Below are 82738 nucleotides of genomic sequence, written 5' to 3'. Positions count from 1 at the left end.
GATGGTCGAGGTGGTTGAACTTGAGCCGGTGTCGTTGGTGGCGGTCAGGGTCGCGGTGTAGGTTCCGGCGGCGGTGTAGGTGTGGGCGGGGTTCTGCGCGGTGGAGGTGCCGCCGTCGCCGAAGGCCCAGGACCACGACGTCGGCGCGTCGGTGGAGGTATCGGTGAAGGCCACGTCCAGCGGCGCGGTGCCCGAAGTGGGGGTGGCCGTGAAGGAGGCAACGGGCGCTGCCGGGTTGACCGTGATGGTCGAGGTGGTCGAGCTTGAGCCGGTGCCGTTGGTGGCGGTCAGGGTCGCGGTGTAGGTTCCGGCGGCGGTGTAGGTGTGCACGGGGTTCTGCGCGGTGGAGGTGCCGCCGTCGCCGAACGTCCAGGACCACGACGTCGGCGCGTCGGTGGAGGTATCGGTGAAGGCCACGTCCAGGGGCGCGGTGCCGGAAGTGGGGGTTGCCGTGAAGGAGGCAACGGGCGCTGCCGGGTTGACCGTGATGGTTGAGGTGGTTGAACTTGAGCCGGTGCCGTTGGTGGCGGTCAGTGTGGCGGTGTAGGTTCCGGCGGCGGTGTAGGTGTGCACGGGGTTCTGCGCGGTGGAGGTGCCGCCGTCGCCGAAGGTCCAGGACCACGACGTCGGCGCGTCGGTGGAGGTATCGGTGAAGGCCACGTCCAGCGGCGCGGTCCCGGAAGTGGGTGTGGCCGTGAAGGAGGCTACGGGCGCCCTTTCACCAGGGTCGTAAGCGTGCCAGTACCGGCTGGTGGCGTTCACGTCGGCGAGCACCAGCAGACCGCTGTTGGCCGTGCCCCGCGCCGCGCTGTTGAGGTTCTGCTTCGTTGACGTCACGTTGTGGACATACTGGTCGGCGTCCACGATACGAGCCGTCTTCGCGGTGGTGAAGTTGATGTTGTTCAGCGGCGAGGACTTCTCGTAGATGGCGCCCCCGGAGTTACTGCAGACACCGGCGTTCGTCGTGCCGTTCGGCTTCGGATAGGTAGCGAAGGTACGCAGCTTCTGCGTGCCCTCATCAATCAGGACGATCACCCGGTTCGGGCATTCGGACACAGGCGCGATCGGGTGCGCCGACCAGGTCGTGCCATCCAATGCCAACAGCTGGATCAGCGGCCGGGGCGCGGACGTGAACGACGTCTTGACGGCGGCGAAAACCCGTCCGCCCGAGGAGTCCAGCCACTTCAAATTCATGTGGTCATCACCGCTGTGCGGCCCCGACACCGCCGCCACAGGTTCGCTCCAGTCAGTGTTCGACGCTCCATCGACGTGGTAGCTCCAGTACATGCCGTCTGTGGCGTCACCGACCTCCCTGCTCCACATCAGACCCATCTTGCCGGGTCCGAACGCGATCACAGCCGACGTGTCGTCCATGGACACGTTGCTCAACGACGCAGGATGCGGGAACGGCGTGCCCCATGTTGCGCCGTCCGTGCCAGTGACGTTCAGATAGATCTTGTTCCCCTGCTGCCACGTGGCCCACACCCGACCCGTCGAGTCCTTATCGATGGTCAGGGTTTCAACCTTGTAGTTGTTGATGTTTGTAGAGGACAGCAGCGAGTACGTCTTGGTACTCGGGTTGTAGCTGTAACGCCGCATCGTCGTCGGGAAGTTCGGCTCAGCCGGCAGACCGTCGGCGACGAACCGATAGCTTGCCACATACAGCGTCGTCCCGTCCCACAGCACGTCATGATGGGTGCTCGCCCGCGTCTCCGTCGCCACGCCCGTATCGACCCACGAGCTCGTCGCGGTATGGAACCGGAAGATATGAAAATCCGAGCTGGCAGTGTCCCACAGGTTCCCCCACCAGAGCCCGTCGTTGAACCACAGCGAACTCGTCGCCCGCTTCGTACCCGTCGGCGTCCCCGTCCCCGAATGCGACGGACCCTCGACCCCAACATCATCCTGGGCAGCCGACGCCGCAACCGGCACCACCGGAACACCACCCAGCGCAAGCAGCAGCGTGATGAACGCGAGCAGGGTTTTTCTCATGGTCTCTTCCCGGCGGATGGTGGATTCATCGGTTGCCGCGGCTGTCACCGGCGACGGGCATCAGGTTCCGTGAAATTCTTCTCCCTTCGATTTTTGTCAGGCGTCGCGGCAGGCGTCTGGTCAGTGTATGCCCGGGTCAGGAGGCCAACCAGCGTGGTGAGGGGCTGCCGTGTACTCGTATTTCACGCAGGCGCTACCCGTCTTCCAGCCCGGACTACCCGGCTTTTACTGCGGTGCGGAACGCGTGCCTGCGTCTGTGTCCGACCCCGACGTCGGAACGAAGTTCCAGTCGAAAGACCCGTCGTCTCGAAGTGTCATCCGAAGGAACCCGTGGGTGTCGCTGAACCGCTTCACGATGTACGGCGGACGGCTAGTGAAGGGACGGAGACCGATGCCTCCCGTGGAAACCTGGAACGCTGTCATCCCGTCATCGACGCACTGGTCAGCGTTGTTCACCGGACATGACCGTTCGTAGTTGTGTTGTGACCCGGACAGGGTCAGACGGACCCGGTGCTTCCACATCACATCAATCCACGGCTTGTGGTCAGCGGCCCGCTCATGTTCGTTCGTGTTCGACGTGAAGTACGGTTCGTGATGAACGACTGCCAGGTGCTTGCCCGCTGCCTTGGCAGCAGCGAGGTCGTTGTCCAGCCACGCTGTCAACGCCTGAGCCTGCGTGGGGTTGTACCGCCAGAGCGCGGACGACAGGAACGCGAAGTGCCAGTTCCCGAAGTCCTTCGAGTACGGTTCCCCGTTCCTGATGAACCCACGCTCCTGGTTGACCGCAGCCTTTTCCCGAGACCCCGGGCATTGGCCATTCATGAAGTTGTCGAGGTCTTCGTTGTGGCCGGGTTGCCAGTCGTGGCTGGGGGCGGACACCCAGTACAACTTGGGCATCGTGCCACCCCACAACGGCGTCCAGTAGTTCACGTAGTCAGCGCAGTACGCGGTGTCGTACTGGAAGTCCCCGAGCCCCAGGAACGCGTCAATGTCGTTGTTCTGCACGAGCCGCGTGATCGCCGCACCGTTCCGGCCGGACGGGCTATCAGGCGCATAGTTCTTGACGCCGTTCATGTCACCGACAGCAGCGATCCGGACACCAGGCGGCCCCGGAGCGCTGGTGCAACCCGCGGCAGAGACCGCCAGGAGGGCTGCGGCGGTTGCGGCCAGGCTCCGGAAGGATCTGAAACGAGTTGGCGCTGACTTCATCCGATAACCCTCAGATGTGTCGGTACCCGAGGTACTCGGTGACCACCCCGGGATTGAAAGCGAACATGCCCGGCGACTTGCCTGACCGCTGTCACCTCGTGTGGAAATCGGTTACGAAGGCCCCGATCCTGCCGCGTACCTCGTCCTGAGTACATGCGGCACATCCTACCGCCCCACGGTGACCCCTCTTCCTCAGCCGGACGAGCGTGCTGTGGGGGTTCAGGTTCACGACCGACTGCACTACCTTTCTCCTATGGCCAAGGGCAAGCAACGGTGCTCTGACCCCCTACAGGAATTTCTACTCAGAAGGAGTGGGATAGGTCATGAATCAACGAACCAAAATATTCTTTGCTCTCGTCGTCCTGTTGCTTGTTGTTGGCGGGGCGGCACTTTTTGTCGTCGACAGCACAAAAAGGAGCAGGGCCGCGGAGTATGATCCGCAGATCAACCCGGCCGATTTCACCACCAAAATTACCAATCAATATTTCGCCCTCCCCGTCGGCAAAAAAATGACTTACGAAACGACCGAGCAAGGACGCGTCACCGAGAGGATTGAAATTGAGATCCTGCAGGAGACCAAGACCATAGAGGGCGTTGAGACGGCCATCTACCTGGATAAGGAATACAAGAACGGGCAGCTCGTGGAGGAAACCCGGGATTACCTGGCACAGCACAAGAACGGTGACGTGTGGTATTTCGGCGAGGACGTGAACAACTATTGGTACGGGATGTTGCTGGACCACTCCGGCAGCTTTCTGCACGGAAAAGATGGCGCAAAAGCCGGCATCTGGATGAAGGCCGAGCAGCGGACCGGCGATTCCTATAGGCAGGAATTTTACGTTGGCCATGCCGAAGACATGCGGGACACCGTGGCTACCGGCGAGACCGTGGCCACCAAATCCCGCACCTACACCGGCTGCGTCAAGGTTTATGACTGGACGCCGCTTGAAAAGAATTCCCGGGAGCACAAGTATCACTGTCCCGAGGTCGGTGGGCTGGTCCTGACCGAGGACCTGCAGACCGGAAAACGGTCAGAACTCGTGAATGTTGTCCAGCCCTAGCCTTCCAACAGCAGGCCCTACGCCCGCGCCGTCAGCCCCGGGACTCCGTCCTGGATCGCGAAGGAGGCTTTCGTGCTGACGGGGGATCCCGGCGTCGTGACGTGGTCCAGGACGCGGAAGTCGGCGGTGAGTGCGTCCTTGGTGATGGTGGTGTTCACGTAGCCGCGGTTGTCGTTGTAGAACTTCAGGTGCGGGTTCCAGGCCATGACCGGGTCCACTGTGGAGCCCGTGCCGTTGCCGGTGGAGGTGATGGAGGTGCAGACCAGTTCGGAGCCGACCACGGGGGAGGCGGGGTCCCTGTAGTCGACCTTGAGGTCGTTGGCCCAGTTGCGGTGGACGTCGCCGGTGAGGACCACGGCGTTGCGGACGTTCGCGTCCACCCAGCCCTGGGTGATGCGGCGGCGGGAGGCGGCGTAGCCGTCCCACCCGTCCATGGAGACGTCGTCGATCTCCGGGGCCTGGTTGCGGTCCTTTTCGGCGAAGAACACCTGCTGGCCCAGGATGTCCCAGCGCTGGGTGGAGTTTTTGAAGCCGTCCAGCAGCCATTTCTCCTGTTCGGCGCCGGTGATGGTGCGGTCCTCGGCGAGGCGTTCGGTGACGTTCTTTTTCCAGCCGTCGCCGGCGAGCTGGTCGTCCCGGTACTGCCGGGTGTCCATCATGTGGAAGTTGGCCAGCTGGCCCCACTGGATGGTGCGGTAGATCTTCATGTCGTACCCGGCCGGCACGGACGAGGCCCGCAGCGGCATGTTCTCGTAGTAGGCCTGGAACGCGGCGGTGCGGCGCTGCCGGAAACGCTCGGTGGTGTCGTTCAGCTGGCCGGCGTCCTTGTTCTCCGGGATCTCGTCCGCCCAGTTGTTGTCCACCTCGTGGTCATCCCACACCACCAGCCACGGCGCGATCGCGTGCGCGGCCTGCAGGTCGGCATCGGACTTGTACTGCGCGTGCCGCTGCCGGTACCCGGCCAGGCTGGAGGTCTCGGGGCCCTGGTGGTCGCGCGGGTTGCCGCCGCCGATCACGTAGCTGTCCTTCTTGTACTCGTAGATGTAGTCACCCAGGTGCAGCACCAGGTCCGGGTGGTCCTGGGCCAGCCGCGAGTAGGCGGTGAAGTAGCCGTGCTCGTACTGCGAGCAGCTGGCGAACGCCATGGCCAGCGCCGCCGGCGTCTCGTGCGGCGCCGGGCTGGTGAGGGTGCGGCCCACCGGGCTGATGTGCCGGCCCGTGCGGAACCGGTAGAAGTATTCGCGCCCCGGACGCAGTCCGCGAAGCTCCACGTGCACCGAGTGGGCGGTTTCGATCCGGGCCTGCTCGACGCCGCGGGCTACTACGGTGCGCATGCCGGCGTCTTCAGCCACTTCCCACGCCACCGCGACGTTGCGGGAGGGCATGCCACCCAGGCCGTCCCCGGCGATGGGGTCCAGTGCCAGCCTTGTCCAGATCACGAAGCCGTCCGGCCAGGGCTCGCCGGAGGCGATACCCAGCAGGAACGGATCGGTGCGGAGGCCGGCGTCGTCCGCTGTTGAAACGGCGACGGCGGCACCCGGCCAGGCAGCGACGAGCCCCGCCCCGAGGCCGGCGGAAAGGAGGGATCTGCGCGAAATGTTGTCCATGCGTTCGACCGTATGGTGGCCGGTTGGACAGGTTGTAAGGGCGGCGTGAATACGTGGTTAACTGCATGACAAAAGCTGTCGATTTAGAGCAGCTTCTACTTGCTGGAGCTCAGCGCGTCGAACTGCTCCTGCCAGAGGGCCAGCTCCTCATCGACGTAGCGCCGGTGGGCCGGGGTCCATTTGGGCCAGATGTCGGGCGAAGCCGGGGCTGGTGCGGGCCGCGGTGCCCGGTCTTTAACCGGGGGTGCTGCCCGGGTAGGAGCCGGGTGCGGGACGGGGCGTTGGACACGGGGTGGGTCCCGTCTGGCGCTGGTGACTTTCTTCTGACTGGTCCGCGGCTTCAGGCCGGTAATCCAGAACGCCAGGCTGGCGAGCGCCCAGAGAATGCTGGCCAGGACCAGCGCGGCAAGAAGGAAGGCAATCCAGAGCAGGAGTCCGATGGCTGGGAAGACCAACATGGTCTATTTTAGCGTCCGGACCCTCGACTGGATCAGGAGTATTTGAATCAACTGGGACGTGGGTGTTGGCCAGAACAAGGCATTAGGCAGCTTCTGGCAGGGGCGGCTGCACAGCTGCCGCACCTGCCCACAGGTGGTAGCCGGCCACCACCATGGCGAGCCCAAAAGGTATGGCGAGCAGGACAGCAGGTGTTTGTTCATTGGCTGCCAGCAGAGCGATAGTGCTGACCAAGAAGAAGATCCCGAGCCATCGTGGAAGAACACCTGAACGGAGAATGAAAACCCCGATCATCAGGAAGCCTGCGATGGCAGCCAGCAGCCCGGGGATGACAAAGTAGGGCATCCCCGGGAAGTCGCCGGCGAAGAATACGGTCTGGATAAGCGCGCCCGTAAACAGCAGGATGAGCCCAGTGGCGGCCGTAATCAGGCCAGCGTTCGCAAGCTTGAGGTACAGGCCGGATCGCCGTGCAAGAAGTGTCATGCCGGCTACGCCAACCAGTATGAGAAGGGGTGCGGCCGAAGCTGCCAAAGGGACAAACCCGGTTGATGAACGCATGGCCCTTGTCTCGCATTCCAAGCCGATGCAGCCGATCGGTTCCAGATTGTGTAGGAATGCGGCCAGGATGCACAGCACGCCGCCGAGCATCGCTGCGGCGCCAGCCCATCTGGGGAATTGCCCTGCCCGGATTCGGTCCTCGAAATTTCCCAGGGCCATCGTCAACCGCCATCTCTCTGGAGACCGCCTGTGTGTCTTCCTATGCTGGACCGGGCCGGTATGGCGGTCAAGGGCCGGTTGCCAACCACAGAAGGATCCGCCTGGATTCGTTGAGGCGGGTCGCTCGGCCGTCTCCCTCCAGCGCATTCGCAGCGGCTCGATGAAACCCCTCCGGATCCCAGCTGCCCCTTCCAACTATCGTTGCAGCTCCAGCCGGAACACCCGGAGAAGGACGTCCTCGCCGGGCACGTACCAGTCGCGCTCGTCATGCTGATCGTCCTGATTGCGGGCAGCGGCTGCGCGTATTCAATGACCCTTCGGACTGTCGGCGCAGTGCTCCACATCCTCCAAGACGCTCATGTACGGGTGGTCCGCGGCGAAGTGTCCGGCCCGCACGTAGGCGTCGCGGGTGATGCGCCGGACCCCGGGAAGGTCCGACGGCGCCGCCCGCCTGGAAGCGAACCTCACCGCGCGCCGTCGGTTGCGGCGGTCCGCTCAACATAGTGGCCCAGCTGTGCCAAATCCGGCTGCGAGGAGGGATGGCCCACGGCGTCCGCTCCCACAGCGTTGGCCACCGCCAGGGCATGGCCGCGGCGAGGGCGAGGATCAGGGTGTACTCATGGGCAGGGCGGCCCTGGCCGCGTGGTGCTCTCCCTGGACGGGGACTTTGCGCCGCACCTGGTGGAGACGCTGCTGTCCTTTACTGAGAGTACGACGGCGGCACTTGCCGCGGGTGCGGCGGCCGCCTGAAATATCCGCAGACTTTTCCGCAACCACTATCCAGCCGGTCCGGGTTAGCGCAAGATGACCCCATGAAAAAAACAGTTATCGCCGGGTTCGCGGCCCTCATGATGGGGCTCGGCGCCATCACCTTCGCCGGCCCAGGCAACGCAGCGCCCGAGCCGTCGCACATCGCGGGGCAGATTATGGTCAAGTTCCGCGTTGATGCGGCGGCGGTTGGGGTACTGCGCCGCCATGGCCTCAGCGACGGCCCGTGGATTGGCAGCACAGGGGCCCGCCTCATCAAGGTTCCGGCCGGCAAGGAACTGCAGCTCATCGACGCCCTCAGCCGGAACCCAAACGTTGAATACGCCGAGCCGGACCATGTGGTGACGGCAGCTACCGATCAGCCCAACGTCGACTATTTCCCCAGCCAGTACGCCTTGCACAACACTGGCCAGGAATTTACCAGCACGATGGGAGTAAAAGTGGCCGGGGGTACGCCAGACGCCGACGTGGACGCCGTCGAAGCGTGGGCTAAAACGACCGGTGCCGGCATTACGGGTGCCGGCATCAGGGTGGCTGTGCTCGATACAGGAGTCACGAGCAGCCATGACGACATCTCATCACAGGTTGATGCACGCGTTAACTACAGCGATGCGGCAACTGGTGAAGACATCTACGGCCACGGCACACACGTCGCCGGCATCATTGCCGCCATCAAAAATACGGTTGGCGTCTCCGGTGTGTGCCCGGACTGCGACATCCTTGACGGCAAAGTCCTGAACGACCAGGGGTCCGGCTCCACCTCTAGCATCGCCAAAGGCATCGGCTGGGCCGTGGAGAAGGAGGCCAAGGTCATCAATATGAGCCTGGGGCAGCGCGTTTCCTCACGGACCCTGGAGATCGCGGTAAATAACGCCTGGAAGGCAGGGGCAGTGATCGTCGCCGCGGCCGGCAACGCCGGTACCCAGGCCAAGATCTACCCGGGCGCCTACCCAAATGTTATTGCCGTTGCAGCAACCGACAACAAGAACGTGAAAGCCTCCTTCTCGACCTATGGCAAGTGGGTGGACGTCGCAGCGCCCGGTGTCAGCGTGTACTCGACCTTCCCCAACGGATCCTTTGTCCTGGGGACGCAAAACAACCGCTCCCATGGTTACGACATCGCCAGTGGCACCTCGATGGCCTCACCCATCGTCGCCGGCGTCGCCGCGCTTGTCTGGAGCACTTCTGCCGGGACCGGAAACGCATCAGTCCGCGACAAGGTCGAATCGTCCGCCGACGAGAAAATTTACGGCACCGGTACTTATTGGGCCAATGGCCTCGTGAACGCCTGCGATGCGGTCGATTGCGTACGGCCCTAGCCAGACCGCGGTTGCCGTCGGGACTGCAGGGACTGCATTACTGACAGGTGGCCGGCGCGGGGCGATGAGGCACTTGGCCAGGTAAGAGGGCCGGTTCGCGTGCCTGACGTACTGGGTGAGGACCAGCACAGGGTCCGACGGCCGGAGGTCCAGCAGCTTCGCTCGGCTGGGCCCCACCTGGCTCAGGCTGATCTGGCACTCGCCCGGACCGGGCTGCCGGCCGAGCTGTTTGGTGAGCGCGGCAAGCAGGGTGGCGCCGGCGTCGTCCTCAATGTCCAAAGGTGCGGCGGGGCGGCTGCCGAGGCTGACGGGCCGGGCGGAGACGTTTTCCTGCAGGTGGGCGATGGCCGGGGCATACGAGGACTTCCTCGAACGGGCGGATCCGTTCGATGCCGATGCGGGGGAGGGTGTCGGAGACGAAGCGTCCGACGCCGCGCCTCGCCCGGATGAGCCCGTCTTCCTCGAGCAGCATGAGGGCTTCGCGGACCACGGTGCCCAGCCTACCGGTGCGACGCGTTTGTTGGACAAGGCGCGGGTGGCTTTGCACCTGCTTGCCCGGGATGTCCCAGCGCTAAAGTTCCTGAGGATCACATTCATAGGCCTGATGGGTTCACCGGTCATAGCCTGGGAACCTGCCTTGGCGCTGCGGCGCTATGTTCCGCACATAGTGCACATTTGTGCAGCGACCCTGAGGGGTTTTCTCAGGGCCTGCGCCGACACATACGCTACCCACCAGTAACAACGCCGGGTTTGAGGGTTTTGGCCTCGGGGGAGAGCGCACTGCTTCGTAGGGCTTTTTTGGCGCACATCTGTGCAACCCGGCTCCGCAAGGACGGGTGTGCTGCGTAGCATGGGAAACCCGGCCGGTGCCTGATCAACGCCCAGAACCATCACTACCGGCCGCCCCTGTTGGCACATGAACAAAGAGGTTTCCATGTCATTCGTTACCCGGGCCCTGTCCGTTGCGGCTGCCGCCGTCCTCGTTACTTCCTTGGCTGCGGCTCCCGCCCAGGCGATCGAGATTTCCCCGCCGGGGGCCAACGACTGGTCCTGCAAGCCAACCGCCGAGCATCCCTATCCGGTCATCCTGGTACCCGGAACGTTCGAGAGCATGGAGAAGAACTGGTCCACCCTCTCGCCGTACCTCAAGAGCGCCGGGTACTGCGTTTTCGCCCTCAACTACGGCGAGACGAATGGCGTGTATGCCACCGCACCGGTGGCCGAGTCAGCGCAGGAACTCGCCCCGTTTGTGGACGCGGTACGTGCTGCCACCGGAGCGAAGAAAGTGGACCTGGTGGGCCACAGCCAAGGCGGCATGATGCCCCGCTACTACATGGGCTTCCTCGGCGGGGCCAAGTACGTCCGTCAGCTCATCGGCATCGCACCCTCCAGCCACGGGACCGAAGGTGTGATTGTCCCGCCGCCGGGCTTCGTCCAGGACCCGGACTTCACCGGCTTGGGCTGTGCCGCCTGCGCCGATCAGCAGGCAGGCTCGGCGTTCATGCAGGAGCTCAACTCCATCGGCGACACCGTAGCGGGACCCTCCTACACCGTCATCTCCACGGTTTACGACGAAGTGGTCATTCCCTACAACAGCCAGTTCCTGAACGGTCCGGCCCGGCAGGTCACCAACATCACCATCCAGGACAAGTGCCCGGCCGATGTCTTCGAACACGACCAGACGCCGAATGACCCCGTGGTGCACCAGATCGTGGGCCACGCCCTCGGCAAGGTTTCCGGCCCCGCCGACCCTGCGTACCAGCCCGCCTGCTTCTAGCCGTTGTGCCGGGGTGAGTCCAGGGCTCGAACGGCGCCTGACAGCAACCAGACGGTGCCGCAGGCCTGCAGCGTCTCGGGAACCTTGCGCCCCGGAACAGTGTCCAGTACTGCGATAGCGTGCGTGCACATCAGCCGCCGTGGGTCCGCCGGCTCTTGCAGCCCCAAAACCTATTGCGGCGCCCATCCCATAAGCGGAGAATGACGTCACTGGCGGGGTTCTGAATCCTCTCCGCCGTGGATATCGGGGCTTCGCTGAAGCTCTATTTTCAGGAGATATCCATGAACACAAAACGTTCCTCCGCTGCCGTCGCCGCCGCCGTACTGGCGGTGCTTTTTGCCGGCGCTGCCCCGGCTTCAGCCGAGATTGCCAACGAACATGCTGCCTGCACCGGACTCGGCATCTCGGACCATGCAGTCGCCGACGGCCCGGGCGCCGTTGCGGGCATCATCACCGAGATCAAGGGTGCCGCTACTGTCTTCGGTTTCGACAACATGGGCCAGGTTGTGAGCAAGTTCTCGAAGGTCCATGCCGGCACGCACGTACCTGGCTGCGAGGAAGCCATTGAGGACATTCTCGTCGCCGGGCCATGACCTGACGAGTGCAGGAGTCGGACTTCCGCAGGCAGTCCGGGCGGGGAGCACACTCCGGAAAGAAGGATGGCCCGGACTGGTTCTATGGCCGGATGCTACGTCCGGCCGGCCCGGTCGGGAACGGCAATGGCCCCGGCAGCAGCGGGGAGCTGCAGCCGGGGCCATGACCGTCCATGTGGCGGGGTTTCCCGCCCGGGAAGTTGCTAGGAGCGTGCCTTGGCGTGGCCCTTGGTGAGGATCACGGCCAGGGCAACCATGCCGACGCCGAGCAGCAGGTGCAGGACGTTGTCGAAGCCGTTCAGCGGCACGAAGTTGCCGGCTGAATCCTGGGGGACCACCAGTCCGTAGACGAACAGGACCAGGTAGATGGCGCCGCCGTAGAGGAGGAAGGAGCGGGCGCCCGTGGCGGTCTTGGCCATGAGGAGGCCTGCAGCGCCGAAGAGCAGGTGGACGATGTTGTGCAGGGCCGAGACCTGGAAGAGGCCCAGCAGCATTGCCTCGGAGTGGTGGCCTGCGAAGTGCAGTTCATCAAAGTTGGCCGTGATGCCCGGAACGAAACCCAGGATGCCGACCAGCAGGAACACTGCACCGACAGCCATCGATGCCTTCTGGACGTTGGTGCGGGCTGCCATTCGGGTGCCGGTGTGCGTTGCCATGGTGATCTCCTGATTGCGATATGTGTTTATGGATCAGCGGGCTTTCTTTCCTGCCGACCCGTGGGGTTATGTCAGCTATTCGGGCGTGACCGCATGTCGGATGGGTATTCAGAAAATATTCTCGAGCGCACTCCCAGGTTTCGCAGCGATAATCATGGCGCTCCTGGCGACCACCGTGCTGATGGAAAGCGCGCTGAGCTTCCTCGGCGCCGGCCCGCAGCGGCCGTTCGCCACCCGGGTGCCGTGATCGCAGCTATTCACACCGCCAGCGGTGAGATCGTGCGCCAGCTTGCCGGTGGTCGAGCCTGCCGGGCTCAGCCGCCGGCGGTATCGACAGGCTCGACTACCGGGGTTGACCCGCCGTGGATTTCGTACCGGGCCTTGCCGCCTTGCTTGGCCCGGTACATGGCTGAATCTGCCTGCCGCAGCAGCTCCGTCACGTCCGCCGTGTCCGTGGTGCGCTGCGCGACGCCCATGCTCAGCGACACCCGCAGCGACCGGTCACCGATGACGAACGGCTCGCTGAGCGCCTCATAGATCCGCTCGGCGACGGGCCCCGTGCCCGGAGTGCCGTCGTCGTTATCCACAACGACGACGGCGAACTCGTCACCGCCCAGCCGGGCCACCAGGTCGTGGCTGCGGACGCTGGCCCGCAGCCGCTCGGCCAGCTGCGCCAGCAGTGCGTCGCCGCCCTCATGGCCCAGGGAATCGTTGACACCCTTGAAATCGTCGATGTCGATGAACAGCAGGCTCTCGTGCCGGCTCCGGCGGTCGCTGTCGGGTTCGAAGGATGCCAGCAGTCGCTCGGCCAGGGCTGCACGGTTGGCGAGCCCGGTGAGGTCATCGTGTGTGGCCCGGTACGTCAGGGCTTTGTGGCTGTCCTGCAGCGCCGCGGCCATGCCGTTGAATGCCACCGCAACCTCGCCGAGTTCATCCCGCCGGGCCACGTCCAGGCGGTGGCTGTAGTCGCCGGATTGCAGCTTCAGAACGCCCCGGCGCAGGCTGTTGACGGGCCGCATCAGGTCCTTGACCATCCGGCGGCGGAAGTACAGTGTGGCGCCGATGGCCACGACGAACAGCCCGAACCGGCCAACCACCAGGAAGCCCTCGAGCTCGCGCGTGTCCACGAGCCCCCTGTCCAGGGCCTGGAGGGACGACTGCTGGACGGCGGCGAGCTCGGTCCGGACCTTCGAATTTGCGGCCGCGAAGGCGGGCGCGTCAGCCACGTTGTTTCCCTTGAGGCCCAGTACCTGGTGGCCCCGAAGACCGGCCTTCTCCAGGCCGGACTGCCAGTCCTGCTGCGCCGCGGACAGGCCCCCGCGCCGGCCTTCGTCCACGGCTTGGACCTCGGCGGCCGCGCGGAAGAGCTCGTCAATGTCCCTCTGCTCCAGGACAAACGCCTCCCGGTTCACAGGCGCGGCCGCCAGCAGTTGGTGTCCGATCTGCTCATGCGTCTCAAGGGCTGCGGCCAGCTCCGCCACGCTGCCGTACTCGGCCTGCAGCCGGCCAGTCGCAGCTTCCATCTCGTTCACCACGAACCGGACTCCCACGACGGTGACCGCCGCGCCGATGAACAGGGCCAGCAACATCAGCGTGAATGCGCCCGACCATTCACGCTGCAGGCTAAAGGAGCGCTGTGAAGTTGGGCTCTTGTGCATGGGCGTCCTCGGACCGGGGTGATGTTATGCCTAAATTACACGGCACTTCCTACAATCGGGTTTCGACAGGCTCAAACACCGGGCGTCACCGGTTTCGGGATGCTCAGCCGCCGAGTCGGCCCAGCGCCCAGTCCCAGCGGATCAGCTCCTGCTCCAGCCTGACAGCCGTCCCGAAGGCATCATTGCGGAGTCCTTCGTACAGTGCGGACTCATCAGGTGTCAGCCGGCTAAGCGAAGCCTTCGACGGCGACGGCTCGGTAACCCATGCATCCCGGTGGTCCAGCAGCGTGGCCTCGTCCATCATCACGCTCACCACGTGCGGGTGGACCGCGCGCAGCTGGTCCAGGATCCGGAACCCGTGGGTGTCCAGATCGCCCCAGTACAGGACCTTGCGGTCGCGCAGCCACCCTGCATCGCGCAGCGACGAGAAGCCATAACCGCCGCCATAAACAGCCAGCGTGTCCTGCCGGTCGGGCAGGGCCAGGAAGTTGACGAGGTTCTCCGTGATCAGCACTTTGGTGACCGGCAGGCTCAGCGTACTGAAGGCTTCAGCGGTCACGGTCAGATCGCGTGCCCTGCCCAGCAGTGGCACGGCAGGATCCAGTAGGCGGAACCTGACCAGCTCCGGCGGATGCAGGAAGCCGTGGCCCGCGGCAAAACGCGCCGCCGGCGTCCGGGCCGGCGTTAGGCCCAGCAGCGAACCGGGCTCCGCGGGAAAGTCCGGAAGATAGTCCCCGTCTGGCTCAATCTCGGCGGGCGCGGAATCAGCCCGCAGCACCATGGCCAGCTCGCTGATCACCGCCCTGTGGTTCTCGATGAACTTGGTGTGCACACCGGGAAGGCTCAGCTGCCGCACATAAATGCCGGGCTCGGGATTGTCCTCCAGCCACAAGGCCACCCGGGCCGCTGTCAGCGCGTCAGCCCCGAGTTCCAACAGCTTGAGCGGCCGCTTCAGCGCCCAGCCGCGGAACAAGGAGTCCAGCGACGCCAGACTCCCGGCAAGCTCCACGAACCGGGCTGCATCCTTCGCCTTACCCGCAAACGCGATCTCATCCTCCACAGCGGCAAAGACCGCCGCCGCCGGAAGCTGGTTGGCCCCCACCGTGGTGCGCCCCACCTCTGCGGTTTCCAGGCTGAACGGACCCACGGCGGCGAACAACTCAGCCGCCCACGCACTCGCCGCGGCGTAGTCAGTCCGGAGCGTCGCCGCCGTCGGACGTTTCAACGGACGACGGCGGGGGTACAGCCCGCTGGGTTCCAGTGCCTCGCGGAGCAACGCACCGCTGCCCCAGGCCTTCAGCGACTGCGCCCGCAGGTCCGCCAGTGTGGTCCAGCCCTGCGCCCGGCCCGCGTGCGCCTTACCGGGAGCGGACGCCGAAAGCCGGTCACCCGGCACGCCGGGCCCGCTCGTCCCGGTACTCCTGGATGGTCATGTTCCGCAGCTGCGAATCGTCGCCGTTGGTGTTGGCTACGAACCCCACATGGGAGACAAAGGGCTCGATCACATGGATCTTCTGCAGGGGAGTGACGATCAGCAGCTGCAGCTTCATCCGCTGGAACAGCTCCAGCCCGTACCGGGCCGACTCGTCGGAGCCGCGGCCGAACGCCTCATCAATGACCACGAACCGGAAGCTGCGGCCACTGCCGGCGTTCTTACCGGCATCCTTGCCGGACGCCAGCCCGAACTGGAACGCCAGGGCGGCCGCAAGAATCGTGTAGGCGAGCTTCTCCTTCTGCCCGCCGGACTTGCCGCCCGAATCCGTGAAGTGTTCAAATTCCTCGCCGGTTTCGGTCCATTTTTCCGAGGCGGAGAACGTGAACCAGTTCCGGACGTCCGTGACCTTGGCGGTCCAGCGCTCGTCGAGGGTGGTGTAGCCGTCCCGGCCCCGGAACCGCTCGATCAGGCGCGCCACCTGCAGGTACTTCTGCTCGGAGTACTGGTCATCGTCGCCGATGGTGCCTTCCGAACAGGCCCGCAGGTCCAGGCCGAACTGCCGCACGTCGAGGTCGGTGCTGTTCTGGTGCTCCAGCTGGATGTGCCGGCCGGTGTTGTACTCAATCCCGGCCAGGGACAGGTTGATTTCGCCGATGCGGTTCACGATGTCCTGCCGGCGGCTGTCCAGGAACGCGTTGAACGCCACCACCTCGTGGATGGTGTTCTGGTTCAGGGATTCCTTGAAGTGGGCCTCGAAGCGGGGGAGGTCGTTGCTGACCAGCTGCTCCAGCAGCTTGCCGAACTCGCCGGCGGACTCCAGGGCGGCGTCGATCTCCGTGGTTTCGTTCGGGTATTTGTTCCGGAACTCGGCCATGAGCCGGACGGTCTTCTCGGCGGCCCGGGCGATCTGCCTGGACAGTGCGTCGATGCGGTCGGTCAGCCCGGACCGGGCGGCACTTTCCACGGTGCCCGTGTTTTTGTAGGTGAGCGGTTTGCCGGCGAGTTCCGCGGCGGCGAGCCTTGCGACGGCGGCCAGCACGCCGCCGTCGTCCGTCAAAGGGGTCTCCCGCAGGACGTCGCGGCAGTCCTCGATCGCCTCCACGATGTCCTTGGCCGCGCCCTCGTTGGAGCCGATCCGCCGCTGGACATCATCGGCCCGCACCTGCAGGCGATCCAGTTTTCCGGTGAGCTCGGCTTCCTTCGCCGTCAGCTGCCGCAGCACATCGCTGGTGGACTCCAGCTGGGCCTTCTCCGCCTTGAGCTCCTCGATGCGGCGTGCGGTGAGCTGCCAGCTGAGCTCGGCGAAGTCCGACACCGCCCCGATGATGCCCAGCTGCTGGTTCTGCCGCCCGATGGCGCCCAGGGAATCGTTGACCCGGGACAGCTGGCCGGCCACCACGCTGAGCTGGCCCTGGACCTCGTCCTGCTCGGCCCGGAAACGGCTGATCTTGTCCAGGTTGTCCCAGCCCAGGACGTAGTTCCGGCGGTCCGAGAGCTCCTGCCGGTCATCCTTCTCGTGCCGGCCGCGGCCGCCCTTGAGCTGGCCGTTGGATGTCAGGGCCTTGGAACGGCGGCGGAAGTCCTCCAGGGTGTCGCAGCAGAAATAGTCGAAGCGGCTGCTGAGCTCATCGAGCAGGAAATTGCGGAACGGCGTCCCCTGCTTGATGGCGATCTTCGCCGCCAGCGTGCCCGCCTCGGCCGGCTTCGGCGTGTACGTTTCGCCGACCTTGAGGTACACCAGCCGGCCGCGCAGGTTGTTGCCGTCCACCCAGCCGCTTACCGCCGCGTAGTGCTCCGACGGCACCAGCAGCGACAGGGCAAAGCCGCGCAGCGTGCGTTCGGCGGCGCCTTCCCACGCCGCTTCGCCGTCGCGGACGCGCAGCAGCTCACCGGCGTACGGCAGCTCTGATTCCTGGATGCCGGTACCGTCGCACAGCCGACGGCGGAGCTCCACCTGGGGGCGCGGCAGCAGGTTGGGACGCGCCTGCAGGCTGGTCAGCTCCGCGGCGATGTCGCTGGCGCGGCCGGTGAGTACCGTGCGTGTCATGGTCAGTTCGGTGCGGGTGTCCTGCACTTCGTTGGCTGTGGCGGCGAGGTCCTTTTCGACGTCGGCGAGCCGGGCCCGGTTGGCGTCGAACTGGACGCGGTCCGCCGGGGCCTGAAGACCGAGCTCTGCCGCGGCTTCGGCATACTTTTCGAAGCGAACCCGCTGCGCCCGGGACTCCTCGCCCAGCCGCGCGGCCTCCGCCTCGATGGCGGCCAGCCGGCCGCCGCCGTTGCCGCGGATATCTTCCTTCACAGCGGCCAGGTCCAGGCGGAGCTGAGTGATTTCGGTGGCCAGTTTGCCGCTGTCCTCCTGCAGCCGGAGGCCGGTGTTCTGCAGTTCCGTCTGGTGTTCGATGCTCAGCTGCAGTTTCCGGTCCGTGAACCAGGGATGCAGCTGGTCCCGCTGTTGGCGGGCGAATTCATCGTCCCGGCTCAGGGCGGTGTGCTGGGCGGCGCCCTCGGTGATGGGGGTGAGCAGGGCGATCTGGTCCTTGGCCCGGAGGACGGCGTCATGGGCCTTCTTCAGGTCGTCGAAGTGGTGGATGAGGTTGCCGATCCGGGCCTCGACGTCGTCTTCCTCGAGCATGTTGGTGCGCACGAAGTTGGTGATGTTCTCCACCTGCTTCATGGACACCGTGCGGTGGAACAGCTCCATGGCCTGGTTTCCGCTGATGCCGAACTGCCGCTTGAACGCCGCCGCATACGGCTCGAACGTTTCATGGAGGGACGCACCCGCGGCCCGGAGCTGCTTCTTCAGCTTCGCGGGGTCCTGGCCGAAGTTGGCAAAGTCCCCGGCGATGGACTGCTCGCCCTCCACCAGCGAGTAGAAGCGGTTGGGCTGGCCGGCCTCCTGCGTGGCCCAGAGGGTGATGGCCAGGGTGATGGATTTGCCCAGGACGGCGTTATGGAAGACGCCCAGGACCACGGTGAGCTTGCCGGTCCCGCGCAGCGCCACGGGCTTGGAGTACTCGCCGCCGGCGCTCCGGGTGCTCTTGTGGAAGCCCCGCACATACGACATCAGGGTGCGTTCCTTCTTCTGCGCACCCGCGGCCTTGTTGTATTCGATCCTGTTGGCCGGAAGCAGCAGGGTAGTGATCGCATCCACCACTGTCGACTTCCCGGAGCCGATGTCGCCGGTCAGCAGGCTGTTCGAACCGTCCAGCCGGAATGTCCGTACCTCCTGGTGGAACGTGCCCCAGTTGAGCAGCTCCAGACGGTGCAGCCGGAAGCCGGGGGGAGTGCCGGCGTCGTCCGCTTTTTCATCCAGGCTGAACAGCATCTCCTGCTCGTCTGTCCCGCCTTTAACAGCGGTGGCCGTCTCGGTGGTCATGTGCGGTCCTCTTCCTTACTGCCGGTGACGGCTCCGCTGAGCGAGGCGCGGTAGTCGGCCAGCCGCGCCTCGAACTCCTCCAGCCACTGGGCATCCACGTAGGCCTTCAGGATCCTGGCCACCTCATAGGTGCCCGCCTGGCCGCGCAGTTTCCGCAGGAAGCCCAGCTCAACCACCTTCTTGATGTTGGTGCCGAGCTGGTCCAGGATCCGCGCCTCATTGCTGGATTCGGGCAGGAAGACGGCCACCATGTCCGCGATGTCCTGCTCGGTCATGATGAGGCGCAGTTCGCTGCTGTTGGTGTCGAATTCGAGCATCCGGCCGCGGAGCAGCGCCAGGAGGAGGCTGACGTTGAACGTGAGGGGGCGCCGGGGGATCAGCCGCGGCAGCGTGCCGTCCGGATCCTCGCGGGATTTCAGGAACGCGTAGCCCTCGGACTCGTCCAGGATCAGGTCAAGGCCCAGAACGGCCACGTAGTCGCGGACATGGGAGGACAGGCCCAGCAGCGACTGCCAGATCTTCTCGTCCGTCTCGGCATAGACCACGCCTTTGAAGAGCTTGGTGACGACGCCGGGAAGTTCCTCAGGCGTGTGTGTTTCAGCTGCGTCTGTGGTGGTCATGCCGGCCTCACGAAGATGATCTGTTCGACGGTGGCCTCCCGGATGCTGCCATCCGGGAGCTGCCAGGACAATTGCTGTGACTCGTCCGGGTTGATGGAGGCCCAGTCCGATTCGGTGGCGAGCTGGTAATAGGCCACGATCTCCGCCAGTCCCTGCGACAGAGGGTGCGCGGCCGCTACGTCGCCAAGAGTGGCCTGCTCGGCGCCGGCCAGGACGTCGTCGATATTGGACTTCAGCCGCTCCGTGTCCACATGGAACTGGCTGAAGAGGGCGCCGGCATCCACTTCTGCATCGTTGGCCGCCACCACGACGTCGTCCACCATGATCCGCCGGCTCGGCTCATACAGCGGCCGTTCGAACGGGAGCGCGACGTCGACGGACTGCGCCGCGATCTCCATAAAAACGCCCGACGGCGGCACCTCCCGGGTGCCCAGCGCGCCGGATTCGATGCTCCTGACCAGCTGCATGATGCGCTTGTTCTCCAGGAATACTTTGTCGTCCAGTAGCCGGCGCATCTGCTGGGAGAGCTGGCGGACTGTTGCCTGGGTCTGCTCGACGGCGGGCAGCCAGTCCTGGTGCAGGTTGGTCACCGCGTGCAGGTTGTCGAGTTTGGCGAGGGCGTCGATCTGCGTGGCCCGCTGCAGCAGGTCCCGCAGTTCTGTGCGCAGCTGCGGGGACATCAGGTAGTCCCAGAAGCCCTGGAACGTGCGGCCCTGGAGGGAACCGCTGATGTCCTGCTGGTTGGCGAAGATGGAGGCCAGCAGTTCGCCCTGGGTGCCGTCCCACGTGGCGATCTGTTCACGGACCTGCCGGTCAAGCTTCCGGAAGTTCTGCTCCACCTCACGGAAATCGGAGAGCAGGTCCTTGGCCAGGGTGGTCAGCTGCTGGAAGTGGTCCAGGGCTTCGGGTGCTGTCATCACGCGGATGTTGCCGTCCTTGATCCGCTGCATCTCGGCGTCGATTCCGTCCCGCTGCCGCTGGAGCTCGGCGAGCCTGACCTCCGGATCGGTTTCGGACTGCTGGACCAGGGCTTTAAGCACGGCGAAGATGCTGGTCAGCCTGGACTGGGTGGCCACGAAGTCCCGCCCGCTCAGGCTCTCCACCCAGCGGACCACGTCCTCGGCGGAGGCCGTGAGATCGTAGCGCGGCTCGTCCTGGCCCGGGACGTAGTATTTCCGCAGCCAGGCCCGTTCCGGGGCCGCCCACTCATCCAGGTACTCACCGGCGGGGCGGGGGTACTTGTCCTCGCCGAAGACTTCACGGAGACCGAACAGGACATCATCGAGGTGGTCAATGAGCTCCTGCCGGCCGATGTCCCGTTGGTTGGGTCCGGTGAAGGCCTTCATGAAGAAGCTGACGGCCAACGGGGCGTTCTGTGCGCGGAGCAGGGACCACCCTGCGTGATTCTCACGCAGTGCGTTGATGGCGTAGAAATCCATGGCGTCCTCATGCAGGGTGCTGTTATTCCTAAGCTACACGGGGCAGTGACAGTGATCGAACCTCAACCGCCGGGGGACAGGACGTTCAGGCCTGCCTCTACGGCGGCAGTCAGGAGCCCGGCGTCATACGCCACCATTACGTCGGACTGCAGCCGGATGGCTGCGGCCAGATGGATCGCATCGGCGCTTCGGAGCTTGCCGGGCAGGGCCGCCGCGTACATAAGGTCCGAACGGGCAAGATCGACCAGGTTGATGGCGCCGAGGACCGTATTGACGATCTCGCCGGGAAATCCGCGGCGATGGGCCGCGCAATGAATTTCCGTATAGAGGAGCATCGAAGCCACGAGCGGGTGGCCCTGGGCTGCCGCGGTTGAGAGGTAGTGGGCGGCCGCGGAAGACTCTGGCTCTTCGACCACCAGCTTGAGGACAGCCGATGTATCCAGGTAGATGATCACCGGTCCCCGCGGAGGTCAGCCAGGATCTCAGCAGTGCCGGTTTCTGACGGGACGCGCGGCAGCGTCTGGAAATCGACCGGACCGTTGGCGGCTGGGCGGACCTGGCCCGCCAGCAGCAGCCGCTCAAAGGGTGAGGCCGACGGCGGGATCAATGTAGCGGCTATTTCGCCGTTGTTCGTGACGTCGATGGTTTCGCCGTTCTTAACGCGCTCCAGGATTTTGCTGCTGTGGTTACGCAGTTCCCGGTGTGGGATGGTCGTCATGGTTACCTCCGTAGCAATCGTAGCAACCTGTGTGTCCGAGGGTAAGGATCAGCCACCGCGGGTTTCGAGAGGTTCGGTTTCGACAGGCTCAACCACCGTGCCGGCTTCTGCCTGCTCCCAGTGCCGCCGGAGCAATTCAGCCAGCCGCTCCGGCTCGATCCGGTGCGGCGGATCGAAATGGTGGCGCTTGGGGAACACTTCCAGGTGGAAGTCCGGGAAGAAGACCCTGGACAGCCGGCTGGCGATATCGCCGTAGTCGTGGGGATTGCTCAGGCCGCCCAAGGCGAAGTAGACGGGCTGGCGAAAGGCAGCCAAGCGCGCCCTCTCCAGGTCATAGCTTTTGTAGGTCCGCAGGAACGCCCTGATACCCGCCGGCCGGTTGGCCATCCACGGCGGCGGGGGATCCGGCGGCGGCGGAAGGACGACGTCGGGCTTAACTCCCAGCCTCATGAAGGCGGACATGAACTGTTCCGGCGGGAGTGTCTCCAGCTGCTCATACTTTTTCCGGAGCTCCGCGTACGCAGGGCTCCAGTCCCAGTTCCCGGCCCAGGCAGGTTCCAGCAGCGCCAGGCTCAGCAGCCTGCCAGGATGTTTGGCAGCGAAGGCCAGCGCCGCCGCGCCGCCACCTGAATAGCCCGCCAGGTGGAACGTCTTCCATGCGCGGGTATCGGCTTCGCGCAGCACGCCGTCGATCTCTGTGTCCAGGCTCCAGTCCGCCGGCGGCCCATCGTCCGCGTAGAGCTCGAGATCCTTGGCGATTGCCTGGACATCCGGACCGAGGGCTGCGATGAGTCCGCCGAAGGCGGCCTGGGCGGGGAGTACAGCGCCCGGTAGGAGGATGGCCCGAATTGGTCCCATGGGAGAACGGTACGCCTGGGTGTCGCTCCCCACCAGTTCCCTAACCTCGCAAGCTCGGCCAGGGAACCCTGCTGTCGTGGGCCCAGGCTCAACCACCGGATTTTGGAGGCTCAACCACCCGTCTCGTTGGCCGGTGGTAAATGGTTCGGAAAATCTCCTGTACTGTTGATCCTGTTGTTGTGTTTATGCAGTTGGTAGTTCAGGCAGTACGCGCGGTCGAAAGTCCGCGTCTTTCTGAAGTAGCGGTTTTGAACACCCCACACCGGAGGACCCGAAAGTCGGGACTTTTCCTCCACCTTCACGAAGGACAAAAATAATGGCTACTGGTACCGTCAAATGGTTTAACGCTGAAAAGGGCTTCGGCTTCATTTCCCCCGATGACTCCTCACAGGACGTTTTCGCTCACTACTCCGCGATCGCCTCTTCCGGCTTCCGCTCACTCGAAGAGAACCAGAAGGTTTCCTTCGAAACCGAGCAGGGCCCCAAGGGTCCCCAGGCCGTCAACATCCAGGCACTCTAATTCTTTAGAGATTCTGGGGCCTTAGGGTTTCATTTTCAAAGCAGGGCCGGTCTAATGACCGGCCCTGCTTTTGTTAACCCGGATGTGCTTCAAAGCGCCCGGCTGGCAACTTGCGAGAAACTCCCGCAGGATAGTCAGTGGGCAAGCAGGGGGTGATCGAGTCCATCCTTCTGCACAGAGAGGCCCGCACGTCGTGCCAATACCTAAACGTCAACTCAGTCCGCTCATCCGCAAGTACGTCAACGGCCGCCGCCCCGCCCAGGCAGAGACCAGGGGCCTCGGCGAGCTCAAGCCGGTGGAGCCCGCCGCCCGCCGGAAGGGGGTGCCGGTACTGGGCGATGACCAGGTCTATGTGATCAAATACGGGACGGTGTATCACACGGTGTGGTGTCCGGTGGTGGCCGACAGTTGGGACCATGCCCCCAGAAGACTTCTAGTGACCCTCTTGGCCGCTGTGGGGGAGCGGACCCGGTGCGCGGAATGCAACCGGCATCCGAAGGCAGCCGGGGCGTCAGCCGCGCAGGAATACCACCAGCAAACCCGGCCCACCCCCGAACCCCCACCGCCGGATGCCGTGGTCCCGCTGAAAGTCATCGGGCTGGCCCATGGGATACTCTTCCTGGCCGCAGGGCAGGAGTATCGGGAACGTTTTAAGGAAACCGCTGTGGAGCCGGCCACCCCGCTGTGGGTGGACGGCCGGCGCGACGGTATGGTGGTGCGGCTGGACTCCGCCAGCGACGAACCGCTCGTGCTGGTCCAGTTGGACCCCCGCGCCACGTTCCGGAACGGTCCGTACCAGGTGCGCCTGCGTCATCCGCTGCGGCGGTCGGCCACCAAACCCTATGCGGTTGAGTCAGTTGAGTCCGTTGGGCCAGTTGAGCCTGCACCATGACGGATCCCCGGCCGCAGTCATCCCCGGTCACTCGTCCGGGTTCGGATTGCGTACGTCCTTTTCGCCGATATCCGCGGCACCCAGAGCGGCCGCGGCAGGGCTGTGGGAGGTGTCATGTACATGCTGTGCGAGTTCCGGATGGTGGAGGTCCAGGGCGGGCCGCTCCGACCGGATCCGGGGCAGCGACATGAAATTGTGGCGCGGAGGCGGGCAGCTTGTGGCCCATTCGAGCGAGGCGCCGAAGCCCCACGGGTCATCCACCTCAACGCGCTCCCTGCTGCGCCACGTGATGTAGACGTTCCAGAAGAACGGAATCGTCGACGCGCCCAGAAGGTACGACGAGACGGTGGAGAACTGGTTCATCCAAGCGAAGTTGTCCTCCACCAGGTAGTCCGCGTAGCGGCGGGGCATGCCCTTGACCCCGAGCCAGTGCTGGATCAGGAAGGTCCCGTGGAAGCCCAGGAACAGCATCCAGAAGTGGATCTTTCCGAGGCGTTCGTTGAGCATCCTGCCGGTGAATTTTGGCCACCAGAAGTAGAAGCCTGCGAACATCGCGAACACCACGGTGCCGAACACCACGTAGTGGAAGTGCGCCACCACGAAGTAGGAATCAGAGACGTGGAAGTCCAGCGGCGGCGAAGCCAGGATGATCCCGGTCAGGCCACCGAAGAGGAACGTGATGAGGAAGCCGAGGCTCCACAGCATGGGGGCCTCGAACGTCAGGGATCCCCGCCACATGGTGCCGATCCAGTTGAAGAACTTCACACCGGTAGGTACTGCGATGAGCATGGTCATAAAGGCGAAGAACGGCAGCAGCACCGAACCGGTCACGTACATGTGGTGTGCCCACACGGTCATGGACAGGGCGGCGATGGCGATGGTGGCGTAGACCAGGCCCTTGTAGCCGAAGATCGGTTTGCGGCTGAAGACCGGGAAGATCTCGGAGACGATGCCGAAGAACGGCAGCGCGATGATGTACACCTCGGGGTGCCCGAAGAACCAGAACAGGTGCTGCCAAAGTACTGCACCGCCGTTTTCCGGATCATAGATGTGGGCACCGAACTTGCGGTCGGCACCGAGGGCGAACAGTGCCGCGGCCAGCGGCGGGAAGGCCATGATCACCAGGATGGACGTCACCAGGGCGTTCCAGGTGAAGATGGGCATCCGCCACATGGTCAGGCCCGGGGCGCGCATGCAGATGATGGTGGTGATGAAGTTGACCGCGCCCAGGATGGTGCCGAAGCCGGACAGCGCCAGGCCGAAGACCCACAGGTCACCGCCCACGCCGGGGGTGAAGGTGGTGTTGTTCAGCGGCGCGTAGGCGAACCAGCCGAACGATGCCGCACCCTGCGGGGTGATAAAGCCCGCGACGGCGATGGTGGATCCGAAGAGGAAGAACCAGAAGGCCAGGGCGTTCAGCCGCGGGAACGCGACGTCGGGGGCGCCGATCTGCAGGGGCATGATGAAGTTGGTGAAGCCGGCGAACAGCGGTGTGGCGAACATCAGCAGCATCATGGTGCCGTGCATCGTGAAGAGCTGGTTGTACTGCTCCTTTGTCTGCAGGACCTGCATGCCGGGTTCGAAGAGCTCGGCCCGGATCAGCAGGGCCATAACTCCAGCCATCAGGAAGAACACAAACGAGGCGATCAGGTACAGGTACCCGATGACTTTGTGGTCGGTGGAGGTGAGCCAGCCGACCACCATGGAGCCTTTGCGCCGCGGCACGACAGGGGGAGCAGCGGAAGGCGCGGTCCCCATTCGTGAATGTCCGGTGATGGCCATTTTCCACCTCACAGATACTTCTGCATGACAGCTATGGGCCCTTTGCCTGAGCCCCTAATTGCAGGCTACTCACTAACGCGGCATCCCGAAAGAGTCAGTGCAGGCCCATCGCGTTCCGGACCTCATCCAGGATGTGGTGGACGGCGGTTTCCGCCGCCACCGCGTCGCCGCGGGCCACCGCCGCCGCAACATCCTCGTGGGCCTGCAACGCTTCGGCCCGCGGTTTGAAGGGCATCAGCCCCTGCTGGGTCCGGCTGGTGAGCACCTCCGCCACCATGCCTTCCAACGCTGTGAACATCTCATTGCCGCAGCTTTGGAGCAGCAGGCAGTGGAACTCGATGTCCACCGCCAGGAACGCCTCAAGTTCTCCGGCTTCGCCCAGCCGCCGCAGCTCTGCAGCCAGGGCAACCAGCCTGGCCCGTTCCGCGGCGCTCGCCCGGCGGGCAGCACCGGCAGCAGCAATAGGCTCGACGGCGATGCGCAACTCTGTGAGGCTGCTGTACTGAATTTCGCGCCGGTCAGAGCCCAGGCGCCAGCGCACCAGCTTGGGATCAAAGACGTTCCACAGCCTGCGCTCCTGGACCACGATGCCCACGCGCCGGCGCGAATACACGAGGTTCATGGATTCCAGGACCTTCATGGTGTCCCGCGCAACGGTGCGGGAAATGCCGTACTCCTGCTGGAGGCCCTCAAGGGTCAGCCGGCTTCCTGGAGGAAGGCTCCCTGCCGCGATGGCAATGCCAACCGCCTCGAGAACGCGTTCGTGCATGGCGGGGGAGGCCCCGCCGTCGTGCGCGTCATCCGCGTCCGGTTGTGTCGCCGTCGACATCAGTCCTGCCTTCCTCTGCGCCTGCGCGCCTTCCAATCGTACCCAGAAAGACCCAAAGGTATGACTTGTGACACCAAAAGATAGTATCTGTGGCTGTAATTGGTGATACCTTATTTTCCGGCGCAGTTCCCTGTGAGATGCGCAACGAGCTTTCTTCATTTAGCCAACGGCGTCTTCTTCGGAGGTAAAACATGCAGTATCCAGCCACGCACCTGGTGGTGATGGGCGTTGCCGGTTCCGGCAAGTCCACCACTGCGGCAGCGCTTTCCCAGCAGCTTGGCTGGGCCTGTGCCGAAGCGGACCTGTTCCACCCGCAGTCCAACATCGACAAGATGACCCAGGGCATTCCCCTCCAGGATGGGGACCGCTGGCCCTGGCTGCAGGAAATCCAGGACTGGATGACCGCCCAGGCCGCAGCGGGGACGAGTACCGTGCTGACCTGCTCCGCGCTCAAGCAGAGCTACCGTCAACTGCTCTCCGGCGCGCAGGGCCGGGTCCTGTTCATCCACCTCGACGGCGGCGCCGACCTGATCGGCCAGCGCATGCAGGGCCGCGAAGGCCACTTCATGCCGTCCACGCTCCTGCCCAGCCAGCTGGCCACCCTGGAACCGCTGACCGGCAACGAACTTGCCGCCGGCAGCCTCCGCCTGGACATCTCCAATTCCCCGGAGGAGATCGTCGCCGCCGTGCTGGCTGGCCTCAAACTTCCCGCCCAGGCGATGCCGAGCGCCCACCTGGAGCCGAGCGCCAGCTGATCCCGGCTGCTCAGCGAGCCCGCTGAGCCCGTCAAATTTTCCCCAATATTTCATTAGTTTCTGTTTCAAAGGAGAACCATGGTCATCGAAGGATGGACCCAGACGCTGGGCGCAGGCCCCCTGCTGCTCATCGCCGCGGCATCGATCGTCGCGTTGCTGTTCCTGATCATCAAGCTGCGGATGCACGCGCTCGTCGCCCTGATCGTGATCAGCCTCGCGACCGCATTCGCCACCGGAATCCCCGCCAACCAGGTGGTGCCTGTGCTGATCAACGGGTTCGGGACCACCCTGGGCACCGTGGCGCTCCTCGTGGGCCTGGGCGCCATGCTCGGCCGCATCGTGGAGACCAGCGGCGGCGCCAAGGTGCTGGCCGACTACCTGATCGGCGTGTTCGGCGAAAAGCGTGCCCCCTTCGCCCTGGGCCTCGCGTCCCTGATCTTCGGCTTCCCCATCTTCTTCGACGCCGGCCTGGTGGTTATGCTGCCCGTCGTCTTCGCCGTGGCCCACCGCCTGGGCGGCGGAGTGCTGCGCTACGGCCTCCCCGCCGCCGGTGCGTTCTCCGTGATGCACATCTTCCTGCCGCCGCACCCGGGCCCGGTCTCCGCTGCCGCCTTCTTTGACGCCAACATCGGCCTGGTCCTGATCGCCGGCCTCATCACCGCCATCCCCACCTGGTACGTCACCGCCTACCTCTTCGGACTGTGGACCGGCAAGAAGCTGGTCCTGCCGGTGCCTGAAATCCTGGGCCACGCCAGCGCCGAGGCCGAGTCCCACCCGCCGCGCTTCCGCACCATCATCGGCCTGCTGCTCCTGCCGCTCGTCCTGATCTTCATCAACACCGGCCTGAACACCCTGGCCTCGTCCGGAGCGCTGTCCGAAGAGGTCAAGGGCGAGCAGTGGTTCCAGGTGCTGCGCACCATCGGTGAAACGCCGGTGGCCCTGCTGATCGCCGTCCTGGTGGCCGTGTTTGTCCTGGGCACCCGCCGCGGCAAGGACGCCGGCGCCATCGAGAAGCTGCTCGAATCCTCGCTGGGCCCGGTCTGTTCGGTCATCCTGATCACCGGCGCCGGCGGCATGTTCGGCGGCGTGCTCCGCTCCTCCGGCATCGGCGCGGCACTTGCCGACGTCCTGGGCAACCTGGGCATCCCGCTGATCCTGGCAGGCTTCCTGATCTCCGCCATCCTGCGTATCGCCCAGGGTTCCGCCACCGTGGCCCTGACCACCACCGCTGGACTCATCGCCCCGGCCGTGGCCACCGCCGGCCTGACCGGCATGCAGGTCGCCGCCCTGGTCATCGCCGTGGCAGCCGGCTCCGTGGTGGTCTCCCACGTCAACGACTCCGGCTTCTGGCTGGTGGGCCGCTTCTTCGGCATGGACGTCAAGACCACCCTGCGGACCTGGACCGTGATGGAGACTCTCATCGGCGTGATGGGCTTCGCCATCGCGGCGGTCCTCTTCCTGCTCGCCGGGGTGGCGGGTTAGCGATCTGACTCCAGCCACGGCTGACTGAAGCACGACGGCGGGGTGTCCAGGGAAATTCCGGGCACCCCGCCGTCGTCGTACTCCCGGTGCGCCGCTACTTGCTTGGTTTGGCTGCCTTGGGCGCTTTCGGCGGGAGCCCCGCGACGTACTCGAAGGCCTTCTCCACCCAGGCGCCTGCCCGTGCGTCATCGCCCTCACCCTCGGCGTTCCACACCTCCGGCAGCCCGGTGTAGCCGCCCATGGGCCGCTCCGCCGGGCCGAACGGGACCGTCCGCTCGGTGCTTTCGAGCACCTGCCGGTCTGCGTCGGAGAGCTTCACGCCGATCGTGGAGCCGAACAGTCCGGCGAACATGTTGCCGTTGACGAAGGCGCCCAGGTTGCCGAACATCGGCTTGACCACCACCTCGGGGCTGTCCGGCACTACTGAGCGGAAGCGCTCCTTGGCTTCGTCGGACGCTTTGGCCATCTCCATGTCGCTCTCTCCCAGGGTTGCGGTGTGATTCCTTGTGCAGCTTATGCCCGCCGGCGCGCCGGGGACAGAATTGCCGTACCGATAGGCTGGCAGGAGTCCGCACTCACCTCCCAGGTTCCACCCAACCGAAGGACACCCCTTGACCCAACGCACCATTGTGATCACCGGCGCCAGCGACGGCATCGGCGCGGCAGCCGCGCGGACGCTGACCCAGGCAGGCGACCGGGTGGTCGTCGTCGGCCGTTCCGAGGAGAAGACGCAGGCCATCGCGAAGGAACTCAACGCCGACTACTTCGTCAGCGACTTCGCCGAACTGGACCAGGTCCGCACGCTCGCCGCGCAGCTGAAGGACGACTACGACCGGATCGACGTCCTGGCCAACAACGCCGGCGGCATCATGGGAAAGCACCAGCTCACCGTGGACGGCAACGAGTCCACCTTCCAGATCAACCACCTGGCGCCGTTCCTGCTCACCACCGAGCTGATGGACGTCCTCACCGCCAGCAACGCCAAGGTCATCAACACCGCCAGCGCGGCCAACGGCTTCGGCAAAATGGACCTCTTCGACCTCAAGTCGGAGCACACCTACTCCACCAACCGCGCCTACGGCACCGCCAAACTCGCCAACATCCTCTTCACCTCCGAGCTGCACCGCCGCTTCGGCGAGCAGGGAATCACGACGGCGGCGTTCCACCCCGGCGTGGTCCGCACCAACTTCGCGGCAGAGTCCACCAGCCCCATGCGGCACGCCTACAAGACGCTCCTCAACCGCTTTATGCTCACCCCGGACCAGGGCGCCGACACCCTGCTCTGGCTCAGCAACGGCACCGCCGGCACCGACTGGATCTCCGGCGCCTACTACGCCAAGCGCGCCCTCGCCAAGGCCAACGCCCAGGCGTACGACGCCGAGCTGGCGCAGGGTCTGTGGGAGGCCAGCGAGGCGCTCGTCGCGCGCTGAGTCTCCAGCCGGTGGCGGGTCACTCGGGGTAACAAGCGTGCAATATGAACAAGTTCGCATGATTTTGACGAGCGTAATTCGGTGATTGTGCTAATTTCTCTCTGTTGACGTGCAGATCTTCGGTACCCGGGACGGGACAGGGGAGTGCGCCCGGCCGCCGCACACCTGTTGACCATCCCTCCTGGAGACGCCCGTGGAAACCCCCTCACCCCTGACGCTCGACGCGACACTGGACTTGAAGCCCGCCGGGCGTGCGCCGACCCAACCCGGACTCCGCAGATCCATGGGCACCAGGCACCTGGTGATGATCGCCATGGGCGGCGTTATCGGTTCCGGCCTGTTCCTCAGTTCGGGCTACACCATTTCCCAGGCAGGTCCGCTGGGCGCGGTGCTCGCCTACCTGGTGGGCGCGTTTATGGTGTACCTGGTGATGGCATGCCTGGGCGAGTTGGCCATCGCCTATCCGGTGTCCGGCGCCTTCCACATCTATGCCGCCCGCTCCATCGGGCCCGCCACCGGATTCGCCACCGCATGGCTGTACTGGCTCTGCTGGGCTGTGGCCATCGGCTCCGAATTCACCGCGTCCGGGCTGCTGATGCAGCGCTGGTTCCCGGACGTTGACGTGTGGATCTGGTGCCTGATTTTCGCGGCCGTGCTCTTCGGCTTCAACGCCGTGTCCGCCAGGTTCTTCGGCGAGTCCGAATTCTGGTTCGCCCTTATCAAGGTGGGCGCCATTATCGGCCTGATCGTCCTCGGCGGCGCCGCGTTGTTCGGCTTCCGTCCGCTCAGCGACGGCGGCAGCCACCCCTTCCTCTTCGAGAACTTCAACACGGACGGCGGGCTGTTCCCCAACGGCTTCACCGGCGTATTGGTCACCGTGCTCGCCGTCTTCTACGCCTTCTCCGGGTCCGAGCTGATCGGCGTGGCAGCGGGCGAAACCAAGGACCCCGCCACCAGCATCCCCAAAGCCATGCGAACCACAGTGATCCGCCTCTTGATCTTCTTCGTCGGGGCCATCACCGTCATCGCGGCCACCATCCCGTATGGCGAAGTGGGGCTGGACGAGAGCCCGTTCGTCACTGTCTTCTCCGCCATCGGAATCCCGTTCGCGGCCGACATCATGAACTTCGTCATCATCACGGCCCTCCTGTCCGCCGGAAACAGCGGCCTGTTCTCCTGCGCCAGGATGCTCTACTCGCTGGCCGACGAGGGCCACGCGCCCCAGGCCTTCCGGCGCCTCACCCGCCGCGGCATCCCGCTGATCGCGCTGTCGGTGAGCATGGTGGGCGGCATCGCGTCCCTCATCAGCAGCGTGGTGGCCCCGGAAACGGTGTACCTGGTGCTGGTGTCCGTGGCCGGATTCGCCGTGGTGGGCGTGTGGATGTCCATCACCGCCGCGCACTTCTTCCACCGGCGCGCCTTCGTGCGGAACGGCGGAGACGTGGGCGCCCTTGCCTACAGGGCCCCGCTGTTCCCCCTGGTGCCCATCCTGGCGTTCACCCTGTGCGTCATCTCGCTGGTGGGCATCGCCCTGGACCCCAACCAGGTGGCCGCACTCTACTTCGGCATCCCTTTTGTTGCCGCCTGCTACGCCTACTTCCACTTCCGGCACGGCCGCAAACGTCCGACGGCGGCAGCCCAGTAACCAGCCCGGTCACCTGCGCAACCGTCCGCGGCGCCGTGGAAGATTGCCGCCGTGGAAGAATAAGTCCTAATCACTGGCCGGGAGGGGCGATAAGCGTGGATTCGTCCGCTGAAGCGTCATCGCTGGCACAGGGGCTCCGCATTGTCCGGCTGGTGGTTGACCGGGAGAAACGCGGGCGGCAGTTGCTGGGCGTCTCCCAGCTGTCCGCGGAGCTGGGCATGGACCAGAGCCGCGTCTCACGCCTGACGCAGGAACTGTGCGATCTGGGCCTGCTGGAGCGGGTGGACCGGGGACCGTTCCGGACCGGGCCGCGGTTCTTCAGCCTTGCCGCCTCGCTGAACACCGGCTGGGTCCGCGAAGCCAAGCCAGAACTTGAGTCACTGGTTTCCGCCCTGGGGTTGCGGGCCAGGCTCTCCGTCCGGGACGGCTACCGGGCCATCCTGCTGCGCGCCTCCAGCAACGACGCAGGCCTGGGCGGCTTCGTTGCGCCCGGCATGGTGACTCCGGTCTGGTGCACCGGCGCCGGCAGGGCCCTGCTCTGGGACCACGACCTACCTGCCCTGGAGCTGCTGCTGCGCGATGTGAACTTCATCGGCGTGGGCGGCCCCGGTGCCGCGCATTCCATCGACGAGCTCTGGGGCCTGCTGGCCCGCGACGTGGCGCGGGGCTACATCACCTCCGACGGGGAATTTGAGCATGACATCGTTGAACTCGCCGTGCCGGTCCGTGACGCCGGCGGCAACATCCTGGCCGCACTCAGTGTGCTGGGACGCCGGGCCGAAGTGAGCGATGACACCGCGGGCATTGCCGCTGTCCTGCGCGGCGCCGCGGACCGACTCGGCTCCCTCGCCGCCGCCGGCTAGTCCTTGTTGCTTTCCCGGGGCTGGTTGATTTCCTGGGAATGGGGGCTATCCGCGGGCTGGTGGCCAAGCTTGGCTTCAAGCCAACGTCCCTGCTCCAACAGGGCCGCCGCGCACTCGGCCCGGCGCGGCTCCAGGCGGGCCCTGGTGCCCACGATCTGCAGCGCCGCCGCCACGTCCCCTTTAAAATCCCGGACGGGAACAGCCAGCGAATAAAGCCCCGGTTCCGCTTCCTGATCCACCACGGAGTAACCCCGCACGCGCGCCGCAGCCAGCCGCACGAGGAAATCGCCGACGTCGTACGGGGTATTGGGACCGTGGCGCACAAAGTCCACGTGGGCGAAAACGGTCCGCACTTCGTCTTCCGACGACTCCCACAGCACAGCCTGGCCGGCGTCGCTGCAGTACGCCGGGTAGGGCCTGCCCAGCCATGAGCCCACCAGGTTGCTGCTGGCGGGAACGCTTTCGCCGATGGTCACGGTGCTCTCTCCGTGCAGCACGCCCAGGAAGCACCCTTCGTCGGTGTCGCGGGCCAGCCGGTCCAGCGCCACGGCGCCGTCTGAGTGCAGCCTCTGCGCCGTCAATTGCTGGGCGTCGGTCAGGATGGACCAGTCCAGGGTGTACCTGCGCTCGCCGGTCCGGCCGAGGAAACCCTCCTGCTCACCGGTGCGGAGGTTCCGGGACACCTGGCTGCGGTCCTTGCCCAGGTCCGCGGCGATCCCCGCCACCGTCCCGCCCGGAAGTCCGGCCTCATGCCGCGCACCCAGGGCCAGGATTGCCAGCATGCCGCGGCCCATGCTGGAGGTTTTCGACATAGGCCAGAGTCTAGTGGGGCTGCCGGATCCGTGCCTGTCATAGTTCGCCACGCTCGTTAAATGCATTTCAAATTGCCTATGATGAACAGACGGCGCGCCGTCCAGCCATCGACTTCCGGAGTTCCTGCCATGCCACGCAACACCACGCTGTCCCGCCTGCTTGATGCCGGAGCGCACCTGATCGCGGACGGCGCCCTCGCCACCGAACTTGAGGCGCGCGGCTGCAGCCTGGATGACCCGTTGTGGTCGGCCAAGGTCCTGTTGGAGCAGCCGCAGCTGATCCGCGAGGTGCACCGGGACTACTTCGAGGCCGGCGCCAACGTGGCCACCACCGCAAGCTACCAGGCCACCCCGCTGGGGTTCGCCCGGCGTGGGCTTTCCGAGGACGCGGCACTGGACCTGGTCAGGCTCTCGGTCCGGCTGGCGGACGACGCCCGGCGCGAACACCTTGCCTTGCATCCGCAGGCCGGGCCACTGCTGATCGCCGGTTCGGTGGGCCCGTATGGCGCTTATCTCGCCGACGGCTCGGAGTACCGCGGGGACTATGTCCTGGACGCCGAGGCCTTCAGGGATTTCCACCGCCCCCGCATCGCGGCCCTGGTGGAGGCCGGAGCCGACTTCCTGGCCTGCGAGACGCTGCCGTCCTTTGCCGAAGCAGAGGCGCTGCTGGCACTGACCGGGGAGTTCGACGTCGAATCCTGGTTCTCCTTCTCGCTGCGGGACGGTGCGCACATCAGCGACGGCACTCCGTTGGCTGCGGTAGCGGAGCTCTGCGGGTCCGTGCCCCGAGTGGTGGCAGTGGGCGTGAACTGTGTACCGCTGCATGTGGTCCCGGCCGCCCTGATAGCCCTCGGCCAGACAGGTTCCAAGCCGCTGGTCACGTATCCGAACTCCGGCGAAAGTTACGACGCCGCCACCAAGACGTGGGCAACCTCCCCAGAGGGTGCCGCTGAAACCGTCAAGGCCCGGCCCGGTGGCCTGGCGGCCGAATCCGGTACCTGGCGGGACCTTGGTGCCCGCATCATCGGAGGCTGCTGCCGCACTACGCCCCGGGAAGTTGCCGCCCTCGCTGCCACCCAACCTGCCCAGCTCCCACCCAACTAGGTCGCAGCAGATGTCGTTATGAGTGCTCATAACGACATCTGCTGCGACCTAGTTGGGCCGGGACTTAGGCGCGGACCGGCCGTGCCCGTTCGACGTCGGCGGCGCTTTCTGTCGCGCCGCGGGCGCTGAGCCCGGCCACGACGCCGTCGACGTCCGCCGCGGACCGGTTCTGGCTCAGCTTGGTCTTCGCCTCGATTCTGGCGATGACCAGTTCGAGGCCCACAATGGCGCGCAGCTGGCCCGAGATGTAGCGCTCCGGCGCGTCGTCCACGCTCCACGGGTGGTCAAAACCGGCTTCATTGACGTTGGTCAGCCGCCTGACCTGGCTGGCGATCCAGGCAGGGTCGTCGTGGATGACGAGACGGCCGTACACGTGCGCCGTCGAGTAGTTCCACGTGGGCACAACGCGGCCGTGCTCAGCTTTCGACGCATACCAGGACGGCGAAATGTAGGCGTCCGCGCCCTGGACGATCATGAGGGATTCCCCAATGGCCGGTTCGGACCACTGGGCGTTGTTCCTGGCGACGTGCGTGTGCAGGGCACCGTGTTCGCCCACCGAGGGGTCGTAGACAAACGGCAGCAGCGTGGCGAGCAGGCCTCCGGACGTTATGGTGACCAGGTTCGCTGCGCCCGGCCTGGTCAGCAGTTCCTGGACGGCGTCAGGGCCGGCTTCAAAATGGGCTGGCGTGTACATGGGACTAATCCTTTGCAGGTTCGAGGTGCTTTGTCGCGAGAGGTTCGGCAGGCTGGAGGACGGCGGGCTGAGGTAGCGCCGGCTTCAGCCGGACCCGGACCGCGGCGCCCGCGCAGAGGATGACGGCCAGGCCGCCGACAATGGTGCTCCACGTCAGCGACTCGCCGAGCAGAAGGCCCGCCCAGCAGATGCTCAGCACGGGCTGGACAAGCTGGATCTGGCTGACCTGGCTCATGGGGCCGATGGCCAGGCCGCGGTACCAGGCGAAGAAGCCGAGGAACATGCTGACCACGCCGAGGTAGGCAAAGGCCAGCCACTGGAACGGTGTGCCCGACGGCGGCTGCTGCGCCACGGACACCGCCACCAAAAACACCATCAGCGGCGACGCCAGCACCAGCGCCCAGGACACGGTCTGCCAGGCGCCGAGCTCGCGGGCCAGCAGTCCACCCTCCGCATAGCCGATGGCCGCAGCCACCACCGCGCCGAGGAGCAGCAAGTCCGCCGAGTGCAGCTGCCCAAATCCGCCGGACTGCAGGGAGGCGAAGCCGATGGCCGCCAGCGCTCCCACGCCGGTGATGAGCCAGAACGCCGGGCGTGGACGCTCGCGTCCCCGAAGAACTGCAGCCACTGCCGTCGCGGCGGGCAACAGGGCGATCACTACGGCGCCGTGACTGGCCGGCGTTGTGGTGAGCGCAAAGGAAGTCAGCAGGGGAAACCCGACGACGATGCCGCCGGCCACCACCGCGAGGCGGACCCACTGCGTGCCGCGGGGGAACCGCTGCCGGGTGAGGGCGAGCGCGAAGGTGGCGAGGATGGCGGCTACCACGGCACGGCCCGACCCGATAAACAGCGGGGACAGGGACTCGACGGCCACCTTCGTGAAAGGAACCGTGAAGGAGAAGGCCGCTACTCCCGCGAGACCCCACCAGAGTCCGGTGGGCTGGCGGGACGGTATCACTGGCGGTAAAAGTGTAGTAGCGCTACTATTGTCTCTCATGAATAACGATAGCAGTTCCCGGATTGTGGTGCACTTGAAGAAATGGATTTCTTCGGCCGCGCCCGGTGCCAAGCTGCCGTCCACGCGCTCGCTGGTGGCCGAGTACCAGGCCAGTCCCGTCACGGTGCAGAAGGCCCTGCAGACGCTCACAGCACAGGGACTGATCGAGAGCCGGCCCGGCGTCGGGACCTTTGTGCGCGCCGTCCGGAGCGCCCGTCCCTCCGACTACGGCTGGCAGACGGCGGCCCTCCGTTCCCCGCTGGCGCCGCCGCCCCCGGCGTCCAGCACCATGCGCAACGTGGCCAACGATGCCATCTCCTTCCACTCCGGCTACCCGGACCGCGAACTCCTGCCCGAGCGGCTGGTGCGGGCCGCTATAGCAAGGGCAGCCCGCGGTGACGCTGCCCTGTTCCGTCCGCCCGCAGCCGGAATGCCCGAACTCCAGTCGTGGTTCGCGCACGAACTCGGTGCCTCCACACCGGCCGGGACCACCCCGCCGAACCCGAGCGACGTCGTCGTACTCCCCGGAAGCCAAAGCGGGCTGAGCTCCATCTTCAGCGCGCTCGCCGGCCGCGGACATCCGCTGCTGATGGAATCGCCGTCCTACTGGGGCGCCATCCTGGCCGCAGCGCAGGCCGGCGTGCGCATTGTCCCGGTGCCCAGCGGACCGGACGGACCGGACCCGGCGGAGCTCGCCCGCGCCTTTGACGAGTCCGGCGCGCGGCTGTTCTACGCGCAGCCCAACTACGCCAACCCCACGGGCGCGCAGTGGTCTGCCGAACGGCGTGAACAGGTCCTGGACGTGGTCCGCGCGAAGGGGGCGTTCCTTGTGGAGGACGACTGGGCGCACGATTTCGGCATCACCTCCAACCCCGTGCCCGTCGCCTCCCGTGACGACTCCGGCCACGTGGTCTACCTGCGCTCGCTGACCAAGAGCGTGTCACCGTCCATCCGCGTCGCCGCGGTCATCGCCCGCGGCCCGGCGCGGGAGCGCATCCTGGCGGACCGGGCGGCCGAATCGATGTACGTCAGCGGGCTGCTCCAGGCGGCAGCGCTCGACGTCGTCACGCAGCCCGGGTGGCAGACGCACCTTCGCAGCCTCCGCCACCAGCTCGAATCACGCCGCGACCTGCTGGTCACCAGCCTCCGCCAGTACGCCCCGCAGGCTCACATCGAACAGGTGCCCAAGGGCGGCCTGAACCTGTGGGCGCGGCTGCCCGACGGGACGGACCTGGAGCGGCTGACCCGCGACTGTGAAGCCGCCGGGGTGATCATCGCCGGGGGAAACGAATGGTTCCCGGCTGAACCGGCAGGCCCGTTCATCCGGCTCAACTACTCGGGGACGAATCCGGGCGCCTTTCCCGAGGGGGCCCGGATTATCGGCCAGGCGATTGAACGGAACAGGTCGTAGTTGCTGAGGTGCGCTCCGCTCCGGCGTGGGCATAGGAAAACTGGCAGCGTGGCCTCTGTTCGTGGAAGTCCAAGAGGCGGAGCATCGCCCACTGGCCGCTGCTCCGCCTCTTGCGTTTGGGCGCTCTACCTCTTCTCGGGGGTGTTCTCGCCTGTGCACTCCAATCACGTGAATGCTGAGAAGCCGGGCTTCTTCGATCCGGAAGCGGTCAGTTTTCGCACGCTGTCTTCGTGTCGAGGAAGTCGGCAGCGCACATATCTATTTGGTTTCCGCCGTCCAGGGTGTCGGTATACCCAACGCCATCCTGGCCGTTCAGTATGTCGTTGCCGCTGTTTCCTTTGATCACATCGTTTCCCGGACCTCCCGTGACGATGTCGTTGTCGTTACTTCCGGCCAGTGTGTCGTCTTCTGAGCCTCCATCGACCCGATCATTGTCGTTGCCTCCGGTGAGAGAGTCTTTGCCCCCCTGACCTTCGATGACGTCGTTACCTTCGTAACCGCGGATACGGTTGCCCTGATCATTCCCGATAAGCGTGTCCCCGAGATGTCCTCCTTCAATGTTCTCGACGTCGGTGCCGACCGTGTCAAGCTCACCAGACTCGCCGCTGCTAGCGGAACCGTCAAGGCGCACCAACAATGGTGCGTTTCGAATGTGGTAGTCGACCGTGTCCTTCCCGGCCCCGCCGTTTATCTTGTCGGCGCCCAGGCCCCCGTCGAGGATGTCATCGCCTGATCCGGTGACCAGGACGTCGTTCCCGTCATCGCCAAATGCCTCCACCGGCCCGCTGAAATTCACGGTAAGGGTGTCGTTCTTGTCACCGAGGCGTACGGACACTTTCGTTACGCCGCTGGAAGGGCACATGACCAGCCCGAAGATTGGGTAGGCGGTGCAGGCCGAGCCTGCGCTGAGGGGTCCGCCTCCGTCCCGAATGGCAAACGAACTGCCCGATTGGCTGATCGTGATCCTGTTGGCGGCTCCCGGTGCTGCATTGACATTCAGCACACCTCCGGAGACTCCCACCGAGGTGGCTGTCGCTGCCTGTGCGGGAACAGTTCCGACCAGTGCGGATCCAGTGATCAATGTCGCAATTGCGATCACATGGACCGAGGTTCTCTGGTAGCCAGGTTGTTTCCGATCCTTGGCTGTGATTCCCACCAGCGTGTCGTTGCGCGGTGTGTCCGATGTTTTCATGACTGCTCCTAAATGTCTTTTCATGACCGCTCCAAAAGGGCAACTTTCCAAAAGCTCCAGCAAACCTGGCCGCGTCGCGGCCTTTCGAAAGTGGTGGTCTTGCTGAATGGCGCACGCTGGCACCGTTCAGAGTGAATTTGTGATTTGAAGCTCGTACCGGCCTAGCAGGGCCGGTACGAGGTGATGGATTCGTGCCCATCGCGGAAGAATCCAGTGCTTGGCGCGGGCGGCTCCCGCGGTGCACTTGTCGAAGATCGGATCCTTGCAGGCTTGCGGGCACTAAGCGCGCCAGCAGTGGTAGTTGCCAGGGGCCGGGACAATTTTGTTCTTCCAGATATGTTGGTCTTTCCCGTCCACCGATCGGCGGCTGAAGGAGCATTGCCCCGTAATTACGGCTCCACGTATGGACCGGTATTGCCACACACCGTGTTCGATGGAGAAGAGCTGCCGAAATCGTTGCTTGCTATCACGTAGAAGCAGTAATTCGTGTCAGTCTTTCCTGTGTCCACAAAAATAGAAGCATCCGTGGAGGCGTAAGTGGGGGCATTAGCGACTTTTACAAACCATTGGCCTGCGCCGTTCACTTGATAATATAAACGGTACCTCAATTCCCATTCCGAACGCTCGAACGTAACTCCTGCCTCCACCCAATTAATAGAGAGTCGAAGGTTTTTAGGGACTGATGGTCTGAATCCCGCGCACCTTTCCGGAGAGTAGGTTTTCCCGGCTTCGTTAACTGCAGCAACTCGGTAGCAAAGGTACTTGCCAGTAGGGAGACCACGGTAGTTCACGGTGTAACGCTTGCCCGTCGTCCCGACGGACGTGCTGTATACCTTCGAGAATTGTGTCCATATTCTCCCGGACGCAGTCCGGTACTCCACGGTGAAGAAGGATTCATTTGTCGAGGCATCGGCCCAGGAAATTTCGTCAGCGTTAGAAAAAATTCTGTTGGCTGATAAACTTGCCGGTGCCGCGGGTCCAGTTTGCATCGCAGACTCACCAATGGATGGCGTCGCATGGCCAGCAGCGGGAGTCGCAAGCAATCCAAGAATGCAACCCAAGACTACTCCTGCGGTCTTATGGAAAGTGCCGGATCGCTTTTTTTCGAAATTCTGTTTTGACATTCGTATAGCGGTCATTTTCACTCCTTTGGGATGATTTGTCTGGATGTCGGTATGCCAGATTTTGCGGATCATGATGTGTTTCCTTCGGTTGATATCTGGGTGTTCCAAGGTCACGGAGGGCTTATGTCATCAGCAATCACCTCGATGGGCCGGTTGCACGAGTGGCGGCGTCAACGGCTGTCAATCCAAGCAGTCCGGCCATATGCCCTGAACCCAAGTCGGGCAGAGATCGTGAGTAGGCGTGGGGTGCAACTCGGCAGCTACCTCCGGTCCGCCGGGGTTCGCTGATGCAAGAAGCCAGTCAACGTGGCGTCCACCACGATCAGGCATCGACAGGCCCCTCCATACGTACGTCCGATCCGCAGGATTCCCCACGGGGATCCACCATCCGGTTTCCGGGCAAAGCACTCCTGCCGCCGCTTCTACCCGGGCGCCACCGCCTGCGTGACCGTTATGGATGCTGAGTGCTCCTATTCGTTTCATGATCAGGATCTCCTGTGGATCGTTACGGTCAGTGCGGGCTGTGATGCTTCGGATTGGTTTTCCCAGAGTGGCCCTTTGGACTTAACCGGTCCTTAATCGCCGCGGGACACTGGACCCTCCGCCTCCCGCGGGAGCATGATGATGGGGTTGATGTGGCCGGAATTTCCAGATCACATCCCATGTCAGGGCGGGCGCTATGGGGTCGCTGGTCGACGAGCTCCGCGGTACCGGACCGGGCAGGTCCGGGCCAGCGGCCGGTCGGTGAGGGGTGGCGATGGGCGCACTGTGGATCAGGACCCTGGGCCCGCTGGAAGTTGTTGCCGACGGGGCGCCGGTTATTGTGGGCAGCAGGAAGCTGCGGATCGTCCTGGAATGCCTGGCCCTGCGGGCAAACTCGGTGGTCTCCACTGACTTTTTGGCTGAAGCCGTCTGGGACGGCCGCCCGCCCGCGCAGCCGGGCCCGCAGCTGCAGGTGTACGTCGCCAACCTGCGACGTCTGCTCCAACCGGACCGGTCTCGGGGGATTGCTGCCCAACGGCTGGCCAGCCGGCCGGGCGGCTACGTGCTGACAGCCGCCGAAGACGAACTCGACCTGCTGCAGTTCCGCGAAAACGTTACCGCGGGTGAACTGGCTGTGCAGGCAGGGGATCTGGCCGGAGGCACCGAACTTCTGCGCCAGGCTGTTGAGCTCTTCAAAGGGGCTGCCTTTCCCGACCTTGCTGACGTCGAGCTTCTGCGCCCGGACCTGGACGCACTGGAGGAAGCCCGGCTGGACGCGCACCAGGACCTCATTGACGTCGAGCTCGCCATGGGCCGGCACGGCACTTTGGTGGGGGAGCTGCAGCGGCTGGTGTCCCGGCATGCGTACCGGGAACGGTTGTGGGCTTCGCTCGTGCTCGCCTTGTACCGTTCGGACCGGCAAGCGGATGCCTTGGCTGCGTGCAGAGAAGCGCGGAGCATCTTCGTCGAGGAACTGGGTATTGAGCCTGGTACGCGCCTGCAGGAACTGGAAACGATGGTGCTGCGGCAGGATGGGTCGCTCGCTGCTCCCGCCGTCGACGGGCACCGGAGGATCAGGCAACGGCTGGACAACCTGCCGGCCGAACTGACGCCGATGGTTGGCCGGGAAGCAGAGCTGGGGGAGGTATGCTCCCTGTACCGCTCTGAGGGCTGCCGGCTGCTGACCGTCACGGGTCCGGGCGGCACGGGTAAAACGCGCCTCGCGTTGGCGGCCGCCGTCCGGCTCGGTGAGCGGATGGCCGACGGCGTGGGCTGGGTTAATCTGGCCCCGCTCACTCAGGTGCAGCAAGTTCCAGGCGCCATCGCCGCGGCTCTTGGCCTGGAGGACTGGGGCGGTGAAGATCCGCTGAAGGTCGCGTCCCGCTTCCTGCGTACCCGCCGGGTGCTGCTGGTCCTGGACAACTTCGAGCATCTGGAGGAGGCCTGGCCGGTGGTGCTGGATATGCTCACCGCGGCCCCCGACCTCCTGATCCTGACCACCAGCCGGAGACGCCTGGGGCTGCGGGCGGAGTATGAATATGAGCTCGCGCCACTGGCCCTGCCACCGCTCGAGATGCCCCTGCTGCCGCCCGTGCTGAAGGAGGTGCCGTCGGTGAAACTTCTCCTTGCCCGTGGCAGGGCAGTCCGTCCGCATTTCGATCTCGACCACGGCAACGCAGCGGTTCTGACCCGTCTGTGCCACCGCCTGGACGGCCTTCCGCTGGCCATCGAACTGGCGGCCGCCCAGTTGCGGGATCACAGCGAGACCGAGCTCCTGGATGACTTGGAGGTAAGCCTTGCCGCGCTGCCGGCAGCCTTCCGTGACCTTCCAGACCGCCAGCGAACCGTCACGGCCACGATCGCGTGGAGCCACCAACTGCTGGGTGAAGCTGAGAGGCGGCTGTTCGATCAGCTCGGCGTCTTCGCTGCTGATCCGACTATGGCGGCAGTCAACAGCATCTGTGGTCAGCCTCCGGGCACGGAAACGATGCCTGAAGACCTGCTCATCTCGCTAGCCCGCCACAGCCTGCTGCGTCGCTATACCGATCCCGCGGGACAAAGCAGGGTTTCGATGCTCCATTCGATCCGCGAGTTTGCGCGGGACCGGCTGGCGTCCCGTGGCGAGGCGGCAACGGTGCGGCGACAGCATGCCGAGTTCTACCTCAGTCTTGCCGAGGCTGTCAGCCCTCACCTGTGGACGCAGGGTCAAGTGGACGCCTTCCGGATGCTGAATGCTGATGCACCGGATATGCGCGGTGCCCTGCTCTGGGCCATCGGACCGGGTGGCTCTACTGACCTCGCGCTGCGGCTGGTGGGCCATCTTTGGCATTACTGGGAGCTCACAGGGGACGCGGCCGAACAGTGCGAGATCGCCCTCAAACTGGTTTCCGTCACGCCGAACGCTCCACCGGCGCTGAAAGCTCCCGCCCTCAGTGGAACGGCCACACTGTGCTGGATTCTCGGCCGCAATGACGAGGCGTCCGACTTTCATCACAGGGCGCTTCAGGCGTTCCAGGCAGCAGGCAACGATCAGGGCGTTGCCTGGACCACCATGTGCCTGGCGACGCAGGCGGCTGAGCGAGACGACCCGGTCAGCGCTCAGCGACTGGCTGCAGAAGCATTATCGCTGCCGCAATCCAGCCGCCGCACGCGCGTCGCCGCTCTGATTGTTCTTGGCCTTTCAGCCTTCTACGCCGGCGACCAGGTCCGAGCCCTTGAACTGTGCCGCGAATGCGTCGAACGTGCACGACCGCTCGGCGACCGCTGGCTTCTCGGCATCGCGCTGGTCAACTTGGCCGAATGCACAGAGCTGGCCGGCGACCACGACACGGCAGAACAGCTGCTGTACGAGGCACTCGGCGCGGCGCTGAAGCTCGGCGCACAGGGCCACGTGGTGGCTTTCCTTGAGTCACTCGCCGGAGTCTACGCAGCGGAGCACCGGGTCGAGCTTGCCATTCGCGTGCTTTCGGCCGCCGACTCCTACCGCACCGACCGGGGCATGCCGCTCTACCCGGCAGAACAGCACCGCGTCGAATCGGTCATTACCAAGGCGCGCACCGAAGCCGGCCCGATCCGCTTCGGCCTGGCCTGGGCCGGTGGACAGGCGCTGACACTCACCCAGGTGCTCCTCGAGGTGCTTCAGGGTAAAAAGGAGAGTAGCCAGCAGGAACCCGCCGCCGACTTGCGCTTTCATTTACCCGCTGAGCAATCTACAAAAAGTGCCCTGAATGCGGCGCCGTGGTGACCGCCGCGTTTGCACGTTATTCGCCCAGCAGCCCGTAGGTGGTGACGACGTTGCCCTTCGTGGTCCGGTACTGGTCCTTCAGGGCCAGCCGCGTCACGGGGTCGCCGTCCTGGAACAGCTTCCTGCCGCTGCCGGCCACCACGGGGTGCGTGATCAGGGTCAACTCATCCAGCAGCCCGGCGAACAGCAGTTGGCGCACCACGGAAATGCTGCCGGTGACGGCGATCTCGCCGCCGTCGCGCTCTTTGAGGCCCGCCACGAATTCCTCCAGCGGGCCCTCGATCAGATGGGAGTTCTGCCACTCGAGCGGGTCCGTCAGCGTCCGGGAGGCCACGAACTTCTCCACCGGGTTGATGAAGCCGGCGAAGTCCTCGTCCACCGACGCTGTGGGCCAGTACCCAGCCCATTCCTGGTAGCTCACCCGGCCAAGCACCACGGTGTCCACGCTTTCCATCATGCGGGTCAGGGCCTTGCCGAGGTCGTCGTCGAAGCTGTCGAATTGCCAGAGATACGGGTCTGTGACCACACCGTCAACGGAGTGGAACAGGCCGGACGTAACTTTGCGCATGAGGTCCTCCAAGGGCAGGGGCAGTTGGCTTCCACGGTATTGGTTGTGCCCGCAGCGGGGAAGCCCCGGCCGGTGGTTGAGGCTCTCGAAAACCTGGATCCCGACGGGCTCGATCAGTGGTCTCAACCGGACGGGAGTTAGGTTCGTCACCACCGCCTGCGTGTTGCGCGAATCCGCGGACCTGCAGCCGCATACTGGTGTTCATGCGGCCTCTCACCGCACCCCGGCCAGGCAGGAGGAAAATGCATGGAAACCCTGAAGAAGATCGTACGCAACCAGTACTTCCCCGCGGCCGCGGTGCTGACGGCGGTGTCGCTTTTCTGGATCATCGCCATGTTCGGCGGGCTCTCCCTGCTGAACAACAACCAGCCCCCCATGGCCACCCTGACGTGGATGCTGTTCGTCTACGCCGCAGCTGTCCTGACGCCGCTGGCAGGCATCCTGGCCGGTGTGGATCTGGTCCGCCGCTGGCGCCGCAACCGCATGTATGCGTTGGTTGAGCTGGAACAGGACGGAACCGCCGAGCCAGAAGCCCCAAAGCAGTCCGCACCGAAACAGCCTGCACAGCACCGCCCGGTAACCCAGCAGCAGCCCGTCAAGCGCCATCCGGTGCAGCAGCAGCCGGCCAAGAAGCAGCCGGCCCAGACGAAGCAGCGCAAGAAAGCCGCGTAGCCACCGGCCAATACAGGCCAAGGCTAAACGCTACAGCGCCAGCTCCACTCGGTTCCGGCCGGCCGCCTTCGCGGCGTAGAGGGCGGCGTCGGCTTCACCCAGGAGGGTGTCGGCGTCTGCCCGGTGCTCGGCCGTGAACGCGGAAATCCCGGCGCTCAGCGTCAGCTGCCCCAGCGGATCCCCTGAGTGGACAATCTGCAGCCCGCGCACCGTGTCCAGCGCCCGCTCCATAAAGGCCTTGGCACTCACCTGTGACTGGTTCGGCAGGACCAGCAGGAATTCCTCGCCGCCGTACCGGTACACGCCGTCGCTCTTCCGCGCCGCGCCCACCAGCGCCTCCGCCACGGCCCGCAGCGCGAGATCGCCCGCCTGGTGCCCGTAGATGTCGTTGTAGCTCTTGAAATGGTCCACATCGCACATGGCCACGCAATACCCCTCCGTGTACCGCTGGCTGCGCGCATGCAGCTGCTCAAGGTCCTCGGAGAGTTTGAGCCGGTTGTGGAGGCCGGTGAGCGGATCGGTCCGCGCCTGCTGCGAGAGCACCTTCCGGTAATGGGCCAGGTCCGCGTGCAACGTGGTAACCCGCAGCGCCACCAGCAGCCGCGCATGCAGGACAAACGGGTCCAACGGCTTGGTGACGTAGTCGTCCGCCCCGGCTGCGAGCCCGGCGAGCACATCGTCCCGCGAGCCCTGCGACGTCAGCATCACGATGTACGTGTAGAGGTCCGCCTCGCGCGCCCGGATGGCCCGGCACAGCGCCAGCCCGTCCATCCCGGGCATCATCCAGTCCGTGACCACCACGTCGGGTTGGTGTTCCAGGTACAGGGCCCAGGCCTCGTCACCGTCCGCCGCCGTCAGGCAGTCATGCCCGTAGCGTTCGACGGCGGCGCGGGCCACCAGGAGCGAGCCCGGATCGTCATCCGCCACCAGGACTTTCACTGTGCCACCTCCAGCGCCACGTTGAGTTCAAAGTCCACCCTCACAAGCTCAGCTTCCAGCCGGCTGACCAGCTGCGGGCCGCCGTCGAGCCTTCCGCTGCGTCCCATCGCCTCCAGCTCGCCGCACAGGCTTGCGACGGCGGTGGCGCCGATGTTGGCCGCCGCACCCTTCAGGGCGTGCGCCGTCTGCGCCAGGTCCGGCCCGCCGCCGTCGGTCACCGCTTCGCGCAACGCTGCGAGACGTGCGGGAACGTCGTTCCGGAACGCTTCCGTCGTTGCGGGCAGCAAGCCCAGGCCGTCCTCCGGGCCGAGGCCGCGCAGCATGGCGAGCCGGTCCGCATCCAGCGCCGGTGCACCTCCGCCGGTGACGGCCAGCAGCTGGGGAGCGTCGTCCACCTGCGAAGAGTCCGGCCGTTCCGGCGAAGAGGGGCCCGCCTCCTCGGGGACCCAGCGGGCCAGGGCGGCTTCAAGCTCGGCGGCGTCCACCGGCTTGGAGAGGTAATCGTCCATGCCGGCGGCGAGGCAGCGTTCCCGGTCCCCGTCAAGGGCACCGGCGGTCATCGCAATGATGGGAAGATGGCTGGCCTCGCGACGCCGGATAACGCGCGTGGCCTCGAATCCGTCCATCACCGGCATGTGGCAGTCCATCAGGACGGCGGCGTACCGGGTGCTGGCGGTGGCGGCCACGGCCTCTGCTCCATCGGCAACGACGTCGACCGCGTAGCCGAACTTGGTTACCGTGGCGCAGGCCACGAGCTGGTTCACCTCGTTGTCCTCCACCACCAGGATGCGGCCACGCGATGGCTCAAGCGGCCTCCCCCGAACGGGCAGCCCAGCGGAGGAGCCGACGGACGACTCGGACGCCTCAGACGACAACTCAGCCGTCAGGTCGGCGTCGGAAGGCCAGCCGGATGCGGACGGCCCCAGGGCATGGTGTTCGCTCGTGGACATCAGCCGGATCAGGCGGTTGTAGAACTCGGAGCTGCGGACCGGTTTCATCAGCCATTCGCGGACTCCGGCGTCGGCGATCTCTGCCGCGTTGACCTGCATGGTGGAGGTGAGCATGATCAGCTCGATGTCCGCCAGCGCGGCGTCGGCCTGGAGTTCGCGGGCCAGTTCCAGGCCATCGGTATCCGGCATGCAGAGGTCCAGTACGGCCAGGTGGAAAGGCACGCCGGCCGCTGCGGCTTCGTGGGCGCGGGCCAGCGCGGCGCGGGCATCCGGCACGGCCTCCGGCTGCAGCTTCCAGCCGCGCAGCTGGGATTCCAGCACCAGGCGGTTGGTGGCGTTGTCGTCCACCACCAGGACGCGCAGCCCGGTGAGGAAACCGGCGGTCGGCGCGGGATCCGTGGACGGCGGCGCCACGGGCACGGGGATGCGGAACCAGAACGTGCTGCCCTCGCCCGGAGCGCTGTCCAGGCCGATCTCGCCGTCCATGGCCTCGGTGAGCCGGCTGCAGATGGCCAGGCCCAGGCCGGTGCCGCCGTAGCGCCGGGTGGTGGAAGCGTCCGCCTGCGAGAAGGATTCGAACAGGCGCGCGTGGTGCAAAGGGTCGATCCCGATGCCGGTATCGCGGACCTCGAAGGAGACCATGGCGGTGGCCCCGGGCTTCGCATCCGGCGTCTCCGTAGTCACGCGGATGGACACCTCCCCGGCGGCTGTGAACTTCACGGCGTTGGAGGCCAGGTTCAGCAGGATCTGGCGGATCCGGCCGGAATCACCGTGCAGCCTGGCCGGAACGTCCGGTTCGCAGTAGGCGATCAGCTCCAGGTTCTTGGCCTGCGCGGGCTCGGTCAGCAGGCCCGCCACTTCCTCCACGAGGGCGCGGGGATCGAAGGCGCGGATGTCGAGGTCAACCTTGCCGGCTTCCAGTTTGGAGAAGTCCAGGATGTCGTTGATGAGGGATAGCAGCGCCTCGCCGGCGCCTTTGACCCCCTGGGCGTACTGTTTCTGTGTCTGGTCCAGCGGCGTCTCCAGCAGCAGCGCTGTCAGCCCCACCACGCCGTTCATGGGCGTGCGGATTTCGTGGCTCATGGTGGCCAGGAACTCGGACTTGAGCCTGCTCGATTCCAAGGCCGCTTCCCGTGCCGCCTTCAGCTCCTGCTCGGCGGCACGGCGCAGGGTAATGTCCCTGGCGATGACGGCGATCCCGCGGACAGTTTCTCCGTCACGGATGGGGGAAATGGTCACGGACACGGGGATGATTGCGCCGTCTTTACGCTGGTGTTCGATTTCGAAGCTCATGGCCTCGCCGCTGTCGCGAAGCTGCCCAAACACCTCGTCTTCGGCGCCGTCAGTGCTGCCCGGCGGCAGGAGGAAACGCGCGTCGCGGCCGATCGCTTCCTCGGCCGTGTAGCCGTACTGATGCTGCGCTCCAGGGTTCCAGCTGGTGATCATGCCGTCGGGTGTGGTGCTCAGGATGGCGTCCGTGGAGGAGCTCACAATGGCGCCCAGACCCTCCAGCTCAGCCGTCCTGGCCGCGACTTCCTGCTCCAGCCCGGTGGTCAGGGTGAGGTTCTCGATGATGATCAGGACCTGGCGGACCAGGATGCAGGCCACGGTTGTTCTGGCCACCGTCAACAGGAAGGCGCTCATCTCGCTGACGTGGGGCTGGGCGATCATCATGACGGCCACCAGGATAGGTACGTACGGCAGCATCTCCAGGGCCAGCGCAAACGCCCTGCGGTCCGGCCGCGGGTTTTCCGCGTAGGGGAGCAGCGGTGCCAGCGCAATCAGGAGGAAGGCGCCGATCCAGCCCAAGGCGAGGGGCGATCCCGTGACGCCCGTGACGCCGTCGAACGTCAGCCTCACATAGGTGCTGTCCGTGATGGTGAGCAACAGCAGGCCGCCGCCGAAACACAGCCACGGCAGCCGCTCGCCGGACTGCCGGCGCATCCCGAGGACCAGCACCAGGGACATGATGACCACGTCCACGACGGGGTAGGCAATGGTGGTGAGGTGGGTCAGGAGGTCGCCTTCCGCGCTGAAGGCCGGGCCCAGCGCCGTGTACCAGCTGACCACCAGGACTGAGCCGGCGATGACCGCGGCGTCAAGCACCGTCCGGGCCAGCCCCACGCGGGTGGTGCCGCCGGGGCGCTTGAAGCTGAAAAGTGCAACAGCGGCCGGCACCGAATACGCAAGGAACAGGGCATCGGCGAGGGAGGGGAACGGGTAGACGTGGTTGTTGGCGAGGCCGAAGTACGTCCACACGGCCTGGCCGGCTGCCCAGACGTACGCGGCCACCGACATCAGGGCCCAGGCCCGGGCGTTCACCCCGCCGTGCCACGCGGCGTGGGCGCAGCTGCGACCTGCCAGCACGGCCGCCCCGAGTATCGCGAAGTCACCCGCCACCAGGGCCGCGGGCGTGCCGCTGTTGGCGGCAAAATACACTCCAAGAACGCCCAGCAGCCCAGCACCAAGCGCGATCAGCCAACCTAGCCTGGCCGTGCTCCTGCTGGTGGCGGGACGATGCTCCAAGAGACCTGTCTGAGACACTCGGATCCCTCCCCATAGGTGCGCCCGTCACCCGTAAAAGCTGAGACCCGGGCCCGCCCGAGACCTGGGCGGAGACGCAACCCTATGATATCCCTCACGTCTCAAGAAGGACCGTACCTCGCGTCCACATGTACTACTTGCCGGCCCGCGCGCTGCAGCAGGCTGGCCGCCACCCCGGAGCGGTATCCGGTGGCGCAGTGCACCCACACCGTGCCCGCCGGAATCTCGGCCATCCGCGCCAGCAGCTCATGCAGCGGGATGTTCACCGCCCCGGCGAGGTGGCCGGCGTCGTACTCATCAGTCCGGCGGACATCGAGCACCACGTCTCCGGCGCCCCGCCCGTGCAGCATTTCGGCCCAGTCCACCCGCGGATAATGCACGACGGCGGTGCCCGGCGCGAGTGCCGACGGTTCCGTTCCGAGGGCGGCGTCGGGGGAGTCGATGCCGATCCGGGACAGGTCCCGGATGGCCTTTTCGACGTCCTCCTCTGATCCCACCAGCGTCATTTTTTGGTTCCAGGGCAGGACCCAGCCCAGGTAGGCGGTGAAGCTGGAGCCGCGGCCATACTCGAAACTCACTGAGCCCTGCAGGTGGCTGCTGGCGAACGCCACCCGGTGGCGCAGGTCCACCACCCATTCGCCCTCCGCGAGCCGGCGGCTGAGTTCCACCGGATCCACGGATTCCGGCACAGCGAGCTCCGCCGGCCCCGGGCCCTGCCGGTTCGCCGGGGCCATGTGCGCGTAGTAGGACGGGTAGGCGGTCAGGTTGTTGATCAGCTCCCGCACAAAGTGGTCCTCATCGGCGTCCGTAAACGCGTGGTTGGTTTCCTGCTGTTCGGCGATGGTGGACGATCGGACGCTCGACGCCGGCCCGGACGAACAGAACGAGCCGAACCCGTGCGTGGGGTACAGGGCTGCTGCCGGCCGGGCCTCGGCGGCCAGGCGGCGGACCGAGGAGTACTGGGCGTGGGTGAGGTCCTCCGTGTCTGCGTCACTGACCAGGTCGGTCCTGCCCACCGACCCGTAGAGCAGGCTGCCGCCCGAGAACACCGCCTGCTGCTCGCCGTCGCTGACCACGTAGCTGAGATGGTGGTGGGTGTGGCCGGGCGTGGCCACGGCCTGTACGGTGAGCCGGCCCACCTGGACCGTGCCGCCGTCGGCTATTGGCGTGTGTTCGAACCCGACGTCGTCGTTGGCGCTGATGAGGTACTCGGCACCGTGCGCGCGGGCCAGGATGAGTCCGCCGGTGAGGTAGTCGTTGTGCAGGTGGGTTTCGGCAACGTGGGTGATCCGGACGTCCGCTTCCGCGGCCGCGGCTTCCATCCGGTCCGTGTCCCGCTGCGGATCGATGACCAGGGCCACCTCGCCGTCGTGGACCAGGTAGCTGCGGTCCCCGAGCGGCCGCGTTTCGATGACAACAACGTCCATAGGTTCATTGTCCTCGCCTTGCCGGACGCGTGCCCGGATTCCCCTTTGGCAAAAGTGCTTAGCCTGGGTCGGAACGGCCCGCCAACGCATGGAGAGCATGTCCGGCGTTCTTCAGCGCGTGCTCGAAGCGGTCGGCCGGTTCCGGGTGCGAGAACAGGTAGCCCTGCAGCGAATCGCATTCGAGTGCGATGAGGTAATTCGCCTGCTCGTCGGTTTCGATGCCTTCGGCTGTGACGGTCAGTCCCAGGCTGTGCGCCATATTGATCATGGAGCTCAGGATGGGCAGGCGTTCCGTGCCGGTGCGAACCATGGAGACAAACGTCTTGTCGATTTTGACGATGTCCACTGGCAGGTCCTGCAGCCGTCCCAGCGAGGAGTAGCCCGTACCGAAATCGTCGAGCGCCACCCGGGCACCGGCCTCCCGCAACCGGCTGAGCTGTTCGATCACGTTGCAGTCGGCGTCGAAGAACACGCTCTCGGTCACCTCGAAAACCAGCTGGTAAACGCCCACGCCGCACGATTCCGAAAGGTCCAGGACTTTCTCGGCAAAGTCGAGTTCCTGCAGCTGGACCCCCGAGGCGTTCATGGACAGCGACCGCGACGGATCCTCGCGCAACCATGACGCCAGCTGCTTCAGGCTTTGCGCCATCACCTCGTTGCCGACTTCGTTGATGAGGCCGCTGCGTTCGGCCAAAGGAATGAATATCGCGGGAGGGACACGCTGGTCCTCGCGGTCCCAACGTGCCAGCGCTTCAAACTTGACCACCCTGCCCATGCGCGGCGACACGATCGGCTGGAACTCCACAGAAATCTCACCCCGGGCAATGGCCAGCTGTAGGCCTGCTTCCAGATCGGTCCGCTGGACCAGGGCCGTCATCATATCCTGGTGGAACCGCAGGAAGCGGTTCTTTCCCGCCGCCTTGGCCGCATACATGGCGATGTCCGCCTCACGCAGCACTTGAGAAGCGCCCCGGGCATCCCGGCCAATCGAAGCCAGCCCCAAGCTCACGCTGGGACGCAGCACGCTGCCTTCGATCGAGAACGGCACGTGCAGGCACCGCACAATGCACTCGGCGATAGCGTCGGCGTCGGGGCAGGCCGTCAGCAGCACCACAAACTCGTCGCCCCCGAGCCGGGCCACCACATCCGCGGTGGGGACACAGCCGCGGAGCCGGTGTGCCACCTCCAGCAGCATGTCATCGCCGGCCTGGTGGCCGAGGATGTCGTTGATTTCCTTGAAATTGTCCAGGTCGATGAGCAGGACGTCCACTGTCTTCAGGCGTGGTTCTTTGAGCGCCGCAGTGAGGGCCTGGTTGAACACCGCCCGGTTGGCCAGCCCGGTCAGCGGATCCTGGAACGCAAGTGCTCTCAGCAGTTCCGCCTGCGCGGCCAAATCAGTCAGTGCCTGCTCGGCCTGCTCCTGCGCCTGCCTGCGCGGAGTGACATCCCGGAAGCTCCACACCCTGCCCGCGATCCTCTCACCAACCCGTTGGGGCCGCGAGTACCTTTCAAAGGTCCTGCCATCCTTGAAGTCCAGCACGTCGTGGCTTTCTGCCGCCGGGTTAGCCACAACCTCAGCGATTCTTGCCGTGAAGGCCTCCGGGTGGGCGACCTGGGAAACGATCAGCCGCATGATGGGCACTTCGGTGTCACTGTCCAGGAGTTCCGGCGGGATGCCCCACATCTTCAGGAACTGGTCATTGAACCCGGCAACACTGCCGTCGGAGCTGATCACCAGGATGCCGTCCGCGGTGGATTCGAGGGTGGCCGTCAGCAGTGACATGGCCTCGAGGAGGTCAGCGTCAGCTCCCTTGCGGTGTTCCGTGCTCCGGACCGAAACCAGCAAAACCTGCGAGCCGCCGTCGTCCAGCAGTGAGCCTGCCACCTCGGCGGAGAACTCTGTGCCGTCCCGGTGCAGTCCGTACACTTCACGCGGCGGCAGCGGTTTACCGGGCTGCGCCTGCAGGTGCTCCTGAAGCAGCCGCGTTTCGCTCCGGAACCCCTCCGACAGGAGCAGCCAGTGGTCGCTGCCGATCAGCTCAGCGCGTGTGTAGCCGAACAGCTTGCTGGCTGCCGCGTTGGCCATTTTGATGGTGCCGTCCGCGTTGACCGCCATCAGCGCGTCCGGGCTGGCATCAAGCAGCACACCGAAATTCGACGCGCCCACATCCTTGTCCTGCCGCTTGGAACGCCCCATGCGCTACCACCCCCACGCACATCATAAAGTGCAGGTTGTGATCCTGGTACGAAAACGCGTTTCTTTTGTGCGGCGTTTGGACATGGAGGCCCCGGATGCGGCGCTTTCCCGGCCGGAGGCGCAGGAATGGGGCTATTACTTACGCATTTCCGTCACGGCGGCGCCCGAAACGGCGGCGCCGCCAACGTGACCGCCGTCCGCCGCGGCGTTGGTGCCCAGCCCGCGGACCACCCAGCCCTCCGCCTGCCAGGCAGCAGTGTCGAGGACGTTCCTGGCGTCCAAGATCACCCGACGCCGCACGAAAGCACCCGCAGCGGCGGGGCACAGGCGCAGGTACTCGTCCCACTCAGTGAGCAACAGCACCAGCTCCGCGCCCTCCAACGCCCGCGTGGCGGAGGCTTCGAACCGCAGCTGCGGATACCGCAGCCATGCGTGGTTCACGGCCTTCGGATCCGTCACCGTCACGTGCGCGCCGGCAGCTGCCAGCCGGGCCGCGACGTCCAGGGCGGGGGAGTCGCGGATGTCATCGGTTTCGGGCTTGAAGGAGGCCCCGAGGATGGTGATGGCGCGTCCGGAAACACTGCCGCCGCACAGTTCCGCGGCCAGGGACACCGTCCGGGTCCGCTGGCGGACGTTGATGGCATCCACCACGCCCATCCAGTCGTTCACCGGGTCCACGCCCAGAGCAGCGGCCTGGCTGCGGAGGCTGCGGATGTCCTTGGGCAGGCACCCGCCGCCGAAGCCCAGCCCGGCATGCATGTAGCGGTTCCCGATCCTCGGGTCCATGCCCATGGCCTCGCTGAGTTCGGCCACGTCCGCGCCGGACGCGTCGCACAGTTCGGAGATGGCGTTGATGAAGCTGACCTTGGTGGCCAGGTACGCGTTGGCGGCCGACTTGATCAGTTCCGCCGTGGCGAAGTTGCACACCAGGCGCGGAATGCCGGCGTTCAGCAGCGGCTCATACACGGCGTCCAGCGCGGCCGTCACGGCACGCGGCGCCCCGGTCTTGGGGTTGAAGGCCACGGCCCGTCCGCCCGCCACACCGTAGACCAGTCGGTCCGGCACCAGCGAGTCCTTCACTGCCGTGCCCTGCCGCAGGAACTCGGGGTTCCAGCCCAGCTGCACGTCCGGCCGCCCCGCGAGGACGTCCTGGAGCATGTCCACCGTGCCCACGGGCACCGTTGATTTCCCGACGACGACGGCGCCCCTCGCCAGGTGCGGGAGCAGCGTCTCGGTGGCGGACACGAGGAAGCTGAGGTCGGCGCCGTCGGACGTCTTGGACTGCGGCGTCCCGACGCAGAGGAAGTGGACCTGGGCGCCGGCGGCAGCGGCGACGTCGGTGGAGAACGTGAGGCGGCCGGTGCTGCGTCCGTCGCGGAGCAGTTCGTCCAGGCCGGGTTCGAAGAAGGGGGCCTGGCCGCGGCCCAGCTGGTCCACTTTGGTGGCGTCCACGTCGATGCCCACCACGGTGTGGCCCATGGACGCGAGCGTGGCGGCGTGCACGGCGCCGAGGTAGCCGCAGCCGATCACCGAAATTTTCACAGGGACGCTCCAGTTTTGGTTTGGGCAGGCTCAACCACCGGGCGGCGGCTCTTGGTTTCGACGGTTTCAGCCAACGGTTCTCCGGCGACTACTGATTCGTACTGACGCACCAGCTCGGCGCTGAGCACCGGCCACGTCCGCGCCTGGACCGAGGCGTGCGCTGTCGTGGCGAACGCGCGGCGCTTGGCGTCGTCGCCCATGAGGTCCATCACCCGGGCCCGGAAGCCGGCCAGGTCGCCGGGCTGGTACAGCCAGCCGGTGCGGGAGTTTTCCACCAGGTCCAGGGGCCCGCCGCGGCCCGTGGCCACCACCGGCACCCCCGATGCCATGGCCTCCTGGATGGTCTGGCAGAAGGTCTCGAACTCGCCGGGATGGACAAAAAGGTCGAAGGACGCCACCGCCTTCGCCAGCTCCTCACCGCCGAGGAACCCGGTGAACACGGCGTCCGGCAGGGCTTCCTGCAGGGCGGACTTTTGGGGTCCGTCGCCCACAATCACCAGCTTGGTGTTCGGGACGTTGGCGAGCGCGGCGAGGTCCTCCACCTGTTTTTCGATGGCCAGCCGGCCGACGTAGCCGATGATCCGCTCACCGCCGGGGGCAACCGTTGCCCGCCACCCGGCGTCGCGCTTTTCCGACGAGAACCGCGCCGTATCCACACCGCGCCGCCACATGCCCACCCGCGGAATGCCGCGGCCGCGCAACTGGTTCAGCGCGAAGGTGGACGGCACCAGGGTCCGGGTGGCCAGCAGGTGGATATTCTCCACCCGGTTCCACGCCCAGTTCTCCAGGAACGGCACACCATAGCGGGCGGCGTAGCTGGGAACCTCGGTCTGGTAGATGGCTATGGTGGGGATCCCCAACTGATGCGCGGCCTGCACTGCCCGCCACCCGAGGATAAACGGCGATGCGAGGTGGACAACGTCGGGTGCGTAGTCGGCAAGGATTCGCTTGACCCGGTACACACCGCCCATCGCCACTCGCACGTTGGTGTAGCCGGCCAGCGGAACTGCGGGGACCCGGTGCACCGTCGCGCCGTGAACCACCTCGGTTGGTCCCACGAACTCGGAGACCGCATAGGTGGAAGGGGCGATGACCAGGACGTCGTGGCCCTGGTCCTCCAGGTGTTCAAGCACCCTCAGGATGGAGTGGGTCACTCCGTTCATCAGCGGCAGGAATGACTCGGCAACAATTGCGATCCTCACTCCTCCACGGTGGGCGCGGCGCCTGTCGGGGCGGGGTCAGTCGGGTTGAGGATAGGGAAAGGTTGGGTTAACAGATCGGCGCTCAGCCGTCGTGGCCGTGCCGCAGCACGTCCGGGAGTTCGTCCACATAGACCGTTTGCGGCGGCTCGAAATAGATGACCAGCACCTCGTCGCCCACCGCGAAGGTGCTTGTTTTGTCGAAGGGGTGGGCATAGAACGCGTTGGTGCCGCCCAGGTAGGGCAGCATGACCTCGCCGAGGGTTCCGGGGCCAACGCGCCCGGTCACGCGGCCGATCTTGCCGGTCAGGCTCCGGTCAACGTTCTTATGCATCGGGGGCTTTCGCGGGGCGCTTGCCTTCCCGGCTGCTCTTCAGTGCCGAGGACAAGGCAGGAAGGTAGTCGCCCACCTGGGCCAGGATGCCGCCCAGCATCTTGTTCACGCCCTCGCCGCCGTTCAGCACGGTCATCTGGCCCACGTGGGAGAAAGGCTCGGCCGCTGCGGCGATGATGGCCGGCATGTTTTCGGCCAGCTGCTGCGCAATGACGGCGTCCTGGTTGGTCCCGAGTGCTTCGGCCCGCGCCTTGATGCCGTCTGCCTCGGCCAGCGCCTTGGCCTTGATGGCCGAGGCCGCGGCGTCACCGCGGGCCCTGGTGGCAGCGGCTTCGGCCTCGCCGGTGACCTTCGTGGCTCCGGCCGCGGCCGCCGCGGCAGTGGCGTTCGCCTGGGCAGTAAGTTCCGTCCGGCGGGCGTTGGCCTGGGCTTCAAGTTCCGTGCGGCGGGCCAGCGCCTCGGCGGCGCTGATGTCGGCCGCCTTCTGGCCCTCCGCGTCTGTGCGCTTGGCGTACGCCTTGGCGTCGGCGGGCTTCCGGATGGTGGTCTGGAGCTTCTGCTCCTCCCGGTCCGCCTCAAGCTTGGCCACTTCCGTTTCCTGGACGACGACGTGCTGCCGGGCCGTCGCATCCGCCAGCGGTCCCGCCTGGGCGGCCTCCGCCTTGGCCCGCTCGGCGTTCGCCTGCGCCACCGACTGCCGGATGGCCGACACGCTCTGCGCGTCCGCGATCATGGCAGCCGCCTCCGCCTCTTTCTCGGCCGCCTCACGGTTCCGCGTGGCCTCCGCGATCCGGGCCTCCATCTTCACTTGGGCGATGTGGGGCTTGGCGATGTTCTGGATGTACCCCGTGGGGTCCTGCAGATCCTTGATCTGCAGTGAATCCACCACCAGCCCGAGCTTCTCCATTTCCACCCCGCTGGCGCTGCGGACCTGGGACCCCAGCTTGTCCCGTTCGCGGATGATCTCTTCCACGGTCATGCTTCCGATGATGGACCGCAGGTGGCCTTCAAAGACGTTGTAGACCTGGCTTTCCATTTTGGGCTGCTGGCCCAGGAAACGCCTGGCTGCATTTGCGATAAACGGCGGGGCGTCGCCGATTTTGTAAATCACCACGCCCTCAACAATCACCTGGATGCCCTGCGAAGTAACGCAGGAAACTTTGAGCTCCGTTTCATTCAGCGTCAGGGAAAGCATGCGGACGGTCTGCAGGCCCGGAAATACCAGGGCGCCCTTTCCGGTGACAATCTTGAAGTCCATTCCGGCCCGGGTTTCCAGGGTTCCGCGCGTCAGGCCGGAGATGATCAAGGCTTCATTGGGCTCCGCCACTTTCCACATCAGTTTGATGGCCCCCCAGACAAAGCCGACCACCAGTATTGCCCCGATAATCGCGGCAAGAAGTGGGAAGAATGCTGACAGATCCGGCATGACGAGGTCCTTTCGCGTGCGGAACAGGCCTCCCAGGAAAGCCCCAATAAATGGCAGCTGCTCAGGCCTTGCCGGTATTGCGTGTCGCCAATTCCGGCCTGCTGGCCAGCTGTTGTAGACAGTCTGGTTGGCGCCCGCCCAAGAGTCCAGAGCGCGGGCTGTTGCGTGGGGGTTTCAACAGGCTGGATCTCGACCGGCCAGGCTCCTAATTGCCGAGGATCTCTCGGGCAACGCGCTGGGCCTCAATCTCCTCAGGGGCAACGGTGGTTCCGCGGAGGTATCCGGCGGTGGCCATGATTTGCCGCAGCTCGGCGTGCGTGCGCGGCGTTGTCACCCCGTAGTGGGCCATGGCATGGCAATTGGCGCAGAGCGGAACCAGATCCGTGAGCGGATCCAGCTGGTAGCCGGCGCCGAGTTGGGCCGCCGGCACCACATGGTGGACGTCGATGAAGTCCTTGCCGAGCTCGCCGTACGCCAGTTCGAAGGAGAACCCGCAGGCCGCGCAGCTGTTGCCGCGGTGCGCGATGCACGCCCGCCGGGCCTCGGGGTCACGCTCGTACCGGTTGGCGGTGACGCGCACGACGGCGGCATCGGGGTACGTGCCGGGCACAGGTTGGGTGGGGTCAGGTCCTTGCGCCGGCCCGTGAGTGGCCCAGAGCGCCCGGACCGCGGCTTCGTCGCCGGACTCCAGCGCCATGCCCCCGGTTTCGGCGCTGGCCCACACGACGCCGGGCACCGCTGCGTCGAGGACCGCCGCAGGCACGTGGTCGCCCAGCGGCAGGAGCGCATCGAACGCCACCTGAACGGTGAACTCAGGCTGGCCTGACGAGGCCGCTTGACCCGGGTGCCCCGGCTGCTCCGAGAGGACAACTCCATGGCCGATCAGGCCGGGACCGTGCGCCCCCAGCAGGAGCAGCCACACGCCAGTGCCGGGGGCAACGCTGCGGCCCACGCTCCAGGGCTCAAGATGCAGGCCGGTCACGGCAACCTGTTCAGTAACAGCCGCGTAGTTCCAGCGGTTCCAGCCGGCCGGGTCCCAGCCCAGGATGATGTCGCTCATGGGGCCATTGTTGCAGGCCCCATGGCCCGTGCCGCCTTTGGCGCGAACGGACACCTGGGGCCCTGATTTCAAAGCGCGAACCGGCAGCTATTACCCTCAAAGCCGAGTTTTGAGGGTATTAGCTGCAAGTTCGCGCCGGCGGGTGGAGCTTAAGTGTCTGTTCGCGCTGATTGGTGGCGGGCTCGGGCACTGGCTCGGCCGCCACCACCGGGTGGTCACGGCCGAGGTTCCCGAGTTCGGACGCGCCCTGCGGCGAGCCCAGGTCCTCGAAGAACTCCACGTTGGCCCGGACGTAGTCGGCCCATTCATCCGGGACGTCGTCCGAGTAGTAGATGGCCTCCACGGGGCACACCGGATCGCATGCCCCGCAGTCCACGCACTCGGACGGGTGGATGTAGAGCGAGCGTTCGCCTTCGTAGATGCAGTCCACCGGGCATTCCTCGATGCACGCCTTGTCCTTCACATCCACGCACGGTTGCGCGATCACGTATGTCACGGCGCGCTACACACCGGTGTAGACGGTTTTGCCCCAGGTGAAGAAGTCCAGCGCGGACCTGCCCTGCTCGCGGAACGTGTTGGTGGAGGAGTCTTTTACCCCGCCGAACGGCACGTTCAGGTCCAGTCCCGCTGTCGGGCGGTTGACCTTGATCACGCCGGCCTGCGCCCGGGCGGCGAAGTCGGTGGCGAGTGCCAGGGAGTCTGTGCAGATGCCGGCGGTGAGGCCGTAGCGGGAGTCGTTGATGGCGGCGAGCCCGGCCTCGTAGTCGGCTACCTCCAGGACCGTCACCACCGGGCCGAAGATCTCCTCGGTCACGGCGGCGTCGTCGAAGGGAAGGTCGGTGAGTACCGCGGCCGGGAAGAGCAGAGCGCCGTCGGGGTCGCCGTCGTACGTTCCGTGCAGGAGGGTGGCACCGCGTTCGACGGCGGTGCGCACGGCCGCCTGGTCCTGCTCGAACTGCTGCCTGCTCACCACAGCGCCCATACGGACAGCGTCCGGACCGTCAGTGTCGAGGCCGTCCCCGGCGGTGTAGGCGGCGGCTTCCGCCGTGAGTGCCTCGAGGAATTCCGCGCGGACTCCGGGGGTGACATACACGCGGGAGGTGGCGGTGCACGCCTGGCCCGTGAGGCCGAAGGCACCGGCGGCGACCACCTGGGCGGCCTTGCGGGGATCGGCGTCGTCGAGGACCAGGACGCCGTTCTTGCCGCCCATTTCCAGCTGGACCCGGGCGCGGCGGGCGTTGAGGATTTCCTGCAGGCCGAGCCCCACGTTGGTGGAACCGGTGAAGGACAGTCCGGCGATGCGGGGGTCGCGGGCCAGGGCGTCGCCCACCACGCGGCCCTTGCCGTGCACCACGTTGAACACACCGGGCGGGAGTCCGGCGTCCTGCAGCGCCCGGGCCAGGTGGGTGGCCGAGAGCGGGGTGAGCTCGGCCGGCTTGATCACCACGGCGTTGCCGCTGATCAGGGCGGGGGCGGACTTCCAGGCCGGGATGGCGATGGGGAAGTTCCAAGGAGTGATGAGTCCGACGACGCCGAGCGCCTCGCGCCGGGTGGTGATGGTGGTGTCCGGCAGGCCGCTGGGCAGCACTTCTCCGGTGGCGGCCCAGCCGAGCGAGCCGAAGAAGCGCAGCACGTCCGAGGCGCGTTTGACCTCGCCTTTGGCCTCGGCGAGGGTTTTGCCTTCCTCGCGGACCAGGTCCTCGGCGATGGCGGCCTGGCGTTCGATCAGCAGGTTGCCGGCGGTGATGAGGATGGCGCCGCGCGACGGTGCGGGCAGTGCTGCCCATCCCGGCTGTGCTGCCGCGGCGGCCGTGATGGCGGCGTCCACGTCCGCGGCGGTGCCGCTGGGGGAGAGGGCAGCGACTTCGCCCGGGCGGGCCGGGTTCATTCGCTCGATGTCCGCCTCGCCCAGCCATTCGCCGTTGATGAGGTGTCGGACGGTGATGAGTTCGCGGCCGGTGGAAGTGGAGGTGGTGACGTCGGTGGCAGTGGAGGTCATGGTGTTCCTTTGGGAATCGTGGGGAGGTCGGAGGAGCTACTGGCTGCGGATCAGGCCGCCGTCGCAGCGGAGCGCGACGCCGGTGATGTACGACGCCGGGGCGCTGCAAAGGAACGCGGCGGCGGCGCCGAACTCCTCCGGCTCGCCATAGCGGCGGGCAGGGATGGTTTTGCGTGACTCGAGCTGGATGTCCTCAACGGCGGTGCCCCGGCGCTTGGCGGCGGCCTGGTCCAGTTCGGCCACGCGGTCCGTGGCGATGCGGCCGGGCAGGAGCATGTTGACTGTAACTGCGTCGAGGGCCACTTCGGCGGCGAGGGTCTTGAGGTAGCCGGCCAGCGCGGCCCGGCCGGTGTTGGACACGGCCAGGTTGGGCAGCGGGGCCACCACTCCGCTGGACCCGACGGCGAGGATGCGGCCCCAGCGCCGTTCCCGCATGCCCGGAAGGACGTGCGAGATGAGGGCGTGGTGCGGTTTGACCAGAAGCTCGAAGGCGGCGGCGATGTCCTCGGAGCTGAGCGTCGCCGCGGCGCCGGGCTTGGGGCCGGGACCGTTGAGCACCAGGATGTCGATGGGACCGAGGTCCGCTACGGTCTGTTCGACGGCGGACTCGATGCCTTCCGGCGTGGTCAGGTCCGCTTCGATGGCGATGGCTCCCGTGCCATACGCCGTGTGCAGGTCCGCGGCGATTTCCTTGGCGCGGTCGCGGCGGCGGCCGGTGACGGCCACGCGGACGCCTTCGGCGGACAACGCGCGGGCAACGGCGAGGCCCAGGCCCCCGGTTGAGGCGGCCACGAGGGCGGTTTTTCCGGCGATTCCGAGGTCCATCAGTAACTCCCTACAGAGGTGTGTTCGTGGGTGGCAGCTGACTCAAGCGCAGCAGCAGCTTCCCGCAGGTGCGTGAGCATGCTGTGGCGCAGCTTCTCCGGGAACTCCGCGGCCGGAGCCCGGACGCCCGAATCCTTGATGAGTCCGCGCTTCCGCAGGCATTCCTTGCGGACGGCCAGTGCGATTTTGGCCTGCTGCTCGAAGTTGATCAGCGGCAGGTACGGCAGCAGCTGGTCCCGCGCGGCTTCGTATCCGTCGCGCTGCCACGCCCGGACACAGGCAATCAACGCTTCGGGATAGGAGAAACCGGTCATGGCGCCCGCTGCGCCGGCCATCAGCTCGTCCAGCAGGCCCTGCCCGCCCAGCCCGCCGAAAACGGACACCCTGCCAACCAGCGCGGCCGTCAGTTCCGCGATGGCCACGCTGGTGGGCGGCGCTTCGGCCTTCACCGCGACCACGAAACTGCACCACTTCACGACGGAAATGAGGGCCTGGGTGCTGATGCTGACGCCGCTGGCCAGCGGATAGTCCTGCAGCACCACCTTCGCGCCGGTGGCCCGGTGGATGGCGTCCAGGTGTGCGATCACCACTTCGGGCCTGGCGGAGTTGGCCTGCACCATCACGGCCGCAAGGCGCTCGCCGGCCACGGATTGGGCTGCGCGGATTTCCTCGATGGCGGGTCGGGTGGCGAGGGCGGTTACCCCTACCACCAGGGGGAGGTTGGCGCATTCAACGGCGATCTCCAGAACCTGCCGGCGTTCTACCGCGGTGAGGGCTGCGGCTTCGCCGAACACGCCCAGGACGGTCAGCCCCGTGGCGCCGATGGCTTCGTAGTGCTCCACCAATTCGGACAGGCTGTCCAGATCCACGTCCAGGGTGCTGCCCTGGAACGGCGTGGCAACAACGCCCCACACGCCTGGAGCCAGGGACTCACGCGTGTCCTTCCCGTTTCCGTTGTTCAGTGATTCAGTCATTGAATCCTCCTCGAGGTTGTAGGGCATCAGCGGCCGGGCCAGACCGGCGGCCGCTTTTCCTGGAAGGCGCGGACGCCTTCGGCCGAGTCCCCGCTATCCAGCGCGGCCATCAGGGCCGGCAGCCGGAGCCCGCGGGCCTCCTTGGCGGTAAGGTGCCCGGTCTGCGTGACCATCTGCTTCACGGCCCGGACCGAGGTGGGGGCGCAGGCGAGGATCTGGTCGACCCAGCGCTGCACCGCGGCGTCGAGCTCTTCTGCCGGGACCACCTCGTTGACCAGGCCCATGGACTGCATTTCCGCGGCGTCAGCCTTCCGGCCGGTCAGCAGCATGCCCATCGCCTGGGTGTACGGGATCCGGCGCACCAGCTGGTGGATGCCGCCGTCGAGCGCCAAACGCCCCACCCGCGGTTCCGTGAGCCCGAACCTGGCATTGTCCGACGCCACCACGATGTCCGCACCGAGTACGATCTCCATGCCGCCGCCGAGTGCGTAGCCGTTGACCCGGGCAATCACCGGCACATCGAGCGACGTGCGCAGGCTCAGGCCGCCGAAGCCGTTCGGGTCCAGGCCGGCCCAGTACTCCAGGCCGGTCTCGTCCACGGCGGAGGCGGACATGTCCGCCCCGACGCAGAACGCGCGGGTCCCGGCGCCGGTGATCACCACGGCGCGCACGTCCGGATCGGCCTCCAGCTGGTCCCAGATCTCGTTGAGCCGGGCCTGGGCGGTGCCATCGACAGCGTTGAGTACGTGCTGCCGGTCGATCACCACTATGGCAACGTGGTTGCTGATGTCCAGCGTGACCTCGTCAACGGCTGTTGTTGCCGTCGCTTCTGACACCGCGGTCACCGCAGGACCCCCAGCTGCTGCAGGCGCTCGATGGTCTCGGCGTCGAAGCCGTTCTCCAGCAGGACCTCCACGTTGTGCTCGCCGAGCCGCGGCGCCGCGCGCCGGACCGTGGGCGGGGTGGCGGAGAGCCGGATGGGCGCGTTGAGCATGCGGACGGTGCCCACTCCGGGGTGTTCAACCTCCACGATCATGCCGTTGGCCTCGGTCTGGGCATCGCCCAGGGCCTGCTCCAGCGTGTGGACCGGGGCGTTCAGCAGTCCCTGGTCCTCCAGCCTGCCGGTCCAGTACTCGGTGCTGTTGGTGGCGAGGCGCTCGCGGAAGATGGCCTGCAGCGCCGGCTTGTGCGCAAACTGCTGCTCCAGGTCGGCGAACTCGGGCCGGAGCGTGAGGTCCTCGTCCAGGCCAAGTGCTTGGGAGATGCGGGCCAGCGGGTCCGGGGTGAAACCGCCTACCATGCACACGGCGCCGTCGGTGGTTTCGAACACGCCGCTCAGGGGCATGGCGCCCCAGTTGATCTCGTAGCCGCGGTTGAGCTGCATGCAGGCCTCCTGCATCTGCAGGTGCAGCATCGAGTCGTACATGGTCACCTCCACCTTCTGGCCGACGCCGGAGGTTTCCCGGGTGCGCAGTGCCAGCAGGATGCCCTGCATGAGGTGCATGCCGGTGATGTAGTCGCACAGCGTGGTGGGGTAGATGGACGGCTTCTGGTCGTCCGATTCCCGCCGCCACATCACACCGGAGTAGGCCTGGGCGATGGCGTCCTGGCCGCCCTTGTGCGAGTACGGGCCGACGGGGCCGAAGCCGGTGCCGGAGGCCCAGATGATGCCGGGGTTCTCGGCCTTGAGTTCCTCGTAGCCGAAGCCCATCCGCTCCATCACGCCGGAGCGGAAATTGCTGACCACCACGTCCGCGTCCGCCAAGATGGCGTGCAGCACGTTCCGCCCTTCCTCAGTGCGCGTATCGATGGACACGCTGCGCTTGTTGCGGTTGATGGACAGGAAGATCGGGTTATCCTGGCCGTCCTTATCCGGGAACGAGTTGCGCGAGATGTCCCCGGCGCCCGGGCGTTCCACCTTGATGATGTCCGCGCCGTAGTCACCCAGCAGCTGCGTGCAGGACGGGCCCATAAACACCTGGGTGAAGTCCACGATCTTGATGCCGTCCAGCGGCAGCGGCGTGGTGGTGGGTTCCGCTGCGGCGGCGGGCGCCGCCGTCGAGCGTTCCAACCCTGTCGTTTCCAGGGTCACGGTGCTCATGCCGGCACCGCCGCATCGGCGTCAACAGTGGCGTTCGACGACGGGACGTCGCCCGGGTCGGCGCCGTGCCGGCGCATGCCCTGCTGGATGTCCAGCACGGACACGTCGCGGACCAGGAGGTTGTTCTCGACGGCGAGGGCAGCTGCGACGCCGACGGCCTGGCCCATCGCCATGCAGGGCGGGATCTCGCGGGACATCTTCTGCGCCTCCGGGGTGGCGGAGTAGTGGCGGCCGGCCACCAGGAGCTGGTCCACTTCCTTGGGCAGCAGCGAACGGTACGGGTAGTAGTAGTCGCGGCCGCGGGCCACGGTGTCCGCGAAGTGCCGGCGCTGGGTGACGTCGTCCTTGGTCATGACGTACTCGCCCTGCAGCAGGCGGGTCTGGCGGACGCCCATCTGGGAGGCGACGTCCAGCATGTAGCAGTTTTCGAAGCCGGGGAGGTTGGCGCGGACGTAGTCCACTGCCTCGGAGATCCGATCCCGGGCGGCGAACTCGGCGGCGGTCATGTCCGCCGGGTCCGTGCCGTCGAAGCCGGTCATGTGCGGGGCGTTGCACCAGACCACGCCGTCGATGGGGGTCTTGAGCCACCACAGTTCCCAGGCGCCGCCGAGGAGGCGCTTGATCTTCCGGTTGATGGCGCGGGCTTCCTTCGGGTTGGCCTGCTCGAAGGCTTCCGCGGCGTCCGTGTTCACGTTGCCCAGACGGAAGACCAGCGTGGTGAGGTAGTTGTCCTTGGCGTAGCTGGCGCCGGCCCGGGAGGCGACATCGATGTCGCCGGTGGTGTCGATGACGATGTCCGCCATGAAGGCCTGCGGGCCCAGCTTGGTTTCGCAGATGACGCCCTTGATCACGCCATTGTCCACGATGGGGCGGGAGAACCAGGAGTGCAGGCGGAGGTCCACGCCTGCCTCGCGGACCAGGTCGTTGGAGACGCGCTTCCAGCCGTCCGGGTCGAAGGCCGCGGCGTAGCAGATGGGCTTGGGGTTGGTGTGGGAGTGGAAGTCGAAGGTGCCGTAGCGGCCCCACTTGTTCCAGAGTTCCTCGGAGGTCTTGCGGTCATCGGCCGGCGGTACGACGGCGAGTCCCAGCTTCTGCAGGCGCTCGACGTATTCGGACACGATGCCGGTCACCGTGATTTCCTGGCCGTTGATCATGTCATCCAACACCAGGACCATGCCGCCGGAGGCGAGGCCGCCGAGGGATGAGTAACGTTCCAGCAGGGTGACTGTGGCGCCGGAGCGGGCCGCGGTGACGGCGGCCGCCACACCTGCGGGGCCACCGCCCACCACGAGGACGTTGGATCGGGAGATGACCGGGGCGGTGAGGTCCGCCGTCGTTGTTGACAGTTCCAGCGAGTTGAAGGACGTGTTTTCGGGCGCGACGGAGTCGGCTGTGTGGAGCGAGTTCATGGCAGGGATCCTTAGTTTCCGACGAAGAGACCGTTGGTGCGGCGTGCGGCGAGGTACAAGACGATGCTGAGGATGGACAGGACGGCCACGTAGACCGGGAAGACCCAGCTCAGGCCCAGGGACTGGAGCCAGACCAGCAGGTAGGAGGCGGTGCCGCCGAACAGGGCGACGCCGATCCCGTAGCCGAGGGCCACACCGGTGCCACGGCAGTTCTTGGGCATCAGGGACGTGCTGACGACGTTGTAGAGGGTCATGTTGAGGACCAGGACCAGGGAACCGCCGAGCAGGACCGCCGCGAAGCCGCCGATGCCTGGCTGGACGTACATCAGCATGAGGAACACGGAGGGGATGGCCAGGATGCGGGTGATCAGGAACCAGCGGGACATCGACCTGCCGTCGGCCAGCTTGCCGATGATCCAGCTGCCGACCACCATGACGACGCCAAGGGCGGTGGTGATGGCGAAGACCGACGTCGGGTCTTCCTTGAAACCGCTGCGGGCGGCGCTGGGCAGTCCGACGTTCCAGGCGTAGTTGTAGGCCTGTGCTGCGCCCACCACGAAGATGATCGCCAGGACGGAGAGCCAGTGCTTGCGGACCCCGGTCCAGACGGCGGTGGGGGAGTTGCTTGCCATTTCTTCCGGACGCAGGGTCTCCGGGAGGGCGCGGCGGAGGTAGACGACGACGAGGCCGAAGGCCGCGCCGATGATGAATGGCACACGCCAGCCCCATTCGGCCATAACAGCGCCGCCGAGGGTGAGGCTGGAGAGGAAGCTGACCAGCGAGGCGAGCAGGATGCCGATGTTGACGTAGAAGGACATGATGCCGGCGACGTAGCCTTCGCGGCCTTCAGGCACTAGTTCCACGGCATGGGAGGTGGAGAGCGGGGCTTCGATGCCGGTGGAGATGCCCTGCAGGATGCGGCAGGCCACGAGGATGATGCCGGCCCAGGCGCCGATCTGCTGGTAGCTGGGGCAGACGGCAATGACCAGGGTGGTGCCGGCCATCAGCATGATTGACATAAGCATTACCCGACGTCGTCCGATCCGGTCCGCCAGGGTGCCAAGCAGGATGCCGCCGAGGGGGCGGAAGGCGAAGCCGACGGCGAAAACGGCCAGGGCGTTCAGTGTGGCCGAGAGCGGATCGGTGTTGGGGAAGAAGTTCGGGCCGATGAAGGCCGAGAGGAGGCCAAAGACCATCCAGTCGTACCATTCCAGGGCGTTGCCGAGGCCCAGTCCCAGCAGGCCCTTGCGGACCTCGGGGGTGAACTTTTCGTGTTTGCGGGTGGGGGAAGCTGACGTGACTGCGTTGTCCGTCGTTTGGATATCGAGCATGGAAGTGTCCTTACGCTTACGCCTTCGGAGGCGTGGGAGGGTATGACGCATCGACGCCTGTTGAAGCAGGCGTCCATGCGAAAGTGGCAAGGAGTGTCGGCGGCCACGGTTCGTGTCCGGACAGTTATGGGAAAACGCTGACGCCGCTTGGGGACGGCAGGATTACCACGCGTGTGGTGCGTTGACCCAGATCGCTACGCATACCTCTTCGTAGCTGTTTTTGTACCAGTGGGGGATCTCTGAGGAGTAGGTGATTGAGTCACCCTCGTCCAGGCTGTAGCAGACGCCATCAAGGTAGACGTCCTTGCGGCCGGAGATGATGTAGCAGAACTCCTCACCGCTGTGGGTAAAAGGTGTTGAACTGGTGTCGTGCCCTGGGGGCGTACTGATCCACTGGGCTTCGATGCCACCGTTTACGTCCGGGGTGAGCAGTTCATGTTCTGCTCCGCCCACGGACTCGCGGGTGACGTTCTTCAGGCTGCGCCGCGCGGATCTGCGGACCACTGGGGACTTCGTTTGCTCCTGGCCGATGAAGAATCTCCCCACTGGGATATCCAGTCCGTGGGCCAGTTGCGCCAGGGTGGTGAAGGACGGGTTCGCCATGCCGCGTTCTATCTGGCTGACGATCGCTTGGCTAAGGCCGGTGATCTCCGAGAGCTTGGCGAGGGTCAGGCCCTTTTCCTTGCGCATGGTGCGCACCTTGTTCCCGACAGTCGCCAGCAGGGCGCTGGTGGCGGGCGGGGCTTGGGTTGCGCTCTCGGTGGTCATCGCGAATCTTTCACTGGGTGATCTGACTCACATAACTATAGTGAAGATTTTTAGCGAGTCAACGGTTCTTCCTAAGTAAAGTGAAAGAATTTACAGAAGTGTGGATTGAGGTGCCAAAAAGCCTTTGGCGCGAACGGACACTTGGTGGACCTGTTTTCCAGGCGCGAACTGGCACGAGATGACCTCAGATCCGAGTTCTGCAGGGGTTGCCTGCCGGTTCGCGCCGGAGGGCGGGCCTCAACTTTCCGTTCGCGCATGGTCAGCGGGATGCGGTTCAGGTGAAGAAGTCCGGCACGGACCTGCCCTGCGCTCGGAACGTGTTTATGGAGGAGTTCTTCACGCCGCGAACGGCTCGTTCACCGCGTTCGACGGCGCTGGGCACCACCGCCCGGTTCTGCTCAAGGTGCTGCCTGCCAGCGGTCAACGAGTCATCTTTAGCAGGGTGAAAGTTATATAGGAGCGAGGTTCTTGGGCGGGTGGGCGGCCGTCTCAGCCGCCCACCCGCACCTGGTGCTAGCCGAGCTCGCGCATCGGGTCGGGCCAGTTGCCCACTGTCGAGACGACGTGGGCGCGGTTGATCACAGCAGTGTTGATGGACATGACAGTTTCTCCTGACTGAACGTGGTGTCCGCGCGCCGGTGGTGCGCGGGTGGTCATTGTCTGCCGCGAAAAGGGCAGAGATGACCTGTTCAGTCGGGTGAGGAGCCGGGGTCGAAGGAAGGACCGGCCGGCAGCGTCACGGCGTCGGACAGATGTGGTCCACTGTTGGCTGTGGGGAGGGACGGCCAGGACCCGCCAAGGTCAGCCGCACCCTCGGAGCCTCCGGCTGACCCGGAACTGGCCGTCCCGGCGCCATTTGCCAGGGCAGGGGGAATTCGCAGCGCAGGGTTTTGCGGCCCGTTTTCGGGGCCAGAAGGGCTTGCCGATGCCTCCGGCGGGGAGGCCAAGCCTGACCGGTCCTGGGCCGGGCCGAAGCCGAACCTCGGGGTGTTGGTGGCCGCCAGGCTAGGGCCGGCCGGTGCCGGGCTGACGCCCGCATTGCTGCCCCCCGCAACCGCGCTCGACGCCGGGAGGCTGGGTGCCGCTGTTGGCAGGAGGCCGGGTGCCGGCGTCGTACGCGGCGGCAGGCCAGGCAGCGGGGCGATGCCAGGAACAGGCAGCAGATCGGGCACGGGCAGGAGCGGCGGCAATTGCTCAGGCAGCGGCAGGACATCGGGGAGGGGAAGCGGGAGGGGCGCCTGTACCAGCGGCAGATCGGGAAGCCCGGGCACCAAGCCAGTGACGGTATCAACAGTGTCGGTGACGGCCGGCAGCGCGGGGGCAGCCAACGCGTTTGCGGCGGCCGCGGCCGAATCCGCCAGGGACGTTGCGGTTGCCAGTGCAGTTCCGCTTGAGCTCACCACGGCGGGAGGGACCGGAACAGGAAGCGGTTTCGCACGTGCCGCGGAAGCGGGCTGCAGGAGGTCTCCGGCATCCGGCAAGGGGCTGGACGCGGTGGCTGTTCCGGCTCCCCAGACGAGCCACGCCAACGCGGCCAGGAGGGCCAACAAGACAGGCCGGGACGCAGAGCGGCAACGAGCCCGCAGTATCGCCCCCATCCGATTCCCCCCTCGCCGATGGGCACTAGCGTACGCTCGGCCCCGGCCGCCGTCCAGCATTAGTTTTCTCCGCCGTCGCGCACAAAGAAGCCGGTGCAGCTGTTCGCGGAACGCGGCAACTGCACCGGCGGGTAGGACGAAAATTCAGAACTTATTGATCATTTCTCATTCGCGGCTCCTGTATCCCGGCTTGTCATTTCCGGGCTATTTCCTCTCGCCGGACATGTTCCTGGAGAACAGCCAGCCAGCAGCTACCATCGCTACGCCCAGCACCAGGTGGGTCCAGTTGTCAGCCATGTTGAACGACAGGAAGTTGGCCGCCGAGTCAACGCCGACACTGAGCCCGAAAATGCTGAGGATGATGTACAGCGCGCCTGCTCCGATGAGGAAGTTCCGTGCGCCATGTTCGGTCCGGGACATCGCCCAGCCCGTTGCGCCGATGACCAGCTGCACAATATTGAGCAGCATGGACACCTGGAACAGCCCAAGGAACATTGCATGGGAATCAGGTCCCAGGAACATCAATTCGCTGTACTGGGTGGTGACGCCGGGGATAAAGCCCAGGACACCCACCACCAACAACAGGATACCTACTCCCATGCCCGCATTCTGGACGTCTGCGCGCCCAAAATGAACGTGTGCATGCGGGGATGCGGTAGTCATTTTTTCTGCCTCCAACCACTGATTGCGGACATTCCAATTTTACGGCGGACGCGTGGAAAAAGCGCCGGATCAGGCCAGGGTGTGGCCTTCAGCCCAGCTGCATCAGCGACCCGGATGAGGCGCCCCGACAGTCTTAACGCCCGACGACGGCCCCATCACCGGCGGCGGCCGTCCCGCCGTCGTCGTCCGGTTCTTCGCCTCTGGTGAGGCGCATCTCGCAGGGGAGAATGAGCCTGTCGAAGCCCGGCCCGAGGCCCCGGCCGTGACACCATGGGACACGATGAAACTGCGCGCTGATCAGACCGGAGACCGAGGCCTTCCCATGCCCTTGTGGCTGCAGGGAGGCCTCGAAACGGCGCAGGCTGCCATCATCTCCGCGCTCCTGGCGGTGGTGCCCATTGTGGCTGTATGGGCCACGGCGGGGTTCCACAACACCGCCTTTGATGCCCTGGCCCGCCTCGCCGGCCAAGGCTGGCTTCTGATTCACGGGGTGCCGCTGCAGCTCGCCGTGGTGTCCGGCGAGGCTGGTGCGGCCGGCAGTCCAGGCTCCGGCCTGCTGACGCTGGTGCCCCTCGGCCTGACCCTGGTCCCGTTTTTGCTCGCCTGGCGTGCCGGGCGGCGCCTGGCCCGGGCCTCCTATGCGGACCAGCTGTGGCAGGCGCTGCTCGGGTCCTGGGTGGTCTACTCGGCGTTCGGCGCTGCCACCGGCTTTGTGTGCCGCACCGCCGACGTCGGCATCAACATCTGGGCCGCCATGCTGATCCCGCTGATCCCGTTTGCCCTCGGCATGGTGATCGGCGCCCGCCGCGAGGCAGGGTCCTGGAGCCGCCTGATCGGCGTCGACGCCGTCGACTGGATCTCGCGCACCAGCCAGCATTCCCGCTGGGCCGGCTCTTATCTGGGCTCCGCGGCGAAGGCCGGCTGTGTGGCCCTTCTGGCGGCGTTTGCGCTCGCCGGTGTGCTCCTGGCCGTGGACCTTTTTATCCACTGGAACCTGGTGATTGCTGTCTATGAAGCGCTCGACGCCGGCGCGGTAGGGGGTGCCGCCCTCACCATCGCGCAGCTTGGGTATCTGCCCAACCTTGTGGTTTTTGCGCTGGCTTGGGTCTCGGGCTCGGGCTTCGCCCTGGGCGTGGGCTCGCAGGTGGGGCCGCTGGGCACCGCCACCGGGCCGCTGCCGTCCATCCCGGTCTTCGCCGCTATCCCGTCGGGTCCGCTGGACTACGGGTTCGTGGCGCTGCTGCTGCCCGTTCTGGCGGGGATCCTGGCAGGCTGGTGGTTCCTGCGCGAAGGCGAAAACCACTTCGACGAGTGGCTCTCCATCAAGATTGGCGCGCGCTGGTTCACGGCCACGGTGTCCACGATTGCCCTCGGCGCGCTGGTGGGCGTTGTGTCCGGGTTGCTGGCCGCGGGCCTGGCCTGGCTGGCCCGGGGCTCCGCCGGCCTCGGGCGCCTCACGGCCATCGGACCCGACCCCTTGTGGATGGGACTCTGGATTGCCGCGGAGGTGGGCATCGGCGTCGTGATCGGTTACGCGGCCGGACCGTGGCTGGAACGCCAGCAGCACGTGGATGAGGAAGCGGAACTGGCCCGCTGACTTTCGTGGCTGCTGCTGGTGTGGCTGCTGGTGGTGTGGCTGTTACCGGAGACCCGGCAGCGAGCTTTCCAGCTGGACCCGGCAATTGGTGAGCGCCTGGTCGGTGAGGGCCTCGCGTGAGCAAGCCTGGAAGTCCTGGACCTGGCGGAAAAACAGCGCCGTGGCCAGGATGACCAGCAGCATGATCAGCGAAACCACCAGCCCCGAGATGGTGCCGAACAGGACCAGCTTGGACTCCTTGAGCCGAGCCGACCGGACCAGCAGAAGGATGCCCAGCACAAAGCTCGCCGCGGTCAGGATGCCGGTGAGCCAGAGGTAGCTGACGTCGAGCTGGTAGACGAAAAAGGCGCCCAGCACGGTGACAATAAAGATCCGGAACAGGTTGCGGGTTTTGGCGAGCGAGTCCTTGGCGGCGTCGCTGAGCGGCTGTTTGGTCCGTTGCTGGCCAGCCGGTTCCGGGGTGTTGTTCATGTTTTCCAGCCTACGCGAGCGTGCCCATAAGCTAGACCCATGCGCATCGTAGTCCTCGTTTCCGGTACCGGGTCCAACCTCCAGTCAGTCATCGACGCCGTCAAGGCAGGGGAGCTGGACGTGGAAATCGCGGCGGTGGGTGCCGACCGGGAGGGGACCTACGGCGTCGAACGCTCCTCGGAAGCCGGGCTGGAGACGTTTGTGGTCAACTTCAACTCCTTCCCCACCCGCGACGAATGGGATGCCGCACTGACCGCCCGCGTGGCTTCCTACGCCCCGGACGTGGTGGTCTCCTCCGGCTTTATGCGCATCGTCAGCGCCGACTTCATCGCTGCCTTCAACGGCAAATACCTCAACACACACCCGGCCCTGCTGCCTGCGTTCCCCGGCGCCCACGGAGTGCGCGATGCCATGGCCTATGGTGTGAAGGTCACCGGTTGCACGGTGCACTGGGCCGACGCCGGTGTGGACACCGGGCCCATCATCGCCCAGGAAGCCGTCACGGTTGAACCGGGCGACACCGAGGAATCCCTGCACGAACGCATCAAAGTGGTGGAGCGCCGGCTCCTGGTCAATACCCTGGCAGCCCTCGCCGCCGCCGCCCCTGCCAAGTAAGTAGCAGCAGATGTCGGTTTGAACCCTCAGAACGACATCTGCTGTTACCCAGTTGGGCCCGTGGGGGTATGCCTGTGGATAACTTCCGCGGGACGGCACGAAATTTGCCACCATGGGCCTATGAAGACTCCGCAGCCGCTGCCGGAACAGCTGGCTTCCGCCGCGTTCACCTTCCAGGAAGCGGCCGACGCCGGTGTAACGGTCGGGCGGTTGCGGCACCGTTCGCTGGCGGCGCCGAGCCGGGGGATCAGGCAGCCGCTGCCCCATCCGGTCGTCGAACTATCTTCAGTGGTCCGGCCGTTGACCCTGGTCACGGAATTCTCGGCCGCTTCCCACGCCACGGCCTTCACGTTGTGGTCATTCCCAGGTTTCCTCCCGTGCACGGACGATCCCGTCACACACATCTCCAGGCCGGACACCATGGCCATCCCGCGTCGGGCGGGGGTTCGGGGCCACCGCGGCCAGTTCTTTGCCGGTGAAATCATGAGTCTCAACGGCCTGCTCATCACGTCCCGGACACGGACATGGCTGGATTGTGCCCGGAAAATGAGCATTGACGAATTGACCGTGGTGGCCGATCACCTGCTAAGGATTCCAAGGCCTGAGTTCGAAGGCCGCGCGGAACCGTATGCCACGCCGGCGGACCTGGCGGAAATGCTCGACCGGCACAAAGGAACGCCCGGCATCCAGAAGGCACGCCTTGCCCTTGAACAGGCGCGGGTCGGGTCCGACTCCGCCCAGGAAACCAAACTCAGGCTGGCACTGGAGTACCACGGGCTGCCCGAACCGCGGCTGAACGTTCCCGTGGAACTGGGCGCCGGCGTCGTACGTCAACCGGATCTCGCCTATCCGGAACAAAAAGTTGCAGTGGAATACGACGGCGAAGGCCATTCCGAGGCGGCGCAGATCGTCCGTGACATCGCCCGCGAAGAGGACTTCGCACGAGCTGGATGGTTGCTGGTCAGAATCTCCAAACGCCACATGGAGAACGAGGCGCGCGGCGCCGTCGCCAAAGTCCGTTCAGCCTTGCTCAGCCGCGGCTGGCAGCCCAAGTAGGTAGCAGCAGATGTCGTTATGAGCCCTCAGAACGACATCTGCTGTTACTTAGTTGGGGGAGGGGAGGGGAGGGGGAAGACGACGTCGGGGGCTACTCGAGGCGGCGCTGCTTCGTTTCGGGGGAGAAGAACGCCATCCACAGGACGGCCACCAGCACCAGCCCGCCGGCCAGGGCGAAGGACGTGGCCAGGCCCAGCTCCGGCCAGAAGTAGCTCGCAAATATCAGGGGCCCAAAACCAGCCCCCAGCCGCGAAAATGTTGATGCCCAGCCGAAACCCGTGCCGCGGAGCTCGGTGGGGTACAGCTCAGACACGTACGCGTAGAGCACCGGAATCGCTATCTGCACCACAAAGCCGAACACCAGCAGCCAGAACACCGCCGCCGTGGGGATGTCCACCACAATCGCCACGATCACCAGGGTCAGGGCGGACAGCGGGCCGGTGATGGCCAGGATCCACTTGCGGCCCACACGCTCCACCAGCAGCGCTGCCACAACAACACCCAGGAGCCCCACCGCGGCCATGGACGCCGTGGTCACAAACGCCTTGTATTCGGCGAAGCCCGCGCCGATCAGGATCCGTGGCATCCATGTCAGGGACAGGTAGTAGACCAGCAGGATGCTGAAGAACAGGGCCCAGGCCGTGGCTGTGATCTTCCAGTTGAACTGCCACACCAGCCGCAGCTGGTGCCAGGCGCTGCCGGCGGAGAGCCGCGGAACTTCCTGCGCGTCGGGCAGGCTGTAGGCCCGGGGTTCGACGCCCGTTGCCGCCACGAGGTCGTCGATGACCTTGGCAGCTTCGTCGCGGCGGCCCTTGCGGATGAGGAACAGCGGCGACTCCGGAACGCTGCGCCGCACCCAGAACACCAGGAGCGCAGGCAGCACCATCACCAGCATGGTCAGCCGCCAGTCGCCGAACACCGCCACGAGGCCGGCGGACACAAAACCGGCAAGGGCCGCGCCCACCGGCCACCAGCCGTCCATCGCGGTGAGGACCTTCCCGCGCTGCTTGCGTGGTGTGAACTCACCCACCAGCGCGTAGTCCACGGGAATGCAGCCGCCCAGACCGAAGCCGGCCATAAAGCGGAACACGCAGAACCAGATGAAGTCGGGGGAGAAGGCGCCCAGGACCGTGAAGAGCGAGAAGATCAGCAGCGTGGCCGTAAACGCCTTCTTCCGCCCGATCGTGTCCGCGATGGTGCCCCACACAAACGCGCCCAGGGCCATGCCGATCAGGTTGGACGTACCCACCCAGGCCACTTCGCCGGGAGCCAGGGCCCAGTGGGTCGAGAGCAGCGGGATGAGGATGCCGTTGAGCGTCACGTCCCAGGCATCAAACATAAAGCCGAGGCCGCCGATCACGAAGATCCTGCCCTGGACTTTCCAACGCCAGGGCAGTTCCTGGACCACTTGTTCGCCGCTGGGCACAGTGGTGTAAGTATTCATCGCAGCCTCCTGTGAAAACTCTAACCGTGCCCACTGACGTTCACACTGCCGCCGGCAAACGGGGCAAAACCGCGCAACACGATAAACTGGGCCCATCCCCACCAACCGCGGCACTGTTCCGCGAGATCAGACGGAGACTTTTTGTGAGCGTCACGCAGCCTGACCGTGTATCCATCGACCGTGTTCCCATCCGCCGGGCGCTGATCTCGGTCTACGACAAGACCGGTCTGGAGGATCTCGCCAAGGGCCTGCACGCAGCCGGCGTGAAGATCGTTTCCACCGGTTCCACGGCCAAGAAGATCGCTGCGGCGGGTATCCCGGTCCAGGAAGTCGAGGAAGTCACCGGGTCTCCGGAAATGCTGGACGGCCGCGTCAAGACGCTGCACCCGCGCGTCCACGGCGGCATCCTGGCGGACCGCCGCGTCCCCGCGCACATGGAAACCCTCGCCGGCATGGAAATTGAAACCTTCGACCTGGTGGTGGTGAACCTCTACCCGTTCGTTGAGACCGTGAAGTCCGGCGCCGCGCAGGACGATGTCGTTGAGCAGATCGACATCGGCGGCCCCGCCATGGTCCGTTCGGCAGCGAAGAACCACGCCGCCGTCGCCATCGTTGTTGACCCTGCGTTCTATGGCTCCGTGGTCACCGCCGCCGCTGAGGGCGGCTTTGACTTGAAGACCCGACGGCGGCTGGCCGCCAAGGCGTTCGCCCACACCGCGTCCTACGACAACGCGGTGGCCACCTGGACTGCCAGCCAGTTCCTGGATGAAGACGGCGACGGCGTCATCGACTGGCCTGCCTACGCCGGCCTGTCGCTGGAGCGCTCCGAGGTTCTCCGCTACGGCGAAAACCCGCACCAGCAGGCTGCGCTGTACGTGGACAAGGCAGCCCCGGCCGGCATCGCGCAGGCCGACCAGCTGCACGGCAAGGCCATGAGCTACAACAACTTCGTCGACGCCGACGCCGCCCTCCGCGCCGCGTTCGACTTCGCCGAGCCCGCTGTCGCCATCATCAAGCACGCCAACCCGTGCGGTGTCGCCGTTGGTTCCGCTGATGCCGCTGACCCGATCGCCGACGCCCACGCCAAGGCCCACGCCTGCGACCCCGTTTCGGCCTTCGGCGGGGTCATCGCTGCCAACCGGACGATCACCGCAGCCATGGCGCAGACGGTTGCCGGGATCTTCACCGAGGTTGTCATCGCCCCGGACTTCGAGCCGGCAGCCGTGGAGATCCTCGCCAAGAAGAAGAACATCCGCCTGCTCGCACTGCCCGAAGGCTACGGCCGGTACCCGGCCGAAATGCGCCAGGTTTCCGGCGGTGTCCTGGTACAGATGAGCGACAAGGTGGACGCCGACGGCGACAACCCCGCCAACTGGACCCTCGCCGCCGGCGAAGCCGCTGACGAAAAGACGCTCGCGGACCTCGCCTTCGCCTGGACCGCCTGCCGCGCCGCCAAGTCCAACGCCATCCTGATCGCCGATCACGGCGCAGCCGTGGGCATCGGCATGGGCCAGGTCAACCGGCTGGACTCCTGCCGCCTGGCCGTCGAGCGCGCCAACACACTGGGCGTTTCGGTGGAGTCCGACGTCGAAGGTGCTGGCGGTGCGGCTGGTCCGTCGACAGCGGAGGCGAGCGTTGCACCCGAGCGCGCCCGCGGCGCCGTCGCAGCCTCCGACGCGTTCTTCCCGTTCGCTGACGGCCTGCAGATCCTGATCGACGCCGGCGTCCGCGCCGTGGTCCAGCCCGGCGGTTCCGTCCGGGATGAGGAAGTCGTCGCCGCGGCCAACGCGGCCGGCATCACCATGTACTTCACGGGTGCCCGCCACTTCTTCCACTAATCCCCACCGGCTCCCTAACCTCGCAAGCTCGGTCAGGGGACCCTGCCGGCGTGGGCCCACCCACCGGCTCCCTAACCTCGCAAGCTCGGTCAGGGGACCCTGCCGGCGTGGGCCCACCCACCGGCTCCCTAACCTCGCAAGCTCGGTCAGGGGACCCTGCCGGCGTGGGCCCTGGGGTTAAACGTCGACGGCGCCTGTCCCCACTGAGGGGACAGGCGCCGTCGGGTCTTAACGGGCAGCTAGGAAGGACGTGGTGCCGGGTCCGCGCCCCGCTGCATGAGGCGCGGACCCCCTTCCGGAAGCCGAAGCTCCCGGGGCTTTGCAGCGGCCATTCGCTGCTTGGTCCAGTACTCGAGGATCTCCTCGCGGGGCTGGCCCGATTTGCTGTGGCTGACGGATCTGGCCCCGGATGCCTCGTCAGGAGAGGTCTTCCTAGGCTGCTGCGGCACTGTAGTAGGTCTCTCCGATGACGCTGCCCCAGTACGGGCCGTACATCACGGGCTTCGGGCTGTAGCCGTAACTGTTAATGGAGTTCTGGAACCCGTCGGAGCCGCTGCCGATGAACCACGGGCCGCCTGACGAGCCGCCGGTCATGTCGCAGGAGATTCCCTGCGTGCCGAACTGCGGGTTGGTCCTGTCATTGGTGGCCGTGCCGGTGCAGCTCCAAAGCCGCTCGCCGTTGAAGGGCTTGGCTGCGGGGTAGCCGTAGGCGGTGTACTTCAGGCCGCGGGCTTCATTGAATGCCACGCCTGAGCCGCCGACGACATCCTCCAGCAGTGCGCCGTCTTGCCTCGGGTCCATCACGGCAAAGCCGGTGTCGTAGCTGATGTCCCCACCCGCGCTCCACTGCGTGGGCGTGAAGTACTCGGCGGCGGTCCACGCACCGTAGGGGGCCACCCCGTCCTTGTACTTCGGCACAAAAACGAAGTTGGTGGCGAACGAGCCGGGACCGTCGTTGAGGCAGTGTCCGGCCGTCGCAACGGTGCTCTTGTTCGACGCCGAAACGACGTTTCCGGAGCAGACGTAATTTTGGCCGCCGAGGGTGAAGAACACCTTGCCGATGTGGGCTACCGGGTCCGCAGGCTGTGCGAGCGAGGGCTTGACCCTGGTACCCGCCACGGTAGTTTTAGGCCCCTTCAGCACGCTCGCAGCGCTGGATGATTTACCGCGTTCCACCGCCTTGCTGGCCAGGACGTCACCGGGAATCGCCGCGCGCATGCGGTCTGATGTCCAGTAGTCTGCCGCGCCGGTACTGTCCGCCGTTGCGCGGGCAACCGAAGGTACTGCCTTATCGTCCGACGCCGATGGGGCAGCGTAGGCGCCCCCGGCGCCAACCAGCGCGATTATGGCAGCTGCCGAAAGGCTCAGGAAGCTGGCAGCCAGGGAGCTGGTTCGCGTCATTGTTGTCCTGTCTAAAACGGGTGTGAGGGGGTCCGGGACGGCCCGCCGCATGACTCCTCGAACTTATCGACGTATGACAAATTTGTAAATAGTAGTGACGCCTCGGGTATGGTCCCGGGAGGGCGTTCATGAGCTCGCTGGCGCGCCGCTCTGGCAAAAACAGCCGCTGAAGCGTACTTTTCTCTATACAGTTACACGTCCGATCTGGGCTCCGGACTCTCAGCGAATTGGGGTCCCACCGTGATTGCTTTCTGGAAGTCCGCCAAGAAGTCCGCCGCGCATGGCCGGCATTTTGCAGCCGAAGGGAGCGCCCAGGGCGCTTCGCCGGAAATTGAGGCATACGCCGCAGCCCTGCAGCTGCGCGACGTTGATCCGGTCCACTCGTTCACGGCAACGGAGGAATTGCGCCGGCAGGACCCCAAATACGTGCAGCTCTGGCCCAGTGACATACCCCACAAGAGGCGCTGAACGGATCCTCACCTGCGCCGGTGGTTCCCGGCGGTAAAGCGCGACGGCGGCTGGCCGCCCCTGGTGCGTACCCGCCGTCGGGCGTTATTGCGTGCCCGAATCCGCTGTAATGCAGGACCGTCCGGCCGCCCCGGTACGGTTCAAAGCCGTGTCCTCAGGTAAGTTAGGGGGTGGTGAAATAGAACAAAATTTCCAAAAAATCAGCCGACCTCCAGGGAGACGCCCGCGCATGTCCAAGATTATCTATACCCACACCGACGAAGCGCCGATGCTGGCTACTTATTCGTTCTTGCCGATCATCGAGGCGTTTGCTTCGACCGCAGGTGTGGAGGTGGAGACCCGTGACATTTCGCTCGCAGGCCGCATCATCTCCGTGTTCGGTGACTACCTCACCCCGGAACAGCAGATCGGCGACGCCCTTGCTGAACTGGGTGAGCTGGCAAAGACGCCGGACGCCAACATCATCAAACTGCCCAACATCAGCGCTTCCATCCCGCAGCTGAAGGCCGCCATCGCCGAGCTTCAGGGCCAGGGCTACAACCTGCCGGATTACCCGGACAACCCCTCCTCGGACGAGGAAACGGCCGTCCGATCCCGCTATGACAAGATCAAGGGCTCCGCTGTGAACCCGGTCCTGCGCGAGGGAAACTCGGACCGCCGTGCACCGCTGTCCGTCAAGAACTACGCCCGCCAGAACCCGCACTCCATGGGCGCCTGGTCCGCGGATTCCAAGACCAACGTGGCCACCATGGGCAAGGACGACTTCCGCGCGAACGAGAAGTCCGTGGTCATCGAGTCCGATGGCACCATCGCCATCCAGCTGGTCCGCGAAGACGGCTCGGTCAAGGTCCTGAAGAAGGCCTTCCCCGTGCTGGCCGGTGAAGTCATCGACGGCACCGTCATGCGAGCCGCGGCGCTGGACGAGTTCCTGGCAGCCCAGGTAGTCCGCGCCAAGGAAGAGGGCGTCCTGTTCTCCGCGCACCTGAAGGCCACCATGATGAAGGTCTCGGACCCCATCATCTTCGGCCACGTGGTGAAGGCCTACTTCTCCGAACTGTTCGAGACCTATGGCAAGCAGCTCACGGCCGCCGGGCTGAGCCCCAACAACGGCCTTGCCGCCATCCTGAGCGGCCTCGAGGAGCTTCCGGAGGACGTCCGTGCAGGCGTGAAAGCGCTCATCCAGAAGGGCCTCGACGACGGCCCGGCTCTGGCCATGGTGGACTCTGACAAGGGCATCACCAGCCTCAACGTGCCGTCCGACATCATCGTGGACGCTTCCATGCCCGCCATGATCCGCTCCTCCGGCCACATGTGGGGCCCGGACGGCAAGGAAGCCGACACCCTGGCGGTTCTCCCCGACAGTTCCTACGCCGGCATCTACCAGGTTGTTCTGGACGACTGCCGCGCCCACGGCGCCTTCGACCCCACCACCATGGGCACCGTCCCGAACGTAGGCCTGATGGCCCAGGCCGCCGAGGAATACGGCAGCCACGACAAGACGTTCGAGATCCAGGAAGCGGGCACCGTGCAGATCGTGGACGGTTCCGGCGCTGTGCTGATCGAACACGAGGTCGCCCCGGGTGACATCTGGCGCGCCTGCCAGACCAAGGACGCCCCCATCCGCGACTGGGTCAAGCTGGCCGTCACCCGCGCCCGCGCCTCCAAGACGCCCGCAGTGTTCTGGCTGGACGAGACCCGCGCGCACGACACCAACCTCATCGCCAAGGTCAACGAATACCTCAAGGACCACAACACCGAGGGCCTGCAGATCGAGATCATGTCCCCGGTGAAGGCAACGGCCTTCACCCTGGAGCGCATCCGCAAGGGGGAGGACACCATCTCCGTCTCCGGCAACGTTCTCCGCGACTACCTCACGGACCTGTTCCCCATCCTGGAACTGGGCACCAGCGCCAAGATGCTCTCGGTTGTTCCGCTGATGAACGGTGGCGGACTCTTCGAGACCGGCGCCGGCGGATCGGCCCCCAAGCACGTCCAGCAGCTGCTCAAGGAAAACCACCTGCGCTGGGACAGCCTGGGTGAATTCCTGGCTCTGGCCGTCAGCTTCGAACACCTGGCCACTACCACGGACAACGCCCGCGCGCAGGTACTGGCAGACACCCTGGACAAGGCGACAGGGACCTTCCTGCTGGAAAACAAGTCCCCGAGCCGCCGGGCCGGCGAGCTGGACAACCGTGGCAGCCACTACTTCCTCGCCCGCTACTGGGCCGAGGAACTGGCCAAGCAGACCGAGGACAAGGAGCTGGCGGCATCGTTCGCTGCGGTGGCCAAGGAGCTTTCCTCCAACGAGGACACCATCGTCGGCGAACTGGCCGCGGTGCAGGGCTCAGCGGTGGACATCGGCGGCTACTACCGTCCGGATGAAGCCAAGGCCTCGGCCGTGATGCGTCCTTCCGCCACGCTGAACAGGGTCATTGCGACCCTGAACTAAGCGGAACCGAACCTTAGAAGGCGGCGCCCCGGGAAACCGGGCGCCGCCTTCTTCGTCCAGCTGACTTCGTCTACTTGACCTCGTCCAGTCGACGGGACCGGATGAATCGCAGGTGGGTTAATACGTAATGTGCCGTCCGCCCGCGGTCAGTCGCCGTCCTTGCCTTTGCCTCTGTTTCCCTTGTCGTCTGTGGGCGAGGGAGCTACCGGCGCGGTGGCTGCTTTTTGGGCCGCGTCGGCGTCCGCCTGCCTTTGCGCTGCGGCCGCGTCCTCCGCAGCCTTCGCTGCGGCGTCGGCTGCGGCCTTGGCCGCCGTCAGGTCTGCTCGGACGGCAGTGGCGGCCGTCGTGATGCTGCGCCGGCGTTCCTCGGAAACCTGCCCGGTCCGCGCAGCGGACGCGAGGTCGGCCTCGAGGCTATCCAAAGCTGCCAATCCGCCAGCGGGGTCATTATTCGCTGAGGCCTGGGTGATGCCGAGGACTCGTTCCTGGAGTTGGCGGGCGGCATCACGTTGCAGGCCGGCCTCAGCCGGACCGCACGCTGCCAGTGAACCGGCAAGCAGAAATGCTGCTGCAGCGGTCAGGCATTTGGCAGTGGTCGAACGCCCGCGGTGCGTCGGTGCAGGGCTCATGGTTTCACGCTCTCCTGAAGTTCCCTGAGGTGGTCGCCCAAGGTGCCGGTGACGGCGGGGTAAGGAACGACGTCGGGCTTTGGCTGAGGTGCCAGGCCCAAGGTCAGTGCCGCCGCGGCTGCTCCAGCGGCGAGAACGCCCAGTGCGGTGACCGTCCAGAACCGCCTTCCGGCGTGGCGGAGACGAGACAAGTCCAGGATCCAGCCCCGCGCGTCAGGACCGCGGGTGATGTCCTGCTGGCCCTTGCCGGACCGGACTACAGGCAGATCTGATTCCGCGGTGATGGCGATGGACGGCGGCCTGAACGGCATGGCCGGGAGTACACGTGTTGTCTCCGGCGCGAGCTCGCCCGGTGCGGACACGGGTGACACCAGGGCCTGGCGCAGAACGGATTCAACATCGGACGCAACGGGACGTTCCAGCGGTTCGATGGCAGTCATTGAACGGATCAGATCAGCCCACTCCGCCGGAACGTCAGCGGGGATCTCGGGTGCCCGGTGCAACCTGGCCACTGCGGATTCCACGGCACTGCCCGGGAACTCAACGGTTTGCTTGACGCATTCCAGCAGTACCAGACCCAGTGAGTAGATATCAGTGGCAGGCGACAGGGGAGAACCCATGGCCTGCTCCGGACTGAGATATGCGGCAGTCCCCACCATGGTTCCCGTGGCGGTCAGCCGGGCTGAATCCGCCATCCTGGCGATGCCAAAATCCGTGAGTTTGGGT

General features: G+C 65.8%; 73 protein-coding genes and 1 pseudogene (1 of these 74 running past the window's edge). 22 read left to right on the top strand and 52 right to left on the bottom strand.

All coding sequences use genetic code 11. The features are described from left to right. Both NFC73_RS05175 and NFC73_RS05170 read right to left on the bottom strand, forming a co-directional pair. Positions 1-1992 (bottom strand): PKD domain-containing protein (locus NFC73_RS05175; RefSeq protein WP_254748179.1); only part of this gene is annotated, 1992 nt, incomplete at its 3' end. Positions 1993-2217: 225 nt separating this feature from the next. Continuing rightward, the gene (locus NFC73_RS05170) at positions 2218-3201 is read right to left on the bottom strand and encodes a metallophosphoesterase family protein (protein ID WP_254748177.1); all 984 of its coding nucleotides are present in this window, start codon (positions 3199-3201) and stop codon (positions 2218-2220) included. Positions 3202-3524: 323 nt separating this feature from the next. On the opposite strand from NFC73_RS05170, the gene NFC73_RS05165 reads away from it, so the two are divergent. Further along, positions 3525-4262, top strand: coding sequence for a hypothetical protein (locus NFC73_RS05165; protein WP_254748175.1), 738 nt, complete (start codon positions 3525-3527; stop codon positions 4260-4262). Positions 4263-4279: 17 nt separating this feature from the next. Here the strand turns inward: NFC73_RS05165 and NFC73_RS05160 are convergent, their stop codons facing one another. From NFC73_RS05160 to NFC73_RS05145, 4 genes and pseudogenes are all read right to left on the bottom strand, one after another. Further along, positions 4280-5869 carry an alkaline phosphatase D family protein gene (locus tag NFC73_RS05160; RefSeq protein WP_254748173.1) on the bottom strand — a complete coding sequence of 530 codons (1590 nt, stop codon included), beginning with the start codon at positions 5867-5869 and terminating at the stop codon, positions 4280-4282. A gap of 95 nt (positions 5870-5964) precedes the next feature. Further along, positions 5965-6327, bottom strand: a complete 363-nt coding sequence (locus NFC73_RS05155; protein WP_254748171.1) for a hypothetical protein — start codon at positions 6325-6327, stop codon at positions 5965-5967. 82 nt (positions 6328-6409) lie between these two features. Next, entirely contained in the window at positions 6410-6808 is a 399-nt protein-coding gene (locus NFC73_RS05150) for a hypothetical protein (RefSeq protein ID WP_254748169.1), read from the bottom strand. A gap of 698 nt (positions 6809-7506) precedes the next feature. Beyond that, positions 7507-7626, bottom strand: a pseudogene (locus NFC73_RS05145) (ribokinase); the annotation flags it as partial. Positions 7627-7854: 228 nt separating this feature from the next. Here NFC73_RS05145 and NFC73_RS05140 point away from each other — a divergent pair. Next, complete coding sequence (locus tag NFC73_RS05140) at positions 7855-9129, top strand: S8 family serine peptidase (protein WP_254748167.1); 1275 nt, start codon at positions 7855-7857, stop codon at positions 9127-9129. Positions 9130-9397: 268 nt separating this feature from the next. Here the strand turns inward: NFC73_RS05140 and NFC73_RS05135 are convergent, their stop codons facing one another. Then, on the bottom strand, positions 9398-9619 hold the full coding sequence (locus tag NFC73_RS05135; RefSeq protein WP_254748165.1) for a GntR family transcriptional regulator: 222 nt from the start codon (positions 9617-9619) through the stop codon (positions 9398-9400). A 444-nt stretch (positions 9620-10063) separates the two neighbouring features. Between NFC73_RS05135 and NFC73_RS05130 the strand changes: the two genes are divergently transcribed. Together NFC73_RS05130 and NFC73_RS05125 are read left to right on the top strand one after the other, a co-directional pair. Then, positions 10064-10906 (top strand): esterase/lipase family protein, encoded by an 843-nt coding sequence (locus tag NFC73_RS05130; RefSeq protein WP_254748163.1) that lies wholly within the window; start codon positions 10064-10066, stop codon positions 10904-10906. A 281-nt stretch (positions 10907-11187) separates the two neighbouring features. Continuing rightward, positions 11188-11499, top strand: a complete 312-nt coding sequence (locus tag NFC73_RS05125) for a hypothetical protein (protein ID WP_254748161.1) — start codon at positions 11188-11190, stop codon at positions 11497-11499. A gap of 203 nt (positions 11500-11702) precedes the next feature. Here NFC73_RS05125 and NFC73_RS05120 read toward each other — a convergent pair whose 3' ends face one another. Next, positions 11703-12155, bottom strand: a complete 453-nt coding sequence (locus NFC73_RS05120) for a DUF4383 domain-containing protein (protein ID WP_254748160.1) — start codon at positions 12153-12155, stop codon at positions 11703-11705. 28 nt (positions 12156-12183) lie between these two features. On the opposite strand from NFC73_RS05120, the gene NFC73_RS05115 reads away from it, so the two are divergent. Next, entirely contained in the window at positions 12184-12402 is a 219-nt protein-coding gene (locus NFC73_RS05115; RefSeq protein ID WP_141139762.1) for a hypothetical protein, read from the top strand. 67 nt (positions 12403-12469) lie between these two features. Here the strand turns inward: NFC73_RS05115 and NFC73_RS05110 are convergent, their stop codons facing one another. The 8 genes from NFC73_RS05110 to NFC73_RS05075 form a co-directional block, all read right to left on the bottom strand. Then, complete coding sequence (locus NFC73_RS05110; protein ID WP_254748159.1) at positions 12470-13813, bottom strand: diguanylate cyclase domain-containing protein; 1344 nt, start codon at positions 13811-13813, stop codon at positions 12470-12472. Between the two features lie 103 nt (positions 13814-13916). Beyond that, on the bottom strand, positions 13917-15209 hold the full coding sequence (locus tag NFC73_RS05105) for a Wadjet anti-phage system protein JetD domain-containing protein (RefSeq protein WP_254748156.1): 1293 nt from the start codon (positions 15207-15209) through the stop codon (positions 13917-13919). After that, positions 15199-18624, bottom strand: coding sequence for an ATP-binding protein (locus NFC73_RS05100; RefSeq protein ID WP_254748154.1), 3426 nt, complete (start codon positions 18622-18624; stop codon positions 15199-15201). The genes NFC73_RS05105 and NFC73_RS05100 overlap by 11 nt, the downstream gene beginning before the upstream one ends. Then, positions 18621-19244, bottom strand: a complete 624-nt coding sequence (locus NFC73_RS05095) for a DUF4194 domain-containing protein (RefSeq protein WP_254748152.1) — start codon at positions 19242-19244, stop codon at positions 18621-18623. The genes NFC73_RS05100 and NFC73_RS05095 overlap by 4 nt, the downstream gene beginning before the upstream one ends. Then, positions 19241-20683 (bottom strand): DUF3375 domain-containing protein, encoded by a 1443-nt coding sequence (locus tag NFC73_RS05090; protein ID WP_254748150.1) that lies wholly within the window; start codon positions 20681-20683, stop codon positions 19241-19243. The genes NFC73_RS05095 and NFC73_RS05090 overlap by 4 nt, the downstream gene beginning before the upstream one ends. 62 nt (positions 20684-20745) lie before the next feature. Then, positions 20746-21138, bottom strand: coding sequence for a type II toxin-antitoxin system VapC family toxin (locus tag NFC73_RS05085; protein ID WP_254748148.1), 393 nt, complete (start codon positions 21136-21138; stop codon positions 20746-20748). Further along, entirely contained in the window at positions 21135-21401 is a 267-nt protein-coding gene (locus NFC73_RS05080) for a type II toxin-antitoxin system Phd/YefM family antitoxin (protein WP_254748146.1), read from the bottom strand. Before NFC73_RS05080 ends, NFC73_RS05085 begins: the two co-directional genes overlap by 4 nt. Positions 21402-21449: 48 nt before the next feature. Further along, positions 21450-22259 (bottom strand): alpha/beta hydrolase, encoded by an 810-nt coding sequence (locus NFC73_RS05075; RefSeq protein ID WP_254748144.1) that lies wholly within the window; start codon positions 22257-22259, stop codon positions 21450-21452. Between the two features lie 316 nt (positions 22260-22575). On the opposite strand from NFC73_RS05075, the gene NFC73_RS05070 reads away from it, so the two are divergent. Both NFC73_RS05070 and NFC73_RS05065 read left to right on the top strand, forming a co-directional pair. Next, the gene (locus tag NFC73_RS05070) at positions 22576-22779 is read left to right on the top strand and encodes a cold-shock protein (protein ID WP_024365339.1); all 204 of its coding nucleotides are present in this window, start codon (positions 22576-22578) and stop codon (positions 22777-22779) included. A gap of 193 nt (positions 22780-22972) precedes the next feature. Next, positions 22973-23671: a hypothetical protein gene (locus tag NFC73_RS05065; protein WP_254748142.1), complete on the top strand. Its 699-nt coding sequence runs from the start codon at positions 22973-22975 to the stop codon at positions 23669-23671. A gap of 27 nt (positions 23672-23698) precedes the next feature. On the opposite strand, the gene ctaD is transcribed toward NFC73_RS05065, so the two are convergent. Further along, positions 23699-25429, bottom strand: a complete 1731-nt coding sequence (ctaD, locus tag NFC73_RS05060; RefSeq protein ID WP_254748140.1) for an aa3-type cytochrome oxidase subunit I — start codon at positions 25427-25429, stop codon at positions 23699-23701. Between the two features lie 118 nt (positions 25430-25547). After that, positions 25548-26282 (bottom strand): FadR/GntR family transcriptional regulator, encoded by a 735-nt coding sequence (locus tag NFC73_RS05055; RefSeq protein ID WP_254748138.1) that lies wholly within the window; start codon positions 26280-26282, stop codon positions 25548-25550. Positions 26283-26473: 191 nt separating this feature from the next. On the opposite strand from NFC73_RS05055, the gene NFC73_RS05050 reads away from it, so the two are divergent. Then, a complete protein-coding gene (locus NFC73_RS05050) occupies positions 26474-27037 on the top strand; it encodes a gluconokinase (RefSeq protein WP_254748136.1) in 564 nt (187 codons plus the stop codon). 78 nt (positions 27038-27115) lie between these two features. Then, a complete protein-coding gene (locus tag NFC73_RS05045; protein ID WP_254748134.1) occupies positions 27116-28519 on the top strand; it encodes a GntP family permease in 1404 nt (467 codons plus the stop codon). 94 nt (positions 28520-28613) lie between these two features. On the opposite strand, the gene NFC73_RS05040 is transcribed toward NFC73_RS05045, so the two are convergent. Continuing rightward, positions 28614-28991, bottom strand: coding sequence for a TfoX/Sxy family protein (locus NFC73_RS05040; RefSeq protein ID WP_254748132.1), 378 nt, complete (start codon positions 28989-28991; stop codon positions 28614-28616). A gap of 139 nt (positions 28992-29130) precedes the next feature. Here NFC73_RS05040 and NFC73_RS05035 point away from each other — a divergent pair, with 139 nt between their 5' ends. The 3 genes from NFC73_RS05035 to NFC73_RS05025 all read left to right on the top strand — a co-directional run bounded on the left by NFC73_RS05035 (position 29131) and on the right by NFC73_RS05025 (position 32457). Then, complete coding sequence (locus tag NFC73_RS05035; RefSeq protein ID WP_254748130.1) at positions 29131-29949, top strand: SDR family NAD(P)-dependent oxidoreductase; 819 nt, start codon at positions 29131-29133, stop codon at positions 29947-29949. A gap of 193 nt (positions 29950-30142) precedes the next feature. Then, positions 30143-31594: an amino acid permease gene (locus NFC73_RS05030; protein WP_372494575.1), complete on the top strand. Its 1452-nt coding sequence runs from the start codon at positions 30143-30145 to the stop codon at positions 31592-31594. A gap of 95 nt (positions 31595-31689) precedes the next feature. Next, a complete protein-coding gene (locus tag NFC73_RS05025) occupies positions 31690-32457 on the top strand; it encodes an IclR family transcriptional regulator (RefSeq protein ID WP_254748128.1) in 768 nt (255 codons plus the stop codon). Here the strand turns inward: NFC73_RS05025 and NFC73_RS05020 are convergent. Beyond that, complete coding sequence (locus NFC73_RS05020; protein ID WP_254748126.1) at positions 32454-33269, bottom strand: IclR family transcriptional regulator; 816 nt, start codon at positions 33267-33269, stop codon at positions 32454-32456. The genes NFC73_RS05025 and NFC73_RS05020 overlap by 4 nt on opposite strands. 129 nt (positions 33270-33398) lie before the next feature. On the opposite strand from NFC73_RS05020, the gene mmuM reads away from it, so the two are divergent. After that, complete coding sequence (mmuM, locus tag NFC73_RS05015; RefSeq protein ID WP_254748124.1) at positions 33399-34373, top strand: homocysteine S-methyltransferase; 975 nt, start codon at positions 33399-33401, stop codon at positions 34371-34373. Between the two features lie 64 nt (positions 34374-34437). Here mmuM and NFC73_RS05010 read toward each other — a convergent pair whose 3' ends face one another. After that, entirely contained in the window at positions 34438-35067 is a 630-nt protein-coding gene (locus NFC73_RS05010; RefSeq protein WP_254748122.1) for an FMN-binding negative transcriptional regulator, read from the bottom strand. A 4-nt stretch (positions 35068-35071) separates the two neighbouring features. Then, positions 35072-36064 carry a DMT family transporter gene (locus NFC73_RS05005; protein ID WP_254748120.1) on the bottom strand — a complete coding sequence of 331 codons (993 nt, stop codon included), beginning with the start codon at positions 36062-36064 and terminating at the stop codon, positions 35072-35074. Here NFC73_RS05005 and NFC73_RS05000 point away from each other — a divergent pair. Continuing rightward, positions 36063-37475, top strand: a complete 1413-nt coding sequence (locus tag NFC73_RS05000; protein WP_254748118.1) for an aminotransferase-like domain-containing protein — start codon at positions 36063-36065, stop codon at positions 37473-37475. The genes NFC73_RS05005 and NFC73_RS05000 overlap by 2 nt on opposite strands. Before the next feature lie 208 nt (positions 37476-37683). Here the strand turns inward: NFC73_RS05000 and NFC73_RS04995 are convergent, their stop codons facing one another. Together NFC73_RS04995 and NFC73_RS04990 are read right to left on the bottom strand one after the other, a co-directional pair. Next, positions 37684-38667 (bottom strand): calcium-binding protein, encoded by a 984-nt coding sequence (locus NFC73_RS04995; protein ID WP_254748115.1) that lies wholly within the window; start codon positions 38665-38667, stop codon positions 37684-37686. Between the two features lie 389 nt (positions 38668-39056). Further along, entirely contained in the window at positions 39057-39863 is an 807-nt protein-coding gene (locus NFC73_RS04990) for a fibronectin type III domain-containing protein (protein WP_254748113.1), read from the bottom strand. Between the two features lie 685 nt (positions 39864-40548). Here NFC73_RS04990 and NFC73_RS04985 point away from each other — a divergent pair. Beyond that, positions 40549-43518, top strand: coding sequence for an AfsR/SARP family transcriptional regulator (locus tag NFC73_RS04985; RefSeq protein ID WP_254748111.1), 2970 nt, complete (start codon positions 40549-40551; stop codon positions 43516-43518). A gap of 16 nt (positions 43519-43534) precedes the next feature. Here the strand turns inward: NFC73_RS04985 and NFC73_RS04980 are convergent, their stop codons facing one another. Beyond that, positions 43535-44086 carry a dihydrofolate reductase family protein gene (locus NFC73_RS04980; protein ID WP_254748109.1) on the bottom strand — a complete coding sequence of 184 codons (552 nt, stop codon included), beginning with the start codon at positions 44084-44086 and terminating at the stop codon, positions 43535-43537. Between the two features lie 246 nt (positions 44087-44332). On the opposite strand from NFC73_RS04980, the gene NFC73_RS04975 reads away from it, so the two are divergent. Next, positions 44333-44758, top strand: coding sequence for a Sec-independent protein translocase family protein (locus tag NFC73_RS04975; protein ID WP_254748107.1), 426 nt, complete (start codon positions 44333-44335; stop codon positions 44756-44758). 30 nt (positions 44759-44788) lie between these two features. Here the strand turns inward: NFC73_RS04975 and NFC73_RS04970 are convergent, their stop codons facing one another. The 22 genes from NFC73_RS04970 to NFC73_RS04865 form a co-directional block, all read right to left on the bottom strand. Beyond that, positions 44789-45697, bottom strand: a complete 909-nt coding sequence (locus tag NFC73_RS04970) for a GGDEF domain-containing protein (protein ID WP_254748105.1) — start codon at positions 45695-45697, stop codon at positions 44789-44791. Further along, entirely contained in the window at positions 45694-49173 is a 3480-nt protein-coding gene (locus tag NFC73_RS04965; protein WP_254748103.1) for a PAS domain-containing hybrid sensor histidine kinase/response regulator, read from the bottom strand. The genes NFC73_RS04970 and NFC73_RS04965 overlap by 4 nt, the downstream gene beginning before the upstream one ends. Positions 49174-49292: 119 nt before the next feature. Next, the gene (locus tag NFC73_RS04960) at positions 49293-50618 is read right to left on the bottom strand and encodes an MBL fold metallo-hydrolase (RefSeq protein WP_254748101.1); all 1326 of its coding nucleotides are present in this window, start codon (positions 50616-50618) and stop codon (positions 49293-49295) included. A 58-nt stretch (positions 50619-50676) separates the two neighbouring features. Further along, positions 50677-52815: a putative bifunctional diguanylate cyclase/phosphodiesterase gene (locus NFC73_RS04955; protein ID WP_254748099.1), complete on the bottom strand. Its 2139-nt coding sequence runs from the start codon at positions 52813-52815 to the stop codon at positions 50677-50679. Between the two features lie 135 nt (positions 52816-52950). Continuing rightward, positions 52951-54357 (bottom strand): UDP-glucose dehydrogenase family protein, encoded by a 1407-nt coding sequence (locus NFC73_RS04950; protein ID WP_254748097.1) that lies wholly within the window; start codon positions 54355-54357, stop codon positions 52951-52953. Continuing rightward, entirely contained in the window at positions 54354-55559 is a 1206-nt protein-coding gene (locus NFC73_RS04945; protein WP_254748095.1) for a glycosyltransferase family 4 protein, read from the bottom strand. Before NFC73_RS04945 ends, NFC73_RS04950 begins: the two co-directional genes overlap by 4 nt. 82 nt (positions 55560-55641) lie before the next feature. Beyond that, entirely contained in the window at positions 55642-55890 is a 249-nt protein-coding gene (locus tag NFC73_RS04940; protein ID WP_254748093.1) for an NfeD C-terminal domain-containing protein, read from the bottom strand. Next, positions 55883-57316 (bottom strand): flotillin family protein, encoded by a 1434-nt coding sequence (locus tag NFC73_RS04935; protein ID WP_254748091.1) that lies wholly within the window; start codon positions 57314-57316, stop codon positions 55883-55885. The genes NFC73_RS04940 and NFC73_RS04935 overlap by 8 nt, the downstream gene beginning before the upstream one ends. Positions 57317-57521: 205 nt before the next feature. Continuing rightward, positions 57522-58376, bottom strand: a complete 855-nt coding sequence (locus NFC73_RS04930) for an HNH endonuclease (RefSeq protein ID WP_254748089.1) — start codon at positions 58374-58376, stop codon at positions 57522-57524. Positions 58377-58494: 118 nt separating this feature from the next. Continuing rightward, on the bottom strand, positions 58495-58872 hold the full coding sequence (gene fdxA / locus NFC73_RS04925) for a ferredoxin (RefSeq protein WP_254748087.1): 378 nt from the start codon (positions 58870-58872) through the stop codon (positions 58495-58497). Between the two features lie 6 nt (positions 58873-58878). Next, the gene (locus NFC73_RS04920) at positions 58879-60375 is read right to left on the bottom strand and encodes an aldehyde dehydrogenase family protein (RefSeq protein WP_254748085.1); all 1497 of its coding nucleotides are present in this window, start codon (positions 60373-60375) and stop codon (positions 58879-58881) included. 36 nt (positions 60376-60411) lie between these two features. Then, positions 60412-61200 carry an SDR family oxidoreductase gene (locus NFC73_RS04915; RefSeq protein WP_254748083.1) on the bottom strand — a complete coding sequence of 263 codons (789 nt, stop codon included), beginning with the start codon at positions 61198-61200 and terminating at the stop codon, positions 60412-60414. Beyond that, positions 61200-62174 (bottom strand): dihydrodipicolinate synthase family protein, encoded by a 975-nt coding sequence (locus NFC73_RS04910; RefSeq protein ID WP_254748081.1) that lies wholly within the window; start codon positions 62172-62174, stop codon positions 61200-61202. The genes NFC73_RS04915 and NFC73_RS04910 overlap by 1 nt, the downstream gene beginning before the upstream one ends. 26 nt (positions 62175-62200) lie before the next feature. Then, entirely contained in the window at positions 62201-63010 is an 810-nt protein-coding gene (locus NFC73_RS04905; RefSeq protein ID WP_254748078.1) for an enoyl-CoA hydratase-related protein, read from the bottom strand. Between the two features lie 5 nt (positions 63011-63015). Continuing rightward, positions 63016-64275: a CaiB/BaiF CoA transferase family protein gene (locus tag NFC73_RS04900; protein ID WP_254748076.1), complete on the bottom strand. Its 1260-nt coding sequence runs from the start codon at positions 64273-64275 to the stop codon at positions 63016-63018. Next, a complete protein-coding gene (locus NFC73_RS04895; RefSeq protein WP_254748074.1) occupies positions 64272-65684 on the bottom strand; it encodes an FAD-dependent oxidoreductase in 1413 nt (470 codons plus the stop codon). The genes NFC73_RS04900 and NFC73_RS04895 overlap by 4 nt, the downstream gene beginning before the upstream one ends. Before the next feature lie 11 nt (positions 65685-65695). Next, positions 65696-67015 carry an MFS transporter gene (locus NFC73_RS04890; RefSeq protein ID WP_254748072.1) on the bottom strand — a complete coding sequence of 440 codons (1320 nt, stop codon included), beginning with the start codon at positions 67013-67015 and terminating at the stop codon, positions 65696-65698. 162 nt (positions 67016-67177) lie between these two features. After that, the gene (locus NFC73_RS04885; RefSeq protein ID WP_254748070.1) at positions 67178-67783 is read right to left on the bottom strand and encodes a helix-turn-helix domain-containing protein; all 606 of its coding nucleotides are present in this window, start codon (positions 67781-67783) and stop codon (positions 67178-67180) included. A 274-nt stretch (positions 67784-68057) separates the two neighbouring features. Then, positions 68058-68207: a hypothetical protein gene (locus tag NFC73_RS04880; RefSeq protein ID WP_254748068.1), complete on the bottom strand. Its 150-nt coding sequence runs from the start codon at positions 68205-68207 to the stop codon at positions 68058-68060. Positions 68208-68296: 89 nt separating this feature from the next. Continuing rightward, positions 68297-68440 (bottom strand): hypothetical protein, encoded by a 144-nt coding sequence (locus NFC73_RS04875; RefSeq protein WP_254748066.1) that lies wholly within the window; start codon positions 68438-68440, stop codon positions 68297-68299. 32 nt (positions 68441-68472) lie between these two features. Further along, a complete protein-coding gene (locus tag NFC73_RS04870) occupies positions 68473-69333 on the bottom strand; it encodes a hypothetical protein (RefSeq protein ID WP_254748064.1) in 861 nt (286 codons plus the stop codon). A 252-nt stretch (positions 69334-69585) separates the two neighbouring features. After that, positions 69586-70044 (bottom strand): DUF4383 domain-containing protein, encoded by a 459-nt coding sequence (locus NFC73_RS04865; protein WP_372494574.1) that lies wholly within the window; start codon positions 70042-70044, stop codon positions 69586-69588. Between the two features lie 280 nt (positions 70045-70324). On the opposite strand from NFC73_RS04865, the gene NFC73_RS04860 reads away from it, so the two are divergent. Next, on the top strand, positions 70325-71641 hold the full coding sequence (locus tag NFC73_RS04860; RefSeq protein ID WP_254748060.1) for a cell division protein PerM: 1317 nt from the start codon (positions 70325-70327) through the stop codon (positions 71639-71641). 42 nt (positions 71642-71683) lie between these two features. Here the strand turns inward: NFC73_RS04860 and NFC73_RS04855 are convergent, their stop codons facing one another. After that, entirely contained in the window at positions 71684-72112 is a 429-nt protein-coding gene (locus tag NFC73_RS04855) for a hypothetical protein (protein ID WP_254748058.1), read from the bottom strand. A 39-nt stretch (positions 72113-72151) separates the two neighbouring features. On the opposite strand from NFC73_RS04855, the gene purN reads away from it, so the two are divergent. Together purN and NFC73_RS04845 are read left to right on the top strand one after the other, a co-directional pair. Beyond that, a complete protein-coding gene (purN, locus tag NFC73_RS04850; protein WP_254748056.1) occupies positions 72152-72727 on the top strand; it encodes a phosphoribosylglycinamide formyltransferase in 576 nt (191 codons plus the stop codon). Positions 72728-72847: 120 nt separating this feature from the next. Next, entirely contained in the window at positions 72848-73783 is a 936-nt protein-coding gene (locus NFC73_RS04845) for a DUF559 domain-containing protein (RefSeq protein WP_254748054.1), read from the top strand. 91 nt (positions 73784-73874) lie between these two features. On the opposite strand, the gene NFC73_RS04840 is transcribed toward NFC73_RS04845, so the two are convergent. Beyond that, the gene (locus tag NFC73_RS04840; RefSeq protein WP_254748052.1) at positions 73875-75227 is read right to left on the bottom strand and encodes an MFS transporter; all 1353 of its coding nucleotides are present in this window, start codon (positions 75225-75227) and stop codon (positions 73875-73877) included. Between the two features lie 143 nt (positions 75228-75370). Between NFC73_RS04840 and purH the strand changes: the two genes are divergently transcribed. Next, a complete protein-coding gene (gene purH, locus NFC73_RS04835; RefSeq protein WP_254748049.1) occupies positions 75371-77065 on the top strand; it encodes a bifunctional phosphoribosylaminoimidazolecarboxamide formyltransferase/IMP cyclohydrolase in 1695 nt (564 codons plus the stop codon). Positions 77066-77497: 432 nt separating this feature from the next. On the opposite strand, the gene NFC73_RS04830 is transcribed toward purH, so the two are convergent. After that, positions 77498-78466, bottom strand: coding sequence for a trypsin-like serine peptidase (locus tag NFC73_RS04830; RefSeq protein WP_254748047.1), 969 nt, complete (start codon positions 78464-78466; stop codon positions 77498-77500). A 240-nt stretch (positions 78467-78706) separates the two neighbouring features. Here NFC73_RS04830 and NFC73_RS04825 point away from each other — a divergent pair, with 240 nt between their 5' ends. Further along, positions 78707-78934: a hypothetical protein gene (locus NFC73_RS04825; protein ID WP_254748045.1), complete on the top strand. Its 228-nt coding sequence runs from the start codon at positions 78707-78709 to the stop codon at positions 78932-78934. Between the two features lie 229 nt (positions 78935-79163). Beyond that, on the top strand, positions 79164-81383 hold the full coding sequence (locus NFC73_RS04820) for an NADP-dependent isocitrate dehydrogenase (RefSeq protein ID WP_254748043.1): 2220 nt from the start codon (positions 79164-79166) through the stop codon (positions 81381-81383). Between the two features lie 146 nt (positions 81384-81529). Here the strand turns inward: NFC73_RS04820 and NFC73_RS04815 are convergent, their stop codons facing one another. Beyond that, positions 81530-82012, bottom strand: coding sequence for a hypothetical protein (locus tag NFC73_RS04815; RefSeq protein ID WP_254748041.1), 483 nt, complete (start codon positions 82010-82012; stop codon positions 81530-81532). Continuing rightward, positions 82009-82738: the 3' portion of a serine/threonine-protein kinase gene (locus NFC73_RS04810; RefSeq protein ID WP_254748039.1), read on the bottom strand. It continues 485 nt past the right edge of the window; 730 of the gene's 1215 nt are visible here — the last part of the coding sequence; the start codon falls outside the window, past its right edge; its stop codon occupies positions 82009-82011. The genes NFC73_RS04815 and NFC73_RS04810 overlap by 4 nt, the downstream gene beginning before the upstream one ends.

The organism is Pseudarthrobacter humi (assembly GCF_024294965.1).
Lineage (GTDB): Bacteria > Actinomycetota > Actinomycetes > Actinomycetales > Micrococcaceae > Arthrobacter > Arthrobacter humi.
The sequence above is the reverse complement of the archived record's forward strand: the minus strand, read 5'-3'. Positions and strand labels throughout refer to the sequence as shown.

Bases quoted from the DNA above. Each gene is read 5' to 3' on its own strand.
- NFC73_RS05000 (WP_254748118.1), top strand. From the start codon at position 36,063: ATGAATAACGATAGCAGTTCCCGGATTGTGGTGCACTTGAAGAAATGG.
- NFC73_RS04900 (WP_254748076.1), bottom strand. From the start codon at position 64,275: ATGAGCACCGTGACCCTGGAAACGACAGGGTTGGAACGCTCGACGGCG.
- NFC73_RS05055 (WP_254748138.1), bottom strand. From the start codon at position 26,282: ATGTCGACGGCGACACAACCGGACGCGGATGACGCGCACGACGGCGGG.
- NFC73_RS05125 (WP_254748161.1), top strand. From the start codon at position 11,188: ATGAACACAAAACGTTCCTCCGCTGCCGTCGCCGCCGCCGTACTGGCG.
- NFC73_RS04890 (WP_254748072.1), bottom strand. From the start codon at position 67,015: ATGCTCGATATCCAAACGACGGACAACGCAGTCACGTCAGCTTCCCCC.
- NFC73_RS04875 (WP_254748066.1), bottom strand. From the start codon at position 68,440: ATGACCACCCGCGCACCACCGGCGCGCGGACACCACGTTCAGTCAGGA.
- NFC73_RS04995 (WP_254748115.1), bottom strand. From the start codon at position 38,667: ATGAAAACATCGGACACACCGCGCAACGACACGCTGGTGGGAATCACA.
- NFC73_RS04915 (WP_254748083.1), bottom strand. From the start codon at position 61,200: ATGGACCTCGGAATCGCCGGAAAAACCGCCCTCGTGGCCGCCTCAACC.
- NFC73_RS04960 (WP_254748101.1), bottom strand. From the start codon at position 50,618: ATGGACGTTGTTGTCATCGAAACGCGGCCGCTCGGGGACCGCAGCTAC.
- NFC73_RS04980 (WP_254748109.1), bottom strand. From the start codon at position 44,086: ATGCGCAAAGTTACGTCCGGCCTGTTCCACTCCGTTGACGGTGTGGTC.
- NFC73_RS05115 (WP_141139762.1), top strand. From the start codon at position 12,184: ATGGATCAGCGGGCTTTCTTTCCTGCCGACCCGTGGGGTTATGTCAGC.
- NFC73_RS05100 (WP_254748154.1), bottom strand. From the start codon at position 18,624: ATGACCACCGAGACGGCCACCGCTGTTAAAGGCGGGACAGACGAGCAG.
- NFC73_RS04985 (WP_254748111.1), top strand. From the start codon at position 40,549: ATGGGCGCACTGTGGATCAGGACCCTGGGCCCGCTGGAAGTTGTTGCC.
- NFC73_RS05050 (WP_254748136.1), top strand. From the start codon at position 26,474: ATGCAGTATCCAGCCACGCACCTGGTGGTGATGGGCGTTGCCGGTTCC.
- NFC73_RS05130 (WP_254748163.1), top strand. From the start codon at position 10,064: ATGTCATTCGTTACCCGGGCCCTGTCCGTTGCGGCTGCCGCCGTCCTC.
- NFC73_RS05005 (WP_254748120.1), bottom strand. From the start codon at position 36,064: ATGAGAGACAATAGTAGCGCTACTACACTTTTACCGCCAGTGATACCG.
- NFC73_RS05110 (WP_254748159.1), bottom strand. From the start codon at position 13,813: ATGCACAAGAGCCCAACTTCACAGCGCTCCTTTAGCCTGCAGCGTGAA.
- NFC73_RS05140 (WP_254748167.1), top strand. From the start codon at position 7,855: ATGAAAAAAACAGTTATCGCCGGGTTCGCGGCCCTCATGATGGGGCTC.
- NFC73_RS04855 (WP_254748058.1), bottom strand. From the start codon at position 72,112: ATGAACAACACCCCGGAACCGGCTGGCCAGCAACGGACCAAACAGCCG.
- NFC73_RS04820 (WP_254748043.1), top strand. From the start codon at position 79,164: ATGTCCAAGATTATCTATACCCACACCGACGAAGCGCCGATGCTGGCT.
- mmuM (WP_254748124.1), top strand. From the start codon at position 33,399: ATGCCACGCAACACCACGCTGTCCCGCCTGCTTGATGCCGGAGCGCAC.
- NFC73_RS04830 (WP_254748047.1), bottom strand. From the start codon at position 78,466: ATGACGCGAACCAGCTCCCTGGCTGCCAGCTTCCTGAGCCTTTCGGCA.
- NFC73_RS04865 (WP_372494574.1), bottom strand. From the start codon at position 70,044: ATGACTACCGCATCCCCGCATGCACACGTTCATTTTGGGCGCGCAGAC.
- NFC73_RS05010 (WP_254748122.1), bottom strand. From the start codon at position 35,067: ATGTACACGCCAGCCCATTTTGAAGCCGGCCCTGACGCCGTCCAGGAA.
- NFC73_RS04845 (WP_254748054.1), top strand. From the start codon at position 72,848: ATGAAGACTCCGCAGCCGCTGCCGGAACAGCTGGCTTCCGCCGCGTTC.
- NFC73_RS04955 (WP_254748099.1), bottom strand. From the start codon at position 52,815: ATGGGGCGTTCCAAGCGGCAGGACAAGGATGTGGGCGCGTCGAATTTC.
- NFC73_RS05045 (WP_254748134.1), top strand. From the start codon at position 27,116: ATGGTCATCGAAGGATGGACCCAGACGCTGGGCGCAGGCCCCCTGCTG.
- NFC73_RS05165 (WP_254748175.1), top strand. From the start codon at position 3,525: ATGAATCAACGAACCAAAATATTCTTTGCTCTCGTCGTCCTGTTGCTT.
- NFC73_RS05095 (WP_254748152.1), bottom strand. From the start codon at position 19,244: ATGACCACCACAGACGCAGCTGAAACACACACGCCTGAGGAACTTCCC.
- NFC73_RS04920 (WP_254748085.1), bottom strand. From the start codon at position 60,375: ATGACCTCCACTGCCACCGACGTCACCACCTCCACTTCCACCGGCCGC.
- NFC73_RS05160 (WP_254748173.1), bottom strand. From the start codon at position 5,869: ATGGACAACATTTCGCGCAGATCCCTCCTTTCCGCCGGCCTCGGGGCG.
- purN (WP_254748056.1), top strand. From the start codon at position 72,152: ATGCGCATCGTAGTCCTCGTTTCCGGTACCGGGTCCAACCTCCAGTCA.
- NFC73_RS05150 (WP_254748169.1), bottom strand. From the start codon at position 6,808: ATGACACTTCTTGCACGGCGATCCGGCCTGTACCTCAAGCTTGCGAAC.
- NFC73_RS04895 (WP_254748074.1), bottom strand. From the start codon at position 65,684: ATGAACTCGCTCCACACAGCCGACTCCGTCGCGCCCGAAAACACGTCC.
- NFC73_RS04815 (WP_254748041.1), bottom strand. From the start codon at position 82,012: ATGAGCCCTGCACCGACGCACCGCGGGCGTTCGACCACTGCCAAATGC.
- ctaD (WP_254748140.1), bottom strand. From the start codon at position 25,429: ATGGGGACCGCGCCTTCCGCTGCTCCCCCTGTCGTGCCGCGGCGCAAA.
- NFC73_RS05120 (WP_254748160.1), bottom strand. From the start codon at position 12,155: ATGGCAACGCACACCGGCACCCGAATGGCAGCCCGCACCAACGTCCAG.
- NFC73_RS04840 (WP_254748052.1), bottom strand. From the start codon at position 75,227: ATGAATACTTACACCACTGTGCCCAGCGGCGAACAAGTGGTCCAGGAA.
- NFC73_RS05170 (WP_254748177.1), bottom strand. From the start codon at position 3,201: ATGAAGTCAGCGCCAACTCGTTTCAGATCCTTCCGGAGCCTGGCCGCA.
- NFC73_RS05070 (WP_024365339.1), top strand. From the start codon at position 22,576: ATGGCTACTGGTACCGTCAAATGGTTTAACGCTGAAAAGGGCTTCGGC.
- NFC73_RS05090 (WP_254748150.1), bottom strand. From the start codon at position 20,683: ATGGATTTCTACGCCATCAACGCACTGCGTGAGAATCACGCAGGGTGG.
- NFC73_RS04975 (WP_254748107.1), top strand. From the start codon at position 44,333: ATGGAAACCCTGAAGAAGATCGTACGCAACCAGTACTTCCCCGCGGCC.
- NFC73_RS04990 (WP_254748113.1), bottom strand. From the start codon at position 39,863: ATGATCCGCAAAATCTGGCATACCGACATCCAGACAAATCATCCCAAA.
- NFC73_RS04910 (WP_254748081.1), bottom strand. From the start codon at position 62,174: ATGACTGAATCACTGAACAACGGAAACGGGAAGGACACGCGTGAGTCC.
- NFC73_RS05020 (WP_254748126.1), bottom strand. From the start codon at position 33,269: ATGTCGAAAACCTCCAGCATGGGCCGCGGCATGCTGGCAATCCTGGCC.
- NFC73_RS04885 (WP_254748070.1), bottom strand. From the start codon at position 67,783: ATGACCACCGAGAGCGCAACCCAAGCCCCGCCCGCCACCAGCGCCCTG.
- NFC73_RS04935 (WP_254748091.1), bottom strand. From the start codon at position 57,316: ATGCCGGATCTGTCAGCATTCTTCCCACTTCTTGCCGCGATTATCGGG.
- NFC73_RS05075 (WP_254748144.1), bottom strand. From the start codon at position 22,259: ATGGGACCAATTCGGGCCATCCTCCTACCGGGCGCTGTACTCCCCGCC.
- NFC73_RS04930 (WP_254748089.1), bottom strand. From the start codon at position 58,376: ATGAGCGACATCATCCTGGGCTGGGACCCGGCCGGCTGGAACCGCTGG.
- NFC73_RS05040 (WP_254748132.1), bottom strand. From the start codon at position 28,991: ATGGAGATGGCCAAAGCGTCCGACGAAGCCAAGGAGCGCTTCCGCTCA.
- NFC73_RS05155 (WP_254748171.1), bottom strand. From the start codon at position 6,327: ATGTTGGTCTTCCCAGCCATCGGACTCCTGCTCTGGATTGCCTTCCTT.
- NFC73_RS04860 (WP_254748060.1), top strand. From the start codon at position 70,325: ATGAAACTGCGCGCTGATCAGACCGGAGACCGAGGCCTTCCCATGCCC.
- NFC73_RS04940 (WP_254748093.1), bottom strand. From the start codon at position 55,890: ATGCATAAGAACGTTGACCGGAGCCTGACCGGCAAGATCGGCCGCGTG.
- NFC73_RS05080 (WP_254748146.1), bottom strand. From the start codon at position 21,401: ATGACGACCATCCCACACCGGGAACTGCGTAACCACAGCAGCAAAATC.